Origin of the sequence: Achromobacter sp. D10, from assembly GCF_035282245.1 — a bacterium.
In the GTDB taxonomy this organism is placed as follows: Bacteria; Pseudomonadota; Gammaproteobacteria; order Burkholderiales; family Burkholderiaceae_B; genus Achromobacter; species Achromobacter insolitus.
The window spans coordinates 899255-1011143 of record NZ_JAYJLE010000001.1 but is presented as its reverse complement, the minus strand read 5'-3'; the positions used below and the strand labels follow the sequence as shown (position 1 = coordinate 1011143).

Sequence of the window (111889 nt, the reverse complement as noted above, 5' to 3'; positions counted from 1 at the left end):
TCATTTCGTTGAGCAGGACCGAGACCTGGGGATGGGAGGCTTTGTAGCGGGCGATCAGCGCCGGCACGGGGCCCATGAAGTGCGAACCGGACAGGCCGACCTCGATGCGGCCGGCCAGGCCCTGGTCCACGGCGCGGGCACGCACGGTGGCGTCTTTCAGGCTGGTGAGCAGCGCGCGCACGTCGTTCAGGAAGGCTTCGCCGGCCTCGGTCAGGGTTACGCGACGGTTGTTGCGGTCGAACAGCTTGACCTCGAGTTCGCGCTCCAGTTGCGCGATCTGCAGGCTGAGCGGCGGTTGCGAAATATGCAGGCGCGCCGCGGCCCGGGTGAAGTTCAGCTCTTCGGCCAGCACGGCGAAATAACGGAGTTGGCGGATTTCCATGGCGGCCAGTTATTTGGAAAAGATATCAAACCAGATAAAAACTATATTGGAAAATATCGTTCCCGGCGACCAGAATAAGTCTTGCCAATAGTGCACACGACAACATCCGGGGACCTGCAACAAGACAAGCGCGTGCCGTCGCAGGCACTGCCCCCGTGATACCCGCATTTCGCAGCTGGCTGCCCGCGCACCGCGGCGAGCCGGCCCTCTTACGCCTTCCGAGGAGCATCGCCATGACCACATCTCCCCGCGCCCTGCGCATCGGCCAGATCGTGCCCAGTTCCAACACCACCATGGAAACGGAAATCCCGGCCATGTTGCGCCTGCGCGAGACCATCGCGCCCGAGCGCTTCACGTTCCACTCCAGCCGCATGCGCATGAAACAGGTGACGGCTGCGGAACTGGCTTCGATGGACCGCGAGTCCGACCGTTGCGCGCAGGAGTTGTCCGACGCGCGCGTGGACGTGCTGGGTTACGCCTGCCTGGTGGCGATCATGAGCCAGGGCCTGGGCTACCACCGCGTTTCGCAAGAGCGCCTGCACCAGGCCACCGTGGACAACGGCGCGCCGGCGCCGGTGATCTCCAGCGCCGGAGCGCTCGTAGAGGGCCTGCACGCCATTGGCGCGCGCAAGGTCTCCATCCTGACGCCTTACATGAAGCCGCTGACCAAGCTGGTGGTGGACTACATCGAAAACGAAGGCATCGAAGTGCAGGACAGCCTGTCTCTGGAAATTCCCGACAATCTGAAGGTCGGCGCGCAGGATCCGATGGCACCGGCCAGCCATGTAGAGCGCCTGAACACGCGCGGCGTCGATGCCGTGGTGCTGTCCGCCTGCGTGCAAATGCCATCGCTGGCGTCGATCCAGCCGGTACAGGACCGCCTGGGCCTGCCGGTGTTGACCGCAGCCGCGGCAACGGTCTACCGGATGTTGAAGGTGCTGGACCTGGAAGCGCGCGTGCCCAACGCGGGCGAACTGCTCACGGGCAAGTACTAAGCCCGCGCGGCGCGTCCTACTTGCCCAGCGACAGGATCTCGTTGGCGTTGACGATGGCGCCCGCGATCTCCTCGGTGGTGACGCGCTTATTCATGGCTTGCTCGCGGATCAGGTCGTAGGCCTGATCCTCGGTGACGTTGCGCGTGCGCATGAGGATGCTCTTGGCTTCCGCGATGCGGCGCACGCCCAGGAGCTTGCCCTCGAGCTTACGCAGGCGCCGGGCATGCGACTTGATGTCGTCGTATACCTGGCGCGCCACCACCAGCGAAGACAAGAGGCCGAATGAGCGCACCGGCGACGGCAACACCGCCTTTGCGCCGATGCGCAGCACCGCCTCGACGATGGTCGGATTCTCGTACGTGACAATAGCGATGACCATGGGCGCGTCTTCGCTCTTGGCCCATTCGAACCCCAGGTCTATTACGTCAGGACGCACTGCCAGGAACACGGCATCCAGCCCCACCGGCAACGTGGGCGCCGGCGGCCAGAAGGTCTGGACCTGGCAGCCTATCCGTTGCAACTGCTGCGTCAATTGGCGGCCGTCGGCATCGTCGGGATGATAGACGGCGATCCGCAGCGTGCGCAGGTCCTTGAGCAAGGAAGGCGTCGCGCGCTCCGCGCGTTGGCGGCTGGCGGTATCGCCCATCAGATATCCAGCGAGCTCAAGGTGGCCGTCCAATCGCCCAGCGAATGGGTGACCAGGTACGGATCGGGATGCACGGGCCGCGTAGCCTCGCGCACGATGGTGAACTGGCCCTTGGCGTTGACCCGGCCGACACGGGGATACAGGCAGGTGTGGTGATTGGTCGGGTCGATGCGCACGCGGCCTTGCGGCGCCTGGAATTCGCTTTGCAGCACTCGCGGCAGGATCTGCGCGATTTCGTCGGTGCCGGTGTCGCGAAAGGCGTTGGCGAAGATGTGCATCTGGAAATATGCCGCTTCCCAGCAAAGGTTGGGCACGCAGTCGTGGCCGAAGCGCCGGCGCAAGCGTTCCAGGCAACGCCGATTGATGTCTGAATCAATGGACTGGAAGTAAGGCGCGGAGGTGAAGTGGCCGGCCGCCACCTCGGGTTCCATCTGGGAGATTTCCGCCTCGGACGTCGTCAGGCTGGCGATAGGCATCGTCTTCGGATCGAAGCCCGCGTCCGCGTAGGCGCGATACAGGCAGGCCGTGGAGTTACCCACCACGGTGGAGAAAATGAAGTCCGGCCGCTTGTTGCGGATGTCGTCCAGGATCTCCCGGTAGTCGCGTTCCGTCGCGGTCAAGGGCACGTAGCGTTCGCCGAGCTTGGCGCTGTCCTGCCGTTGCAGCACCAGCTCGCCCATGATGCGATTGGACTCGTAGGGATAGATGTAGTCCGACCCGATCAGATAGACCCGGGCGCCGAAGTTCGCGGTCATGAACTCCGCCAACTGCACGCTGTTCTGGTTCGGCGCGGCGCCGGTGTAGATGATGTTGTTCGAGAACTCGAACCCTTCGTACAGGGTCGGATAGAACAGCAGGCGGTTCCACTTTTCGACCACGGGCAGCACCGCCTTGCGGCTGCTGGACATATAACAGCCGAATATGACGTTCACGCGGTCTTGCGTGATCAGTCGTTCCGCCAGCACGCTGTAGGTGGCGGGATCCGACCTCGGGTCGTACCGCAGCGGCACGATTTCGCGGCCATCGACCCCGCCCGCCTCATTGATCTCGTCGATGGCCAGCAAGGTGCCATGCAATTGGGACCGGCCTATCGTCGATGTGGCCCCTGTTTCGGAAAACAACACGCCTACGCGGATAGGATCTTTGTTTGCCATGATCGAGACGGCCGCTGCCGCGGCCATCCATCCTTTTTCGAGTTCATCAGTTTCAGCACAGTCGCAGCCGCCGTCAACACGTGGATTCCTGGGGTCGTCATTGCGCTGTCCTGGCATACGCACGAACCAAAGCCTGCGGCAACGCCGCCGGATTCGTCACGATGCGGTAGCCGCGGAACCCGAACATGGCGCGTAGCTGGGGCTCGGCTTTCGCGTCCAGCGCCACGCAATACACGCTCACCCCCTGGCGGCGCAGGTCCAGCACCGCCTCGCGCGCGTCGTCCGTCAGATAGCGCGGATCATGCGCATCGACATCGGAAGGCTCGCCATCGGTCACGACGATGATGGCGCGCCGCTCTCCCGGAACGAGCAGCACCTGCGCGCCGGCATGCCGCAACGCTGCGCCCAGGCGCGTCGAGTAGCGGGCCTGGGCCGCGCCGATGCGATCCAACGCCGCGGCTACGAGGTCGCCGGCATCCAGCAAACGGTAGTAGTACACAGCCGACCGCGTATCCGAGCAGAATCCATGCACGGCGATCCGGTCGCCTTCTCCGGATGTCGCCTGCGCCAGCAACATCGCCGCCTGCTTCTCGAGGTCCAGCACCGTGACGCCGCCATCCGCCGCCCGGTCATTGGCGGATGCCGAAAGATCCAACAGCACCAGGGTGCTGCTGGCGCAGGGCTGGCTCCCTGGCCGCATGAAGAAACGCGCGTCCGGGGCCAGATCCAGGCGCCGGTCGATAAGGACCTCTATCGCGGCGTTCAGGTCGATATCATCCCCTTCCCACTGCCGCCTCAGGCGGCGCGCGCGGCTCAGCCGGCGCGACTGCGGCAAGGCCAGGCGGTGAGCGCGACCGGCCGGCGTGGGCGGCGAAGCGCCACTCCAACCAGGCAGCTTCTCGATCACGGTGCACCAGTCCGGGCGGTTGCGACCCAGCTTGTAATCCCATTCGGGATAGCGATAGCGGCCCAACTCCGTTTCTCCGCCGGCTTGCGGAAGGCCCTCCTGGTCCTGCGGCGCCGCATCGCCACGCTGGGGCGCGATCCCTTGCGTGCCCAAGGCCAGCGCGGGCGGCGGCTCGGCCGCATCCCCGTAATTCCACAGATAGGCGTTGTCGTCACGGTAGGGAACCGGCACGGCGTACTGCTGCGGATTGAAGCGCACCCGCATCTGGCCCAGATCGTTCGCGAGTATCGACGCCAGGCCGCGAAAAGCCGCCACATCGCGCAGATTGGCTGACTGCGCCTCGAACAGCATCCGCGCCTTGTTCACCCAATGGTTGTCATCGCGCAGCGTCGGGTCCATCAACAGCCGGCTCATGCGTTGCACCAGCGCTGCGAACCCCAGGTCGGCCGGCTCGGGCGGAGGCGGCACGAAAGGCAGGAACCAGCGGCGCACGCCGGGATAGTCCGCCATCAGCAGCCGCTCCACCCGCGCATCCTCGATGGCGGATACGACTGCCACGCCCATGGGTTTCAGGCTCAGGACCGGCTGAGCCGCCGGCGAGTAACGCAGATGGGCCGCTGCATGCGCGACGGCGGCGCGATACAGCGCCCAGCGGTCGGCGCCGTCCAGCACGGTATAGCTGTCCGGCACCAACAGGTGGGCCTGCGCAAGAATGGGACGCGAGGGCGGACCGTCCAGCGCCGGACGCCGCAAGGCCTCGACGGTCATCGCCCTGCCCGACAGGCCGCACAGCAGCCATGACAGCCTCGCCTGCGCGGCTTCCAGCTCCTGCGCGCCCGCCTCGCCATTCAAAGCCTCGCGGGCGTAGGCGTCGCGCAACTCGAAGTAGGCGCGCAGGGGGCCAGGCTGACGTTCATAGCGTCTCAGGCCTGCCAGCATCCAGCGCCCCAGCCCGCCGGCCGTAAGCGTGGCCATCAGCTGGTCAAGCCGGTCAACCACCGCCGCGCCGCATTCGGCGTCCTCTTGGTACAGCGCTTCAATCCAACGTCGAGCCTCGGCCGCCTGATCCTCGCCGCTGCGCGCAGCCAGGCGACGCAGCTTTTCGTCCAGCGCGCCTGTCAGGCGACCGCCGGTGCCGGCCCCTTCCCCCTGGGACAGGACGATTCGCATGTTCATTCCAGGTTTGCGTCGACCAGCGCGCTCAGCGCCGCCGCCATGTCAGGATCATCGGTCAGGGCACGCGTCATCGTCATGTCGCAGCTCTCGGCGGGGCTGACGCCGTCGCGGATCAAGATGCCGGCGTAGATCAGCATGCGGGTCGATACTCCTTCGTCCAGGCCGTGGCGCTTGAGCTCGCGCGAACTATGCGCGATCCGCACCAACCGGTCCGCCAGCTCAGCATCGATCCCGGCTTCGTGCGCCACGATTTCCGCCTCGCGCGCGGGCTCCGGATAATCGAAATCCAGCGCGACGAAGCGCTGCCGTGTGGAAGGCTTGAGATCCTTGGCGCTGCTCTGGTAGCCGGGGTTGTACGAGACCACCAACTGGAAATCAGGATGGGCCCGCACCACCTCGCCCTTCTTGTCCAGAGGCAGGATGCGCCGCGCATCGGTCAGCGGATGGATGACCACCGTGGTGTCCTGGCGGGCTTCAACAATCTCGTCCAGGTAGCAGATGCCGCCATGGCGCACCGCCAAGGTCAGCGGGCCGTCGTGCCACGCGGTGCCGTCCGCATCCAGCAGATAGCGGCCGACCAGATCGGAGGCCGTCATATCCTCGTTGCATGCCAGCGTGACCAGCGGACGGCCCAGCTTCCAGGCCATGTATTCCACGAAGCGTGTCTTGCCGCAGCCGGTGGGCCCCTTCAGGATCATGGGCAACCGATGCGCGTATGCATGCTCATACAGCGCGGTTTCCCGCCCCGTGGAGCGATAGAAGGGTTCTTGCGCAATCCGGTAGGTATCGAGCGGAGACGGCACGGTTCAAGTCCTCGGCAAGCGCCCGTCCAGCGAGGGAGGCCGGACGGACGGGATAGTGGGCAAGCGCGCCTAGCGATGCTTGGCGGCCTCGTTGGGAATGCCGTCCATGGGGCACTCCGGCGTGCCCACCGTGGACCGGGTGAAGGACTCGACCATCTTGCGCGTGCCCTCCGGATCGTTGATCCAGTTGGCGTAGAAGTTGTATGGGCAGGCCGCGACGCCTGTGGCTTCTTCGCCCGAATTGATCTTGCCGGTGTAGCCGCGGTGCACCAGCTTGAACAGATGGTTCTGCGACTGCATGTTCTTGCGCGCGTCGCGAATCAGGCTGGTGGAGAGCTCCGCGTACTGCACGCCCATGTCTTCCTCGCCGCATTCGCCCAGCGTGCGGCCGTCAAAGCCAATGATGGCGGAATGGCCGAAATAGGAGTAGACGCCGTCGAAGCCGGCGGCATTGGCCACCGCCACGTAGACGTTGTTCATCCACGCCATGGCCTTGGACACCATGACCTGCTGGTCCTTGGCGGGGTACATATAGCCCTGGCAGCGCACGATCAGTTCGGCGCCGCGCATGGCGCAGTCGCGCCAGATCTCCGGATAATTGCCGTCGTCGCAGATGATGAGGCTGATCTTCAGGCCTTTGGGACCTTCCGATACATAGGTGCAGTCGCCCGGGTACCAGCCCTCTATCGGCACCCACGGCATGATCTTGCGGTACTTCTGCACGATCTCGCCCTTGTTGTTCATCAGGATGAGCGTGTTGTACGGCGCCTTGTTCGGATGCTCTTCATGGCGCTCTCCCGTCAGCGAGAACACGCCCCACACGTTGGCCTTGCGGCAGGCATCGGCGAACACCGCGGTCTCTTCGCCCGGAATCGCCGACGCGGTTTCGTACATTTCCTTGGCGTCGTACATGATGCCGTGGGTGGAGTACTCGGGGAAAATGACCAGATCCATTCCGGGCAGGCCGCGCTTCATGCCCACGACCATGTCGGCGATCTTGCGGGCGTTCTCCATCACCTCCGCTCGGGTATGCAGCCGCGGCATCTTGTAGTTCACGACGGCCACGCCCACGCAATCGTTGCTGCTGGAGATATCTCCGTGTCTCATGACAATGCTCCTCGGTGATTGACGGTCATACCGTCAGGAAAGATCTGACTTTGTCCTGGTCGAGGCTCTCGCGGCAGGCCTCGTGCACGATTCGGCCCCGGTCGATCACCAGGAACCGGTCGGCCAGATCCAAAGCGAAACTCAGCATCTGCTCCGACACGACGATGGCGAAGCCGCGCTCCTCGCGCAACGCGTTCAAGACCCGCGCGATGTCCTTGATGATGGAAGGCTGGATGCCCTCGGTGGGCTCGTCCAGGATCAGGACGCGCGGGTTGGAAATCAGCGCCCTGGCAATCGCCAGTTGCTGTTGTTGTCCTCCGGACAGATTGCCGCCCTTGCGCCGCCGCATCTCCTGCAACACAGGGAAAAAACGGTATAGGTAATCCGGCACGGCTTTCAGTCCGCTGCGTTCGGCGCCCGCCAGGATGTTCTGCTCCACGGTCAGGAACGGAAAGATCATCCTGCCCTGAGGCACGAAGGCCAGGCCGTTGCGCACGCGCTGGTAGCTCTCCATGCCCGCCAACTCCACGCCGTCCAGCCGTATGCTGCCCGAGCCCGAGCGCAGCATGCCGATCAGTGCCTTGAGCAAGGTTGTCTTGCCCATGCCGTTGCGGCCCATGATGGCCACGGATTCCCGCGGCGCCACGTCGAAGCACACGTCGTGGACGACATGGGACTCCCCGTAACTCACGTTCAGCCTGTCGATCTGAAACATGGCGCATCCTCCTCTTCAATGGCCCAGGTACACGTCCAGTACGCGGGGATCGGCCTGCACCTCGGCCACCGTGCCCTCGCTCAGCAAACGCCCCTGATGCAACACGGTGACTTTGTGCGCGATGCGCTTGACGAAGTCCATGTCATGTTCGATGACCACCATCGATTTTCCGCGCGAGATACGCGCCAGCAATTCCGCCGTCTGTTCGCGTTCGCGCGGGCTCATGCCGGCCACGGGCTCGTCCAGCAACAGCAACTGCGGGTTCTGCATCAGCAGCATGCCGATCTCCAGCCATTGCTTCTGGCCATGGCTCAGCCGTCCCGCCTTCTCCGCCAGGCGGTCTTCCAGGAACACCTGTCCAGCCATGTCCTGAATGCGTTCGCGGATTTCCTGCGTGCGCCGAAACCGCAGCGAACGAACCACCCCGTGCGCGTTAGGCAGCGAGATCTCGAAGTTCTCCAGCACCGTCAGGTCCTCGTAGACCGAGGGCGTCTGGAACTTGCGCCCCACGCCGGCGCGCACGATGTCGAATTCCGCCATCCGCACCAGGTCGCGGCCCTGGAACATCACGCGGCCCGCGGACGGCCTGGTCTTGCCGCAGATAATGTCCAGCAGCGTGGTCTTGCCCGCGCCATTCGGGCCGATGATGACGCGCAGCTCATCCTGCGCCACACGCAGGCTCAGGCCGTCCACTGCCCGGAATCCATCGAACGAAACGGTCAGCTCCTCGACGCTCAGGATGGCGCCAGGCGCCGGGCGGTCGCTGCTCATATTCATGCTGGCGGGCTCCTGCAGGTCCAGGGTGGCGCTCATCGTGCGCTCCCCGCGGCGCGGCGCGCCTGAATCTGGCCGAAGACGCCGGCCAGCCCATTAGGCATGATCACGACGACCGCGATGAAGATGGCTCCCAGGAAGTAAAGCCACACTTCCGGAAAGGTCTCGGACAGATAGGACTTCAGGAAGCCGATCAGCAAGGCACCGACCACGGCGCCCGGAATCGACAGGCGGCCGCCGACCGCCGCATAGATCACCATCTCTATCGAGGCCACCACGCCGATCGCTCCCGGAGAGATCAGCCCCACCTGCAAGGTGAAGAAGGCGCCGCCGATGGAAGACAGGACGGCGGCCACGCAAAAGATGCAGGCCTTGACGTGCGCCGTGTCGTAGCCTGAGAAGCGCACGCGGTCCTCGCGGTCGCGGATCGCGATCAGGATCTTGCCGAGCCGGCTGCGCACGATCGCCAGCGCCGCCAACATCGCCACGACCAACGCGCCGGCCTCGATGAAGTACAAGCCCAGCTTGCCCTCGTCGCCGACGATGTCCCAGCCCAGGAGCGTACGGAAGTCGGTGATACCGTTGGCGCCGCCGGTGTCTCCCTGCTGGCCGACGATCAGCACGGTCAGCGTCATCGCCAAGGCCAGGGTCACAATGGCGAAATACACGCCGCTTACCCGCTTGCGGAAAATGGCCAGCGAGAAAAGATAGGCGGCCAGGCCAGGCAAGGCCACGATCAACAGCAGCGTCAAGGTCAGCGAATGAAACGGCTGCCACCACACTGGCAGGCTTTCCACGCTGCTCCACACCATGAAGTCGGGCAGTTCGGGCGCGGAGGCCTCCAGCTTCAGGAACATGGCCATCATGTACCCGCCCAGGCCGAAGAATATGCCTTGTCCAAGGCTCAGCACGCCGCTGTAGCCCCAGGTAAGCACGATGCCGATGGCGACGAATGCGAACGCCATGTACTTGCCGACCAGATTCAGCCGGAACGGATCCAGCGACAGCGGCAGGACGGCCAGGATCAACGCCGCGACCAGCAGGATCGCGAGTTCTTCGGTTCTCCGATGCAGGGCCTTCATTGCGTCACCCCCGAGTCTTGTTGGCGAACAGCCCGTTCGGGCGGAAATAGAGCACGAGGATCACCAGGACCAGGATCGTGACCTTGGCCATCGAGCCGCTCATCAGGTATTCCAGCGTGGTCTGGGATTGCGCGATGGCCAGGCCGGAAAATGCCGTTCCCAGCAGGCTTTGCACACCACCGAACACCACCACGATGAACGAATCGACGATATAGAGCTGGCCAGTGCCGGGATTGGTCGACCCGATCATGGTGAAGACGCACCCGGCAATGCCCGCCAGCCCGGAGCCCAACGCGAAAGTCAGCGCATCCACGCGCCGCGTGTTGATGCCGACAGCGCCCGCCATGGCACGGTTCTGGGTGACGGCGCGCACGCGCAGTCCCCACGCGCTGCGGTAGAGCAACAGATACACGCCTACGGCCACCAGCAGCGTGAGGCCCAGGATGAAGATGCGGTTCAGCGGAAACTGGAGATCGGGGGTCGGCTCCCATGCGCCGCTGAGCCAGGAAGCCAGCGGCACGCTGACCTCCTGCGCCCCGAATATCGAGCGGTAGGCCTGTTGCAGGATCAGGCTTAGCCCCCAGGTCGCCAGCAGCGTGTCCAGCGGACGGTTGTAGAACCAGCGGATGAAGCCGCGTTCCAGCACATAGCCGAATGCGAACGTAACCAGGAACGCCAGCGGAATGGCCGCGAACAGATAGACGTCCATCCAACCCGGCGCCCAGTGCTGGAACGCGACCGAAACCAGATAGGTCGTGTAGGCCCCCATGGCCATCAACTCGCCATGCGCCATGTTGATGACGCCCATCAGCCCGAACACGACGGCCAGGCCGATCGCCATCAGCAGGAGAATGCTGAACAGGCTGATCCCGTTGAAAAGCTGCATTGCGGCGATATCGAGATTCATGGTCGGGTTCCTGGCTGCGCCGGCGGCGAGGCCGCCGGCCAAGGGCCTGGCGCATATCCGCGCAGGCGTGGTCTACAGCTTCGGGAAGGGATTGGGTTCGATCAGATCCGCCGACTCCCAGACGATGTCGAACTGCCCATCGGGCCGCGCCCGGCCCACGCGCACCTTCTTCCAGACGTGATGGTTGGTTTCATGCACGCGCACGGTGCCCTCGGGCGCCTGCAGCGTGAGCCCCGCCGATGCCGCGATCACCTTGTCGGGTTCGAAGGAGCCGGCCTTCTCCACGCCCAGCTTCCACAGGTAGACGCTGTTGTAGGCGACCTCCATGGGATCGCCGATGACGCGGTCCTGGCCGTACTTTGCTTTGAAGGCCTTGACGAATTTTTCGTTGGCCGGATTCTGCAGGCTCTGGAAATAGCCCATGCAAGCGTAGTAGCCCGCGGCATTGTCCTTGCCGATGCCTTCAATCTCATTCTCGGAAACCACCGTGGATAGCAGCACGACACGCGTGCCATCCAGGCCGGCTGCGCGCAGCTGCTTGTAGAACGCCACGTTAGAGCCGCCCACCACCGTGCTGTAGATGCACTCTGGCTTGGCTGCCTTGATCTTGTTGATGATGGAAGAGAACTCAGTATGTCCCAGGGGTGCGTATTCTTCACCCACCACCTTGGCGTTCATGCGGGCGATGGCCGGCTTGGCGATCTTGTTGCAGGTGCGCGGATAGATGTAGTCGGAGCCGACCAGGAAGAAGGTCTTGCCCTTTTCACGCGCCATCCATTCCACTGCCGCGATCACGGACTGCGTGGCTTCCTGCGACGGGTAGAACACTCGCGCGTCCTGCTCCTGTCCCTCGTAATAGGTGGGGTAGTAAAGCAGGCCCTTGCTGCGTGACAGCACTGGCAGCAGCGCCTTGCGCGAGGCCGAGGTGTAGCAGCCCACGATGGCCGCGACTTTGTCCCGGTCCAGCAGCTTGCGAGCCTTTTCGGCAAACACGGCGTTTTCACTGGCGCCGTCCTCGACCACCGGTTCGATCTTGCGGCCCATCACGCCGCCAGCGGCGTTGATCTCTTCAATCGCCAATTTCTCCGCATCCACCAGAGACGCCTCGGCAATGGCGATGGTGCCGGACAGCGAATGCAGCAGGCCCAGTTTGACGGTGTCTTGGGCGTATGCCTGGCGGGGCAAGGCTGCCATCCCCGACGCGGCGCTCAGTATGACCATGGAGCCGCTGTGCTGCAGAAAGCGGCGGCGGTTGTATACGCTCATCATTGCGCTCCTGTGCGTTTCTGAAGGCAAGCCTCCGGCTAGGGCTTGCAAGCAAGCCCTGAGCTGCCCGGGATTGGGCAGGCGCCTTTGCCGACCACATCACGACGACTGCCGTCCGCCCGCAGCGTCCTCGTTTCTTCAGGCAAAGCTCCGCCCACGGCGCATCGAAACGCCATTCGAAGAAAAGCGATAGACAAACGGAAAACGAAAAGGCCCGAGCCGGATATTCCGGCTCGGGCCTTTTTGCCCTACGCCTGACTGGCAACACTGGCAGTCGGCGAAAATTTGAAGACGAACTCGCGTCTGGAAGGCATTCTGAAGAAGCGTGTGGCGCTATGCCATGCGTATTTTCCCTTAGCGGCCGCGGCTCGATGCCAACGCGCGGCGCAGCGCTGGCGCGGCGTCCCGCAGGTATTGCCACAAGCGGGTCGAGACCGGGCCTTGCGCCCGATCTGCGCGCCGCGCCATGACCAGTTCTTCGACGCTGCCCGGCAGTTGGCGGTTTGCAATGGAAAGCAAGCTGCCATCACGCAGCTCGTCTTCGATGAGAAAACGCGGCAAGTGCCCCCAGCCCATGCCCTGCAGGATGATCTCTTTTTTCATCAACTGATCCGCCACCGTGCATTGGCGCGCGCCTTCCACCGTGAAGTAGTCTTGCGGCGGCGTGTGCCTCGCGGTATCACGCATGACGCATTGCGTGTAGTCGCGCAGCAGCGCGGGCCGGAGGACGCGTGGCACGGGCTCGCGCAGAAAGCCCGGCGCTACCACGGGCACGAAAGACACCTTGGCGAGGTCCACCCATTCGATGCGGGCATCCTTCTTGTCCACGCGATGCAGGATAAGGTCGGCCTCGCCGTCATGAAGGCGTTCCTGCGGGCCGGACACCGCCTCGAAGTAAAGATCCAGGCGGGTGGCGGGGCAGTCCGCAAAAAAGCGGCTCAGCAAACCCAGCACATACGGGCGCGGACAGAAATCGCCGATCACGACACGAAGCTCGGTTTCATCTCCCATGGCGAGCTGTTCGGCGTGCGCGCGCAAAGCTGTCAGCTCATGCAGCAGCGACTGCGCGCGCGCATGGAAGGACTGCCCCGCGGCAGTCAGGGCCACGCGATAGCCACTGCGGTCCAGCAGGGCCAAGCCCAACTGCCGCTCCAGCTTCGCGACCGCGGCGAATACGGCCGGATGCGACCGGTGCAGCGATGCCGCGGCCGCCTGGAAGCCACCGGCGCGCACCACGGCGTCGAAGCATTGGAGATCATGCAACGTGAATTCGCTCATGTCCGTTTTCCAAACAATGATTGTGCGAACTTTGTAATTTTTTCTTTTAGGGCGCGCAACTACGATTTGCCTCACACCTGTCAAACGCGAGGTACACCATCATGCAAGACGTTTCCTTCTTCACCGCCGGCGACGGCGCCCGCATCGCCTACCGTTACGATGGCCGCGCAGACCTGCCCACGCTGGTGCTGGCCAACTCCATCGGCACCAGCCTGCATATGTGGGATGCTCAGATCCCGGCCCTGACCCGTCATTTCCGCGTGCTGCGCTACGACTACCGCGGCCATGGCGCATCCAGCGTGCCTCAGGGCCCCTACTCGCTGGACCGCCTGGGCCGCGACGTGCTGGAGTTGCTAGATGGGCTGAGCATCGCGCGCGCCCATTTCCTGGGGCTCTCGCTGGGCGGCATTGTCGGCCAGTGGCTGGGGGTGCATGCGCCGGAGCGCATCGACCGCCTCATCCTGAGCAATACCTCGGCCTATCTGGGGCCGGCGCCGCAATGGGACGAGCGCATCGCCGCCACACTACGGGCTCAGGACATGTCGGAAACGGCGCAGACCTTCCTCAGGAACTGGTTTCCCTCGTCATGGATCGAAGCCGGCCACCCCGCCCTGGAACCGTTCCGCTCGGTGCTGCTGGGCATCGACAAGCATGGCTTGGCGGGTGCGTTTGCCGCCGTGCGGGACGCCGACCTGCGCCGCACCGTCGCCCTTATTCCCAACCCGACACTGGTCATCGCTGGCCAGCACGACACGGTCACCGCGGCCAGTCATGGAGAACAGATAGCCGCGACCATCCCCGGCGCCAAACTGCTGACGCTGCCGGCCGTGCATATGCCGAACATCGAAGTGCCGGAGGCGTTCGAGACCGCAGTGGTGGAGTTTCTGCTCGCGGCCTGAGCCCACGCCGATCAGTTCAGCTTGGCGCCCGAGGTTTCGACTGCCTGTTTCCAGGTTGCGAGTTCACGGTTGATGTGGTCGGCAAACACTGCGGGCGAGGAGCCCACCACCTCATACCCGTAGCCCTCCACCTGCTGCTTCAATGCGGGTACTGCCAGTGCTTCGGCCATGCCGCGGCTCAGGATGTCTATGATTTCAGACGGCGTGCCGGCTGGCGCCAACACGCCGTACCAGCCGTTGACGACGAAGCCAGGCACGCTTTCGGCCACCGTCGGCACATCGGGCAGCAGGGGGGAGCGGCGCTCCCCCGTCACGGCGATGGCCTTCAGCTTTCCTGCTCGAACTTGAGGCAGCGACGTCGAGATGCTGTCGAACATCAGTGAAACCTCGCCGCCCAGCAAGGCCACCACGGCGGGGCCGCTGCCCTTGTACGGCACATGCATCATGTCGACTCCCGTCTGGTTCTTGAACATTTCGGCAGCCAGGTGACTGGTATTGCCGTTGCCCGCCGACGCGAAGCTGAGTTTGCCCGGATGGGTTTTGCCATAGGAAACCAACTCGCCAATGGTATTGGCCGGCGTGCTCAACGGCGCCGCCACCAGCATCGGCAACGTGGCCACCAGCGACACCGGCGCAAAATCACGACGCGTGTCGTAAGGCAGGGACGGATACAGGCTGGGGTTGATCGCGTGAGCTGCGAGCACCATCAGCAGCGTGTAGCCATCGGGCTTGGCGCGCGCCAACTGTGCGGACGCGATGGTTCCGCCGGCGCCGGGCTTGTACTCCAGCACGACGGGTTGACCCCACTTCTTCTGCAGCTCCGCGCCCAAGGGACGCGCCAGCATATCCGCGCTGCCGCCGGGCGGATACGGGATCAAGAGAGTGATCGGCTTGTCGGGATACGAGGGTGCGGCATGCGCCGCGGCCAGGCAGACCATGCCGAGCAGCGCTGCTGCCGATAGGGAACGGATCATCAGGATCTCCTTGGTCCGGGGTCCGGGTCCGGGCATCAGGCGTAGCGGGGCGTGCCGGCAGCATCCAGCACGATGCGGCGCGGCGCCGAAAAATGCAGCCGCGCCTCGGTAGCCGAGCGCAGGAAGGCTTCATCAATGCCGAAATGCATGGCGTGGACATTCAGGCCTTGCGGCGTCACGTCGATTACCGCCAGGTCGGTGTAAATGCGCGCGACCACCCCCTTGCCCGTGAGCGGATACGAGCATTGCCTCACCAGCTTCGGCGAGCCATCGCGGCCGCGATGCTCCATCATGACCCACACTTGTCTCGCGCCAACCGCCAAGTCCATCGCGCCGCCCACGGCAGGAATGGCGTCTTTCGCGTCGGTCTTCCAGTTGGCCAGGTCGCCTCGTTCCGACACCTGAAACGCGCCCAGCACCGCATAGTCCAGGTGGCCGCCGCGCATCATGGCAAAGGAGATCGTGTGCTCGGTGATGGATGCGCCTTCCCGCAGCGTGACCGGCTGACGGCTGGCGTTGATCAGATCCGTATCCACATACTGACCGCTGGCGGCGGCGCCCATGCCCAGGATTCCGTTTTCACTGTGCAGGAGTATGTCCTTGTCCGGCGGCAGATGGTCGCCCACCAGGGTCGGCATGCCGATGCCCAGGTTGACGATGGAGCCGTCCGGCAGATCGCTGGCCAGCAACTGCGCGATCTGCTGTCGGGTCAGGCCGATGGTTTCTTGCATGTCAGGCCTCCACGCGTACGACGGACTTCACGAAGATTCCCTGCGTCATGACCTGTTCGGGCACGAAGGCCCCGAGGGGCACCACCTCATCGACCTGCGCGATGGCATGCCCTGCAGCCATGCACATCACCGGGTTGAAGTTGCGCGCGGCGTGCCGATACATCAGGTTTCCCCAGCGATCGCCCTGATGGGCGCGGATCAGCGCATAGTCACCGCGCAGCGGCTGTTCCAGGACGTAGCCCACCCCGTCGATCACCTCCTGGCGGCGGCCTTCGGCCAGTTCGGTGCCGTAGCCAGTAGGCGTGTAGAAAGGCCCCAACCCCGCGCCCGCAGCGCGCAGGCGTTCGGCCAAGGTGCCTTGCGGCACGCATTCCAGTTCGACTTCGCCGGCGCGGTAGGCGCGCGCGAAGACTTCGGAATTGGGCGGACGCGGGTGCGAGCAAATGATCTTGCGCACTTGCTTGCGGATCAGCAACGCGGCAATACCGCGTTCGAACGTACCTGCATTGTTCGAGATGATGGTGAGTTCGCGCCGCCCCAGTTCTGCCAGGCAATGAAGCAGTTCATAGGGAACGCCAGCCTCTCCAAAGCCGCCGACCAGCACCGACGCGCCATCCGGAATCACCGCCACGGCATCGGCCAAGGACGCTTGAATCTTGTCGATCACTTATTGCTCCTGGACCAGGCCCGCCGCATCCACGATCTGCATCCAGCGGGCGCGTTCCTGATCGATGAATGCGGAGAATTCCGCGGGAGTGTTGCCGCCCGCCTGCCCGCCCATAGCCTTGAAGCGGTCGCTGATGTCGGGACTGCGCACGACATCGCGCGTAGCGATGTAGAGCTTGTCCACGACATCCCGTGGCGTGCCGGCTGGTGCCACCAGGCCGAACCAGGCGGTGACCACCATGTCCTTGACGCCGGCTTCGGCCATGGTCGGCACGTCCGGCAGTTCCGCCAGGCGCTTGTCGCTCGTGACGGCCAGCGCTCGCAGCTTGCCTGACTGGATGTAGGGCATCGAACTGGGCAGGTTGTCGATCATGAAGGTGAACTGCCTGCCCAGAAGCGCCGCCACCGCGGGCCCCGCTCCCTTGTAGGGAATGTGCGTGCCGGAAATCTCCGCGCGTTGCTTGAACAGCTCGGCCGACAGATGCGGCGACTGGCCGGCGCCGGAGCTGCCAAAAGACACCTTGGCAGGATCCCGCCGCGCTTCTGCCCGCAGGTCTGCCACGCTGCGGACCGGCGAGGCTTCATTCACCACCAGCACGTTGGGCACCGAGATCACCAGCGTGATCGGCGCGAAGTCGGCCGGTTTGTAAGGCAACGTCTTGTACAGCGCGTAGTTGATGGCGTTAGGGCCGATGTTGCCCATCAGCAGGGTGTAACCGTCGGGTTTGGCGCGTGCCAGCGCCTGGGCGCCGATGATGCCGGCCGCCCCCGCGCGATTCTCCACAATGACCTGCTGGCCCAGCTTGGCGCTAAGTTTGTCAGCAATCAATCGCGCGGAGATATCGGTGGTTCCGCCGGGCGAAGCCGGGATAATCAGCGTGATCGGCCGTTCAGGCCAAGCGGCCTGGGCCGGACAGGCGAAGGCAAGCGCCATCGCGCTGGCAGCCAGCCAGCGATATGCGTGCAACATGTTTGTCTCCCAATGCAATCATTGTTCGATCAACTTGTGGCACAGAGTGTGGTCGCCGCGCGGGCAAATGACCATTCTCGAATCTGGATGAGAGGCTTCGCCTGAGCTGAACGCCGCACCCGCCGCCCATTGGCAACCTGAGGAGAGGTCCGCCATCCGCGTTCCGCGGCGGGCAAGGCCATCCATCGACTACACGCCGCCGCGCTCCCAGCGGCGCTGGATGGCCTTGGCGGCCACCACGCCGTCGGCCATGGAGGTCACGACGCAGGGATGCATGCGATGGGCCACTTCGCCCACGGCGTAGATGTCCGGCACGCTGGTCTCGGCGGTGGCAAAGTCCGTGCGGATGTAGCCACGTTCGTCGCGAGCCAGGTGCAGGCTGTCGGCAAAGCCGGCCTGGGGCTCCCAGCCGTAGAAGACCAGGATCAGGTCGTACTGCCGGCCATCCACGCTGCGAGTGGCCGGGTCTACTTTGTATGGCCCTATGCGCACGCCCTCGCGGCCGGCGCGCGTCACCCATTGCTGCTGGGCGCGGACGCTGCGGGCATAGAGATGCACGCTGCGGGCGCCACGGTTGCGCACATAGACGTAGTTCTCGAAGGCGTTGTCGCCCCCGCCCAGCACCGCCACGGACAGGCCCGAATAGTCCTGCGCCACGATGGGCGAACCGGGTCCGATGAGCACGCCGGGCCAGGATGCGCCGGGCGGATGGTCCGGCAGCCCCTTGGCGCGCACGCCTGAGGCAATGACCAGGGTACGGCCGCGCACCAGGGATTCCGCGCCTTGCGGGCCGGTTAGCGTGGCCTCGATGCCGCCCTTGCAGGGACGCACCCCCGTTACGCGGGTCTGCAAGCGCACCTGCACGCCGGCAGCCCGCACGCTAGTGTCGATATTGGCGGCCACCTGCTGCCCGGTCACGCCGGGCAGCACGGCGATCCAATCGTCGGCAAAGGGATTGTCATTGCCCAGCCCGCCGAGCCGGGGTCCTGCCTCGACCAATAACGGGGACAGGCCCAAGCGCGCCAACCACAGGGCGCAGGAGGCGCCGGCCGGGCCGCCGCCTACAATGACCGAATCGTGCAACTGTTGCATTTCACCCCTTATTGACTGCGCCGGCGCCTCGCGGGCGCCCGGACATGGCCGGATTGTAGCCAGCGCGCTGCCCCCGTTCCGCTGTCGCCTTACAATTCCGGGCTATCCCACCCAGGTTTTCATCATGCCTACACGCCGCATCATTCTTTCCGGGCTTGCGCTCGACGCCCGCATCGGCATCCTCGAGCACGAGCGCCGCGCCACCCAGCCCCTGCATGTCGACGCCGACTTCGACGTGGACATCCAGCGCTCGGTCGACGACCACGACATCCATAGCGTGCTGGACTACCGCCGGCTGCGCGAGGCCATCGTGGAAGAGTGCACGCAGGCGCACGTAAACCTGATCGAAACCCTGTCCGAACAGGTCGCGGCGCGCCTGCTGGCCGATTTCCAGGAAATCCGCGCGTTGCGCCTGCGCATCAGCAAGCCCATGGCCTTCTCCGACTGCGCGGCGGTGGGCGTGGAAATCCAGATCACGCGTTGACCATGAACGACATTGCTACCCCCGAGGTGCGCTTTCGCACCGAAGCCGAGGAAAAGCGCCGGCACGAAGGCAACAAGCTGACCAAGCGCCTGGCCCGCGAAACCACGCGCGCCCTTTCCGACTACAACATGATCGAAGACGGCGACCGCGTGATGGTCTGCCTGTCGGGCGGCAAGGATTCCTACGCGCTGCTGGACATCCTGCTTCAGCTGCAAAAGCGCGCGCCCTTCAAGTTCGAGCTGATCGCCGTCAACCTGGACCAGAAGCAGCCGGGCTTTCCCGACCATATCCTGCCCCAGTACCTGACGGAGCTGGGCGTGCCTTTCCACATCGAGACGCAGGACACGTATTCCATCGTCACGCGCGTGCTGGAAGAAGGCAAGACCATGTGCTCGCTCTGTTCGCGCTTGCGCCGCGGCATCCTGTACCGCGTCGCATCGGAACTGGGCGCGACCAAGATCGCGCTGGGACATCACCGCGACGATATCCTGGGCACCTTCTTCCTGAACCTGTTCTACGGTGGCAAGGCCAAAGGCATGCCGCCCAAACTGGTGTCCGACGATGGCCGCCACACGGTGATCCGCCCCCTGGCCTACGTGCCGGAAACCGACTTGATCGCCTACGCGGAACTCAAGCAGTTCCCCATCATTCCCTGCAATCTCTGCGGCTCGCAAGAGAACCTGAAGCGCAAGGAAGTAGGCCGCATGATCAAGGAATGGGACAAGCAGCATCCTGGCCGCTCATGGAACGTGTTCAATGCGCTGTCGCGCGTGGTGCCCTCGCACCTGATGGATCGGGACCTGTTCGACTTCGTGGGCCTGAAGCCCAGCGGCATGCCGGACGCCAACGGCGACACGGCGTTCGACGCCGAGGACCCGCAGGAAGATGCGGGGGAAGCCTGCGGCGATGCGCCGCAAGCGCAGGAGCCTGGCGCCATTGTCGAGAAGAAGATGACGTTCACGCGCAGCTAAACCGGCGCGGGCAAAAAAAAGGCTGCGCAAGCAGCCTTTTTTTGCGGCCCCGGCGGGCGCCTACATCAGGCATTCAATACCCTGATGGGCTTGCCTGCCTTCCATGCCTTCACCGCTTCGAGCGCGTTCTGGTAGAAGGCTTCGAAATTCTCGCGGCTGACATAGCCCAGATGCGGAGTCAGGATCACGTTGTCCAGGTCGCGCACGGAATCCGTGGGCGACAGCGGCTCTTCGGGATAGACATCCAGGCCGGCCCCGGCGATACGGAACTTCACCAGCGCGTCCATCAGGGCTTCCTGGTCCACCAGGCCGGCGCGCGAGGTATTGACCAGATATGCGGTGGGCTTCATCGCGGCCAGCGCCGCGGCGTCGACGACATGCCGGCTGCGCGCGGACAGGATCAGGTGCAGGCTGACGACATCGGAGGTGGCAAATAGCTCGTGCTTGTCCACCCGCTTCACGCCCACCGCCTCGGCGCGTTCGTCCGTCAGGTTGGGGCTCCAGGCCACCACGTTCATGCCGAACGCCAGCCCCACCTTGGCCACAGCCGTTCCCAGCTTGCCCAGGCCCAGCACGCCCAGGCGCTTGCCCGCCAGCGGCTCGGGCATGGCAGTCTGCCACATGCCGCGGCGCATCGCCGCGTCTTCAGCGGGCAGGTGCTTGAACAGGCCCAGGATATGCGCCCAGGCCAATTCGGCCGTGGCGGTGTTGGCGTCGGCGCTGCCAGGCGCGCCGCAAACGATGATGCCTTGCTCGGCGCAGGCTTGCATGTCGATGGAATTGTTGCGCATGCCCGTGGTGACCAGCAGGCGCAGATTTGGCAGGGCGCGGATCCGTTGCGCGGGGAACGGAGTGCGCTCGCGCATGGCGACGATCACATCGAAGGGTTCGAGCGATGCCTCGACCTGCCCTTCGGGGATGAAATTGTTGAAGATCCGCACCTCGGCGTCACCGCCCAGCGAGGTCCAATCCGCGTAGCGCTGGGCTACGTCGTGGTAATCGTCGAGTATTGCGATTTTCAAGAGGTGTCTCCGGGTGGCGTGGCGCCTGTGGCGCCAGCCTCCCGGCCGGCGCACCGCGCCGGTCAGTTCAAGCGGGCTTTGAATTGCTCCAGGGGCAAGGCGCCGCTGGCGCGCGAGCCATCTTCAAAAAACGTGGTCGGCGTGCCGCGCACCATCAGCTTCTGGCCCAGGGCCAGCAACTTGTCCTCGGGCACATCGCAATTCGCCGTCGCGGGCTTCTTGCCGCGCAGCATCCAGTCGTCCCAGGCAGCGCCCGGATCCTTCGAGCACCACACATCGCGCACCTTGTCCTTGGAGTCCGGCGACAGGATGGGATAGAGGAAGGTGTAGACGGTGATGTTGTCGACGTTTTCCAGGGTCTTGCGCAATTGCTTGCAATAGCCGCAGTTGGGATCTTCGAAGATCGCAACCTTGCGCGAACCGTCGCCCTTGACCTGCTTGATGGCCAGGTCGAGCGGCAATTGGTCAAACGATACGGCGCTCAGCCGTTCCTGGGATTCGCGGGTGACATCGCGACGCGTCATGGCATCGATCAACGGACCTTCCATGACCCACGTCACCTTTTCATCCGTGTAGATCAAGTCCATGCCCAATTGAACTTCGAACAGGCCGTAGGGCGTGCGGCGCACAGCAGTCACATCCATGCCGTCGAAACGCTGGCGAAAACGATCCTTGACCGCGTCCGCCACGGGATCGGCCGGCGCCACCTGGGTGGTGGAATAGCTCTTGTCGCCCTTGCCGGGTTGCCCGACGGACTGCGTGGAGACGGACTTGTCTCCCTGGGCCGCCGCGCCGGCGGACAAGCCCAGGCCCGCGGCCAGGAAACAAGCCGCCAGCGTGGCGGATATGCGGAAATTCATCGGTACTCCTGTACTTGTCTATCGTGTTCTTGTGCGGAAAGGGTAACCGATCCGCGCCTGGGCGAATCCGGCCTGCACGAGCAGGCGCCCCCTGTAAATCAGACAGCCCACCGGCGGGCGAGGTTCCGCCCGCGGCGCCGAAAGCGCCTAGTTGGCGGAGGCGCCGGTAATCAGGCGGCGCTTGATCAGCGGGGTCCGTTCCACCCAGTGCATGCCGGCATTGCGCAACCAGACCAGCGGCGTCGCCCGCGAGGCGAACAGCTTGTGCAGGCCATCCGTCGCCAGGCGCATGGCCAGGACCGGTTCGGCCCGCGCGCGCTGATAGCGGTGCAGGACGCGCAGGTCGCCCGCCGCGCGGTAGGCCTCGCGGCCCGCCACGATGCGGGCCAAGGCCTCGACGTCTCCCAGGCCCAGGTTCAGCCCCTGGCCCGCCAAAGGATGCAAGCGGTGCGCCGCGTCGCCTGCCAGCGCAATGCCGGGCGCAACCATCTGGGCGCGTTCCAGGGTCAACGGAAAACCGTGCAGCTTGCTACGGACCTTCAGCGCCCCAAGGCGGCCTTCGGCGGCATCGGCCAGCAAGGTTTCCAGGCGAGCGGCCTGTTCCTCGGGCGGCAGGGCCAGCAAAGCCTGGGCAGGCTCGGCGCGCATGGACCAGACCATGGAGACCTGCGGGCCGGCCGAGGTGTCGGGCAGCGGCAGCAGGGCCAGTACGCCGTCGTCGCGGAACCACTGGAAGGCAGTGCCCTGGTGCGGACGTTCGGCATCCAGGTGCACCACCAGGCCCGTGTCATGGTAGGACACGGATTCATGCTTCAGGCCCGCGGCCTCGCGCAGCGGCGATGCGGCGCCGTCCGCGCCGACGAAGAGCTCGGCCTCGATGCGAGCGCCGCTTTCGGTGTCGATGGCGCCGTCCCGGTAGCCCGTGCAGCGGTCCTCTAGCCAGGGAATTCCGAACATGCGGACGGCCTGGATCAGCACCCGCTCGATTTCGCCGGATTCGACGATCCACGCCAACTGCGGCAATGCGGCCTGCCAGGCGCTCAGGTTTACCTGGCCATCAGCGTCGCCGTGGATCTCCATGCCAGTGACCGGGGTCAGCCGGGACGCCGGCATGGCATCCCACACGCCCAGCTCGGCCAGAAAGCGCTGGCTGGCGGGCGAAATGGCATAGACGCGCGGATGGTAGCGGTCGGCATCGGCCGGCGGCACGCTGGCGCGCGGCGCCAACACCGCCACGCGCTGGCCGCGGCGGGCCAGCGCCAGCGCGGTGGACAGGCCGACGATGCCGGCCCCGCAAACAACGATCTGATGGCTCATCTTGCGCTCGGTTCCCCGGCCTGTTTAGGCCACAGCACCCACATCTGGCCGCGCTGCTTCATGCGGCCGGCCTGCTGGCCGGCTTCGTCGCCGTAGCCCCAGTAAAAGTCGGCGCGGGCAGCGCCGCGGATGGCCGTGCCCGTATCCTGGGCCAGGACCAGCCGTTGCAACGGCCGGTCAGACGCGGGATAGGTCGTGGCCAGGAACACCGGCGTGCCCAGCGGCACGAAACCGGCGTCGACGGCGATCGAGCGCATGGGCGCCAACGGCACGGCGTAGGCGCCCTTGGGGCCTTGTTCCGGATCGACCACCTGCTCTTCCCGGAAGAACACCACGGCCGGATTCGCATTGAGCATTTCCGGCACGCGCTTGGGGTTGCGCTGGGCCCAGGCGCGGATGTTCTGCATGGAAGCCTGGTCGGCGGAGAGCTCGCCGCGATCGATCAACCAGCGGCCGATGGATGCGTACGGCTGACCGTTGTGGTCGGCGTAGGCCACGCGGATGGTCTTGCCGGAGTCGGGCCCGTCGGTCAGCTGCACACGGCCCGACCCCTGTACCTGCAGGAAGAAGTTGTCGACGGGGTCGTCCACCCAGACCAGCACGGGCGGGCGGCGACCCGAAGATTCTATCGCCGCGCGCGTGTCGTAGGGAACCACGCGCTTGCCATCCAGCTTGCCGCGCACGCGCTTACCCGCCAATTCCGGATAAATCGAGCCCAGGTCGATGGTCAGCAGATCAGAGGGCACGGCATACAGCGGCCATTGATGGCTGCCGCCCTGGCGGCGCGAACCGCGCACCAGGGGTTCGTAATAGCCCGTCACGGTATTGGTGGCCGGCTTGCCGTCGGCCGCGTTCAGGCGCCAGGGCTGCAGGTACGTCTGGAGAAAGCGGCGCACGCCTTCGCCGTCGCCAGCGGCCGGCGCGCGGGCCGGATCCGCGGCGGCGGCGCAGACCGGCTGCCAGGCCCGCGGCGTGGCACGCGCGGGTGCGGCCAGGTTGCCGCTGGTCGGCCGCATCAAACCGCGGCAATTACGCAGGAACAAGGGCCAGAACCGCGACAGGTCGTCGTTGGTCCAGCCGGGCATCTCGGCCCAGTTGGCCGCCTTGAACTTGCCTGCCAGCGCACGCGGCGGGGAGTCGGGCAGCGCCGACAGCGACGGCACCACCAGAGGGCCGTCGGCCGCGGGCGCGGACGGGCCGGGGAGTCCGGACGAACCGGAATCGGGGGGGATGTCGGAAGGGGTGGAACATGCCGCCAGCAATACGGACAGCACGGACAGACTGAGAATGCGCTTCATGAGCAAATGAAAAAACGGGCGACGGGCGGCCTGGCCATTCAATGCAGGGTGCGTGGCATGGCCAGGACGAATTCGGAGATCGGCACTTCGAACGGAATGCCGTTCTCGCCGACGCAGTGGTAGGTGCCCCGCATCGTTCCCACCGGCGTGGGCAGGGGACAGCCGCTGGTGTATTCGAAGGTTTCGCCGGGCGCGAGCAAGGGTTGTTGACCCACGATGCCCAGCCCGCGCACTTCCTGCACGCGCTGGTTGCCGTCGGTAATGATCCAGTGACGACTGATCACTTGGGCGGGATGTTCGCCGGTGTTGGTGATGCGAACGGTGTAGGCAAACACGAACTGCTGCTCGCCGGGATCGGACTGTTCGGGCACGAAGCGCGGAGAGACAGAGACGCTCAGGTCGTAAGGTTTCACAGTCCTTCCCTGTGTAGTGCTGGCGGGCGGCCGTGGTACGGCGCCGGACGCTGGAAAAGACGCGGTTCCCGGACCTGCCGGGCCGGGCCATTCCCGGTACCGCGCCTCAAACTGCAATAATGGCACATTATGCCCTCCCCGATCCCGAACATCATGTCTACCCAACAGGCTTCCACCCGCATCACCCCCAGCATCCTGTCGGCCGACTTCGCCCGCCTGGGCGAGGAAGTCCGCAACGTCGTCGCCGCCGGCGCCGACTGGATCCACGTGGACGTGATGGACAACCACTATGTCCCCAATCTGACGATCGGCCCCATGGTGTGCGCGGCCATCCGCCCCCACGTCCAGGTGCCCATCGACGTGCACCTGATGGTGGAGCCGGTGGATGACCTGGTGCCGATGTTCGCCAAGGCTGGCGCCGACTACATCAGCTTCCACCCGGACGCCAGCCGTCACGTGGACCGCACCCTGTCGCTGATCCGTGAAAACGGCTGTAAGGCCGGCCTGGTGTTCAATCCCGCCACCCCGCTCTCCTACCTCGACTACGTGATGGACAAGATCGACCTGGTCCTGATCATGTCGGTCAACCCCGGCTTCGGCGGCCAGAGCTTCATCCCGGCCGCGCTGACCAAACTGCGCGAGGCGCGCGCCAGGATCGACGCCTGGACGCAGGCTGGCGGCCAGGAAATCATGCTGCAGGTCGACGGCGGCGTGAAGATCGACAACGTTGCTGAAATCCGCCGCGCCGGCGCCGACACCTTCGTGGCCGGCTCCGCCATCTTCGGCAAGCCGGACTACGCGGGCATCATCAAGTCCATGCGCGAACAGATCGCCATCGGCGAAACCACCGCCATCTAAGCCTCGGGAACCGTCATGACCGTTTTTCGCGCCGCGCTGCTGGACCTGGACGGCACCCTGCTGGACTCCATCCCCGACCTGGCCTTCGCCGCCAACGCCATGCGCGTGGAGCTGGGCATGTCCCCGCTGCGCGAAGACGTGGTGGCCACCTTCGTGGGCAAGGGCGTGGACAACCTGGTGCGCCGCAGCCTGGCCGGCAGCCTGGAGGCGGCCGATCCCACCGCCGCCGAGTTCGATGTCGCCCGCGCCGCCTTCTATCGCCACTACCACCTGTCCAATGGCGAAAAAGCGCAGATCTACCCGGGCGTCATCGACGGCCTGAAGCTCATGCGCGAGCAAGGGCTGAAGCTGGCCGTCGTCACCAACAAGCCCACCGAATTCACCCTGCCGCTGCTGCAGCGCACGGGCCTGGCGGGCTTTTTCGACGCCGTGGTGTGCGGCGACACCTGCGAGCGCCGCAAGCCCGATCCGGATCAGGTGGTGCATGCGTGCGACCTGCTCGGCGTGGCCCCGCACGAAGCCGTGACCATCGGTGATTCCATCAATGACGCGCAGGCGGGCCGCAGCGCGGGTACGCAGGTCCTGGTGGTGCCTTATGGTTACAACGAAGGACGGGACGTGCGCGAGCTGGATGTCGATGGTATAGTTGACACGCTAGTCGCCGCCGCCCAGTGGGTCACGCTCTGGAATCAAAACCAGAACGCGGCCAAAACAGGCTCCTGAACACCCCGGCGGCTGACCGCGAATTCAATACTGAACAAAGCTCAATGAACGTTTCCATCCAGAACCAAATGCTCGGCGCCTCGTGGCGCTGGTGGCGTTTGTCTTCCGGGTGGCGATGATCCCTCCCGGCCCTGGACGCGTATGCCGCCTAGTGCCGTAGCTGTGTAAACACAGAGCCAAGCCCGGAACCAGTAACCTGGACCGGGCTTTTTCATTGCGCGCCTGGTCCGATAGCAGATAAACCGCTTACGAGACCCGACATGACCGAAATCGAATTCAAGGCCCTGGCCGCACAAGGCTACAACCGCATTCCGCTGGTCGCCGAAACCTATGCCGACCTGGACACCCCGCTGGGCATCTACCTGAAACTGGCGCATGCCGGCCCCCAGGGCGGGCGCATGACCTGCCTGATGGAATCGGTGGTGGGCGGCGAGCGCTTCGGCCGCTATTCCTTCATCGGCTTGCCGGCGCGGACGGTGATCCGCGCCAGCGGCACCCGCACCGAAGTCCTGCACGACGGCAAGGTCGCCGAAACTCATGACGGCGATCCTCTGACCTTCATCGAGCAATACCAAAGCCGCTTCAAGGTCGCCCTGCGTCCGGGCATGCCGCGCTTTTGCGGCGGTCTGGCGGGCTACTTCGGCTATGACACGGTGCGCCACATCGAGCCCTGCCTGGGACCCGCGGTCAAGCCGTTTCCCGCCGGCATGGAAGGCGGTACCCCCGACCTGATGCTGATGCACGTGGACGAGCTGGTCATCGTGGACAACCTGGCCGGCCGCATCTACCTGATGGTCTACGCCGACCCGAGCCAGCCCGAGGCCTACAGCCGCGCGCAGCAGCGCCTGCACGACTTGCGCGCCCGCCTGCGACGCCCCGTTGAAATTCCCTATAGCCACGCCAGCATGCAGACCGAAGAGCGGCGCGACTTCAAGAAGGAAGACTATCTGGCGGCCGTGCTCCGCGCCAAGGAACACATCGCCGCAGGCGACCTGATGCAAGTGCAGATCGGCCAGGTCATCGCCAAGCCCTTCCGCGATTCCCCCCTCTCCCTCTACCGCGCCCTGCGGTCGCTCAACCCCTCCCCCTACATGTATTTCTGGAACTTCGGCGACTTCCAGGTGGTCGGCGCGTCTCCTGAGATCCTGGTGCGCCAGGAGCGCGTGCTGGAAAACGGTGAACCCAAGTCGCAGATCACCATCCGTCCCCTGGCTGGCACCCGCAAGCGCGGCGCTACGCCCGAGGAAGATGCCGCCCTGGCCGCCGAACTGAAGGCCGATCCCAAGGAGGTCGCCGAGCACGTAATGCTGATCGACCTGGCGCGCAACGACGTGGGCCGCGTGGCCGAGGTGGGGTCGGTCAAGGTCAGCGACACCATGGTGATCGAACGCTATTCGCACGTGATGCACCTGGTGTCCAACGTCACCGGCACGCTGAGCTCCAAGAAAACGCCCCCACGCCCACTGCGCGAGGTGCCCCCCGAGGGGGCTGCCAGCGCCTTGGGGCGGCCCGGCGACGCTGGCCTGAGCAGCATGGACGTGCTGCGCGCGGTGTTTCCCGCCGGCACCCTGACCGGCGCGCCCAAGGTCGAGGCCATGAAGATCATCGACGAACTGGAACCCGTGCGCCGCGGCATCTACGGCGGCGCGGCCGGCTACCTGAGCTATGGCGGCGAAATGGACGTGGCCATCGCCATCCGCACCGGCGTCATCAAAGACGGCACGCTGTACGTACAGGCCGCCGCCGGCATCGTGGCCGACTCCAATCCCGAAGCCGAATGGGCCGAAACCGAAGCCAAGGCCCGCGCGGTGCTGCGCGCGGCGGAGCAGGTGCAGCACGGCCTGGACGAACCCATCTGAGGCCCGGCCCCCCACGGACACATCCGGGCCGCCTGACGGCCCTTCAGGAGAATTTAATGCTGTTGATGATCGACAACTACGACTCTTTCACTTACAACCTGGTTCAGTACTTCGGTGAACTGGGCGAAGACGTGCGCGTGGCGCGCAACGACCAGATCACGCTGGAAGAGATCGCCGCCATGAACCCGGACCGCATCTGCGTGTCGCCCGGCCCCTGCTCTCCGGCGGAGGCGGGCATCTCGGTGCCCGTGATCCAGGCCTTTGCGGGCAAGAAGCCCATCCTGGGCGTATGCCTGGGCCACCAGGCCATCGGCGCGGCCTACGGCGGCGATATCGTGCGCGCCCAGCAGATCATGCACGGCAAGACCGTGCAGATCTCGCACACGGGCACGGACATCTTCACCGATCTGCCCACTCCGTACACGGTGATCCGTTACAACTCGCTCACCATCGATCCTGCCACCCTGCCCGACTGCCTTGCCGTCACCGCCACCGCCCCGGACGGCGACATCATGGGCGTGCGCCACAAGACCTTGCCGCTATACGGAGTACAGTTCCATCCCGAGTCGGTGCTCAGCGAGCACGGCCACGCCCTGCTCCGCAATTTCCTGAACCTCGCCTAAGAAGGACGCATCGTGACGATTTCTCCCGCCGAAGCGCTGACGCGCTGCATTGAACACCGCGAAATTTTCCACGACGAAATGCTGCATCTGATGCGCATGCTGATGCGCGGCGAAATGTCGCCGCAGATCGCAAGCGCCCTGCTGATGGGCCTGCGCGTGAAAAAAGAGACCATAGGCGAAATCACCGCGGCCGCGCAGGTCATGCGCGAGTTCGCCACGCCCGTGGTCACGCCCAACCCCGCCGACCTGCTGGACATGTGCGGCACCGGTGGCGACGGCAGCCACACTTTCAACATCTCCACGACCGCCATGTTCGTGGCCGCGGCGGCCGGCGTGCCGATCGCCAAGCATGGCAACCGCAGCGCCTCGTCCTCCAGCGGCAGCGCCGACGTGCTGGAAGCCCTGGGCGCCAACCTGACGCTGACCCCGGAACAGGTGGCCGAATGCATCCAGGCAACCGGCATCGGCTTCATGTTCGCCCCCGCCCACCATGGAGCCATGAAGAACGTGGCCGCCGTGCGCAAGGAGCTGGCTGTACGGACGATCTTCAACATCCTGGGCCCCCTGACCAACCCGGCCGGCGCCGCCAACCAGCTGATGGGCGTATTCCACCCCGACCTGGTCGGCATCCAGGTGCGCGTGCTGGAACGCCTGGGCTCGCGCCACGTGCTGGTGGTGCACGGCAAGGACGGCATGGACGAAGCCTCGCTGGGCGGCGCAACCATGGTGGGCGAACTCAAGGACGGCAAAGTCCTAGAATACGAGATCCATCCCGAGGACTACGGGCTATCCATGATGTCCAACCGGAGCATCAAGGTGTCCAATCGCGAACAATCGCGAGAGCTTGTCATCGAGGCGCTGGAAAATGTCGAGGGAACCGCCCGCGACATCGTCGCGCTCAATGCAGGACTCGCCATCTATGCTGGCAATAAGGCCGATTCCATTCCCGAGGCATTGGCTCTAGCATTTGAACTTATCTCCACCGGCGCGGCTCGAGCCAAGCTGGAAGAATTCTGCGCATATACCCGGAAATTCCTGAAATGAACGATATTCTCGCGAAGATCCTCGCCGTCAAGGCCGAGGAAGTCGCCGCCGCTCGCCAGATGCGCAGCGAAGCCGAAGTCCTGCGCGAAGCGCAGGCGCGGCAAGACGTGCGTGGCTTTGCCCAAGCCATCGAAGACAAGATCGCCCAAGGCAAGCCAGGCGTCATCGCTGAAATCAAGAAAGCCTCGCCCTCCAAGGGCGTGCTGCGCGACCCCTTCAATCCCCCGGAAATCGCCTCCACCTACGCGGTGCACGGCGCGGCCTGCCTGTCGGTGCTGACCGACGTGCAGTTCTTCCAGGGCTCCCACGACCACCTGCGCCAGGCGCGCGCCGCCTGCTCGCTGCCGGTGCTGCGCAAGGACTTCGTGATCGATCCCTACCAGATCATCGTCGCGCGCGCGATGGGCGCGGACTGCGTGCTGCTGATCGTGGCCGCGCTCAGTCCCGCGCAACTGCGCGACTATGAAACCCTGGCGATGGAACTGGGCATGGACGTGCTGGTGGAAGTGCACGACGCCAAGGAACTGGACGTCGCCCTGACGATGAAGACGCCGCTGCTGGGCATCAACAACCGCAACCTGCGCACCTTCGAGACCAGCCTGTCGAACACGCTGGACCTGCTGCCCCATATCCCCGCCGGCAAGCGTGTCGTGACCGAGAGCGGCATCCTCAAGCCCGAAGACGTGCAACTGATGCGCAAACACAAGGTAGACGCCTTCCTGGTGGGCGAAGCCTTTATGCGCGCCAAGGACCCCGGCGCGGAACTCGCGCGCCTGATGGGCTGACAGCCCGGTCAGGAGCACATGGACACCACCTTCCTGCTCAATTTCATCCAGGTCATCGAGCAGGGTTCGATCGCTGAAGTTGCGCGCAAAAATGGCCTCACGCCCGCGGCGGTCAATCAGCGCATCAAAAAGGTCGAGGACGAGCTGGGTTTCAAACTGGTGGTGCGGTCCGGCCGCACCGTCAAACCCACGGTCGAGGGCGCGCAGATCCTGGCGCAGGCCAAGCACGTCATGGAAGAGGTCCGCAACCTGAAGGCGGCCTCTCAGGGGCCGGTGGTGTTCGGCCACCTGACCCTGGGCGCATTCGATTCCGCCATGACTACGCTGATGCCGACGCTGCTGGCGCGGCTGATCAACCGGCATCCCAACCTGGAGATCAGCCTGGTCAAGGGATATTCCGTCAATCTCTACAGCAAAATATGCGATGGCGAAATGGACGCTGCGCTGATACTGCAGCCCCAGTTCCAGATGCCCAAGAATCTGGAATGGCGGCGGGTGCGAGACGAGCCCCTGGTGGTCCTGGCCCCCGCGTCGCTTACCGAGGATGATCCGCACCAGCTGTTGCGCGCCAATCCGCTGATCTGCTATGACCGCAAACTGTGGGGCGGACAGCTGGCGGCCAACTACTTCCGCCAGCACAGCATACGGCCCAAGATACGCATCGAAACCGCGTCCATCGAGGTCATCGCCCTGCTGGTCAGCCAGGGACTGGGCGTGTCCCTGGTGCCGGATGGCGCGGGTGAGCTGCGGCCGGACTCTGGCCTGCGCAAAATCTCGTTGCCCGGCAACGAGCACTACCGCAGCGTCGGGTTGCTATGGAACCGGCAATCGGTCCGCGCGGCTCTCATCGAGGAAATCTACGAGATCGCGCGGGGCTCTTGAGACGCACCGCTAGCAGGTTTCGGCGCTTCCCAGGATGACGGTGGACTGGCTGGACAGCGTGCCGCCGTTGCCGTGCGCCAGCGCCAGCCGTGCATCCCTGACCTGACGCTCGCCCGCCTGCCCGCGCAGCTGGCGCACCGCCTCGATCACCAAAAACACCCCATACATGCCCGGGTGCACGCAGGACAGGCCGCCTCCGTTCGTATTCACGGGCAAGCGGCCGCCCGGAGCGATGCCGCCATCGCGCACAAAGCCCCCTCCCTCGCCCTTGGCGCAAAATCCCAGGTCTTCCAGGAACAGGATCGTATTGATGGTGAATGCGTCGTATAGCTGCGCCACGTCGATGTCGGCCGGGCGGCACCCCGCCATCTCGAACGCCAACGCGCCCGATTGCTTCGCGGCCGTGGTGGTCAGCGTCTCCATCGAGGAAATCTGGCGATTCCACACCGCGGTGGCGCTGCCCAGGATATAGGCGGGCGCCTGCGGCAGATCCGGGGCTCGGTCGGCCCGCGTCATGACGAATGCCCCCGCGCCATCGGTCACCAGGCAGCAATCGCGGACGGTCAGCGGATCCGACACCCTGCGGGCGCTCAGCACATCATTGATCGACAGAGGATCGCGAGAGTACGCCTCGGGATTGAGCTGAGCCCAGCGGCGAGCCGCGACGGCAACTTCGGCCAGGTCCTCGCGACGCGTGCCGAACTCGTGCATATGGCGCTTGGCGGCCAGCGCATAGGCGCTGGGCGGATTCAGCGGTTCATACGGCATTTCATAGGGTTGGGGGTCCAGCGCCTTGCGCGTAGCGGCAATTGCCGAGCGCCCTACGGCCGCCGTCTTCTGCGCGCTGCCATAGCAGACCAGCACGGCATTGCACTGTCCTGAATCCAATGCGTGGGCAGCGGCCAGAATGTAGGACATGAAGCTGGAACCGCCCAGGCAGGTGCCGTCGATATACGTAGGGCGGATGCCCAAGGTCTCGATGACGGACATCGGCCACATGCTGGCTGCCACGCTGGATGTCGCGATGCCGTCGATGTCCCGCATTTCCAGGCCTGCGTCCCGTACCGCCGTGTGGGCGGCGCGCACCAGCAATTCCATATCGGTGTAGCCCGGTGCCTGGCCTAGGCCAAAGTGGCCCACGCCGACGATGGCGGTCTTGCCCCGCAGTTGTCGATAGTTCATCGCGCCACCTCCTCGAACAGCACCGCCGGAGCGCCGTCGCGCTCGCCGATCACGGCCCTGACCGCCATGCCGATGCGTACCTGGTCGGGCGGCATGCCCACTACGCTGGACATCATCCGCACGCCTTCATCCAGATCGACGAGCGATACGTTGTAGTCACCGCCCGCCTCGGGCTTACGCGGGACGGTGGTGCAGCTGTAGACAGTCGCCCGGCCCGCCGGCGCGATCCAGGTCAGCGCGTCGCTGCCGCAATGCGGACATATCTCGCGCGGATAGAACACGTGCCGTGCGCAGTCCGCGCAGTGCTGGATCAGGAAGCGGCCCTGTGCCAGGTTGTCGAAATACTGCTTTTGCGTGCCCGCATTGGCGGATGCTGCACTGCTCATCTTGATTCCCCAGGATTGGCGGGCTGCTGCAGCGCCGCGATCTCGGCTTCGCTGCATCCAAGCTTGGTGCTCAGCACGCCGTGGGTGTCGGCACCCAGCAACGGCGCCGCATTGCGATATGCGACGGGGCTTTCCGAAAAACGCATCGGGCTACGGACCTGCGGAACGCTGCCGCAAACCGGATGCGGCAGCGAGAACTTCAGGCCCCGGGCCCGCACCTGCGGGTCCTCGTGGACCTGCGCGATGTCGTTAATCACGCCCACCGGCACGCCTGCTGCGTCCAGCAGACTGACCCACTCGTCGCGGCCGCGCGTGCGGAACAGGCGCTCCAGCTCGGGAATGAGCGTCCCCTTGGCAAGCACGCGGCCGGTGTTGGTCCGGTAGCGCTCATCTTCGGCCAGGTCGGTGCGTCCGGCTGCCACGCAGAATTTCTGGAACTGGCTGTCGTTGCCGACCCCAAGCACGACATAGCCATCCGCCGCCTCGAAGACCTGATAGGGCGCAAGATTGACGTGAGCATTACCCTCGCGCCGCGGCACGTCGCCTGACAGGAAGTAGTTGAAATTCTGCACGCCCAGCGCGGCCACCTGGCAATCCAGCATGGAAATATCGATGTGCTGGCCAAGGCCGCTGCGGCTGCGCTCATGCAGCGCCGCCAGAATGGCGCTGGTGGCATACATGCCGGCCATCAGGTCCGCGGCGGCATTGCCTGCCTTTTGCGGGCCGCCGCCGGGTAATGCGTCCTTCTCGCCAGTGATGCTCATCAGTCCGCCCAGCGCCTGGATCACGAAGTCGTAGCCGGGCTTTTCCGCATAGGGACCGTCCTGCCCAAAGCCCGTGATGGAGCAATAGATCAGGCGGGGGTTCAGCTCGCGCAGGCTGGCGTAGTCCAGGCCGTACTTGCGCAGGCCGCCCACCTTGAAGTTCTCGACGAAGATGTCGGACTTGGCTGCCAGCCGGCGCACCGCTTCTGCGCTCGCCTGACTGGCGATGTCCAGTGCCACCGAGCGCTTATTGCGGTTGGCGGCCAGGTAGTACGCCGACTCCTGCGTGCGCCGCCCTTGGGCGTCCATGAGGTTGGGCGGCCCCCATCCCCGCGTATCGTCGCCCGACAGCGGGCGTTCAATCTTCAGCACTTCGGCGCCCAGATCGGCCAGGTTCTGGGTGCACCAAGGGCCCGCCATGATGCGGGTCATGTCCAGCACGGTGATACCGCTAAGCGGAGGTTCTCTCTTAGGCATAGGAAATGTGTACGTGGATGACGGAAGGGGAAACCTCAGTGGGCGTAGAAGCCGCCGCCATCGCGCGCCTGGGCGAGCAGCAGCGGCGCGGGCGTCCAGTACTGTTCGCCCGCCTGGCTGGCGTAGTGGCGGATGCGCTCGCAGATGCGCGCCGCACCGATCCGGTCCGCATGGAACATCGGCCCCCCGCGAAACCGGGGAAAGCCGTAGCCGTTGAGCCAGATCGTGTCGATGTCCTCCGCTCGGGCGGCCACGCCTTCCTCCAGGATCAGCGCCCCTTCGTTGATCATGGCGTAGAGGCAGCGCTCCAGGATTTCCTCATCGGAAATGACGCGCCGCGTGATGCCTCGACTTTCTGCGTTGCGCACGATCAACTCGGAAATGGCCGGGTCCACAGACCGGGCACGCTTGGCGTCATAGGTATAGAACCCCGCGCCCGTCTTCTGCCCCAACCGGCCAGCCGCCACAATTTCATCAAGGATGTTGCAGGCGGCTTCGCGTTCACTCAATCGGTCCAGCCGGCTCTGCCGGTTGCGCCACGCAACGTCAAGACCGGCCAGGTCGTTGAGCTGGAATTGCCCCATCGGAAAGCCGAACTCGCACAACACGCGGTCGACCTGCTCGGGCAGCGCGCCCTCCTCCAGCATGAAATAGCATTCGCGCGTACGCCTGGCCAGCATCCGGTTGCCCACGAAGCCATCGGACACCCCCACCATGACCGCGACTTTGCCCAGGCGCTTGCCCAATGCCTGGATGGTGGCCAACGCCCGCGGCGAACTCCGCGCGCCACGCACGTTTTCCAACAGCTTCATGATGTGAGCAGGGCTGAAGAAATGCATGCCGACCACGTTCTCGGGGCGGCGCAAGCCCGCCGCCAGCGCGTTGACATCCAGGAACGAGGTATTGGTAGCGATCAGCGCGTCAGGCCGCAGGTTCTCTTCGATGCTGGCCAACACTTGCCGCTTGACCTCGATGTCCTCGAAGACCGCTTCCACCACGAGATCGCAATCGCGCAGCGATTCGTATTGCAGCGTAGGTGTCAGGGCGTCGCACCGTGCGCGTTGCGCTTCTTCGGTGATGCGTCCCTTGACAACATCGTTGCGGTAGGTCTTGCCAATATTCTCGACGCTGGACGCCAACACGTTGTCGTTCTGCTCGACCAACACGACGGGGATGCCTGCATTCAGGAAGCACATGGCAATTCCCGTGCCCATCGTGCCGGCACCGACCACGCCAACCTTGCGGATTGGCGCCGCATCCTCGGCAGGCAAGCCGGCAGGTTTGGTCGCAACGCGCTCGGCGAAGAATGCATGACGCAAGGCTTGCGCCTGAGGCGAGGCCACCAGTTCGCGGAAGCGCTCGCGGCCATAAGCCACGCTGTCTTCAAAACTTGAGGCAATGCTGCGCGCGGCCACGTCTACACAGACCTGCGGCGCCGACTGCCCTCGATGGCTGGCCTGGAATCTGGCGCGCGCGGCCTCGAATGCACCGGCGGGCGTGGCCGGCACGGGCAATTCCCGCGTGCGGCGCACGCCACCGCCCTGAGCAATCAGGCGCTGCGCAAACGCGATCGCCGCGGCCCTGACATCGTCCTGCGCCAGCGCGTCCACCACTCCTGCTTCCAGCGCTTGCGCCGCGTCTATGGGCTTGCCGGTCCCGGCCATGTCCAGCGCCTTTTCCACGCCAACCAGGCGCAGCAGCCTGGGGATGCCACCAGCGCCCGGAATGATGCCAAGCGTGGATTCGGGCAAGCCCAGGCGCCCTTGTGCCTGCACCACCCGGTAGTGGCAGCCCAGCGCCAGCTCCAGCCCTCCGCCCAGCGCCGAACCGTGGATCGCCGCAACGACGGGCTTGGCGCTGGACTCAACGGCGTGGATCACCACCGACAGGTGTGGGTCCAGCGGCGGCTTGCCGAACTCCTTGATGTCCGCCCCCGCGACGAAGGTCGCGCCTGCGCAGGCGATGACGACGGCGCGCGTGTTGCCATCGTCCGCCGCCTGCTCGAGGGCTTGCAGCAGACCGGCGCGCACTGCCTGAGAGGTGGCATTGACCGGAGGGTTGTCAATGACAATGACGCGGATGTTTCCGCTAAGCGTGGAAGATACGACTTGCATGGTTTTCCTGGAGTGATGGCGGCGCATTGCCGCCGGTATTCAGCGCGATGCCTGCTGCGGCACCTTGGCCGTCTTGATGACCTGCGCCCACTTGTCCTTTTCCTGCCCGATGTAGCGTCCGAAGCCTTCGGGCGTATCGGTTTGCGGCTCCATGCCCTGCTGCTGCAGCCATTGCGTGAAGTCGGGTTTGCCCACCATCTCGCGCAGGGCGGCGTTGAGCTGTGCCACGATGGGCTGTGGCGTCCCGGCGGGCGCGAGCAAGCCATACCAGCCTGCCGCCTGGAATCCCGGATATCCGGACTCCGCCACCGTAGGCACCTGCGGCAGCGACTGGATCCGCTTCGCGGTCTCCACCGCCAGCGGCACCAGTTGTCCCGACTGGATCAGTGGAACCAGCGTGATCGCGTTGTCGCTGACTGCGGATATCAACCCTGACTGCACATCGACCAAGGCGGCAGAACTCCCCTTGTAGGGCACGTGCAGCATGTCCACGCCCGCGGTCGACTTGAGCAGTTCCATGGAAAGATGCTGTGTCGATCCCGTGCCGGCCGACCCGAAAGTCAGCTTCCCGGGCTCCTTCTTTGCCAGAGCCAGGAATTCGCTCAGGGACTTCGGCCCCAATTTGGGACTGACGGCGATGACCAAAGGCGATACCGCCACGATGGTGATGGGCGCGAAGTCCTTCACGGGGTCGTAGGGCAACTGCTGGTACAGGGAAGGATTGATGGACATTGCTCCGGAAAAAGTCATGCCCAGGGTGTAGCCGTCGGCGGGCGACTTGGCGATGGCGGACATGCCCACGATGGCGGCCGCGCCAGGCTTGTTCTCGATGACGACAGGCTGGCCGAATTTTTCCGTCAGCCCGCGGCCTATCATGCGCGCCAACGTGTCGGCAGCGCCGCCTGCCGCCGCGGGCACGATCATGCGGATGGGCTTGTCGGGATATGGCGCGGCCATCACGAGCGTGGCGCTCATTGCCGCCCAAGACAGGGCAAGGCTCTGCAGAATGCGTTTCAAGATTGTCTCCCTATGCTTGTTTTGTATTGCGGCCGAGTTCAGCCGCGGCGGTGGGTGATGGTTCCCACCTGAACCTTCTTGCCGTCAGGCAGCGTGCAGGCATAAGCCAGCTCGAGCCATCCGGGTTCGCTCCGGGTCACTTCGAACTCCACATCCACCGCGTCTCCGGGCCGCGTGAACGCAACGAACTTCGCCTCGATCTCGCAACCGTCGAACCTTGCGTCGCCCAGCAAGTCGGCCGCCATGTCCAGCACCGGCGCCATCACCAGCGCCCCCTGCACGATGACGCCGCCAAAAACGCTATCGCGCGCATACTCCGGATCGGTGTGGGTCCTGCCGGTGGTGCCGTGCAAGGCGCCGAAACGGTTGATGTCTTCCTGTGCCACGCCGCGGGCCGCGGAACGGAACGTGTCGCCTACCTTGAATTCCATGCGGGCCTCCTCAGTTCGGCCAAACCAGGCTGCGTTCCGCCACCAGGGCCACGCGCGCGTTTTCGAGCTTGCGGATGGTGATTTCCAACACCACGAACCGCTTGTCGTTCTTCAGGTACTTGTCTTTCACCAGCACGCTGGCCTCCAGCTCCTCGCCCGGATATACCGGCGCGAGCAGGCGGACTTTCTCGCGGGCGTGCAGTACGCCCGTCGGCCAGGCAAATGCTGCGTGCTGCGGCTGGAAGCTACCGACCAGAACGGGATGCACGCTGCGCACGGCCGCACCACCGCGCGTCGCTACGGCGCGGCCGCTGCCGTCGATGATCGGAGAATGTTGGAAGGTGCCGATGAATGCGTCGCTGTCGGCGGCGCCGATGCTGTAACGGCAGGGAGGAAAGAGACGGCCTATTTCGAAGTCGTCGTAGAACAGCTCGTTGCTTGCCATGTCATCGCCTGGTTTGTAGGGGATGGGGGCATCGTAAGCAGTTCTTCCCTTGCGCTGGGATAGTTAACTTATCTTCAAAAGATAGTTTTTGTGCACACCCTGCGCGCATGCGGCAGGCGGCGGCGCCCAGCCGGGTAGGCGCGCGCGGAAAAGCCGGAAGACGCCGTCAGGCCGGACGCGGCAGGCGGCGGTAGAGCGTGCTGCGATGCACGCCCAACGCGCGCGCCGCGCGGCTGACGTTGCCGCCATGGGCGGCCAGCGCGTCGCGGATCGCTGCGTCCGTCATGGCCTGCAGGTTGGCCGGCTCCGCATGGCCGACGGCCTGCGGCACCGCCGACGCGCTGCGGATGTCGGCAGGCAGCATGTCCATGTCGACCATGCCGGCAGGTCCGGCCAGCACATGCAGCGTGCGCAGCACGGCCACCAATTGGCGGTAGTTTCCGGGCCAGGCGTAAGCGGCAAGAATGGCTTCAATGTCGGCCGGCAGAACCGGTCCCGCGCCTTGCGCCGCCCACAGGCCGCGCAACAACTCAAGACGGTCGGCGCGTGCCCGCAACGGCTCCAGCGTGACGGTGTATTCGGCGATGCGGAAATACAGGTCCGGGCGCACCGGCGCGTCGGGCCCTTCGTGAGCCAGCGGACGATGGGTCGCGCACACCAGCGCGAAGTCCACGGATACCGGCCGCGCCGCGCCCAAGGGCGAGACTTCACGCGTCTGCAGCACGCGCAGCAGACGCGATTGCAGTACCAGCGGCATGTCGCCAATCTCGTCCAGGAACAACACCCCGCCATGCGCCTGGCGCAGCAGCCCCTTGCTGCCCTGGCGGCGCGCCCCGGTGAAGGCGCCTTCTTCGTAGCCGAACAGTTCGGATTCGATGAGGCTTTCAGGCAGCGCTGCGCAGTTCACCGCCACGAATGGCCCCGAGGCGCGCTTGCCCCGGGCATGCAGTTCGCGCGCGAACACTTCCTTGCCCACGCCGGTTTCGCCTTGCAGCAAAATGGACACGCCCGCATCGGACAGGTGCACGGCACGCGCCAGCGCTCCAAGGGTCGCCGCGTCGAAATTCGGCGTTGCGGGACGCGCCCCGGTCGCGGTCGGCAGCGCTGGCCGCGCCGACGCCTGGGGCGCGCGAGAGCGGGGCCAGCGCAGACGCGCGTGATACACGGCGCCTGAACGCGCCTGCACCCTGCCGGCCGCGTCGGGACCGCGTTCCATGTCGCCGTCGAAGACGTCCCCATATCGGTATACGCCCAGGGCAGTGGGAGCGAGGCCCAGCGCCTGCAAGGCGCGGCGGTTCGCGCCGATGAGCAGGTCGCCCTGGAAGGCGAGCAGCCCCTCGCCGGGCGCCCCCAACCCCGCATGGTCCACGTGCAGGCGCAATACGGCGTGCTGCTCGTAGGCCTGTTCAAACAAACGGTGCTCGATCAGGTCCACGGCGGCCCGCACCAGTTCCAGCACATCGGGCCGTAGATCCCTTGCCGGGCTGGACAGGTCCAACACCCCGAGCGTGCGGCCTTCGCTGTCGGTAATGGGGACGGCGGCGCAAGTCAGGATGCGGTTGGGTTCGAAATAGTGCTCCGCGCCATGCACCGCGATGGGCCGGCCCTCCACCAATGCGGTACCGATGGCATTGGTGCCTGCGGCGGCCTCGTCCCATGGCGCGCCGGGCATCAGCGCGACGCGGGACGCGCGTTGGGCGAATCCGGTGTCGCCGTCGGAGTCCAGCACCAAGCCCTGGGCGTCGGACAAGATGACCAAACCGCCATTGCCGCCGGCCTGGCGGCGCAGCAGAGACATGGCGGGTTCGGACAGCCGACGCAGCGCTTCGTTGCGCTGCTGGGCCTCGCGCAGTTCGCCCTGCGTCATGAGTTCGGCGCGGCGCACGCCGCGCATGTCAAAGCCCAGGTCGGCGCAACGCCGCCACGATCGCAGGATGGGCTCGGCAACCAAGCCGCCTGGCACCGCGCCTTGCTGGTTGAACAGCAGGCGCGCTTGCGTCAGCGCGTGCTGACGGGAATGAGTGGCCATGCATGTCTCCTGGATAGGCGTTCTGCGACACCTGTTCCCGACAATGTCGCAAAAAGCGACAAAAAGTATGTTGCCCCCACGCTGCACCCGCTGCGCGGGCTTGCTGCCCCCCGAGGGGGCTTCTTTGCCTTGGGGCGGCCCGGCCCGTTCTGAAACCTACTTTCGCATGCAAGCCGCGGGCTGTCCAGCGGGGAAGCCCCGACTGGCACGCTCCTTGCTTGATACAGGACAGGCAGCCGACTGCCGCAACCCCACAATACCGGAGACAAGCATGGACATCGCGACCCGCATCACCCCCGACTCGTACGGCACGCGCCTGGACCTGAAGACCCAGTACGACAACTTCATCGACGGCAAATGGCAAAAGCCCGCCGATGGCGAGTACTTCGACAACGTCACGCCGGTCACGGGCCAGGTGCTGACGCGCAACGCGCGCTCGAAAGAGCGCGACATCGAGTTGGCCCTGGACGCCGCGCATCGCGCCGCGCCCAAGTGGGGCGCCACGCCTGCCGCCCAGCGCGCCCGCATGCTGATGCAGATCGCCGACGTGATGGAGGCCAACCTGGAGCGCCTGGCCACGGCCGAGACCTGGGACAACGGCAAGCCCATCCGCGAAGCGCGCGCCGCGGACATTCCGCTGGCGATCGATCACTTCCGCTATTTCGCCTCTTGCATCCGCAGCCAGGAAGGCTCGCTATCCGAAATCGACCACGACACCGTGGCCTATCACTTCAATGAACCGCTGGGCGTGGTGGGCCAGATCATTCCGTGGAACTTCCCCATACTGATGGCCGCGTGGAAACTGGCACCGGCGCTCGCCGCGGGCAACTGCGTGGTGCTCAAGCCCGCCGAACAGACGCCGTTGGGCATCCTGCTGCTAATGGAATTGATCGGCGACATCCTGCCGCCGGGCGTGGTCAACGTGGTCACGGGCTTCGGCCTGGAAGCCGGCAAGCCGCTGGCCTCCAACAAGCGCATCGCCAAGATCGCCTTCACCGGCGAGACCACCACCGGCCGGCTCATCATGCAATATGCGTCGCAGAACATCATTCCTGTCACGCTGGAGCTGGGCGGCAAGTCGCCCAACATCTTCTTCGCGGACGTGGCGGCGCAGGACGACGATTTCCTCGACAAGGCGGTCGAGGGTTTCGTCATGTTCGCTTTGAACCAGGGCGAGGTCTGCACTTGCCCCAGCCGCGCGCTGATACAGGAATCCCTGTACGACAAATTCATGGAACGTGCGTTGAAGCGCGTGGCCGAGATCAAACAGGGCAATCCGCTGGATGCGGACACCATGCTGGGCGCGCAGGCATCCACCGAACAGCTCGAAAAGATCCTGTCGTACCTGGACATCGGCAAGCAGGAAGGCGCCGACGTGCTGGCTGGCGGCTCGCGTGCGCAGATGCAGGGCGCGTTGGAAGGCGGCTACTACGTGCAGCCCACCGTATTCAAGGGCCACAACAAGATGCGCGTGTTCCAGGAGGAAATCTTCGGACCGGTGGTGGCCGTGACGACCTTCAAGGACGCCGACGATGCGCTGGCCCTGGCCAACGATACGCTCTACGGCCTGGGCGCGGGCGTATGGTCGCGGGACGCCAACACGTGCTATCGCATGGGACGCTCCATCAAGGCAGGCCGCGTGTGGACCAACTGCTATCACGCGTATCCGGCGCATGCGGCATTTGGCGGCTATAAGCAATCCGGCATCGGACGCGAGAACCACAAGATGATGCTCAACCACTACCAGCAGACGAAGAACCTGCTGGTGAGCTACTCGCCGAAGAAGCTGGGTTTCTTCTGACCCGACGGTGGCCGGGCTGGCAAATGCCAAGCCCGGCGCGCCTCAAAGGAGTCTGACATGGCAGAGCAAACGCCGCGCGTGGTCGCCACCGACGAGGCGCGCAGCCTGATCGAGACCTTGCGGGCCAAGCACGGTCCGCTGATGTTCCACCAGTCTGGCGGCTGCTGCGACGGCAGTTCACCCATGTGCTACGCGCAGGGAGAATTCATGGTGGGCGGCTCGGACGTGCTGCTGGGCGAGCTGGAGGGATGCCCGTTCTACATGGGCGAGGACCAGTTCGCCTACTGGGAACATACGCAGCTCATCATCGACGCCGTTCCCGGACGGGGCGGCGCCTTCTCGCTGGACAGCGCGGAAGGCAAGCGCTTTCTTCTGCGTTCGCGGCTGTACTCCGACGAGGAATGGGCGCGGGTGGCGCCGGTCAGCAGGGGCTAGCCGCCACCCCTGCCAAGGATTGCGCGCGGGGTCCTAGCGGTCCCGCGAGCTGCCTTGCGGGCTTTCTTTGTCCGGCATTCCGGACCCCGCGGCCTGCTTCCACTGGAACGACACGCGCCGGATGCGCGCAGCCCTGAATTGCGTGAACGAACGGCCGCCCGGCATGGGCGCGCCGCGATAGGCACCGCTGGCGTTTTTCATTGCTGAAGGTGGGTTGAGGAAAAAACTGACACGAGGCGGTGGCCGTCAGGGACGCGCGGCGGACGAGGGCCAGGCGCTGGCGGGCGCCTCTCGGCGAGTCCATTCCAGCGCATCTTCCAGCCGGTCGTTGCCCCAGAACATCTCGCCGTCCACAAAGAACGTGGGCGCGCCGAACAGGCCCAGGTTGCGCGCTCGGTCGACTTGGCGGCGCAACGCCTCCTTGGCGGCTTCGGACTTGCCGCGAGCGATCAATGCGTCGGCGTCCAGGTCCAGGTCCGTCAGCAGTTCATGCACTACGTCCTCGGACTGAATGTCCAGGTCGCGCTGGAAATTGGCCCGGAAGACCGCCACGCAGAAATCGCGGCCCCAAGCTTCATCCTGGCCCAGGAGCGCAATGCGCGCAGGCAATACGCTCATGCGAGGAAACAGGCGCGGGCGGTTGTAGACCAGGCCATACTTCTCGGCGAGGCGGACGATGTCGCGCATCATGTACGCCCCCTTGCCCGGGAACAGCCGGAAAGGCGAGTCGTTCCAGCCCTGGGCCTGGAAGATCGGACCCAGCAGGAAGGGACGCAGTTCGACGCGGACCCGCGCTTGCCGCGCCAGCGCGTCTATGCGCTCTATCGCCAGATAGCTGTACGGGCTGGCGAAATCGAACCACATTTCAATGCGGGGCGTATCGGGCAGGGGCGCTGTCATGACAAGGGCTCCGGGGCGGGCTGGGAACTGTCGGCACTAGGAAATTAGCGCGACCTGCGCATCCGGCAGGCCGCTGAGAACGACATCGCGATCGCTGCCGACGGTGATGGATTCACCGGCTTGAAGCACGCTGTCGTCGAAGCACTGGTACTCGGACAACCACAAGGTGCCGGCGTGACACACGATGCGGACGCCCGAGGCGCGCTTGAGCAGCATAGTCGAGCCGCCGGCCAAACGGAATGACATTCCCGCAGTGCAACAAACCTGGATCATGGCGTACCCCTGGGCCGCGGCGGCGGCGATCGCGGCGGATCAGTGGGTTCTACACCCCTCACCCGTCGTCTGAATGCTATTGAACGCCCTGGAGGTACTATTGCTCAAGCGACATTTCCGTCCGACACGCATGAGTTTTGTGAATGTCATACCCGCTGGCCAAACTCCCCCCGCTTGATCTCGTCCGAGGCTTTGTCGCCGTGGGCCGCCGCATGAGCATCACGCTGGCCGCGCAGGACCTGCACGTGACGCAGTCGGCCGTAAGCCGCCAGATCCGGGCGCTGGAGGCCCACCTGGGCGTGCCCCTGCTGGTGCGAGGCTTCCGCAGCGTGTCATTCACCTCCGAAGGCGCGCAGCTGTTCCGCATGGCCGACGTATGGTTGAGCCAGTTGGGCGACCTGACCGAGCAATTGCGCGCGCCCGAGCGCCGCACACCCGTCACCGTCACCACGACCATAGGCGTGGCTTCGCTCTGGCTGCTGCCCCGGTTGGGAGACTTCCAGGCGGCGCATCCACATATCGACGTGCGCGTGGCCGCCGACAACAGGCTGATCGACATCGACCGCGAAAGCGTGGACATCGCCATACGCTACAGCCTGCGCGATGGCGTGCCGGACAACGCGGCCTGGCTGTTCGGAGAAGCGGTGGTGCCGGTGGCTCACCCGTCGCTCAAGGCCCGCCTGCTGGACGCCACGGAACTGCAACGCCACGTGCTGCTGGAGTTCGACGACCCGACGCGCCCCTGGCTGCAATGGTCGGAATGGCTGAATGCGCGCGGGCTCGGGCGCGTGCCCGCCAAGGGCATGCTGCGCTTCAACCAGTATGACCAGATCGTGCACGCCGCGCTGGCCGGGCACGGCATCGCGCTGGGACGGCTGGCGCTGATCGCGCCCATGCTGGCGGACAAGCGCCTGGAGGCCGTCGGCGGCCAGGCTGCCAGCGCGACCGAACACGCCTACTGGCTGGTGCGCAACGCCCGCCGGGCTACGCCGGACGCGGAGGTCGTCGCGCGCTGGCTGATCGAACAGGCGCAAGCCACCGCGCGCGACCTGACGGCCTAGGGGCCTGCGGCAACAATACCGCCGTCCCCCTTTAACCGCGCCAGGAAGACTCAGTCGACCCGCACCTCCGGCTCGCCGGCGCGCATATCGCCGATGACGGCCGCCTGCTCGAAGCCATGTTGCCGGAACAGGTCCAGCACTGCCTGCGCCGCGTCCGGCGAGCAGGCCACCAGCAGTCCGCCCGCAGTCTGCGGATCGGTCAGCAAGGCACGCTCCGTGTCGCTCACGCCCTCGCCCAGGCGCACGGAAGCGCCATAAGACGCCCAATTGCGGCCAGACGCGCCGGTGATGACGCCATCCGCGGCAAATGCTTGCACCCCCGGCAGCCAGGGCAGCGCATCACGGCGCACGTGGGCCGTCAGTTGCGCGCCGCGCGCCATTTCCAGCGTATGCCCCAGCAGGCCGAAGCCGGTCACGTCGGTAATGGCGTGCACGCCCTCCATGGCGGCCAACGCCGGCCCCGGCCGGTTCAGGCGCGTGGTCTCGGTGATCATGGCGCGGTAACCGGCATCGTCGAGCCGGTTCTTCTTCAGCGCGGCCGACAAGATACCCACGCCCAGCGCCTTGCCCAGGATCAGGACGTCGCCGGCGCGCGCATCGGCATTGCGCTTGATGCGGCCGGGATGCACCAGGCCCATCGCGGCCAGGCCGTAGATCGGTTCGACGGAGTCGATGCTATGGCCGCCCGCCACCGGAATGCCGGCGTCCTTGCAGACGGATTCTCCGCCGCGCAGGATGTCGGCGATGACGCTGTGCGGCAGTACGTTGATCGGCATGCCCACGATGGCCAGCGCCATGATGGGCGTGCCGCCCATCGCATAGACGTCCGACAGCGCGTTGGTCGCGGCGATGCGGCCGAAGTCGTAGGGATCATCCACGATGGGCATGAAAAAGTCGGTCGTGGCAATGAGCGCCTGCTCGTCGTTCAAGCGGTAGACCGCCGCATCGTCGGCCGTCTCGGTGCCCACCAGCAGATCGGGATAGCTGACCGCGGGGCCGAAGCGCTTGAGCAGTTCGGACAATACGCCCGGCGCGATCTTGCAGCCGCAGCCGCCGCCATGCGAAAGCGAAGTCAATCGCGGCACTGCCGCGCTAGCAACATCCTGGGTCATCGGAATCTCCATAGGTCAGCGGAAAAGGATAGCACCGCGCCCGGGATTGGCCCTATGATGATCCGGCAGCACGCAGCAACGGACGGCCGCCCGGCCCCGGGCGCACCGATAGCCAATCTTCACCGTGAGTGAGGGCTTCATGGATCGCCGACATTTTCTCCGTGTCTCGGGTGCCTTGTGCGCCGCCAGCGCGACACTGCCCAGGGTAGCGGGCGCGGGGCTCGCCCCAATCAGCACAGGGTGGCGCGCATTCGAATTGACCACCGACATTACCGTGCAGGATCCGGGCGCTCACGCCCGCATCTGGATTCCGGTTCCCTATGCTGTGGACACCGCCTACCAGCGTGGCGCGCAAAGCGCCTGGCAGGTCAGCGGCGGCGGCACCGCGCAGCTGGCGCAGACGCCCGGATACGGCGTGCAGATGCTGGCCGTGCAATGGCCGGATGCGCAAGGGCCGCGCACGGTCACGGTCACCAGCCGTTTTCAGACCCGGAACCGGCGCGTGGACCTGAGCCAGCCGCCTGCGGCCGACGCCCCTCGGGAAAGCGCGGCGGCGCTGCGCGAATTCCTCCAGCCCACCTCGCTCCTGCCCACCGACGGCATCGTCAAGCAGACCGCTGACCGCATTACACGCGGCCACCGCGGCGATCTGGCACAGGCACGCGCCATCTATGAATGGGTGGTCGAAAACACCTGCCGAACCGCTACCACCCGCGGCTGCGGCGTGGGCGACGTGCGCTACATGCTCACGGCCAACGACCTCAATGGCAAGTGCGCGGACATCAATTCCTTGTTCGTCGCGCTGGCCCGCGCCGCCGGCATTCCCGCCCGTGATGCCTACGGTTTGCGCGTGGCGGATTCCGAGTTCGGCTACAAGAGCCTGGGCAAGGCGGGCGACGTCACCAAAGCGCAGCACTGCCGCGCCGAGTTCTATGCCGCCGGCTACGGTTGGGTGCCCGTGGATCCGGCCGACGTGCGCAAGGTCATGCTGGAAGAGCCGCCCGGCGAACTGCCGCTGAGCGATGCCAAAGTGCGCGCCGCGCGCGTCATGCTGTTCGGCGCCTGGGAGATGAACTGGGTGGCCTACAACCATGGCCACGACGTGGTCCTGCCGGGCGCCGCCCACGGCCCGGTTCCCTTCCTCATGTATCCCAACGGCGAGACCTCGGCCGGCCGCATCGACAGTCTCGACCCCGACAGCTTCAGCTACAAGATCAGCGCCCGGCCCCTTTCCATTTGAGGCCACGCATTGAGATCGCCATGATCAGCCGCCGCCTACTCCTGCAGTCAGGCCTGTCGCTGGCGGCCCTGCCTTGGTACGTCCGGGCCGCCAGCGACAGCGCCCTCAAGACCGCTACCGGGCCGGATTGGGCCGCCTGGAACGCGCCCACGCCACCCCTGGCCCTGCCCGACCTATCCGGCCGCGAGAAAAAACTGTCGGCCTGGCGCGGCAATGTGGTCATCGTGAGTTTCTGGGCGACTTCATGCGAGCCTTGCCGCGACGAGATTCCCATCATGTCCACCATGGCAAAACGCCATCGCGAAGAAGGCTTGCGGCTGGTGGCAGTCAACGTTGGCGACTCGCCGGCGAAGATCAGCGCCTTTCTTGCAAAGTGGCCGGTCGCGGGCACCGTGCTGCATGACAGGAACAGCACGGTCTCCAAGCAATGGGACGCGGTCGGACTGCCCGCGAACTATCTGGTGGACCGCGGCGGATCCGTCCGCTATTGGCACCTGGGGCAGCTGGACTGGAAATCGGACCGCGTGGGCGGCGTGGTGACGCGGATGCTGCGAGCCTAGGGGCTTATAAGCGCAATGGCGGAAGGCAGCAGGAGTCGAACCTACCTGGGAACGTCTGACGTCCCCAACTGGGTTTGAAGCCCAGCCGTGCCACCGGACACGAATGCCTTCCACAGTGGCCGCCCATGATACCGGTTACTGAGCCTGACGCGCACTTCCGTAGGCGCTTTCGTGGCGCAACACATGCGCATCGCGTACCCGTCGCGTGTATCCCACGCGGTCGAAGAACTCCAGGATCTGGATGGCCCGCTTCCTGCCCAGCCCCGTGGCATCGCGAAATGCCGCGGCATTCAGGCCGCCCTCCGGCCGCGCAGCGAGATCTCCCGCCAGCGCCGCCAATCCGGCCACCTGATCCCGGTGATAGAACAGATCCTTCACCACCTGGGCCACCTCGCCGCGCCGCAACAGCTTGCGCAGCAGTTGCCGCACACGGTCCTCGGGCTCGCTCAGCGTGCGGGCCAGATCCCGCACCCAAGGCGGGTCGAAGGCGCCTGCCGCCAGCAGGGGCAGCAGGCGTCCCGCCAGCGCCGACTCATCTGGCGCCAGCGTCGCAGTGTGGCCAGGAAGGTGCAGCCAGGGGCCGTTGCGCACGACGCGGCCATCGCGCTGCAGGTCGTCCAGCACCGCCAACCACAGCGCCTGCGGACCGACCGGCATGGCCATGCGGCGCAAGCGCGGGCCATCCGGTCCCGGCTCGTCGGGGGCCCCCTGGTGGAATGCCGCCAACGCCTGCTCGACGCGCGCGCGCAGCGCGTCCCAATGAGACGACAGGATCAACGTGCGCGGCGCTTGAGCGGTGCGCGCCTCCAGCCACAGCGCGCCATGCGGCGCGGAGATCTCGCGCACGGGCTTGCCCGTCAGGCGCTGCAACGCGTCTTCGTCCAGCCCGAGAGCCGCATGTTCCAGCACCGGGCGCAGGTCCGCTCCGTCGAGCATCGCCGCCATCGCCTGCAGCCAATGCATGCGTGCGGCGGAGCGGCGCTTGCGATCGGGCGCGTTCGGGTCCAAGACCCGCCCACCGCCGACGGTGCGCGTGGCCTGTGCATTGCGCACAATGTAGCGGTCGCCCGGCATGGCGCAGACTGGTTCGTCGAATACCAGCTGCACCCAGCCTGACTGCCCGGGCGCCAGCGATTCAGCGCTCAGCGGCACGGCGTGCGCCACGTGGCGCGCCGCGCCAATGTGCACATGGAGTGGAGCCCAGGCGCGCACGGGCGCATCCGCGGACGCCAGCAGCGTCAGCGCCACGTCCACATGGCGCGACGGCAGGAAACAGCGCGCGTCCGCGATCCAGTCGCCGCGCGCGATGGCGTTCTTGTCGATGCCGGCAAGATTCAAGGCGCAGCGCTGGCCAGCCACGCCGGTCTCGCTAGCCTGGTTCTGGGCATGGATGCTGCGCACACGCACGCGCGTGCCGACGGGCATCAGCCGCAAGTCGGAGGCTTCGTCGCCTGCGCGCACCTGTCCGGCATGGGCCGTGCCGGTCACCACGGTGCCGTGGCCGGCCAGCGTGAAGACCCGATCCACGGCCAGCCTGAAAAGACCGGCGTTGTCGCGGCCGAGCAAGCTCTGCGCCTGGGCATGCAGATGGGCTTTCAGCTCCGCCACGCCCGCATCGCCTGCCTGCGAGGCACACACGGCGTACACCGGCGCATCCTGTAAAAAAGTACCGGCCGCCAATTCGGCAATTTCCGCGCGCACCGCCTGCAACTGCCCGGCATCAGCGCGGTCGGTCTTGGTCAGCGCCACCGCGCCGCGCTCCACGCCCAGCAGGGCCAGGATGGCCAGATGTTCGCGCGTCTGCGGCATGACGCCGTCGTCCGCCGCCACCACCAGCAGGCCGAAGTCGATACCGCTGGCGCCCGCCGCCATGGTGTGCACGAGTTTCTCGTGTCCCGGCACGTCGATGAAGCCCAGCACGTCGCCGTTAGCCAGCGGCGTGTAGGCGTAGCCTAGCTCGATGGAAATCCCGCGCGCCTTCTCTTCCTTGAGCCTGTCGGTATCGACGCCGGTCAGCGCCCGTACCAGCGTGGTCTTGCCGTGATCGATATGCCCCGCGGTGCCGATGATCATGCCGGCTCCGCCAACTGCGCCAGTTGGGCGGTGAAGGCGGCCTCATCGCGCGCTTCCAGGCAGCGCAGGTCCAGCCACAGGGCGTCGTCGGCGATGCGGCCGATCACAGGCACGGGCAAGTGGCGCAACCGCGTCTCCAGCTTGTCCAGGTGCCGGCCGGCGCGGCCGCTGCCACTGTAGCGCACCGCCAGGCCGTAGCTGGGCAATTGGTCCACCGGCAAGGCGCCGCTGCCGATCTGACTGAACATGGGCACGGCCTCGACGGCGTAAAGGTCGCCCGCCGCATGCGCGAAAGCGCCGCGCAGGCGTTCGGCCTGCGGCTGGATATCGCGTTGCGGCCGGGTCAACAGGCGCAATGTGGTCAGTCGCTGCGCCAGGAATTCGGGCGCACGGTACAGGCCCAGCACCGGCTCCAGGGCCGCCAGGGTCAGTTTGCTGACGCGCAAGGCGCGCTTGAGCGGATTTTTCTTGATCTTGCGGATCAGGTCCGCGCGGCCCACCAGCAGCCCGGCCTGCGGGCCGCCCAGCAGCTTGTCGCCGCTGAAGGTGACCAGATCCGCGCCAGCCGCGATGGTTTCGCGCACGGTGTCTTCCTTGGGCAGGCCAAACTGAGTCAGGTCGACCAGCGTGCCACTGCCCAGGTCGACGGTGGCCGGCAGGCCGTGCGCATGGGCCAGCGCCGACACTTCGGCCACGCTTACGCTCTTGGTGAAGCCGGTGACCGCGTAGTTGCTGCAATGCACCTTCATCAGCATGGCCGTGCGCGGGCCGATGGCGTTCTCGTAGTCGGCGGCGTGGGTGCGGTTGGTGGTACCAATTTCGACCAGCTTTGCGCCGGCGCGCTTCATGATGTCCGGGATACGGAACGCGCCGCCGATCTCGACCAGCTCGCCGCGCGACACCACGACTTCGCGCCGGTCCGCCAGGGCGTTCAGCATCAGCAGCACGGCGGCGGCGTTGTTGTTGACGACGGTGGCGGCCTCGGCGCCCGTCAGTTCGCACAACAGGTCGTCGATCAGGTCGTCGCGGTCACCGCGTCCGCCGGTGTCCAGATCGAATTCCAGGTTGGCCGGGGTCGTAAGCGCGCGCAAGACCGAGGCCACGGCCTCGTCGGGCAGCAGCGCCCGGCCCAGATTGGTGTGCAGCACCGTGCCGGTCAGGTTGTACACAGCCCGCAACTTCGGTTCGGACGCCTTGGCCAAGGCGGCAGCCACGCGCGCCGCCACGGCGCCGGTATCGAGTTCCTGACGAAGAAGTCCGCCGGCCAGCGCGCGCTCGCGCATGGCGTCCAGGTCGCGCCGCAGGGCGGCGACCACCTGGGTCCGGCCATGTTCTTGCAGTGCGGCGCTCAGCGCCGGCGCGTTCAGGAGCCGGTCCAGCGAGGGAATGTCGGATACCGCGGCCAGGTCGCCCTCGGGCGGTTGTGCGTCCATTACTGCTCCGCTCCATGCCACAGCAACGGATTGCCGCTGGCCCGGGAATAGCCCGCCTCGCCCACCAGCACGTCCAGCATCAGGCTGGCCAGGTCGTCGGCCACGGGCTCCACCTGCAGGTCCTTATCCTGATAGAAGATTTTGCGGTAGGTATGGCAATGGTCGCAGGTTTCCGCCTTGATGGCGGGCGTGCGGCCCTCGATGGCTTGATAGGCCACCGATTCCACGTCTTCGCAGTGCGAACATTTCACGCGCACCATGTGCCATTGGGTCGAGCAGAGGCTGCAGCACAGGTAGCGGTAGCCTTCGAATTGCCCGCCCACGCGTACCACGCTGGCCACCGGCAGGCTGGCGCACACCGGACAGACGCCGAAAGGGCTGGCCACCGGGAGCTGCTTTTCGTCGAAGCGGCTGGCCAAGTCGGTCCAATAGACTTGCAGGGCCGCCATCACAAAGGGCGCCGCGGCACCGTCGACGCCCTGGTCCTGTTCGGACAGCACCGCCTCGGCCAGATCTTCCAACGACTCCGGATCCTCTGCCAAGGCGCGGCGCAGACCATTGCAGACCTCGATAGCCTCGGCCGGCACGTCCTTCGCACTGGCTACGTGGTCAAGCAATTGACCCAGGATGCCGCGCCACAGGGGATCGCGCGACCAGCCCACCGCCTGCAGAGGGGGCATGCCATGCGCCTGCGCCAGCGAAATACGGTCCTCGGAAGCCTCAGGCGCCGCGCAGTCCTGCAAGGCACGGTGTTGGGCGTCGACCAGATGCGCCATCAACAGCAGGTAATCGGCCACGGGGCTGTCCGCCGCCAGTTGCCGCAGACGCGCCGCGCGCACCGCGAAGACGGACCCGCGCTCTGGCAGGCTGACTCGGGGAATGCTGTTGTGGTCTAGCGCTTCGATCTCGCCGCGCGGAAGAATTCGCTGCACTTGCGTCTCCAGATAAAAAAACACGGCTGCCAGCCTTCAGAGAGAAGGATAGCAGCCGTTGGGCGGATGGGTGAGGGGCAGGAAGCGCACGCAGTGCGCGCGCCGTGGTGGCCTTTCCCCTATTTTCGGATTTGCTCCCGGAACCAGGCACGGTGATGCTTCCACGCCCATCCCGCCGTGACATAACCGCGCAGCATTGCGGTCAGCGATCCCTTGACCCAGATCGCCGCGTAGATGTGCACGATGATGGCGCAGATCAGCACCAGTGCGCTGACGGCATGCACCACCGAGGCGGCGCGGATAACCCAGATCGGGAAGTAGAACGCGAAGTACTCGCGCCAGATCACGATGCCGCTGACGAACAGGCCCAGCATGCAGAGGATCAGCACATAGAACAGCAGCTTCTGGCCGGCGTTGTACTTGCCGACTTCAGGCAGCTTTTCCTCGCGGTTCTCAACCACGTCGTTCAGTTGCCGCATCCACTGGCGATCGGCCTTCGTCATGAGGTTGTGGCGCCACATGTGGCCGGCGAACACGACGAAGCAGACGAACATCACCAGCCCGATGAAGGGATGCAGGATGCGCGTCCACGGACCGCCCCCGAACAGGTTGGTCAGCCAATACATGGACGGATGGAACAGCGCCAGCCCGGACAGCGCCAACAGGATGAACGTAAACGCAATGATCCAGTGGTTCGTGCGTTCACCCGGCGTGTAGCGCTTGATCCGGCGGTAATGGCGTTCTTCACTCATGGCGCACCTCCTCTTCGGCACGGCGTTCGTCTTCCTCGGACACCTCGTTGCGGCCAACGCGGGCGTAGTGGAAGAAGCCCGCCAGCGCGGTCAGTGCCATGGCGGCCACGCCCAGCGGCTTGGCCAGCCCCTTCCACAGCGACACCATGGGGCTGATCTGCGGGTCCTTGGGCAGTCCGTGGTACAGCCCGGGCTGGTCGGCGTGATGCAGCACATACATGACGTGGGTACCTCCCACGCCCTGCGGGTCGTACAGGCCGGCCTTGTCGAAGCCGCGCGACTTGAGGTCGACGATCCGCTCCTCGGCGTGCTGCGTCATGTCTTCCTTGGTCCCGAAGACGATGGCGCCGGTGGGACAGGCCTTGACGCAGGCGGGTTCCTGGCCGACGGCCACGCGGTCGGAACACAAGGTGCACTTGTACGCCTTGTGGTCCTTCTTGGAGATGCGCGGCACGTTGAACGGACAGCCGGTGATGCAATAGCCGCAACCGATGCAGTTCTCTTCGTGGAAATCCACGATGCCGTTGTTGTACTGGATGATCGCGCCCGGCGAGGGACAGGCCTTCAGGCAGCCCGGATCCTCGCAGTGCATGCAGCCGTCCTTGCGGATCAGCCATTCCAGGTCGCCTTGCGGATTCTCGTATTCGGAGAAGCGCATGACCGTCCAGGAATGCTCGGTCAGGTCGGCCGGATTGTCGTAGACGCCCACGTTGGTGCCGATCTCGTCGCGCAGATCGTTCCATTCCATACAGGCGCTTTGGCAAGCCTTGCAGCCAATGCACTTGGAGACGTCGATCAGCTTGGCCACCGAGCCCGTGATGGGTTCACGGATGCCCGGCGGCGGCGTGGTGGTGGCGGAGCGCCGCTTGATGTCTAGGGATTGCATGGACATGTCGGTCTCCTTAGGCCTTCTCGACCTGCACCAGGAACGACTTGAATTCCGGCGTCTGGGAATTCCCGTCGCCCACGAACGGCGTCAGGGTGTTGGTGAGGAAGCCGGGCTTGGCCAGGCCCACGAAACCCCAATGGATGGGGATGCCCACGTGGTGCACGGTCTTGCCCTCGATGGTCAGCGCGCGCAGGCGCTTGGTGACCAGCGCCACCGCCTTGATGTAGCCGCGGTTGGACGACACCTTCACGCGCGAACCATTGGCGATGCCCAATTCCTTGGCCAGCGCTTCGCCGATCTCCACGAACTGCTCCGGCTGGAGGATCGAGTTGATGCGGACGTGCTTGGTCCAGTAGTGGAAGTGCTCCGTCAGGCGGTAGGTCGTGGCCACGTAGGGGAACTTGTCCACCGTGCCCATCGCGGCCAGGTCGTCCTTGAAGACCCGCGCAGCCGGATTGCTGGTGACCCCCTTTGCCTTCGGATACAGCGGGTTGTAGCCCAGCGGCGTCTCGAAGGGCTCGTAGTGCTCGGGGAACGGCCCTTCGGCCATGCCCGCCCGCGCGAAAAAGCGCGCCACGCCCTCGGGGTTCATGATGAACGGCCCCATGCCGCCATCGGGATTCTCGTCGCCCTTGAAGTCAGGGATGTCGGCGCCGGTCCAGAACTTGCCGTTCCACGAAATCAGGCTGCGGCGCGGATCGAACGGCTTGCCCGCCACGTCGCAGGATGCGCGGTTGTACAGGATGCGGCGATTGGCCGGCCACGCCCAGGCCCAGTTCAAGGTCTGGCCGATGCCGGTCGGGTCGCTGTTGTCGCGCCGCGCCATCAGGTTGCCGCCGGGGCCCCAGGCGCCGGCAAAGATCCAACAGCCGCTGATGGTGGAACCGTCGTCGCGCAGTTCCGCGAAACCGGCCAGCTGCTCGCCAGCCTTGCGGGTGACCTTGGAAGGATCCTTGGGGTCGGTCAATTCCACCAGTGCGCGGCCCGTGTATTCCTTGGCCAACTCTTCCGCGGTGGGATTCTGCGGATTGGCGTAAGGCCAGGACAGGTTGACGATGGGGTCCGGATACTTGCCGCCCTCGTCCTGGTACATCTTGCGCAGGCGCGTGAAGATCAGCGCCATGATCTCGATGTCGCTCTTGGCCTCGCCCGGAGGCTCGGCGCCCTTCCAGTGCCATTGCAGCCAGCGGCCGGAATTCACCAGCGTGCCGTCTTCCTCGGCGAAACAGGTGGTCGGCAGGCGGAAGACTTCGGTCTGGATCTTGGACGGATCCACATCGTTGGCTTCGCCCGCGTTGCGCCAGAACTCGGAAGTCTCGGTGACCAGGGGGTCCATGATGACCAGGAATTTCAGCTTGGCGAAACCGGCGTTCAGCTTGGCCTTGTTGGGCGCGGCCGCCAGCGGGTTGAAGCCCTGGGCAATGTAGCCGTTCATCTTGCCCTGGTTCATGAGCTCGTAGACCTGCAGCATGTCGTAGAGCTTGTCCAGCTTGGGCAGGTAGTCGAACGCCCAGTTGTTCTCGGCCGTGGCGGACTGGCCCCACCAGGCCTTCATCAGGCTCACGTGGAACTTGCTGTAGTTCTGCCAGTAGCTCAGCTGGTTGGGCCGCAAGGGCTTCAACGTGCGCGACTCGATGTACTTGCCGTAGTCCTGTTCAGGCTCGTTGGGCAGGGTCATGTAGCCGGGCAGCAGGTTCGACATCAGGCCCAGGTCGGTCAGGCCCTGGATGTTCGAGTGGCCCCGCAGCGCGTTCATGCCGCCGCCGGCGATGCCGATATTGCCCAGCAACAGCTGCACCATCGCGCCCGTGCGGATGATCTGCGAACCGATGGAGTGCTGCGTCCAGCCCAGCGCGTAGAGTATGGTCGCGGCGCGGTTGGTCGTGGCCGTGGAGGCCAGCATTTCGCACACTTTCAGGAACTTGTCCTTGGGCGTGCCGCAGACGCGCTCGACCATGTCCTCGGTGTAGCGCGAGTAGTGCTTCTTCAGCAGTTGGTAGACCGTGCGCGGATGGGCAAGCGTCGGGTCCGTCTTGACGTAGCCGTCGTCGCCGCGCTCGTAATCCCAGCTCGCCTTGTTGTAGGTGCGCTTTTCGGCGTCGTAGCCGGAATACAGGCCGGCGTCGAACGCGAAGTCCTCGCGCACGATGAAGGAAAAGTCCGTGTAGTTGCGTACGTACTCGTGCTGGATCTTGTCCTTATCCAGCAGGTATTTGATGACGCCACCCAGGAAAATGATGTCGGTGCCGGTACGTATGGGCGCGTAGAAGTCCGCCACGGATGCCGAGCGCGTGAAGCGCGGATCCACGACGATCAGCTTCGCCTTGTTGTGGGCTTTTGCTTCCGTGACCCATTTGAACCCGCAAGGGTGGGCCTCGGCGGCATTGCCACCCATGATCAGCACTACGTCCGCGTTCTTGATGTCGACCCAATGGTTCGTCATCGCTCCACGGCCAAACGTCGGGGCAAGACCTGCCACCGTCGGGCCATGTCAGACACGGGCTTGATTATCGAATGCCAATATCCCCATGCTGCGCACAGTCTTGTGCGTGATGTAGCCGACCTCGTTGCTGCTCGCCGAGGCTGCCAGCATGCCGGTGGTCAGCCACCGGTTGACGGTCTTGCCGTCCGCGGTCTTCTCGACGAAGTTCGCGTCGCGGTCGGCCTTCATGAGCTTGGTGATGCGGGTCAGAGCGTCGTCCCACGACATCCGTACCCACTTGTCCGAACCCGGCGCCCGGTATTCCGGGTACTTGAGGCGGTTGGGACTGTGGATGAAGTCGATCAGGGCCGCGCCCTTCGGACAGAGGGTGCCGCGGTTGACGGGGTGGTCCGGGTCGCCTTCGATGTGCATGATGCTGGCACGGGCGTTCTTGGAGCCGTCGCCCAAGCCGTACATCAGCAGTCCACAGGCGACCGAACAGTAGGGACAGGTGTTGCGCGTTTCAGTCATGCGCGCAAGCTTGTACTGGCGGACTTCAGCCATGGCCGTGCCGGGGGCAGCCCCCAGCAAAGCCAGGCTGGAGCCTGCCAGCGTCGCACCGGTCACCTTGAAGAACTGGCGGCGATTCATGTTGACCATGAAACACTCCTCTCCTGGTGAAATGAAGAAAGCCATTGGCTCGCCGCGGGCGAAAAAGCCCTACGGTTCCCAAGGACATTTTCCCGAGTATAGGCTTTGCACGGCGGGCGCGCCATGGCATCCGGCCCCAAAGAGATCGTCCTTATGCCGGAAAATTGGCTGCTAAATCGGGTTTTTTCGCAGATTTTGGATGATCTGGCGGCTGCTACCATTCCCGGCTGCCTGGACTTGCCGGCGCCCTCCCGATCCGGGGACGCCCCGCCGCCAGCTTTCCACCCACTCTCCGCATGACCGTAGGAGCGCCGATGCGCCGCCTTGTTGCCCTGGCCCTGTCTTTCGCCGCCGTCGCAGCGGTGGCGCCGACGGTGCCCGCCCACGCAACGCCCCCCGTCCCGACCCCGGCCGCTGCCGCCACCGAAGCGGCCTCCCAGGCGGCGATGGAAGGCTATCTGTATTTCTATCCGCTGGTCACGATGGACCTGACCCGCCGCCAGTTCATCCATCCAGCGCGAGGCGCCGAAGGCGCGCCGGCCAATGCCTTTCTGCACGGACGCGCGCTGCCGCAGCCTCAGGCCGCCACCCCCTGGGCCAATCCCGACATGCTGCGCAGCGTCGGCTGGCTGGACCTGACGTCCGGGCCGGTGGTGCTGTCGGTCCCGGATACCCAGGGCCGGCTATACACGCTGACGCTGTTGGACATGTGGACCGATGTGTTCGCCACGCTGGGCAAACGCAGTACCGGCACCGCCAAGGGGAATACGGTGATCGTGCCGCCGGGCTGGAGCGGCGTGCTGCCATCGGGCATGGCCCGTATCGATGCCCCAACCGCCTATGTCTGGGCAAAGAACCTGATCCAGGTCGACGGTCCCGCCGACTATCCGGCCGTCCACGCCTTGCAGGATGGCTTCGTCCTCACGCCGCTGGCGCAATGGAACCTGCCCGCGCAGTCGCAGCGGGTCAAGGCCGACCCTTCCCTGAATCTGCAGATTCCAGTTCGCGAACAGGTCGAATCCATGCCGACCGACGCCTTTTTCGAGTACGCCGCCGAACTGCTGCGCAAGAATCCGCCGCATCCCACCGATCAGCCGGTGCTCGCGAAGCTGCGCAACGCCGGGCTGATCGCTGGCCAACCGCTAGACTTCGACAAGCTGGGCCACCCCGTCAAGCAGGGCTTGCGCCGCGGCCTGCGCGCGGCGCGCGAGCGGATGACCACGGCTGCCGGCGGCACGGTGCGCAGCGTGAACGGCTGGCACCAGGAAACCGCCAGCATCGGCGTCTACGGCAACTCGTACCTACGGCGCGCGCTGGCGGCGCAGGCGCAGCCGGGTTCGGGCCTGCCCGAGGATCTGAGCGTGCTGCTGCTGGCTGCGGACAGCCAGGGCGCGCCATTGGATGCCGCCCACGGCTACACGCTGCGTTTCGAGAGCGACCAGTTGCCGCCCGCCGCGGCGCTGTGGTCGCTGGCGGCCTATGACGCGCAGGGCATGCCGTTTGCCAACGCCCTCAACCGGTACGCGCTCGGCGATCGCGACCCCTTGCAATACAACGCCGACGGTTCGCTCGACCTGCGCATCAGCCACGCCCCGCCCGCCCCCGAGCAACAGTCCAACTGGCTGCCCCTGCCCGCCACGGGGCCCATTAGCGTGCTGCTGCGCGTCTATGCGCCCAAGCCCGCGTTGCTGGACGGCCTATGGACGCCGCCTGCGCTGCAGCGCGACGCTCCGCCCGAAGAAATCACCGAAGACGCCGAAAAGACGCAACCATGACGGGCGCCTCCCGCTACCATAGGTGTTTTATCCAAGATTGAACGCCCGCCATGGACGAAGCCTTTAGCCACCAATTGTCGATGACCATCCTGATGACGCCAGACATGGCGAATTTTTCGGGAAACGTACACGGCGGAACCATCCTCAAGTACCTGGACCAGGTGGCATATGCCTGTGCCAGCCGATATGCCGGCCAGTATGTGGTCACCTTGTCGGTCGACCAGGTGGTGTTCCGTGAGCCCATCCATGTCGGCGAGCTGGTGACCTTCCTTGCGGCCGTCAATTACACCGGCCGCACGTCGATGGAAATCGGCATCAAGGTCGTCACCGAGGACATCCGCAAGAAGCTCGTGCGCCATACCAACAGCTGCTACTTCACGATGGTGGCGGTGGATGACCAGGGCGCGCCAACCGCCGTGCCGCCGCTGGAACCGCGCAACCTCGAAGAAAAGCAACGCATGGAAGCCGCCCGGCTACGCCGGGAATTGCGCCAGGAAATGGAACGCCGGCATGGCGAGATCAAGCGGGAAACCACGCACGACACCCAGCCCTGAAACAGGGTTTACGGACCCTCCCAAGCAGAACGAGCCCTGGCGGGCTCGTTTTTTTTGTGTGGCAGCGGACTTCAGGCGCGTTCCGCGGACGCCGGAGGCGCCGGGGACACGGCGGCCGGCTCGCGGTCGCGCCCCACCATGCGCTTGAGCCCGAGCCACTGCTGGGCCCAGAAGCCCCGCCCATAGTCGCGCCCGCCGAGCTCCGCTTGCTGATCATGGATACCCGTGGGCCCATAGCCGACGCCAAACCGGGCGGTGCGAAAAAGCACGTCCCAGATGGGGAAAAGCGCGCCGAAGTTGTAGCCGCCCACAGGTCCCGGCGAGGAAGCATCGTAGGCGATGGAATGATGGTGCCTGTGAAAGCGCGGGCTGACCAGCAGGCGTTCGCCAATGGCGCCGAAATGCAGGCGCAGGTTGGCGTGCGAGAAACTCTGCGCCAACTGGGTGATGGCCACCACCATGACGAACTGCGCCGGCGGCACGCCCACCAGTTGCGACACGAACACCACCAGCACGTCGCGCAGCATGTCATCCAGCAGATGATTGCGGTCGTCGCTCCAGATGGTCATCTGGCGCTGGCTGTGGTGCACGGCATGCAGCGCCCAGAGCCAGCCGAAACGATGCTGGGCTCGATGGTAGAAGTAATCCACCGCATCGAAGAGCAGCAGGTAGATGATGAGGCTGACCCACGCCTTGTCCGTCACGCCCGGCCAGTACTGGTCCAGCTGGAAGGGCGCAAATCCCCAAACGTGCAATTGTCCGAATACGCTGTCCCACAGCGGGTCGATGGTGAAGAACAACAGCAGACGGAAAGCGCCAAGCCGATGGATCAGCGTGTACAGCACGTCGATGCCGATCTGCCGACGGTCGGTGACGGGTTCCACGGGGCGCAGGCGCTGCAGGGGGCCGAACACCAGGACCAGCACCGCAATCTGCAACAGGCCGACCAGCAGCCACATGGTGGCGTCGTAGCCGTCTTCGATGAAGTTGCTCATGCCCAGGTGGAACAGCGCGGGCTGAATCGCCGTTTCGAAGAGCCATTGCTGGCACTCTCCGAACAATTGACTAAGCGTATCCATGATCAGTGATGAGTAGCGATCCAATCGCGGTAGGACGGGTGCGTGTCCAAGGTAGCAAAACAATAGCCCTTGCGCTGCAAACCTTCAATCAGCGGCTCCAGCACGGCCGGCGCCCAGGGATCCTGGCGCGACCAGATGCCCAGGTGGGCCAGCAGGATGTCGCCAGGCTTGATGGTGCGCAGGGCTTGGTCCAGCAGGCGGGCGTTCGGATACTTGTCGCTGGGCAGCTCGTCGCCCAGAAAGCCGGCAGGCGCCCAGCCCACGTGCTCGAAACCGCAGGCTTTGGCGGCCTTGAGCAGGGCGGGCGAGGTCTTGCCGCCCGGAGCGCGGTAGATAGGCAGGATATTCTTGCCCGTCATCTGGTGGAAACGGGTGGCGGAGCGCTTGATTTCGGCGCAATACTGCTCGGGCGTCCACTCGGCGCGCTTGCCCGCATCCGGGCCGGCGCTGGGCTTGACGCGGAATTTGCCGCCGGGCAGATCGGCCTGCCAATACACGTGGTCGTAGGTATGCGAGCCGAAGACATGGCCCTCGGCCGCGCGCGCCTTCCACCACGGCGCCCACACGTCGTCCAGGCTGGAACCATCGGTCAGGGTGCGTTCGTTGGCCAGGAAAAAAGTGACCTTGACCTGATGGCGGGCCAACACCTCGGCAACCAGCGGCGCCACGCCCATGTGGCCGGTATCGAAAGTCAGGTAAACCGGCTTATCGCAAACCGCCGGCGCTGCCATGCCCATCGCGGGCAAAACCAGCGCGACCACGACCGCTGCGCGGAGGCGTTTTGCCTTGCCGGGCAGCAAGCCCGCAAAGCATGCGCCGCGTCGGGGCCCTTTCTTTTTATCTTGTAGGAGCATGGTTCAGGGTCCAGACGCCGTGGGGAGACTTGCCCACCGGCACCTGATTGACCACCTTCTTCTGCTCCAGGTCCACCACGGTGAGCTTGCGGGCCCAGCGCGAGGTGACCAGCAGCGTCTTGCCGTCGGCCAGCACGTCCATGCAGTCCGGGCCGCCCGGCACCGCGAAGGTGTCGGTCACGGCCAGGGTTTGCAGATCGATGCGGCTGATAGAGTTGGCGGTACGGTTGCTGACGAACAGGTGGCGGTGGTCGCCCTGCGCGCGGAAGGCATGGGCGCCCGCCGCGGTCTTGATGCGCGTCACCAGCTTGGCCGGGCCGTTGCTGACGTCGTAGGCCTCGACGTAGGAATCGCCGGTCAGCGCCACCAGCAGAGTCTTCTGATCGGGCGTCAGGAATACGTCGGCCGGGGTCTTGCCCACCGACACGGTCCACTTCGGCGTCTGCGTCGCCAGGTCAATGGCGATGAGCTGATCGCTATCCTGCAGCGTAACGTAGGCCGTGGTGCTGGTTTTGTCGATCATGATGTGGCTGGGCGTCTTGCCGGCCGGAATGCGCTTGACCAGCTTCAGGTCAAAGCCCTTTTCCAGCGGCTGCCAGGCATAAATGTCGATGTGGTCCAGGCGGTTGGCCGCGGTCACGAACCACTTCATGTCCGGCGAAAACTGCAGCTGGTAGGGATCGACGATGCCGGTCAGCGTGCGTTGCACTTCGCCGGTCTTGGGGTCCATCAGGGTGATCGAATCGCTGGTGGCGTTGGCCACCATCAGCGACTTCTCGTCCGGCGTGAGATAAAGGTGATGCGGTTCCTTGCCCGTAGGCACGCGCCGCAATTCCTTGTACGAGCTCGGATCAACGATGCTGACGTTGGCGTCCAGGGAGTTCAGGACGAAAATCGGGGCCGAAGCCGCCGCGGCGCTCAGCGCCATCCCTACGCCGAACAAGGCGTAGCGGACAAAATGCATGGGATTCAATTTCTAGGTCCGGCAAAGGGGTATCGGGCAGGGTCCCGGTGCTCGCCATTTTAGGCACAGCAGGCTGACAAAAGCGCGTCGCGCCATGCTCGGTCGACAAACGGACACGCCTGTTGCGACCCAGCAACAGGCGTGCACGGCTTGCACCTCAGAAGCCGGAAAAATCATTTACTGCCAACGGGTTGCGCGTCGGCGTCAGTCCAGGTTCCGGCACTGATATCGCGTTCCCGCAGCGCCGCTGCGCGCGCTGCGGACGAGGGCCCGAGGTCGGCTTCCAGCACGCCCCCTTCAGGCCCCACGACAAAAGAATCAATGCCGGTCTGCCCATACCGGGCCGGCCAGGCGACGATGCGGTAAGAGTCGCCCGCGGGGCCGGGTATTACCTTGTACCGATAGCCGTAATAGGCGTCGTCCACCGGCACTTCCGGCCCCATGCTCAGCGCATCCAGGCCGAAGGCCTGCTGCGGCGCGCCGGGCACCTCTGGCCAATACAGGCCGTCCCGGTGTCCGGGACGGCTGACAAGGCGGCTCGCATAGCGCCCCTGGCCCACCCCGTCCTTGTAGCGGGCCTGGGCAGCCTGCAACTGTCGCAATGTATCGATGGCCGTCAGTTCGTTGCGCCCGATTGCGCGGCGACGGATTTCCGCCTTGCCCGCCATCGGATCGAAGCGCCATCCCTGGCCAGCGCGCACGATCGGCACCGGCAGCGTCCATCCGGAATCGCCGACCGCCACCCAGGAGCGGCCGCCGTCGGCCACGATCTCGTGCTTACGCACCCAGGCCGCGAGATACCGGTAGATATCCTCCTGGTCCACGCCGCCCGGCACGATCTGCCGGTGGTTCGGGCCCAGCACCTTGGCCAGGGCATCGACGTCATTTGTGGCCAGCGCGTCGGTGAATGCCTGCGCGGCCGCCTGGGCACTGGGATACAGGCTCTGCGCCATGGAGGGGGCCGCGAAGCCTAGCGCAAGCACCGACGCGGCGCAAAGCGCGCGCAAACGAGCAATCGTCATAAGACCTCCGTTGTTCATGGTGCTTACCTCCGGCCACCGCCGCCCCGGCCGCCACCGCCGCCGCGATGGGGAGCGCCCCCGCCGCCGCGGTGCGGCGCGCTCGCGCCGGGGCTGCGATGCCCCCCTCCGCCGCGGCTCATTTCGCCTCGCTGGTTCTGCTGCCGCATGCGGTCGCCGTCGCCCGCACCGCTCAACGCGGTGTGGCTGTTGGACGCACGCGCGCGGTCGCGCGCGGCGGATTCGTCGGCGCGCTGGCGCTGGGCCGCGGCCTGCCGGTCTTGCGTGGACACGCTGGACGCACCGGCCGACCGCCCTTGCGCCCTGTCCTGCGTGGACACACTGGAGGAACGGTCCCGGCCGCCCTGCGGCCCCTGACCCTGTCCACGGCCGGCGGCGCCTTCGCCCCGGCCCGCGCCCTGTCCGCGCGCCCCGTCCGGGCCGGAATGACCGGCAATGGGTTGCCCGGTGCGACCTTCAAACGACTGGGCCGCCCGCTGGCGGGCGGCGTCGCGGGAACCGACCGCGGGCGCCGCGGCGGCGGCTCGGCCGCCCTGACCCGCCCCCTGCGCACGGTTCTGCAGGCCCGCCTGCCGCTGACTATCGAAGCGCTGGCGGCTGGCCTGGTCGGCATAGGGCGTACTGCCGCGATTGGCGGCATTGTGCTGCCAGGTGGACCGGTTATTGGTGACGTTATTGCGGTCTATGCGATTGTTGACGTTGATGTTGTTGTAGCGGTCGACGTCGATGTCGATGTCGCCATGCCCCCAGTTGGCATCGCCCCACATGGAGTTGATGGCCGCGACCCCCAGCCCGAACCCGATGCCGGCGACCAGCGACGTCGCAAACATCGATCCCGGCGGCGGGGGATAGTAGTAAGGCGGATAGGAGGGGTACGCCCACGTCCCGTACACCACGGTCGGGTTGTAGCTGGGCACGTACACCACCTGCGGGTCCGCCGGTTCGATCACCACGACGGTCTTTTCGTTTTCAGTCGTGGTCTTCACGGTCTGCTGTGGTGTGCTCTTCAGGTTGCCCGCCTTTTGAGCCTGCTTGCGCAGCCGCTGGACCGAGTCCATGACGGCCTCGGGTTGCGCCAGGAAGGCGTCGCCGACGGATTTCACCCAATCCGGCTGGCGACCCATCATATCCATGACCGAGGGAAACGCCACCAGGGATTTGACGCTGGGATCCCAGGACTCGCCCTCGACCGCCTGGACCGCCTTGTCGCCGGATTCCGACGTGTGCGCCGCCGACCATTTGGCAGCCGCCGCGACATCGTCAGGGTAGGTCGCTCCCATGAGTATTTGCGAAAGCAGCGAATCCGGATACAGCGCCACGGGCGCCATCAGCTGATCCAGTTGCGCGTTGTCCAGCTTGGTCTGCGCCGTGGCGGGGAAGCAGACAGCCAGCCCCAGGCATAACCAGCCGATGAACCACCGTTGCAGTCGACGCATTTTCCGTTCTCCGTGAATCGCAAAGCATGAAGCCACAAGCCAGGAGGAAACTGCCGGATATCGCGCTGACAATATATGCCTAACACCGGCGCAGGGGAAGCGCCGGCGCACATCTATTCCCGGTCACAGTTTGGCGACGGAAACCTCGGTCGCCTTGACGAAGGCCAGCACCTCGGTGCCGACCTGCAGATCCAGTTCTTTGACCGACCGGGTCGTGATCACCGAGGTCACAATGCCGGCCGGCGTATCCACGTCCACCTCGGACACCACCGGCCCCAGGATGATCTCCTTGATCTTGCCGCGGAACTGGTTGCGGGCGTTGATGGATTGAATGCTCATGGTCTTGCTCCTGGAGTAATGGGCGGCGCCATGCCACCCGGGCGTGAATCACGAAGCGCGGCCTCAGACCGCCAGCTTCAGATGGCGAATCTGGATGACGGGCGCCAAGGGTCTTTCGGTATCCGGCGTGTCTTGTTGCCGCAGCGCAGCGCGCAGCACCCGCGCTTGCAGCGCGGCAAACGCGGCCGAGCCACGCGCGCGCGGACGCGCCAGGCCGACACGCTCGTCCAGCGCCACGCCGCCTTCGTCCAGCACCAGGATGCGATCCGCCACCGTCACGGCCTCGGCCGCGTCGTGAGTTGCCAGCACAGCGGTAAAACCCTGCTGGCGCCAGCAATCTTCCAGCAAGCGTTGCATCTCGATCCGGGCCAGCGCGTCCAGTCCCGCGTAGGGCTCGTCCAGCAGTAGCAGCCCCGGGCGGCGCGCCAATGCGCGCGCCAGCGCCACGCGTTGGCGTTGCGGTTCGGAAACCTGAGCCGGCCAATCGCCTCCGTGGCCGTCGAGGCCTACCTGCCGCAAGGCGTCGGCCGCCTGTGCCGTTCCGGCCAGACCCAGGGCCACGTTTTGCAGCACGGTCTTCCAGGGCAGCAGACGCGCGTCCGGCAGCAGCAGGCGCACGCGGCTATCGGGCGCCCAACTGGGAAAGTTGTCGAACAACAGGGGCGACCGGCTGGGCTCGCCGCCGCGCTCGTCGGTGGGCGCCAATTGGCCCGCCAACAGCCGCAACAGGGTGCTCTTGCCGCTGCCGACGCTCCCGACCACGGCCACGAACTCGCCTGGCGCGATCTCCAGATCCAGCGCCTGCAGCGCGACGCGCCCGTCAAAACGCCTGGCCAGCTTGCGCAGGGTCACGCGCAGCGCGGGTTGCGCGCCAGCGTCGGGCTCCGCATCCGGTTCGATCTGGCCGTGCGACTCCAGGTATTGCAGCAGCTCGAACTCGTTGGGGTTGGTGAACATCATCGCGGCCTCCAGCGCAGCAGCCAGCGCTCCAGAACACCAATCAGCGCCCCCGACGCCGCGCAGAGGGCCGCGTAAAGCGCGATGCCCAGCAACAATGCTGCGGCGCCCGACGGTTTGCCGGCCGGCAGCGGCAGCAGGCCCGAGGGCGTCACGAAGAGTTCCAGCGCGATCAAGGTCAGCCATAAAAGTCCCAATCCCTGCCTCAGCCCCGTCAGGATGAACGGCAACGCGCCGGGCAGGAGCACATGCAGAAAAAGAGACCAACCACGCAAATCATGAGAGCGGCCGGTCTCGACCAGCGCCGGATCCACCGCGCGCAGCCCGCGCGCCGTCTGGACCAGGACCGGCAGGAACAAGCTCAGCGCACACAGCAGCGGCCTGGGCGCAACGCCGCTGCCCAGCCATAACGCCACCAGCAGCACCGGCCCCAGCCCGCGCAGGATCCAGGTATCGACAGCAGGGATGGGACGGGCGCGCAACATAGGTCAGACGCTGAATCCGCCCGCCAGGGCGAGCCGACCCAGATCGTAGGATTCATGGGCGATGGCGCCGCGTGGCAGCGTTTGTTCGGACAGGCGTTCCACCGAATCCTCCAGGCGCCGGCGCACCTCGGCGTCTATCTCGCCCACGCCGAACTCGTCCACCTGTACCTGCGCGTCGGTGGCGTAGACGCCCGCCAGGATGTGCCGCGCACCCAGCGCCGACAGCACGGGCTTCAACCCGTACTCCAGCGCCAGCAGATGCGCCGGGCTGCCGCCCGTGGCGATGGGCAGCACCACCTTGCCCGCCAGCGCCTTGGGGTCCAGCAAGTCCAGCACCGCTTTCAAGCCGCCGGAAAAGGATGCCTGGTATACGGGTGTCGAGATCAGCACGGCATCGGCCGCCGCCACCCGCGCGCGCAACGCGTTGGCCGCGGCGCCGGCGTAATGGCCTTCGATCAGTTCTTCGGCGGGGATATCGCGCAGGCCCAGTTCACCGACCGCCAGGCCTCGCGATTGCAGGATCCCGGCGGCGTGCCGGAGCAACAGCGAGGAACGGGAGCGCTGCGACGGACTGCCCGCAATGGCGAGCACTCGGGCGAAGACCTGGCGACGTAGCGATGACATGGGAATTCGATTCCGGAGGGGGGTTCATGGAGACGAACCGATTCTGTCATCGCTGCGAGGCGGCGAAAAATACTTAGTCGATATGAGGTTATGTGGATCGCCGGGTTCGGCTTCTTTTGGAAATATGCGGGATTACCGCAAGCCGCCAGCCTCGTCCTTCTGCAGGACTGGATTGCAGGGAACGGCAAGCCTATACTGGATTGGCGAGTTGCTCCCTATTCCTTTTCCTAAAGGAGAGGCAACATGTATAAGCACTTGCTCGTCGCCGTGGACGGCTCCCTGTTGTCCGAATCGGCCTTCAAGCGCGCTCTTGTTTTCGCCAAGGAAATGGGCGCCACCATCACGCTCATCCGCGCCATCCCGGAGGACCATCTGCTGGTCTATCAGGCCGAGATGCTGGGCACCACGCAGGCGCACCACACTGACCAGGCTCGCAAGAACGCGCAAACCTATCTGGACAACCTGGAAATGGAAGCGCGCCATGCACTGGTGCCGTGCAACGCGGTTGTCACTGTCAACGACCATCCCCACGAGGCCATCGTCGAGGCGGCGCAGAACCAGGGGTGCGACCTGATCGTAATGGGTTCGCATGGCCGGCACGGCATGACGGGCTTCTTGCTGGGCAGCGAAACGCAACGCGTGCTGGCTCGCACCCGCCTGCCGGTGCTGGTGTACCGTTAGGGCCGCGCTGGCCTCTCAGGCGGCGGCCAGCGCGTGCTGGAAGGTAAAGCTGTCGGAATACATGTGTTCCAGGCTCGCGCCGCGCGCGGCCAGGAGGCTCTTGGCCTCGTGGATCATGTCCGGGGCGCCGCATAGGTAGAAGGCGTGTTCGGACAGGTCTTCGTGGTCTTCCATGACCGCCTGCTGCACGTGACCACGGCGCCCTTGCCAGTCCGCGCCCGCCCGCGACAGCACCGGCACGAAGGTAAATTCGTACAGCCGACCTGCCCAGCTTTCGATCTCGTCGCGCAGGTACAGGTCCGCCTCGGTGCGCATGCCCCAGTAAAGCGTGACGGGCGGGCAATCCTCGTTGTCCAGCAGCGATTCCAGGATGGCCTTGATCGGCGCGATGCCGGTGCCCGTGGCCATCATGATGAGCGGCCGCCAGTCTTCCTCGTGATAGCTGAATACGCCCAGCGGCGCTTCGATCTCCACGTCGGCTCCTGCTTGCGCCTGGCCCAGCCAATGGTCGGTATAGCGGCCGCCGGGGATGCGGCGCACGTGAAAATCCACCAGATTCCCGGCAGGCGCGGATGCCATGGAAAAGCTGCGTGTCTCGCCGTCGGGCAGCACCACATTCATGTACTGGCCCGGCACATAGTCCAGGCCCTCCTCGGGCAGCGCCAGCGTCAGGTGGATGACGTCCTCGCAATACCGTTCGATGCGGTGAATGGTGGCGGGCAAGCGGCGCGGTTCCGGAAACGATTGCCGGCTGCTCGCCACACTGATGCATAGATCGCCCAATGGCTGCGCCTGGCAAGCCAGCGCGTAGCCTTCGGCGGCTTCTTCGGGTGTCAGGGCCATGGGAAATTCCTCGTACTCCACGGCGCCGGACTCCAGTTTGATGCGGCAAGTGCCGCAGCCGCCGAAGGTGCACTCGTGCGGCAGCTTCACCGCCGCACGATCGGCGGCCTGCAGCACGGATTCGCCTTCTTCAACCTGGAATGACTCGTCGGTTTGCAGGATATGCACGCGGTATGCCATGGCCGGCCTCGCTTATTTCTTGATGTCCGCCTCGACCAGCACTTTCATGCCGCGCGGCTCCAGCAGTGCCGCCAACGCCGCCAGCGCGGCCAGGCCAGCCTTGGTGTCCTGTTCGCCGTTGCCGCCGCTCAGGCCGACGCCGCCGATCACCTCATCGTTCACCACGATGGGAAAACCGCCGACAAACACGGCGAACTTGCCGTCAAAACTCCACTGGATGCCAAAGGCCTCGTTGCCGGGCAGCGCCGGGCCGTTGGGCGGCGTATTGAAAAGGTGCGTGGAACGCTTGTGCCCCGCCGCCGTGAAGGCCTTGTTCCAGGCGATCTGCGGGCCGGTGATGCGGGCGCCGTCCATGCGCTCCAGTGCTATCGGATAGCCGCCGTCGTCGACGATGCATATCGACTCCAGCACGCCGATCTCTTCCGATTTCGCGATGGCAGCGCGCACCATTGCGCGCGCTTCTTCCAGTTCCAGACGATAGACCTGCTTCATGGGAATGACCTCTCCTGAGTGCCGTTATGGGATCGCGCGGAATCAGCCGGCGCGGTAGACAGTTTTGATCTGTGTGTAGAACTCCAGCCCCACGCGGCCCGATTCGCGAAACGTGGACGTACTGGAATGCTTGAGGCCGCCGAACGGCGCGTTGATCAGGTTGCCGGTGGTGGTCCGGTTTATCTTCACTGTGCCAGCCTGGATATCCCGAGCGAAGCGGTGCGCATAGCGCGCGTCGGTGGTCGCAATGGCGGCCGACAACCCGTACTCGGTGTCGTTGGCCTTGGCAATGGCGTCTTCGTAGCCATCCACCTCGATCAGCGCGATCACGGGACCGAATATTTCTTCGCGGGCAATGCGCATTTGCTGGGTGACGTCGGTAAACAGCGCTGGCGATACGTAATAGCCGCGTTCGAACCCGGCGCCGGTCAGGCGGTCGCCGCCATACAGATGGGTGGCCTCCTGCTTGCCGACCGCCACGTAACCCAGCACGTTGTCCAGTTGCTTGGCCGTGGCTAGCGGGCCCAGGTCGAAGTTGCCGTCCAGGCCATTGCCGATGGTCAGCGTCTTGATGCGGGCCAGCAGCTTGTCCGTGTAGGCTTGGCGCACCCGTTTGTCCACCAGTACGCGGCTCGTGCCGGTGCAGGCCTGGCCGCTCAGCGAAAAGCCGCCCTTCACGGCCAGGTCCACGGCACGGTCCAGGTCGGCGTCCGCCAGCACGATCAGCGGATTTTTGCCCCCCAGCTCCATCTGCGTGCGGGTGGTCAGCCCCGCGGTGCGGTGGATCTGTTCGCCGGCGGCAGTGGAGCCGGTAAAGGAAATTGCCCGCACCGCCCGTGCCGCCGTGATGGCTTCGCCGACGGCGCCGGCCGGACCGGTCAGGAAGTTCAGCACCCCGGCCGGCAGGCCTGCCTGCACGAAGGCCTCGGTCAGGCGGTAGCCCGACATGGGCGCATCGGAAGACGGCTTGAATACCACCGTGTTGCCGGTGATCAGCGCCGGAGCGATCTTGCGCGCGGGGATGGAAATCGGAAAGTTCCAGGGGGAGATCACCGTCACCACGCCCAGCGGCTCGCGCTGGCTGTAGACCACCATGTCGGGATCGTCGTTGGGATAGGTTTCGCCCGTGTAGGACTGCCCCTCCACCGCATAGAAGCGGATCGTCTGCGCCGAGCGCAACACCTCGTCCTTGGCCAGATTCAGGCTCTTGCCCTCTTCGCGCGTCAGTTCGCGCGCGATGTCGCTGGCATGGTCTTCCAGGTACTGGGCCGCGCGGAACAGAATGGCGGCGCGCTTGGAGATCGGCGTATCACGCCAGCCCGCGAAGGCAGCCTCGGCCGCGGCCACCGCCTGGCGGGCGTCTTCCGCATCAGACACCTGGAAGCGGCCGACGATGTCGTCGGTATCGGCAGGATTGATATTGGGCGCCGTCTTGCCGGTACCGCAGGGCACCCAGGCGCCGCCGATGTGGTTCAGGAACGTTTGCTGCGAAAGATCGTCCACGGGAGCTATTCCTCAGTCTGCGCCCGGCTTACCGCAATGCCGGGGCGGGTTGGCTTATGAACATTGTATACTTTAATCAATATGGTTCGATACGTGTAAACCCCTGCTTCGCCAGGCCAGATCCAGAAAAAAAGGGCCCCGCAGGGCCCCAAAGCAGCCCACAAGCAGGATCAGCTCCAGATCAGCACCGCGCAGATCGTCGAAACGAACAGCGCCAGCAGCACGGGCAATAGCAGGGCGCGCACCAGCGACAGCACGTTCACCCGCGCAAAGCCCGCCACGGCGATCAATGAGGACCAGGCGATCAGCGTGCCGCCTCCGGTCCAGACCGCGCCCATCTGCCCGACTGCCGCCAACGTCGCAGGGTCCACGCCCACGACCGGCCCCAGCGCACCGGACAGGGTGCCGGTCAGGGGCAGGCCCGCGAAGCCGGAACCGTCGATCCCCGTGATCATGCCGACCAGCAGCACCCCAAATGCCACCAGGAAATGATTTTCGGGAATCAGGTGCTGGCCGGCGGAAATCACCTCGAACAACAGGCCGGGCGCCTGCGCTTGCGGCACACCCAGGATCTGCGCGGCGGTCTCATTGGCGCCCACGAAGAAGAAGCCCGCAATCGGCAGCACCGAACCCATGGCCTTGAAAGCAAACACAAAGCCGTCGGTGACGTGTTCCGGACAGACGTCCAGCATCTTGCGCGGGCCTTCCGCGGCCAGCGTTACCAGCATCATCACGACAAAGGCCACGCCGCCCACCAACGCCGCCGCGTCGCCGCCGCGCAACGCGGGCAGCGACGGAAACAGGCGCGGCAGCACCATGACGGCGATCACCGCCAGAAAAGCCAAGGGCGTCACGACGGCGAAGGTCTTGGACCAGCGCACGCGGCGGCGCTCTTCTTCGCTGAGGGCCGGGCCGCTGGGCAGCGCGGGATCCGCGCCCATGGTGCCGCGAGCGAGCTCGGCCTTGTCGAAGGATCCCGACTGCTCGATGCGCGCCAGGCTGCCATCCTGGGCCCGGGCCTGCCAGGCAGACAGAAGCGCCGCATCGGCGGGCACGATGTGCTTGCGGATCAACAGGTAGGCCGCAACCAGCGCGACCCCGCCGGTAATCAGCGACAGCACCAGCGCGCGGTCGGCGACCACGGCGGCGCTGACCGCCGCGCCCGCCGCCTTGGCGCTGATGCTGGGCGCTACCCCGATCACATAGTCCGAGGACAACGCCATGCCTTGGCCTGCGATGGCGATGGCCATGGCGCCGGCCAAGGGCGGCAGGCCGGCCGCGATGGCCGCGGGCAGCAGGATGGCGGACACCAGCGGCACCGCTGGCGTGGGCCAGAAAAATAGCGAGATCACATAAGTACAGAGGGCGATGATCAGAAAGGAGGAATGCCCGCCCCGCATGACCCGGCGAAACGGCTGCACCATCCGCACGTCCGCCTGCAGGGTCTTCAGCGCGTTGAGCAGCGCGGTCATGAAGGTGATCACGAGAAAGATATTGAACAGCTCCTTGGCCGCCACGAAGCTGGCCGAGAAGATGCCTATCAGGGCGCTGATCGGATTGCCCGTGATGGCAAGCACCACCAGAAAGGTGCCGATCACCGACGGCACCACCACGTTGGCCCGCAAAATCATCGTCAGGATGATGGCGGCGACGCTGATCAGGTACATCCAGTGAGCAGCGTTGAGCACTACGTCCGCTTGCATGTGCTATTCCCCTTGTATGCGTGGCTGTCGTAGCGCCACGTTCGGTATACTATATTTCGTTTGTGGCTATACCAATCAAAATATGCACCGCCTAGGGAAAGCGATAATTCTGAAAAATCCATGAATAGCGCCAATAAATCAGGGGATTACCCTAGGTTTGAAGCATTTTTTGGAATTCGTAAAAATCCTGGATAGACTATCGTATACATAGTAGACACGTTCCAGGCATGACATCCTCCCTGCCGTACCCCGATCTCCTGCAATACGCCACCATGGCCGCCGTCGTATTCGGCGCCGCGATCGCGCAGGGCGTGGGCGGCGTGGGTTTCGCCATGTTCGCCGCGCCGGTGGCGGCCATATTCTTCCCCCAGTTGGCGCCGGGGCCGCTGCTAACGCTGGGCGGCTTCATTTCGCTCTTGACCGCGCTGCGCGAGCGCACCGCCATCCATTGGCCTTCGGTGTCCTACGCTCTTGCAGGACGCGCCGTCGGCACACTGATCGCCATCTACGCCATGACGCGCTTTGCGCCGCAGGCGCTCGGCGTACTGTTCGCGGTCCTGATCCTGATCGCCGTGGCGCTGAGCGCGGCGGGCCTGCATTTTTCAGCCACGCCCGGACGCGTCTCGGGCGCGGGCGTGGCCTCGGGCATCATGGGAACCATGACCTCGGTGGGCGCGCCGCCCATCGCCATCGTGATGCAGCACGCCGCGCCCCCGCGCCTGCGCGCCACCCTCGGCATGGTCCTGTTCCTGGGATCGATATTCTCGCTTGCCATGCTGGCGTGGGCCAAGCGGTACACGGGCTATCACGCCGGGCTGGCGCTCAGCCTGGCGCCTTTCCTGCTGGCCGGTTTTGCAGTCTCCAACCGGCTGCGCCACCGCCTGCCTCCGCGCGCCGTGCGAGGCGTGCTGCTAGCGGTGTGCGCCTTGGGCGCGCTAGGCGTACTGGGCAAGGCTTTTTGGGGACACTGATGCAGTTCGACCCTCAAGCCGCGCAGCTACACCCGGTAATACAATGGAGACTGTATCCATTAAGCCAAACCTGCTCGCCATGACCACCTCACCCGTCAGCCCGCAAGCCGCAGAAACGCAGCACTCCGCCTCGCTGAAAATCGGCGAGCAGCATCCGCAGTTGTTCGCCGTCATCCGCGACAAGCTGCGCGAGCGCATTCTCAGTGGCGAGTTCACGCCCGGCGACCGCCTGGTCGAGGGCCGTTTGTCCGAAGAAATGGGCGTGTCGCGCATCCCGGTGCGCGAGGCGTTGCGAGCCCTGGCCGCCGAAGGTCTGGTGACTATCGAACCGCGGCGCGGCGCCTCAGTGTCGGTGCTGTCCGACGCGGTCGCCTATGACATGGTGGAGGTCCGCGCCACCCTGGAAGGCCTGAATGCGAAGCTTGCGGCGCAACGCCGCGACGATAAAACGGTGGAACGGCTGCAGGCTTTCCTGCGCGAAGGCACGGAAGCCGCCCGCGGTGAACAACTGGACAAGTTCCTGGCTTTGAATTCCCAGTTCCACGAAATGCTGGCCACGATCGGCGGCAATGTGGTGCTGACTGACTTGATGCGTTCGCTGCGCGACCGCACGGCGCTGTTGTTCGCGCCCAGCAACATGCTGCGCGCCAAACAGAACTGGGACGAACACTCCCAGATCCTCAATGCCGTCATCGCCGGCAACGGCGACCTGGCCGCGCTGCTGGCCAGCCAGCACGTGCACAACGCCGCCAAAGCCTACACCGAGGCGCAGCAGCAGCCGCACGCATCGGTGGCCTAGGCGGCGGGCGTCAGGGCGCAGCTTCGACAGGATCGGACGCCGCGCCGACCACCACGCCCTTGCCATTCTGGATCACCCACGAGACCTTCACGTCGCCATTGACAAAGGTCTGGCAAGCCATGCGATAGCCGGCCTCGAAATCCTCCGGGCGCAGGTGCTTGCGCTCTTTTGGCTTGATGGCGTCGGTGTTTTCCAACCCTTCTTCGATACGGCATTTGCAGGTGCCGCACAGGCCGCCGCCGCACTTGAAGGGTATGCCGCCCTTTTCCTTCAACGACACGCGCAGCAGGTTGCTGTTCTCCGGCGCCGTGGCGACTTTGCCGCCATTGGAGAGGAATGTAATCTGAACCATATTGCTCAATGCTCCGCGGCGACGGCGCCAGGGCGCAGCGTCAAAGTCGATTCCATGCTGCCAAAGCGCGTCAGGTGGGCCAGCTCCTTGCGGGCCGCCTCCACCGACGCAAACTTTTCGAGGAATTTGGATGGCACGCGGTTGACCACGTAGGGCGGCGTTTCCTCGGTGACGATCAGCTTGGTATCCCCGCGCAGGCGCCCGATGCGGTAGACCGCCAGGGCGCGGCCGTAGAACGCGTAATCGTAGGTTTCCAGGATATCCACCGCAGCTTCGTCCGCTTCCGTGCGGAACACACCGGGCTTGCTGGTCAATATGACGTATACCGGGTCCATCGCCGCTATGCCTCCACGTCCTGGACCAGTTCGATGTCGTTGCTCACCCAGAGCTGGCACGCCAGCCGGTAGCCCTGCTCGATACGGTCGCCCAACTGCTTCTTTTCCTTCCAGTTCACCGGAGGCAGATGCTCGCCCCCGGCCAACACGCGGCAGGCGCACTTGGCGCACTTGCCCATGCCGCATTCGTAACGCAGATGCGGATACGGAAACTGCTTGATGCCGGCCCGCACCACCAGGTTGGTGTTGTCCTTCACCACATCGGTGTAGGTCTGGCCGCCTTTATGAAACACAATGGTAGGCATGGGTTTTCTAGTCCAGGAGCTGCGGGACCGGGGCCGCCCCGCGCATGGCGCAGGACGGCTCCGCGCGCTGATCAGGCAGCAAGACCCAGTTCGGGCAGCGTGATTTCCTGCTGCACGTAGTCGGTATAGAGCGCGGTCGTGTACAGCAGCCGCATCTGGGCGCCGATCTCGCAGATCTTCAGGCAGCGCTGCTGCAGGTCCACCGTGTTGGCGTGCTCCAGCACGATCTGATAACCGCGTTCGCCGTGGATTTCGTCAGACACGATGTGCAGATCGAAAAACTCCACTTCCTCGTCGGTGAAGCCGTACTTTTCACGCAGGGTGGGAGTTTGCTTGCGGTAGATGGACGGAACCTGCGATTCCAGGCCCACCACCAAGCCGGCCACCGCCACGATCGGATCCTCTCGCATCGCCACGGCGTAACACCAGCTTTGCAGCGCACGCGTGGTGGGCGACATGTTGTCGGGATTGGTCACCCGTTCGCGCGTGGTGCCGCAGGCCTCGGCAAAGCGGATCAGCAGGTCCGTGTGGCGGTCGCCGCCGATTTCCTCTTCATACATATTGGCCAGCAGGAAATCCTTGGCCTCGGTATAGGAGTCCGGCGTGCGGGCGTACAGGTAACCCAGGTAATCGGCGAATGGGCCGACGTAGTGATAGTGATTCTCGGCCCAGCGTTGCAGATGCTCTCGGGTGAGCTTGCCTTCTGCCCAGGCAATGGAAAACGGCGAGGCGTTGGCGCTCTTGCCCTTGATCGCGTTTTCCAACGCGGTACGGAATTCATCTCGGTTCATCAGTTCAGCCATGACGCGCTCCAGGTCCAGTGGTGAGGATTCCAGGCTGGTCTTAGCCCGGGCATGCTGAACATTGTATACCGTCTACTATTTTGGACTGCTAGGGCAATCCCGAAGATCCTCCTAGATTCGATTGAATAAACAGGGACAGTCTTTCCAGATCAATGACTTGGGATCTCTTCCGGGGACTGGCAGGCGGGCGGATAGGCTGGTACAATGAATACACTTTCAATGCAATACGGAAATACCATGACTACCCGCCATCCCCTGGGAGACGCCCCGATCGGCCAACAACTGCTGACGCATTACGCCCGCCGCGACGCGGTGCGTCACGCCACCCCGCTGTTTCCTTCGTCCTGGGCCGAGTGCTTTGCGCCGTTTCGCAACGCCAAGTTGCAACCGCTGCGCACGGCCAAGCCAGCCGCGCGCGCGCACGACGACGCGCCGGTCTGCCAGGCAGGCTGAATCTCCGGTAAGGCCTGGCGCTCGTGGCCAGGCAGCAATATTGAAAAGCGCCTAGGCGCCGCGCAACGCGGCGCCGCGCCGGTTCCAGGCGGCCAGCGCCAACACCAGCGCGAACCCCACCGTATAGGCCAGCATGTCCCACCAGTCGGGCACGCTGCCCAGGATCACGCGCAATAGCGGCTGTTCCAGCCGCCAACCGAATTGACGAGCCAAGTACTGGCCCAACTCCACGGCATAGCCGGTGAAGAGTGCGGCCAGCGCCAGCGTCAAGACTTCCGCGCGGATGAAGCTGCGGTACACCAGATAGGCCCAACCCACCGCCACCACGTCGCCCACGACCCCCCGCAGGAAGGGATAGGGCGCGCCCAGAGTGGCGATGAGTGCTTCCAGCGCGGTTACGGCCAGCAGCGCGGCAAAGGCGCGCTTATTGAATGTCAGGATCATCGAAACGAAAAACGCGGAAAGTGGAACGGGCAGCGCGGACGTTAACGCATTTGTCAGGCCACGGCGCGTAGTCTCGTCTGAATGCGCCGGGGGCAGGGCGCTGACAAGAACGAGGAGACACCAAGATGAGCACATTCGACCCCAATGGGCGCCGACGCTTCCTGCGCCAGGCCTGTACCCTGGGCGCCACCGGCACACTGGCTGGCCATGCGCTGACCAGCCTCGCGGCCCCGGCCACCGTCACACTGCCCTTCGCCAATGGCGAGCGCGACCTGATCGCCTATCCGCAAAAACGGCCCCTGATCCGCCAGACTTCGCGCCCGCCGCAACTGGAAACGCCGTTCTCCGTCTTCAACGAAAACATCATCACGCCCAACGACGCCTTCTTCGTGCGCTATCACCTGGGCAATATCCCCACCAATATCGACCTGAACACCTACCGCATCAAAGTGAGCGGACTGGTGGACAAGCCCCTGGAGCTGTCTCTGGCCGACCTGAAGCAGCAGTTCGGCAAACCGGTGGAACTGGTGGCGGTCACCCAGTGCTCGGGCAACAGTCGCGGCTTTTTCGCGCCGCGCGTGGGCGGCGGGCAACTGGGCAACGGCGCCATGGGCAATGCCCGCTGGCTGGGCATTCCGCTCAAGCGCGTACTGGAAAAGGCCGGCATCCGCGCCAACGCGCGCCAAGTCACTTTCGAAGGCCTGGACCGCCCGGTGCTGCCCGGCACACCAGAGTTCGTCAAGGCGCTGGATGCCGCCCATGCCCTGGACGGCGAAGTCATGCTTGCCTATGCCATGAACGGCGCCGACCTGCCCATGCTCAATGGCTATCCTGTACGGCTGGTGGTGCCGGGGTACTACGGCACCTACTGGGTCAAACATCTGGCCGACATCAAGGTGCTGGACAAGGAATTCGACGGCTTCTGGATGCAGAAGGCCTACCGCATTCCTGACAACGATTGCGCCTGCACGCCGCCGGGCAAGGCGCCGGAAAAGACGCGCCCGATCGGCCGCTACAACGTGCGCAGCTTCATCACCAGCCTGGACGAAGGCGCGCGCGTCGCCCGCGGCAAGACGGTGCAGGTGCGCGGCATCGCCTTCGACGGCGGAAAGGGCATACGCGAGGTGCAGTTTTCGTCCGACGACGGGAAGACCTGGCACGCTGCCAAACTGGGCAAGGATCTGGGCCGCTACTCCTTCCGCGAATGGCACGCCGAATTCACGCCCAAGGCCGCCGGCGACTACATGCTGAAAGTCCGCGCCACCAACACGGCTGGCGACACGCAGCCCCTGGATCCGCTGTGGAACCCGGCTGGCTATATGCGCAACGTGGTCGAAGCCGTCCGTGTCACCGCCGCCTGAGGAGAGCGCCATGAACCGCCATTTCCGTCGCTGCCTGCCGGCGCTCTCGCTGGCACTCGCCTGCCTGGCTCCCGCCGCGCAGGCGTTGGAGATCAAGCTGCCCCAGGAGACCGCCACGCTGCACCCCGGCACCGGCGCGGGCGCCCAGCACGCGGCCCTGTGCCTGATGTGCCATTCGGTGGACTATGTATCGTCCCAACCGCCCATGCCAGCGGGTTTCTGGGACGCCGAGGTCAAGAAGATGGTGGGCACCTACGGGGCGCCGATACCCGCCGACCAGGTCCCGCTGATCGTCGAATATCTCAACCAGGCCTATCCGCCCGCCCCGGCGCCGGCCGCGCCCGCCAAGCAGTAGGTTCCGGCCGGCAATAGCCCCTGGCGGCGCGGCCGCCAGGGGCTTACGCGCTCCCATCGATCGGCGGCTTAGGCGTACCATTACCCGACCCAGACTACGCCCGACAGGAGCGCCCACCCGGCGCGCCGGAAGAATTCCATGCTGCAACCCGTCTCGGCCAACAACGATCTGCCCGCCGACGCGCCGGCCGCCCCCGTGCTGCGAGTAAGCACGCTCTCTCCCTTCGCGTTTCCCGCCTTCCGCATCATCTGGATCGCGAACCTGTTCGCCAACCTGGGCACGTGGGCGCAATCCGTCGCCGCCGCCTGGATCATCACGACCGAACAAAGCAGCCCCCTGATGGTTGCCATGATCCAGGTGGCTGCCGCCTTTCCGCTGGTGGCGTTGTCCATCCTGACCGGCGTCCTGGCTGACAATTACGATCGCCGCAAGGTCATGCTTACCGGGATGCTGCTGGAGCTTTCAGGCGGCGTATTCATCACCATCCTCGCCTTCGCCGGACTGCTGCATCCCATTACGCTCATTGCATCCGTCTTCTGCATCGCCATCGGCAGCGCCATCGTCACCCCGGCCTGGCAGGCCGCGGTGGGCGAGCAGGTGCCGCGCGCCCACGTCGGCAGCGCGGTGCTGCTGAACAGCGTCAACTTCAACGTGGCGCGCGCGGTCGGTCCGGCCATCGGCGGCCTGCTGCTGGGCGCCATGGGCGCGCCCTGGGTGTTCCTGCTTAACTGCTTCTGCTACGGCGGCCTCATATGGGCGATCTGGCGCTGGAAGCGCGACCTGCCCGTGCGTCGCCTGCCTCCCGAGGGCATTCTTGAGGGCGTGGTGGCGGCGCTGCGCTATACCCAGCACTCCACCGTTACCCGCGTCGTCATGCTGCGCTCTTTCGCCTTCGGGCTGTCGGCCAGCGCGCTGTGGGCACTGTTGCCCTTGCTGGCGCACGAGCATGAAGGCGGCAGCGCCCTGCTGTATGGCTACATGCTGGGCGCGCTTGGGCTGGGCGCCATCCTGGGCAGCGCCGTCGTGCGCCGGGTGCAAACCACCTTGGGCGCGGGCGGCCTGATCAGTGTCGCGGCCGGCCTCCTGGCCGCGTGCCTGCTGGCCCTGGGACTGACCGACACCCTGTGGCTGGCGTTCCCGGCGCTGCTGATTTCCGGCAGCTGCTGGATCGGCGTGCTGGCCACCTACAACACCACCGTCCAGATGCTGGTGCCGGACTGGGTCAAGGCGCGCGCGCTGGCGCTGTACCAGACGGCCATCTTCGGCGGCCTGGCCGCCGGCTCCTTCATGTGGGGCCATTTCGCGAGCACCATGGGGGTGTCCGGCGCCCTGGCCGCCGCCGGAATCACCCTGGGCATAACGGTCGCGCTCATGTATCGCTCGCGCCTGCCCGAACATTTGGACACTTCCTCGCTTGCGCGCGCCGACGCCACCGAACCGGCGATGGCGGCAGTAGGTTTCAACACCCAGCACGGCGCCGTGCTGGTCGCGGTGGAATACCTGATCGAAAAGGAAAAGCTGTCCGCGCTGATCGGGGCGGCGCGTCCGCTGCGCCTCATGCGGCTGCGCAACGGCGCGCAGCAATGGCAGCTGTTCCGCGACCTGGAGCGCGAGGGTGTCTGGCGCGAGGTGTTCCTGGTGGAAAGCTGGATGCAGTACCTGCGCATGATCGACCGCATGACGCTGGAGGACAAGATGGTGCTGGACAAGGTGCGCGCGCTGCATGCTGGCGACAAGCCGCCGGTCGTGTCGCGCAACGTCAGTTACCTGGCCATGAACGAAGCACAGGGCTTTTCGCTGCGCCGCGATCCGGAGTCCCTCTAGCAGGCAAGCACCCGTGCCGCCGGACGCGACCGCTTCAGGCCGCCGCCTCCGGCACCCAGCCCCCAGGCGTGCGGCGCATGCGCGGCGACTCGAACGCGCAAGCCACCGGTATCGGCGTGCCGTCCGCGCGCATCAGCCGCTCGCGCCACCGCGTGCCCTGGCACATGGCCACGACAATGCCCGCCACCTCGGCGCCGCAGCGCGCCAGCAACTCCAGCGCGGACAGCATCGTCTGCCCCGTGCTGACGGCATCGTCCACCACCAGCACGCGGCGCCCTGCCAGGCTTTGCGCGAGGTTGGGATCCACATACAGCAGTTTGCCGGTATCCGGCGTGGTGAGCGACTTCACCGGCACGGCCAGGCGTTCGTCGTACCAGTATTTGCGCGAATAGCCGAAGGGCACGTAGCGCGTAAAACCCAGGCCCCGCGCGACCAGGGGCGCGAAAGCCAGCCCCAGGGTGGGCAGGCCCACGACAACCTCTGCCTGGAAGGCGCGCGCCCGCTCTGCCATAAAGCCCGCCAGCGCATCGACCACCTCCAGGCTCGCATGGTTGGCGATCAATGAGGCGACGCAGCGCTGCGGATCGCCCGGCACGGCGCGCAACGGAAGCACCAGGTAGCGGCCGTCCGGCAGCCGTGCCGGATAGCCGCGGGAATAGGGCGGATCGACCGGGAGCGCCAGCGTCTCGGCGCTGACGATCTCCTGCCAGTAATCGGTGGTGGCGTCGAAAGCCGGCGCGCCGGCGGCGGTCAGGTCGTGTGAGGCAGTCATGCGTCGCGGAAAAAAGCGGCAGCCGGTCAGCGCGCGCCGGAAGCCAGATAGGCTTCCGCCAGCGTCACCCAATAGCTTGCCGTGACCGGCAGGATGTCGTCGTTGAAATCGTAGTCGGGGTTGTGCACCATGCAGCCGCCTTCGCCCTCGCCATTGCCGACGATGAAGTAGCTGCCCGGCACTTCCTCCAGCATGAAGGCGAAATCGTCGCTGGCCTGCAGCGGTTCCAGCTCAGGGATCAACAGGTGCTCGCCAAGCCAGCCGCGCGCGACCTCGGCCGCGAATTGCGTGGCGTCGCGGTCGTTGACGACCGGCGGATAGCGCCAGCGGTAGTCCACGTTGACGCTGGCGCGATGCACCGCGGCCTGCGCGGTGGCGATCGCGGTGATGCGCTCGCGCAGCAGCGCGCGCGTCTCGGGGCGGCGCGCCCGCACCGTCAAGCGCAATTCAACCGTCTTCGGAATCACGTTGGGCGCGTCGCCGCCGTGGATGGCGCCGATGGTCACCACCGCCATGTCATTGGGATCGATCTCGCGCGACACAATGGTCTGCAGGGCCAGCACGATGCTGGCCGCGGCCACGATGGGATCCACCGCCACATGCGGCATGGCGCCATGGCCGCCGACGCCGCTGACGGTCAGGATGACCGTGTCGGACGAGCTGTACATCACGCCGGAGCGAAAGCCGAAGTGACCCGCCGGATAACCCGGCTCATTGTGAAAGCTATAGACCGCGTCACACGGAAAACGCTCGAACAAACCATCGGCGATCATCCGCTGCGCGCCGCCCTGGCCTTCTTCGGCCGGCTGGAAGATCAGGTGCACGGTACCGTCGAAACGGCCGCGTTCGGCCAGCGCGCGCGCCGCGGCAAGCAGGGTGGCCGTGTGGCCATCGTGGCCGCAGGCGTGCATCTTGCCGGGATTCTGGCTGGCGTAGGGCAGGCCGGTGGTCTCATGGATGGGCAAGGCGTCCATATCGGCGCGCAGGCCCAGCCGGCGCGCGCCGCTGCCGCGGCGCAAGGTGCCCACCACGCCGGTCACGCCCAGGCCACGATGCACCTCGTAGCCCCAGGCAGCCAGTCTTTCGGCGACCAGCTCGGCCGTGGCGACCTCCTGATAGGCCAGCTCGGGGTTGGCGTGGATGCGGTGGCGCAACGCCACCATCTCGTCCTGGATGGCCTGGATCTCTGGCAGCACGGGGCCGCGGGCGGATGTATTCATGGCATGGCTTCCTGCAATCGGCAGGCCTATTCCTGCTGAATGTTGGCGCTTTTCACGATGTGCGCGTACAAGGCTTTTTCCTTCTTCAGGAAAGCGGCGAAATCCTGCGGCGAGCCCTGCCCGGGAATGGCGCCGCCTTCGGCCAGGCGCTTTTGCACCTCGTCCATCCGCAGCACCGCGTTCAACTCCTGGTTCAGCCGCTGGACCACGGCGGGATCGGTGCCTGCAGGCACGAACACGCCGGTCCAGGTGTTCAATTCAAAGCCCTTGAGCGCCGGCGTCTCGCCGAACGCCTGCACCTGCGGCAACGTATCGACGCGCGCGGCCGAGGTCACGCCCAGCGCATGCAGTTTCTTCTGCTGCACCAAAGGCGTGGCGCTGGTGGTAACCAGCAGGCCCAGGTCGACCTGCCCGCCCATGACGTCATTGGTGATCTGCGCACCGCCACGGTAGGGTACGTGCACCAGTTTCACCTTGGCCTGATCCTGCATCACTTCCATCGCCAGATGCAGCACGGTGCCCACGCCGGACGAGGCGTAGGTCAGCGTATCGGGCTTGTCGCGGGCCAGCGCAATCAGCTCGTCCATGTTCTGCACCGGCAGGCCCGGACGCGCCAGCAGCACCACGGGCGCGGTAGTCACCAGGGCCACTGGCGCCAGGTCGGTCTCGGCGTCGTACTTCACGGCAGAGTTGATCAGCCGCGCCACGCTGATCGGACCGTCGAAACCCATGACCAGCGTGTAGCCGTCCGGCTTGGCGTGCACGGCCTTGGCCACGCCCAACACGCCACCAGCGCCCGCCACGTTGTCGACGATGACGGACTGCTTGAGACGGTCCGACAGCTTCTGCGCCACCAGGCGCGCCGTCGTGTCCACGTTGCCGCCCGGGCTGAACGGCACGATCAGGGTCAGGGGCCGGGCTTCGGGCCAAGTGTCGGCGCTGGCCGCCGGGGCAAGGCAGAGCGCGGCCGCCAGCGCGGACACGGACAGGAACAGGCGTTTGAGCATGGAAGGAACGATCGGAACGAAATGCGCGCGCGCGAAGGGGGCGACGCGGAGGAGGGCGACGGCGCCATCCTAACCAGATCCTGGTAATAACTGAAATGCTATATTTTTATAGATTCATCAGATAAATCTATGACCAAGCCCCCCATTACCGACGGCCGCGCCGCGCCGGCACGCCAGCCCACGCTGCGCCAGCTGCGCGGTTTCAAGGAAGTGGCCCGCCACGCCAGCTTCAGCCGCGCCGCCGAGGCCCTGTCGCTGAGCCAGCCCGCCCTGTCGGCAGCCATCCGCGAGCTGGAAACGCTGATGGGCGTGGCGCTGTTCGAACGCAGCACCCATCACGTGCGTTTGACCCCTGCCGGACATGCCGCGCGTGCCCAGATTGAATGGCTGCTCAATAGCTACACGCAGGGCGCTGAAGACCTGCAGCGCTTGCTGGACACGCAAGCCGCAACGGTACGGATCGGCTGCATCCCCTCCACCATGCACTTGCTTGCGCCCGTGGTGGCGCAGTGGCGTCTGCGCCATCCCGAAATCGTGCTGATCCTCAGCGACCATCTCAACGACGAGCTGATGGCCGCGCTGGGCAACGGAGAACTGGACATCGGCCTGGGCCTGGACTTCGGACTTACGCCCGGCGTGGCCGCGGCGTTCGTGGCCGAGGACCACCTGGTGGCCGTCCTGGCCGACACCCACCGGCTGGCGCGCCGCCAGGCGGTGACGTGGCAGGACCTGAAGGCCGAACCGCTGGCCGTGCTGTCGCGCGGCAGCACCTATGAAATGATCGTGGCGACGCTGCGCCAGCAGGGCTCGGACCTCGCCGCGACCGACACCCTGAACTACACCGACACGCTATACAGCCTCGTGCGAGCTGGCTTGCGCGTCGGCCTGATCTCGCGCCTGTACACGCAAGGACAACGCCAGGACGGCCTGGCCATCGTGCCGCTGCAGCGCCCGCAACTCACGCGGCGCATCTGCCTGATGACGCGCGCTCCCGAACAGCAAGCCCGCGCGGCGGTCCGTCTCTGCCATGCCGAATTGGCCGCGCTGCTGCGCGAGCGCGCAGCCCTTCAGGCGTTCTAGCTGGCCGGCTGCGACCGGCCCTCAGGATCCCCCGCGCCCGATCGCGCGCGCCAAGCCTCGGCGCGCTCCGCCCAGGCGTCATGGATGGCATTCATATTGCGGGCCAGCGTGGCGGCATCGCCAAAATTCACCCGCGAACCCTGCAGGCGCAACTGGCCCCGCACTTCTTCGGACTCCAGCGCCCGCGCCACCTGCTGCTGCAATTGCTCGACACGGGCCGGCGCCACGCCACGCGGCGCAAACAGGCCGGCCACGCCGCCCCGCTCCAGTCCCGCGAAGCCCTGTTCGGCGAAGGTAGGGACATCGGCCAGCTCCGGATGCCGAACGGGACCTGAAACAGCCAGCACGCGCAACCGTCCTGCGCGTGCCTGCTCCAGCAGTTCAGCCAGGGACGTCAGGCCCAGCGCCACGTAGCCGGCCTGCAAATCGGTTACCAACGGCGCGCCGCCGCGATACCGCACGGCGGTAACCGCCACCTCATAACGCTCGCGCAGCAGTTCAACGACCAATTCCGGCACACTGCCCGGCGCCGGCACGCCCACCGACAACGCGCCCGCATGCATGGAAAGATCGCGCAGGCTGTGCAACGGTGAGTCCGCCCTCACGGCCAGCGCGATGGAACTCTTGTCCGTCACCTGCGCCACCGCCGCAAAGTCATCCGGCGAGGCATAGCCGGCCCCCGCCATGATGTGCGGCACAATGGCCAGCGTATGTTCGTTGGAGAACAGCAGGGTATGGCCGTCCGGCCGCGCAGCCAGCAGTTCCCGCGCCGCCAGCAGACCGCCTGCGCCGGGCCGGTTCTCTACCACCACGACTTCTCCCAGGCTGGCCTCCAACTGGCGCGCCAGCAGGCGGGCGATGATATCCACGCCGCCCCCGGGAGGGAAACCGACCAGAATACGCGTCAAGGGCACGGCTCGCAGACGCCCTGCCGCCGTGGCTCCCAGGGCGCCCAGCGCGAGCGCCGGCAAAAGCCTGCGTCGGCCCAGGGATACGGCAAGTTTCATATTCCACAACTCCTCGCTGGCGCGGACCGGCTCCGCGCAGTGGCGGGAGGATAAGGAGAAACGCCCGGCAAGGAAAGCGGGTCCTCGGCATTGCCGGCGGGCCGGCTTTCTTAACACGTTCTAGAATCAGTGGTCACGGCGCCCGGCCCTCTGCCCGGGCGCCTCGTCCCTGTTGGTCCTGCACATGCTCTCGTTCTCCCGTCATACCGTCTATCCGGCCGGCGTCGGCCTGCCGGCAGCCGAGCGCCCCGGCGCGCTTCTGGCCGTCATGTTGGCGCTATGCATGGCCAGCCTGGACACCGCCATCGCCAATACCGCGCTGCCCACGATCGCCCGCGATCTGCAGGCCAGCGATGCGGGATCCATCTGGATCGTCAGTGGCTATCAGCTGGCGATGGTGGCGGGGCTGCTGCCTGCCGCGGCGCTGGGTGAGATCCTGGGCCACCGGCGGGTCTATATCGTGGGACTGGCGATTTTCATCCTGTCCTCGCTGGCCAGCGGTCTCGCGCCGTCACTGCCCGCGCTGGTAACGGCACGCGTGCTGCAAGGCCTGGGCGCGGCCGGCGTCATGAGCGTCAATGGCGCGCTGCTGCGCTTTATCTATCCTTCACGGCTGTTGGGCCGCGGCCTGGGGCTGAATGCCATGGTGGTCGGCATCTCTTTCGCAGCGGGCCCAACCGTGGCCTCGGCCATTCTGCTGTTGGGCTCCTGGCACTGGCTTTTCCTGATCAATGTGCCCATCGGCCTGCTGGCTTTCGCGCTGGGGCTGCGCAAGCTGCCCGAGACCGTGCGCGCCCCACATCGCTTTGACGGCCTGGCGGCGGCGCTATGCGCCTTGACGCTGGGTCTGTTCGTGCTGGGCTCGAACGAGCTGGCGCACGCCGCCCCGCTGACCCGCGTGGCGCTGGAATGGGGTGTGGCCGCGGCCAGCCTCTGGCTGCTGATGCGTCGGCAGGCGGACCATCCCGCGCCCATCCTGGCCGTGGACCTGCTGCGCCGGCCCTTGTTCGCCCTGTCCGCCGCCACCGCCGTCTGTGCCTTCGCGGCACAGGCGCTGGCCTTCGTTTCGCTGCCTTTCCTGCTACAGACCATGCTGGGCTACAGCCAGGTGGAGACGGGCTTTCTGATCACGCCCTGGCCCGTGGTGGTGGCGATCATGGCGCCGATAGCGGGGCGGCTGTCCGACCGTTACGCGGCGGGCGCCCTGGGCGGCGTGGGCCTGGCGCTGCTGGCGCTGGGCCTGGCCTTGCTCGCGATCATGCCGGCTGCGCCCTCGGTCTGGGACATCTGCTGGCGCATGGCCATTTGCGGTGCCGGATTCGGCTTCTTCCAGTCGCCCAACCTGCGCGCCATCATGATGTCGGCGCCGGCATCGCGAGCCGGCGGCGCCAGCGGCATGATAGGAACGGTTCGGCTACTGGGCCAGGCGTCGGGCGCGGCCCTGGTGGCTGCCTGTTTCAACGTTTCCAGCACGCACGGAGCGATTGCGGCGTTGTGGCTGGGCTGCCTCTGCGCCGCGCTGGCCTGCGTCGCCAGCTTTTCGCGGCTGCGCTTTGACGCATCCGAGCCGGCGCAGGCGACTGCGAGCGCCCGCGCTCCGCACAACGTGGATTAGGCACTGCCCGGGCCCTAGCCCCGGAACAGCGACACGGCGTCGACCTCCACGCCGTGTCGGATCACGCGCTTGGGCAAATCTCCGCCTATCCAATAGGCCAGCTCGGAGGGATGCTGCACGTCCCATGCGACGAAGTCCGCGTACTTGCCCGCTTCAAGCACGCCATGGGTGGCCTGCAGGCCCAACGCCTTCGCCGCGTGCGCGGTAGCGCCTGCCAACGCCTCTTCCGGCGTCAGCCGGAACAGCGTGCAGGCCATGCTGAGCATGAGCCGCAAAGACAACACGGGTGAAGTGCCGGGATTCATATCGCTGGAAATCGCGATCGGCACGCCATGGCGGCGCAACAGGTCTATCGGAGGGTACTGTGTCTCGCGCAAGGCATAGAACGCGCCGGGCAGCAAAACCGCCACGGTGCCGGCCTGCGCCATCGCCAGCACGTCGCTTTCGGTCAGGTGTTCGAGGTGATCCGCCGACCAGGCGCCATACCGTGCCGCCAGCGTGGCGCCGTGTAGCGGCGACAATTGTTCGGCGTGCAGCTTCACGGGCAGGCCCAGTCCACGCGCCGCGCGAAACACCCGCTCCACCTGCTCCGGCGAAAAGGCCAGATGCTCGCAAAATGCATCGACTGCATCGACCAGGCCCTCGGCCGCAAGCACCGGCAACATGTGGCGCGCGACTTCTTCGATGTAGTCATCCGCGCGCCCCGCGTATTCCGGCGGCAGCGCATGGGCGGCCAGACAGGTCGCGCTGACCGTCAGCGGCAGCGTCTGTCCCAGTCGCCGCGCCACCCTGAGCATCTTGCGTTCGTTCGGCAGGTCCAGCCCGTAGCCGGACTTCACTTCCAGTGTCGTCACGCCGTCGCGCATCAGATGCAACGCCCTTACGCGCGCGCTGTCGTAAAGCTCGTCCTCGCTGGCGGCGCGAGTCGCTCGCACGGTGCTGGCGATGCCACCTCCTTGCGCGGCGATGGTGGCATAGTCCACGCCTTCCAGGCGCTGCTCGAACTCCTGGCTGCGGTTGCCGCCGAATACCAGATGGGTATGGCAGTCGATCAACCCCGGCGTGACCCAGGCACCGCCAAGATCGTGCGCGCGCGCCGTGTCCGCCGACGGCGTCTGCGCTTCAGGGCCGATCCACTCGATGCGATCCCCCCGCGTCACGATGGCCGCGTGTTCGATCACGGCATACTTGCCGTTTGTCATGGTGGCGACATGGCAATTGCGCCAGACCTGTCTCATGCGTTTGCTCCTGATGCGCGCCGCGGCGGATTCAAAGACTGGGCAACAGGCCCGCCGGCACCAGCGCCGTCAGTCCTTGCGCCGCAATGAGCTGGCTCGCGGCTTCGATATCGGGTGCGAAGAAGCGGTCCCGTTCATAATGCGCCACCTTCTCGCGCAGCAGGCTGCGGGCCCTTTCCAGCTTGGGCGCCGTTTTCAGGCCCTGGCGGAAGTCCAGGCCCTGGCAAGCGCCCAGCCACTCGATCGCAAGAATGTCGCGCACGTTCTCCGCCATGGGCCAGAGCCGCTTGCCGGCATTGGGAGCCATGGACACATGATCCTCCTGATTGGCCGAAGTAGGCAGACTGTCCACGCTGGCGGGGTGTGCCAGCGCCTTGTTGTCGCTGGCCAGCGCCGCGGCCGTCACCTGGGCGATCATGAAGCCGGAATTCACCCCGCCATTGCTCACCAGGAACGGCGGCAGCTGCGACATGTGCTTGTCCATCATCAGTGAAATTCGCCGTTCGGACAATGCTCCGATCTCGGCCAGCGCCAGCGCCAGGTTGTCGGCCACCATGGCCACTGGCTCGGCATGGAAGTTACCGCCGGAGACCACGTCGCCCTGTTCAGCGAACACCAGGGGATTGTCGGAGACGGCATTCGATTCGATTTCGAGTACCTGTGCCGCATGGCGTATCTGCGTCAGGCAGGCCCCCATCACCTGCGGCTGGCAACGCAGCGAATAGGGATCCTGGACCTTGTCGCAGTTTGCGTGTGAATGGCCGACCTCGCTGTCCTCGGTAAGCAGGTCGCGATACACGGCAGCCACATCGATCTGGCCCGGCTGGCCGCGCGCGGCATGGATGCGGGCGTCGAAAGGCGCGCGCGAACCCAGCATAGCTTCCACGCTGAGGCTGCCGCAGACCAGCGCGGCTGCCAGCAGGTCCTCGGCCTCGAACAGGCCCCGCAGCGCGTAGGCGGTCGAGACCTGCGTGCCGTTAAGCAGCGCCAGCCCCTCTTTGGCAGCCAGTGTCAGGGGCTCCAGACCCGCCTGGGCGAGCGCCTCGCGAGCGGGCAGCCAGGCGCCGCGGTGGCGCGCCTTGCTCTCGCCCAACAACAGCAGGGACATGTGCGCCAATGGCGCCAGATCGCCCGACGCGCCCACCGATCCCTTCAGCGGAATATGCGGATAGACCTCGGCGTTCACCAAGGCGATCAAGGCATCGATGACTTTGCGGCGAATGCCGGAATATCCCCGGGCCAGGCTGTTTATCTTCAGCACCATGATGAGCCGCACCATCGCGTCGTCCAGCGCCTCGCCCACGCCGGCCGCATGCGACAGCACCAGCGAACTCTGCAGGGCTTCGAGGTCCTCGCGCGCGATCCGCGTGGTCGCCAGCAGACCGAATCCGGTATTGATGCCGTAGGCGGTGCGTCCTTCGGCAATGATGCGCTCGACGCAGGCCACGCTGGCCTCGATAGGACCGGCCGCGGCGGGATCCAGGGTGACGCATACGGGCTGCTGGTAAACGCGCCGCAGGTCGGCCAGCGTCATGCTGCCGGGTTTCAGATGCAATTCCATTCCGGGTCTCCTAGGCGGTTTGGGGGTCAACGCGTGCCGGCCGATACGGGTGTTCGCGACGCGCCACGGGCTTGCGGCCGGGTATTGCGACGCGCGAACAGGTAGTAAAGGATGCTGGGCACGACCAGGCCGATAATCCATGAGATATCCACACCGCCCAGCCGCTCGACCATCGGGCCAGTGTAGAGTTTGGTCGAGATGAAGGGCATCTGCACCAGCACCCCGAACAGGTAGATCAAAATTCCTGGCCAGTTCCAGCGGCCGTAGCGGCCGTTCGGATCCGACAGCGCCTGCACGTCGTATTGTTCGCGGCTCACGAAGTAGTAGTCCACCAGATTGACCGCGCTCCACGGCACGAAGAACGCCAGCAGGAACAGGATGAACGACTTGAAAGCGTTAAGGAAGGAATGCTGCCCGATCAGCGCCACGCAGGTCGCCGCCGCAACGATCACCAGCACCAGCAGCGCGCGTTGGCGGCGCGAAATCTCCACATGCCCGCGAAAGCCGCTGGCGATGGTCGCGATGCACATGAAGCTGCCGTAGGAGTTCAGCGTCGAAATCGTGACCTTGCCGAACGCGATAATGAAATACAGCAGCGCCGCCATGGTTCCCGTGCCGCCCAGCCCCACGATATAGGCGACCTCGCGCCCGGCGAACTGGCCCGCCGCCATCGCCGCGGCCAATACGCCCAGCACCATCGCGATCTGCGCGCCCAGCACCGAACCCAGACCGACTGCCAGGAAAGTCTTGAGCGAAGAAGTCCGGCTCGGGAGGTAGCGGGAATAATCCGCCACGTAAGGACCGTAGGCAATCTGCCAGGACGCCGACAAGGACACCGCCAGCAGGAAGGAACTCCAGGTGAAATGGCGGATCTGCAGCAGCTTGCCGACGTCGCCCACGGTGATCACGCGGCTGAATAGATAGAAGAAGGCGATGATGCCCAGCACGGTCGCGATCCGGCCGATGATATGGATCATCCGGTAGCCAAACAGCGTCGCCGCCACGATCACCGCCGCGAAGATCAGGATGCCGGCGGTATCGCTCACGCCGAACAACTGGCCCAGGGCCTGGCCCGACAGCACCGTTCCCGTTGTCGTGAAGCCGAGGTACATCAGGCACACCAGCGCAATTGGGATGGCGGCGCCATAGACGCCGAACTGCACCCGGCTCGATATCATCTGCGGCAACCCCAGTTTGGGGCCTTGGGCTGCGTGCAGCGCCATGACGGCTCCGCCGAAGAGTTGCCCGACCAACAGGCCTATCAGCGACCAGAACACGTCTCCGCCCAGCACTACCGCCAGCGCTCCGGTAATGATGGCGGTGATCTGCAGATTGGCGCCCATCCACAGCGTGAACTGGCTGTAGAGCTTGCCGTGGCGTTCCTCTTCCGGAATGAAATCGATCGAGCGCCGCTCAATGAGCGGCCCCCGTACTGCGTCGCTGTCCTGGGTCATTGCATTGCCTCGATCATGGCGTGTGGACGGGCGCGGGCGCCGCCTGCGCCCGCTGGTTCTGGCAGCGCCGTCTCAACGCTTGCCGGCAAGCATGGGCAGATTCAGGCCCTGCTCCTTCGCGCATTCGATGGCGGCTTCGTATCCGGCATCGGCGTGGCGCATGACGCCCGTGCCCGGATCATTGGTCAGCACACGGGCGATGCGCTCCGCGGCCGCGTCCGTGCCGTCGCATACGATCACCATGCCGGCGTGCTGCGAGAAGCCCATGCCCACGCCGCCGCCATGGTGCAGCGACACCCAGGTGGCGCCGCTGGCGGTGTTCAGCAGCGCGTTCAACAGCGGCCAGTCGGACACGGCGTCCGAGCCGTCGCGCATGGATTCGGTTTCACGGTTGGGGCTGGCGACAGAGCCGGAATCCAGATGATCGCGGCCGATGACGATGGGCGCCGACAGTTCGCCCGTGCGGACCATTTCATTGAATGCCAGTCCCAGCTTGGCGCGCTGGCCCAGCCCCACCCAGCAAATGCGCGCCGGCAGGCCCTGGAAACTGATGCGCTCGCGCGCCATGTCCAGCCAGCGGTGCAGGTGGGCGTCGTCGGGGATCAGCTCCTTGACCTTGGCGTCCGTCTTGTAGATGTCTTGCGGGTCGCCCGACAGCGCGGCCCAGCGGAAGGGTCCCACGCCGCGGCAGAACAGCGGCCGGATGTAGGCGGGAACGAAGCCGGGGAAGTCGAACGCGTCCGCCACGCCTTCTTCCTTGGCCATCTGGCGGATGTTGTTGCCATAGTCGAAGGTGGGTATGCCCAGCCGCTGAAAGGCCAGCATGGCCTGCACGTGCACGGCCATCGACTGTTTGGCCGCCTTGATGACGGCGGCCGGTTCGCGCTTGGCGCGCGCGCGGTAGTCCTGCCAGGTCCAGCCGGCCGGCAGATAGCCGTTAAGCGGATCATGCGCGCTGGTCTGGTCCGTGACCATGTCGGGACGTACGCCGCGGCGCACCAGCTCGGGCAGGATCTCGGCGGCGTTGCCGCATAGGGCGATGGAGACGGCGCGGCCTTCCTTGGTGTACTTGGCGATGCGCGCCAGCGCGTCGTCCAGGTCTTGCGCCTGTTCATCCACATAACGCGTGCGCAGGCGGAAGTCGATGCTGGCCTGCTGGCATTCGATGTTCAGCGAGCACGCGCCGGCCAGCGTGGCGGCCAGCGGCTGCGCCCCGCCCATGCCGCCCAGGCCCGCCGTCAGCACCCAGCGGCCCTTAAGGTTGCCGTCATAGTGCTGGCGGCCTGCTTCGACAAAGGTTTCATAGGTGCCTTGCACAATGCCCTGGCTGCCGATGTAGATCCAGCTGCCGGCCGTCATCTGGCCATACATGGCCAGACCCTTGGCGTCCAATTCGTTGAAGTGCTCCCAGGTAGCCCAGTGCGGCACCAGGTTGGAGTTGGCGATGAGTACGCGCGGCGCGTTGGCGTGGGTCTTGAAGACACCCACGGGCTTGCCCGACTGCACCAGCAAGGTTTCGTCCTCGTTCAGGTTCTTGAGCGACTCGACGATCTTGTCGTAGCAGTCCCAGTCGCGGGCAGCGCGGCCGATACCGCCGTAGACCACCAGTTCCCGGGGATTCTCGGCCACATCCGGATCCAGGTTGTTCATCAGCATGCGCAAGGGGGCTTCGGTCAGCCAGCTCTTGGCGTTCAGTTGCGTGCCGCGCGGCGCGCGGATGACCACGTCGCGGTATCGGTTCGAATGTTCCAAGAGACTCTCCTTGATCGGTTCGGTTGCGCGCCCGATACGGGCGCGGCGCATGCCTGCATCATAGGATGCCTATGCTTGTATATACAAGCATGTATGAGTCAAATTTTCCTAGGGATTTCCCGTATAAAAAAAGCCGGGACGACTGGCGTCCCGGCTTTCTTGAGGGCAGGCGAAGACGGCCGTCCAGGGCGGCCAGGCAGGGTCAGGCGTTGCGGGGCAACAGTTCGATCACGCAGGCGTCCAGCGCACCCTGGGCTTGCAGGCTGTATTCGGCCAAGCCGTCCGACGCCTCGATATGCAGGCAGTCGTAGCGCGAGGGCAGCGCATGCAGCGTGTCATTGATGCGCACCGCCAGCCCTTCGCCCGCCGTCAACACCAACACACTGCGCGCGGCGCTATGAAAGGACCACGGCGCAGCACCCGCCACCCATTGCAGCCGCGCATGGAAGCGCGCGGGCGCATAGATCAGGTTGAAGTCCCGGATCGGCCCATCCAGCAAGCGGCACTGCACTTGCGCATCGCCCGCAAAGGCATAGGCCTGGCGCGGCGCCAGCGGCGCTTGCGGGTTACCGTCCACGGTGAGCTGGATGCCTCGGCCCTCCAGCACGGTGATGATGCGCTGATACCCCGCGAAGGACGAAAAGCCGCCGTCCTGGGCGACGTCCGCGATGGACAGGCGCCAATCGAACGACGCGGTGCTGCCGCCGGGATTGCACGCGACTTCCTGCGTGGTGCCCCCGCCATTGCGCCAGGACATGCGCGGGTAGTCGGCGGCGCGGTAATGATGAACGACTGGCTGCTTCATGAGGTGAACTTGCCTTCCAGGCGATGGCGGGAGCCCGGGTGGATCAACCGGGCCAAGGTAACGGCGCGATCGCCAGACCACGTGCGGCGGCTGATCAGCAGACAGGGCTCGTCGCGCTCGATCTGCAGCAGCTGGCATTCCCGTGGCTTGGCCAGAATGGCCTCGACCACGTGCTCGCCTTCGCTCAGCGGCGCCACCCGCGTCAGATACTCGTATGGCGTGCTATGCGTGAAGTCCTGCTTGAGATAATCGGGCGCCAGGCCCACATTGACGTACCGGTCTTCCAACTGGATCGGCACGTCGTCTTCGTAGTGCACGATGATCGAGTGGTACACCGGCTGCCCGGCGCGGATATCCAGCGCCAGCGCCTGTTCGGGCCCTGCGGGCTCCTCGGCCAGGCGGACCACGCGGCTGTGGTGGTGGTGGTTGCGCGCGGCGATCTCATCGGCGATGTTATTGACGGCGAACAACGCCGACCGCGCCTTGGGCTGGGCAACAAACGTACCCACGCCCTGCATGCGCACCAACAGCCCTTCAGCCGTCAGTTCGCGCAGGGCGCGATTGATGGTCATGCGGCTGAAGCCGAGTTCATCGACCAGTTCGCTTTCCGACGGCACCCGGTAATGTTCCGGCCACGCGCCGCTGCGGATCTGTTGCGCGATCATCTGCTTGACCTGCGCATAGAGCGGAGCAGGCGGCGCGTTGGCTTGAATGGGCAATTTGGGAGGATTGGAGGCCACGAGAGATCCTGTAGTGCGGCGCCAGGCGACGGATGGCGGTCAGCGCCTAGTATAGACAGGTACAGACGGCCTTCTGCATGGGAGTACCGTAGTGGACGTGGGAAGCCAGATTTTCTATACTCCCCCCCTGTATTTATCGGAGCCCGCCGTGCCGCACTCCCCGGAAGAGAAAAAACGCGTCGTCACGCGCTTGCGCCGCATCCAGGGCCAGGCGCTGGCGCTGGAGCGCGCCGTCAACGAGGGCACGGAATGCGGCGCGCTGCTGCAGCAGCTGGCCGCCCTGCGCGGCGCCGCCACCGGCCTGATGGCAGAAGTACTGGAAAGCCATCTCCGTGAAACCTTCCTCCAATCCGCCCAGGGCGGACGCCAGGACGCCAGGATCGAGCCCGAAGCGGAGATCGACCTCCTGATGCGCCTGGTCCGTTCCTATTTGAAATAACGCCACCTGACATTCGTGGAGCCTAGCTATGAAATCACGCGCAGCAGTCGCATTCGGACCCGGCAAGCCGCTGGAAATCGTTGAAATCGACGTCGCGCCGCCGCAACGCGGCGAAGTGCTGGTGAAGATCACGCACACCGGCGTCTGCCACACCGACGCGTTCACCCTCAGCGGCGACGACCCTGAAGGCCTGTTCCCCGCAGTGCTGGGCCACGAAGGCGCCGGCGTCGTGGTGGAAGTCGGCGAAGGCGTCACCTCGCTGAAACCGGGCGACCACGTCATTCCGCTCTACACGGCCGAATGCCGTGAATGCAAGTTCTGCCTGTCCGGCAAGACCAACCTGTGCCAGAAAGTGCGTGCCACGCAGGGCAAGGGCGTCATGCCCGACGGCACCTCGCGCTTCAGCTACGAAGGCAAGCCGCTCTACCACTACATGGGGTGCTCGACCTTCAGCGAATACACGGTCGTCAACGAGATCTCACTGGCCAAGATCAACCCGGCCGCTCCGCATGAAAAGGTCTGCCTGCTGGGCTGCGGCGTCACGACTGGCCTGGGCGCGGTGCATAACACCGCCAAGGTCAAGGAAGGCGATACCGTCGCCGTGTTCGGCCTGGGCGGCATCGGCCTGGCCGTGATCCAGGGCGCGGTGCAGGCCAAGGCCGGCCGCATCATCGCCGTGGACACCAACCCCAACAAGTTCGTGCTGGCCAGCGCCATGGGCGCCACCGACTGCATCAACCCCAAGGACTACGACAAGCCCATCCAGGACGTCATCGTCGAAATGACGGACGGCGGCGTGGACTTCTCCTTCGAGTGCATCGGCAACGTGCACGTGATGCGCGCCGCGCTGGAATGCTGCCACAAGGGCTGGGGCGAGAGCATCATCATAGGCGTGGCCGGGGCTGGCCAGGAAATCAGCACCCGTCCGTTCCAACTGGTTACCGGCCGCGTCTGGCGTGGCTCCGCCTTTGGCGGCGTGAAGGGCCGCACGCAACTGCCCGGCATGGTCGAAGACGCCATGAGCGGCAAGATCGACCTGGATCCGTTCGTGACGCACACGCTGCCGCTGGAGCGCATCAACGAAGCCTTCGACCTGATGCACGAAGGAAAATCGATCCGCACCGTCATCCACTTCTAAGAACCCAGCAGCAAACACGGGCCCGACGCGGCATGCGCCGGGCCCGTTGCGTTTGCATGACAGGCGTGCGACATGTCGCACGCGACATGACAGCACTGTCATTCATTTCTGCGTCATCTTGACCCGCGACCATTCGCCCTCCGATGACAGAGGGACACACGCGAATGAACACGTGGAAGAGGAACGCGGGCGCGGCCATGCTGAGCGCCCTGACACTTTTGGCTGGCTGCGGCGGCAGTGACGATGACGACGACACGCCAGTCGAGCAACCCGAGCAGCCGGCGCCCGGCCGGCCGATGGAACTGACGATCCTGCACATCAACGATCATCATTCCAACCTGGACAGCAAGAAAAAAGACCTGAAACTCAAGACCGCTTCCGGCTCGCGCGTCGCCGTGAATGCCGATACCGGCGGTTTTCCGCGTGTGACCGGCGCGATCAACGCGCTGGCGGCGCAGTCGGCCAACGTCCTCAAGCTGCACGCGGGCGACGCCACCACCGGCACGCTGTACTTCAACCGCGCCGGCGAGCCGGGAGAGGCCGACGCGGCGATGATGAACACGGTCTGCTTCGACGCCATGACCTTGGGTAACCATGAGTTCGACAAGGGCGATAGCGGCCTGAAGCGCTTCATCGACCTGCTGCACACGGGCGCCTGCCAGACACCCGTGCTTAGCGCCAACGTCACGTTCGCCGCCAACTCCGCACTGAATCCGGCGCGCGCGCCCGGCATGGTCAAGCCGGCCGTGATCCTGAAGCGCGACGGCCAGGACATCGGTCTGGTCGGCCTGACCATCGCCGCCAAGACCCAGCAGTCGTCCAGCCCGGACACCGGCACCGTGTTCTCGGACGAAACGGCGGCGGCGCAACAACAGATCGATGCGCTGCGCGCGCAGGGCGTGAACAAGATCGTGGTGATGAGCCACATCGGCTACGACTACGACAAGCAGGTGATTGCGCAACTGAGCGGCGTAGACGTCGTCGTGGGTGGCGACTCTCACACTCTGCTGGGTCCCGCCTCCATGGCGGACTATGGCGTGGGCACGCCCGCAGGCGCCTACCCCACCGTGCTGCAGGACAAGGATGGCAAGCGTGTATGCCTGGTGCAGGCCTGGGAGTATTCGCAGGTAGTCGGCGAGCTTAAGGTGAGCTTCGACGCCAACGGCGACGTCACCGCCTGCGCGGGTACGCCTCATGTACTGATGGACGGCCCGCTGAAAGTGGCCGGCGTCGCGCCCTCGGCAGCCGACGAAGCCGCGATCCAGGCCGACGTGCAGGCCAGCGGCTTCCTGCGCATGCAGACGCCGGACGCGCCGTCCATGGCCGTGCTGCAACCTTTCAAGGCCAAGGTCGATCAGTTCAGCCGCAGCCTGGTTGCGTCGGTGCCGCAGGAGCTATGCTCTCGCCGCGTGCCGGGCGGCCCCGGTTCGCGCGACTACAGCCGCTCCAGCGCGGCCTGCAACACCCTGGGCAGCGTCAGCCTGCGCGGCGGCGACATCCAGCAACTGGTGGCCCAGGCCTACCTGGACGTGGCCAACGCCAGCTATGGCGGAGCCGACATCTCGCTGCAAAGCGGGGGTGGCGTCCGCGTGCCGCTGCTGGGCAACGTGACCGCGGCCAACGTGATCGAGGTGGTGCCATTCGGCAACATGCTCTGGCGCCTGGACGTGACCGGCGCCGAGGTCAAGAGCATGCTTGAAGACGGCATGCAGGCCGTCTATGGCGCGGGCGGTTCCACCGGCCCGTATCCGTATGCTGGCGGCCTGCGTTGGGACGTGAACGCGGCTCAGGCCCAAGGCAACCGCGTGTCGAACGTCGAGGTCCGGGACCAGGCCAGCGGCAACTGGGTGCCGCTGGACGCGAGCCGCAGCTACAAGCTGTTCGTGCTGAGCTTCAATGCCACCGGCGGCGATGGCTACAAGACTCTGGCCAACGTTCCGGCCTCGCGCCGGCAGGATATCGGCGTGCTGGACGCCGACGTGCTCCAGGCCTATATCGACAAACAGGCCAAAGATTCGGTCAGCGGGCTGCCGGTGCTGAACCTGCTGCCCACCAGCCTGTACAGCACCAAGACGTACAGCGAATAGCGGTGAACGCCGGGCGCGGCGGCTAGGCCGGCTGCGCGCCGCTTTCCCGGTAGACGCGTTCCGTCTTGCCGACGAACGTCGTCAACGAGAACTCGCGCAGCGCCGTGCTGCGCGCTTCGGCGCCCATGACGCGCAAGACCTCGCGGTTTTCCAGGATCTTCGACAAGGCCTGCACCAGGCTGTCCACCGAAGCCGGCGGCACCACCCAGCCATCGCGGCCATCGGTGACGTTTTCGGGCAATCCGCCCACGGCGCTGACGATCACGGGCTTGCCGGCCGCCATCATCTCGCGGCAGGCGAAGGATATCGTCTCCAGCCTTGACGACAGCACGAAGCCTACGTCCAGCGCCGACAGGAAGGGTCCGACGTCGTCCAGCAACCCGGTGAATACCACCTGGTCCGACATGCCGAGCTCGGCGACCCGCCGCAACTGGTCCGCATCCGGCAGCTTGCCCGCGATCAACACCACCACTTGCCGCCGCTGGCTTTCAGGCAACATGGACACGGCGGTCACCATGTCCAGCCAATTCTTGTAGACGGCCGTGCCGGCATTGCTGCCGATGACCAACCGGCCCTGCATGCCGTCGGGAAGCAGGCTGTCGCGCGCTTGCGTCGCCTCTCGGCGCGAAGCCGGGCTGCACTTTTCCGTATCCACGCCGTTGTGGACCATGCGCAGGTCTTCGTTGCGAAAGACGGACTGCTTCATGCGTCGGAATGTATGGCTGCACACGCAGATGACGCGGTTCGTGCCCCATTTGGCGCGGACCCTCGCACCCAGGCTGTTGGCGCTGCGGTCATTATGCTGGGTGTAGACCATGAAAGGGCGCTTGGCGCCCATTCCCACTGTTGCCAGCATGCATAGGCGGTGATCGGCTGAGCCATTGGCGTGGACCACGTCGAAGTGCTCCTCTCGCAACAATGCGCGCAAGCGGCGCAGCGCGCGCAGCTGCTGCAGCAGACGGCCCTTGAACTCCAGGGCCAGCGTGCGCACGCCGGGCAGGGCGGCGGCCTCGGCCAGCAAGCGGCTGCTGGCAGGCGCGGCGACGGTCACTTGCGACTTTTCGCACAGGATGCGCGCCAGAGACATCACGTAGGTGGTGTGGCCACCGCCGTCGCCTTGGTGGAAATTGGTGTACAGAATCTTCATAGAGTCACATTCGAAATCTGCTGCGCGGGCAGCAGGCAGCTCCAGTCGCGCTTCTCGAACACGTCGTCTCCCAGCCGGCTGACGGAAGACAGGTTGTAGACCTTGACCCCGCGTTCGCCCAGCAGCTTGCTGGCTTGCCGAAACGCAGGTTCTATGTGTCCAGAGAATTGCCGGTCCAGCGCGGTGGATAGCTGCGATGCCGCGCTTTCATAAAATCGGGGTCCCGCAGAAGCCGTCAGGTCCAGGCCGTGCAGGTAAATGGTCTTCGCGCCCAGCCACGCCAGCAGCTGCAAGCCCGTGTAGGCAACGGTGCCGCCGCCAAACAGCCCGCGCGGCGGATCCAGGCTGAAGCCGTGCGCATGCACGGGATTGCGCGCGTCAAACAGCACCAGTTCCGGATCGCCTGCCAGCCGCGCCTCCAGCTCCTCGGGACGAGCGCGGGGCTGCAGCGCGCGCTGGTGCACTTCCTCGAATAGCGCGATGCGGCAGCGCACGGCCCTGCTGTCGAACAGAAAGCCGATCCAGCGGTAGACCTCGGGTGTGACGAACAACGTCAAATCCTGCGCCAGCACTTCCGCCACCAGCTCGCGCCTGCGGTTGACGAAACCCGCATCCAGCATCGCGTAGTAGTCGAAGCGCAAGGACGGATGCTGTCGCCGCAGCGCGATCGAGCCATTGACTCCCATCGTCACGTCCAGCCGACAACGCGCATAGTCGATCTGGGCGACGGAAGGGCCGCTGAGTATCAGGTGGGCGTCGCCGGCAATGCCGCGCGGCAACTGTTCAAGCGGAGTAGTCCCAGGTCCCTGCACCCCGCGCAGTTCGCAACCCGCGAGCCGCTCCTGCGAATCACGCTGCACGATCACGAAAGGCCACAGCGTTTCGTTGTGTCGGTGTGCCGCGGGCCGCGTGTGCCGATAGAAGTAGCGCAGGCCCTTGGTCAGCGGGCGAGAACGCAGCAAGCGTGGAATGAGCCCGGGACTAGGCATGAGCAATGTTGCGCGGAAGCCGCGAAATAACCTGATGAGCGGCAAATTCTACGCAGTGCATTCGTCCGAAAACGCGATAGAACCCGTGAAGATGTAACGCTTTTGCGGACACTGCAAAACGTCCCCAAATACATTGAACGCAGTTTCCACAGAGCGCGGCGCAATGCGCCCTCCAGATTCCGATTACGTTTTGAGGCAAAGGTTAGAGCCTGTTCACACTAAAAGCGGCCGTTTGGTGCCTGCGTCCACGACGCCTTGCGGCCGCGCGCCGGCCTTCCGCTACGATGCGGGTATCGCAATATCCCGATTCAAGTACTGCAACCCCTGGATAGGAAGGATTTCGATGTCTACGACCGCCACCCTGAACGCCGCCGCGGCTACGGGCAGCCCGCCCCGCCTGACGGTGCCCGCCTTCCGGGCCCGCAAGCGCCAGGAACCCCTGGTGATGCTGACGGCCTACACGGCGCGCATGGCTGAATTGCTGGATCCGCATTGCGACGCCCTGTTGGTGGGCGACAGCCTGGCGCAGACGGTCTACGGCCTGCCTTCCACCGTGCCCGTCACGCTGGACATGATGATCGCGCACGGCGCCGCAGTGGTACGCGGGGCGCGCCGCGCGCTGATCGTCGTCGACATGCCCTTCGGCAGTTATGAGGAAAGCCCCGAGCAGGCCTTCCGTTCGGCGGCGCGCATCATGAAGGAGACGGGCGCGGGCGCAGTCAAGCTGGAAGGCGGCCAGAGCATGGCGCCGACCGTCGCGTACCTGTCTGCGCGCGGCATTCCGGTCATGGGCCACGTGGGCCTTACGCCGCAGGCCGTGAACATACTCGGCGGCTATGGCGCGCGCGGCCGCGGTGAAGCCGAGTACGCCCGCATCGCCGCGGATGCCGAGGCAATCGCCAATGCGGGCGCGTTCTCTCTGGTAATCGAAGGCGTGGTCGAACCCCTGGCGGCCTCGATCACCGAGGCGGTCGCCTGCCCGACCATAGGCATAGGTGCCTCGGGCCGCTGCGACGGCCAGGTGCTGGTGGTGGACGACATGCTGGGCATGTTCGAACGCACGGCGCGCTTCGTGAAACGCTATGACGATCTGGCGGGCCGCATCCAGCAGGCGGCACAAACCTATGCGGGAGAGGTCCGGACGCGGGCGTTCCCCGAATCGGGCCATCTTTACGGCGTGACCGGCGGCGTCTGATGGCAGCCCGCATTTCTCGCTAGAATCGTCCCATGCCTTTCTTCCCCCATACCTCATGAGCACACCCCGCATGGACACGCCCCAGTTGCAGGACGCCATCGCGGACGCCATCAGCACCGCCACGCGCGGCGCGGGCCGCGTGAACATCCTGGTTGCGGGCAAGACAGGCGTGGGCAAGAGCACGCTGATCAACGCCGTGTTCCGGGGCGACCTGGCCAAGACGGGCGCAGGCAAACCCGTCACCCAGAGCACCCAGGAATTCACCCGCGCCGGCCACCCGCTCACCATTATCGACACGCGGGGCCTGGAAGTGGGCGACTACGAGCGTTCGCGCCAGCAACTGGCCGACCTCATCCAGGAACGCTCCGCCTCCGACGACCAGGACAGGCATCTGCATGTGGCCTGGCTCTGCATCCAGGACAGCAGCCATCGCGTCGAAGACGCGGAAATCGAACTGTGCGACATGTTGTCCAACGCCGGTATCCCCGTCGTCGCGGTGCTCACCAAGGCGCGCAAGAACAGTCCCTTTGTCGACGAAGCGCGCAAGCTGCTGCCGCGCGCCAAGCAGGTGGTCGCCGTGCGCGCGCTGCCGGAATGGATCGAAGAACTGGACGCGGAATTGCCGCCCATGGGGCTGGACAACCTGATCGAAGCCACTGCCCTGCACATTCCCGAGGCGCAGCAACGCGCCTACGCCAACGCTTTGTCCACGCGCAACAAGAAAGCCCTGGAAGTAAAAAAAAAGCGGGCTGAAATAGAGGTCAACGTGGCCGCCGGTCTGGCCGCCTCGGCCGCCGCCGCACCCATTCCATTCTCGGACGCCTTTGCGCTGGTGCCCATCCAGGTCGGCATGATCGCCAAGATCGGCATCACCTTCGGCATGGAACTGGACACCACCGCCATCACCACGCTGGTCACCTCCACGTTGGGCGCGTCCGCCGCCACGCTGATTGGGCGATCGGTCGTCTCGGGACTGCTGAAGTTCATTCCGGGAGCCGGCAGCGCGGTGGGCGGCACCATCGCCGCCACCACCGCAGGCACCATCACCAAGCTGCTGGGCAACGCCTACGTCGCCGTGCTGTACGACTTCTGCCTGAAAAACCCGGGCAAGGACATCGACATCGCGATGATCGCCAAGGCGCTGAAGCAGCGCGTCACCTTCTGAAGCGCCTGCGCACCAGTGCCTTCGTACTAGTGCGCGCCACGGCGGGCGATTTGCGCCGCAACCGCCGCGCCAGATCTATACTTTTCAGACCGCCCCCGCCGCTGCGACGCGCCAACGGCCCGGACGTCCCGCGCCGCGCGCCGGATGCTCTTGCGCAGGCACTGACCGCCTGCGCGCAGGGAGACCCTTATGACTCGCAAATACATCGATTGCCGCGAGTACCCCAGCGAGATGAACTGCTCGGTGGCGCTGGCGGCGGATTCCGAAAACGAACTGCTGGAAGCTGCTGTGCAGCATGCCACCACGGTGCACAAGCACGCCGACACGCCCGAGCTGCGCTCGCAACTGAAGTCGCTGTTCCGCGACGGCACGCCTCCGGTTGAAACGCCAAGCCGCGCCTGACGATGGCTGCCGGCGCTTGCGCGGCCGGCATCGGGAAAGCGCCGGCGCGGTCCGCCGCGCCGGCGCCAGCAACCGGAGAAGCGGCGCAGGGACGCTAGACCCGCGCCAGCATGGGTTGCGCCGCGCGCACCACCTCGAAGAGGTTTTTCGGATCCTGCGATTGCGGAGCGACCTCGATACGGGTGCCGACACCGTGGCGACCGGCGGCATCGCGCAGCCAGCGCAGAGCCGAAAAATCCTCCAGCGCGAAGCCCACTGAATCGAAGATCGTCACCTCTTCGGCCCTCTGGCGGCCGGCGGATTGGCCCGTCAGCACGCGCCACAATTCCGTCACGGCGAAGTCCGGCGGCATCTGCTGCAGATCGCCTTCGATGCGCGTCTGCGGTTCGTATTCGACGAATACCGGTCCGGCGCGCAGCACATCCGCGTGCAACTCCGTCTTGCCCGGGCAGTCGCCCCCGACCGCATTGATGTGCATGCCCGGCTCCACCATGTAGGCGGTCAGGATGGTTGCGTAGGTTTTGTCCGCGGTGACGGTCGTGACGATATCCGTGCCCTGGACGGCATCCGCCGCACTGTCGAAGCGCACCACGCGCAAGCCGGGCACTGAAGCCAGATTGCTTTCAAGCTTGCGTGTGGCGCCTGCGTCCACGTCATAGACGTGCAGCGTGTCGATGCCCAGGATGTAATGGAACGCCAGCGCCTGGAACTCGCTTTGCGCGCCGTTGCCGATCAACGCCATCTTGCGCGAGTCCGGCCGCGCCAGTGCGCGGGCCGCCAGTGCGGACGTCACGGCCGTGCGCAAGGCGGTGGTCAGGGTCAGTTCGCTGATCAGCAGCGGCTCGCCCGTGCTGACCTGCGCCAGCGCGCCAAACGCCATCACGGTGGACAGGCCGGCCAGCGGATTGCCGGGATGGCCGTTCACGTACTTGAAGGTGTAGAACTCGCTATCGGCGGTGGGCATCAATTCGATCACCCCGGTCGCCGAGTGGCTGGCGACCCGCGCGCTCTTGTCGAATTCCTGCCATCGAAGAAAGTCCGACAGCAGATAGTCCAGCATGCCGGCAAAGACCTGTTGCGGGCCTTGCAAGGCCACGATCTTCGCCACGTCGGAAGTTGAAAGCAGCGTCGTCAATTTGTTCTCCCCGAGTTATGGAATAGAAATTCTGGGGGATGGGCAAACCAATTAATAGTGACAACAATCCACACAAAACGCTAAGATTCTGCCATTCTGACAGCCGAAATTAGCACTTTTAACAATGGACACGCTCGATCAGAACCTGCTGGGGCTGTTGCGCGCCGATGCCCGCATGTCGGTTGCCACGCTGGCCAAGAAGCTGGATGTCTCGCGCGGCACCATCGACAACCGCATCCGGAAACTGGAAGAGCGGGGCATCATTCTGGGCTACACCGTGCGGCTGCGTCCGGAAGTGGAAACCGAGGACATCGTCGCCTGGATGAGCATCGCCGTCGAAGGCCATGAAACCCGCAAGATCGTAAGCCTGTTGATGGGCGAGCCCAGCGTGGCGGGCCTGCACGACACCAACGGACGCTGGGACCTCCTGGCCGAACTCCGTGTGCCCACGATCGACCAGCTGTCCGAAGTCCTGGACCGCCTGCGCACGCTCAAAGGCATCGCCGCTACCGAAACCAGTATCCATCTCAAGACCTTCAAGGCTCTCTGAGCGCGGGCATACGGGGAAACCCGATATAAAACTTTGCATGGACTCCATGACGCCTCGTTATGCATGGCGCCCGGATGCTGACTGCGTGGCGGGCCGAATGTCCCGCTGAATCATGGCTTTAGCGAAAAACGGCCGGCCTGGGGCTGCCTGCGGCCCCGGCGCCGTCCGCGGTTCCGGATTTCAGCCCGCGCGTGCATGCTTGCGGCTTCAGCCTGGAGATCCACATCGTGAGTAATGCATACCCCGCCCGCAAGATGGGCCTGGCGGTCGCCCAGATGGGCGCAGTGAACCTTGCCGATTCGCGTGCGGCCGTGGTGCGCCGCCTGGTCGAAATGATGCGCGAAGCCGCCGCGCGCCGCGCGGAGTTCGTCGTCTTTCCCGAGCTGGCGCTCACCACCTTCTTCCCGCGCTACTGGATGGACGACGCCGAAGCCGTGGAGCGCTACTTTGAAAAAAGCATGCCCAACGCAGACGTGCAGCCGCTGTTCGATACCGCGCGCGAACTGGGCATAGGCTTCTACCTGGGTTATGCCGAACTGACACCGGAAGGCCGCCAATTCAACACCGCCATCCTGGTTGACCGCAGCGCCAGGATCATCGGCAAGTACCGCAAGATCCATCTGCCAGGCCATTCGGACCACAAGATCGGCGCACCGTTCCAACACCTGGAGAAAAAGTTCTTCGAAGTCGGCGACCTGGGATTCGGCGTGTGGGAAGCCAATGACGTGAAGATCGGCATGTGCCTGTGCAACGATCGCCGTTGGCCGGAGACCTATCGCGTCATGTCGCTGCAAAGCGCCGAGTTGATCGTGCTGGGATACAACACGCCGTCCCTGAACATCCACTGGAACGAACCTGCGCACCTGCGCACCACCACGCACGAGATCGTGCTGCAGGCCAGCGCCTACCAGAATGCGGTCTGGGTCGGCGCCGCGGCAAAGTGCGGCCACGAGGACGGCCACCACATGATCGGCAGTTCCATGATCGTCGCGCCGTCGGGCGAGATCGTGGCGCGCTCCAGCGGCGAAGAAGACGAAGTAATCACCGCCCGCATCGATCTGGCCATGGGCCAGGCCTTCCGCGATCACGTGTTCAATTTCGCCAAGCACCGCAACCCGCAGCACTACAAGCTGATCGTCGAGCGGACCGGGGCGGGCGATCCGCTGCCCACGGCGGCCATCGACTAAGACGCATGCCTGCCCGCGGCGGCGCGGGCAGGCGCCGCCTGCGCTGCTAGACTGCCTGCTGGCCCCCAGATCGACCGAACCGCCGCAGGCAAGAACCCATGCGCTTTATCGACACCGAACAGACCCGCAACGCCCTGTCCTTCGACGCCGTCATTCCCGCCCTGCGGGAAGCCTTCCGCGGCAGCGCCACCGTGCCGCCCCGGCATGTCCACGCCATCCAGTCCGGCAATGCGCACGGCACCTCGCTGATCATGCCGGCCTGGAGCGACCGCGGCTACTTCGGCGTGAAGATCATCAATATCTTCCCCGAAAACACCCATCAGGGTCTGCCAGGCCTGCACGCCACCTATAACCTGTACAGCGCCACCACCGGCGTGCCCATTGCCCAGGTCGACGGCGACGTCGTCACGGTCTACCGCACGGCGGGCGCGGCTGCGCTGGGCGCGGATTACCTGGCGCGGGCCGATGCCAGTACGCTGCTCATCGTGGGCTCCGGCCGCATCGCCGGCCTGGTGGCGCAAGCCATGCGCGCGGTGCGCCCGATCCGGCGCGTGCTGGTGTGGAACGTGCGCCCGGCCGGCGCCGAAAAGCTGGCCGGCGAACTGCGCACCCTGGGCTTCGACGCCCAAGCCGCCGCCGACCTGGAAAGCGCCGCTCGCCAGGCCGACATCATCAGCTGCGCCACCCTGTCCACGGTGCCCTTGATCCACGGCGCCTGGCTGCGCCCCGGTGTGCACCTGGACCTGATCGGCAGCTTCAAACCCGAAATGCGCGAAACGGACGCGGCCTGCTTCGACGGCACTTCCGTCTACGTGGACACCGGCGAGGCGCCCACCAAATCCGGCGACCTGCTGGCCGCCTTCGAGGCCGGCACGCTCAAGCGCGAGGACATCCGCGGCGACCTGCACCAGCTGGCCGCGGGCCAACTGCCTGGTCGCCGCGACGACCAGGAAATCACCGTATTCAAGGCAGTGGGCAGCGCGCTGGAAGACCTGACGCTGGCCACGCTGGTGTATGAATCGGTGAACGGCACCGGCCCCGCATCGTAGATCGGACGGGCTTGCCGCAAGCGCCTCGTTTGTCCTACGGGTGCCCGTCCTCGCCCAAGCCCAGGCCCATCATCACGCCGCCGCCACCGGCACCGCCTTCTCCGCCGCCTGCGCCCGATTTCGCGCCGCCTTCGACCTTGCCGCGCGCCGATGAAGACGGCCGCGCCGGGCCTTGCCGGGGAATATCCAGCGTGGGCGGCACCGGCTCCAGGTCCAGCACCCGGCGGATGAATTCACGCAACGACACCACCAGCTCGGCCGTGTGCACCGGGCGTCCTTCGACCAGGTCGCTCGCCGCCTTGGCTGCCAGGCGAACCTGCTCTTCGGTACCCAGCAGAATGATGTCGGAGAGCGCGGCCTCGGTGGCGTCGCGCATGCGGCGCGCGCGGTCCCCGCTGGGCCGCAGCGGCACGGGCCCACTGCCTTCGGCGGCCGCCGCCTCCTCGCGTTTCAGGTCACGCAGATGCCTGGGATCCACCGCCAGATTGCCGGTGAACGACCCGCCCAGTGCCTTGTACGCCGCGATCAGAGTTCGCAGGCGTTCGTTGATCTGCCGGTTCTCGCGGGCGCGGCGCTGCTGGATGGTCTGCATGACCAGCAGGCGCACACCGACGCCGATCAAGGTAATCAGCGCCAACCCCAGCAACGTCGAGAGCAGGCCCTGCCAGGAAGTGAAATCCAGATTGCGCATGCGACGAACCCCTTTTACTCGAATCCGCGGACCTGCATTTCGTCGAGTGTCGTCTTCATTTTTGCATGTATATCAAAAGTCTTTCATGCATATCGGCCTTTTTCCGCAAGTATCCGACGGGCACACTGCATGCATTCCCGGGCGCCATTGCCCGGACCCATGACCCCAAAGGAGTTTCACATGAGCATCCCCACTTTCGGCGTCGGCACCTTCCGCCTGCAGGGCCAGACCGTCGTCGATTCCGTGCGCAACGCGCTGGACCTGGGCTACCGCGCCATCGACACCGCGCAGATCTACGAAAACGAAGCCGAGGTCGGACAGGCGATCGCCGAATCCGGCGTGCGTCGCGACGACCTGTTCGTCACGACCAAGATCTGGGTCCCCAACTACGCGCACGGCAAGCTCATTCCCAGCCTGAAGGATAGCCTGGCCAAGCTGCGCAGCGACTATGTCGACCTGACCCTGATCCACTGGCCAGCCCCCGGCAACGGCGTTTCCATCGACGAATTCATGACCGCGCTGGCCGAGGCCAAGACGCAGGGGCTGACCCGCCAGATCGGGATTTCCAACTTCCCCATCGCTGAAACCCGCGCCGCCATCGCCGCCGTGGGCCGCGAACAGATCGCCACCAACCAGATCGAACTCAGCCCCTACCTGCAGAACCGCAAGCTCACCGCCTTCCTGCAGGAGCAGGGCATCCAGGTCACGTCATACATGACGCTGGCCTACGGCAAGGTGCTGAAGGATCCGGTCATCGGACAGATCGCGCAACGCCACGACGCCACGCCTGCGCAGGTCGCGCTGGCCTGGGCCTTGCAACTGGGCTACGCCGTGATTCCGTCCTCGACCAAACGCGAAAACCTGGCCAGCAACCTGCTTGCCCAGGACCTGCGCCTGACGGACGAAGACATGGCGCAAATCGCGGCGTTGGAATGCGACGGCCGCGAAGTCAATCCCCAAGGGCTGGCGGCGGCATGGGACTAAGCCTTCAATAGTGCTCATGCACTATTGCAAGTTCACGGAGTAGTCCTTTCGGATACTAGCGATCTGGTTTAGGCGCGCCTATATATCGCAGCTACGGGCGCAATCATCACTGTCGTCATGTCGTCTTGCCTGGAAAACGCCGCCCGTTTCGAGGATACAAGCAATGGCACGGTGTCCGTTCGCGACTTGGCGACCCCTCTCCGGACCTCCCGGACCGCATCTGGGCGGCCCCCATAAGATCGTCCATCACGCCATGGAAGGCAGCAGCGCCCACGGCGCGGTGGCTGCCTTCCGGCAGAACCGCTCCGCCCCGCACTTCATCGTCGACGGGAGCGCCCTCTACCAGCATGTCGATACCGCGGAAGGGTTGAAAGCCCTCCCCATTGGAGTACGCCATGGCTGCAAAGAAGCAAGCAGGGCGTGCCGCCCCGGCACGCAAGACGTCGGCAAAGCGGCCGGCCGCGGCATCGGAGCCCCGGCCGGCTGCGGCGCGCAAAAACCGCAAGCAGCCCCCCGTACTGCCATTTCGCCGCACGGCCAAGCCGGACGCGTTCGATGTCCGGGACATCCCGTTCCATCCCAACATCTCGGTCACGCCCAAGACCGAAATGATTCCGGCAATGGGATTGACCGTGAAGCATCAGGAAGACACCTCGGCCTGCACCGGCTTCGCCCTGTCCACCGTGGTCGAATACCTGTTGCGCAAATCGGAGCGCGAACCGCGCCCGGCCATCTCGCCATTCATGCTGTACTCCATGGCCAGGCGCTACGACGAGTTTCCCGGATCCGTCGATGACAACGGATCCAGCCTGCGCGGTGCGCTCAAGGGCTGGTTCAAGCATGGCGCATGCGCCCAGGAACTGTTTCCGACCCTGACCATGCCGGCGGCAGCCAACGACACTGCCGACGACTGGTGGCTGGATGCCGTCAAACGCCCGCTGGGAGCCTACTACCGCATCGACACGCGCAACATCGTCGAAATGCACGCGGCGCTCAACGAGGTCGGCATCCTCTATGCCAGCGCGGGCTGCCACACCGGCTGGGACGAGGGCCACGGCGTCACCCCGCTGAAGGCGCCGTCCACACCTGGCGCCCAGCCCTTCTGGATCATTCCACCCGACAAACAGGACACCGCAACGGACGGCCATGCCTTCGTCATCGTCGGCTACACCCAGGACGGTTTCCTGATTCAGAATTCCTGGGGCGAGGAATGGGGCACCCACGGCATGGCGGTGCTGACCTATGACGACTGGATGCGCAACGCCATGGATTGCTGGGTGGTCCAGCTGGGCGTGGTCACGCATGAGCACACCAAGATCTCGAACAGCATCACGCTGCGCACCGAGGGAAAAAGAGTCACCCTGGCCGCGGGAACAGTGCTGCGCAACCGCGAGATCTCTCCCTTCATCGTCAATGTGGGCAACAACGGCAAGCTCAGCAACAGCGGCGCGTTCCGGACCACGCCCGACGATCTGCGCGCCATCGTGGACGTGCACATGCAAGCCGCGCGCGAGAAGTGGGGCCTGAAAGACAAACCCATGGACGTGTGCGTCTACGCGCACGGTGGACTGGTCGGCGAAGAGGACGCGGCAGAGGCCGCCGCCGAATGGATACCGCTGCTCTATGAAAAGCAAATATTCCCGGTCTTCCTGATGTGGGAAACTGATTTCATCACCACGGTGAAGAACATCATCCAGGACGCCGCCCACAGTGTTCCGCGCACCACCGGCGGCCTGGGCGAGCGGCTGGAGCGCTGGTGGAACCAGCGCCTGGAACGCTGGCTGGCGCGGCCCGGCACGGTGATCTGGGGAGAAATGAAGCAGAACGCCCAGGCCATGAGCGAGCCCGCCCCCAAGGGCATGGCGCAGGAAGAGGCGGCCATGATCATGCTGTACAAGCATTTCAAGGCGCACGTCAGCCAGGGACGCGTGCGCTTGCACATCGTCGCCCATTCGGCGGGCGCCATCGTCGCCAGCCACTTCGTGCACCGGCTGGCGGCCGATGGCGGCGAACTGGAATCGCTCAACCTGATGGCGCCGGCAGTCACCTTGGAGACCTTCCGCAGACTGGTCGTTCCAAACCTGAAGACCCGGGTAAAGCGCTATCAGCAATTCCATCTGTCCGACCGGGCCGAGGAAGACGATCCCACCTGCGGCCCGTACCGCCGTTCGTTGCTATACCTGGTGAGCGAGTCCTTCGAAGGCGGCACCACCACGCCGCTGCTGGGGATGGAGCGGTATTTCCGCGACGCCGGTCTTCCTTGCGATGCCGTGCACGTCTCGCCCGCTGGCAGTGCGTTGCCCGGATCCGCCAGCCCGCCAGTGGCCGCCAGCACGCACGGCGGCTTCGACAACGACAAAGGCACCCAGCAGCAGATCATTGCGTTCATCAAGCGTTGAGCCGGCAGCCGCGCCAGGCAGGGCGGCAGGCAGGGAGGGCTTCGATATGTTTGAGATTCCGCAGGCACAAACAGACCTGGAGAATGGCAAGCAAGTGCGCGTGCCGACATCCGGTTCAATTCCGGGTGACCCGGCAGAAATGCTGCAGTTGATGTCTCGAGCGGGCGTGCCATGCCTGCTGTTGGACCGGGGCGGAGAAATTCTCGGCGTCAGCGATACCCTCGCCCCCAGCGCCCAGGAGTTTCGCGGCCGCAGCGCCTCCGAGGCCTACGGCCTGGGCGAGCCGCTGACGATGGGCCGCGGCGCGGTGGGTGGCATCTACCAGGCCAGGGACGGCGCGCCCGTGCCGGCACAACTGGTGCCATTGTGCGAACTGGAAAACGGCGAACTCGTTGTGCTGGTCAACGACGGCACGCCTTTCAGGAAAGCGGAGTCACGCCGATTCGAACGCACGCCCTATGCCGTCTTCCGACTGGATCTTGAAGGCGTGGTGCGGTTCGCCAACCGCGAAGCGGCGCGCGCATTGGG

General features: G+C 65.5%; 110 protein-coding genes and 1 tRNA gene (2 of these 111 cut by a window edge). 39 read left to right on the top strand and 72 right to left on the bottom strand.

Translation table 11 applies throughout. The features are described 5' to 3' along the window. Window positions 1-382, bottom strand: the beginning of a protein-coding gene (locus VCS63_RS04855; protein WP_063639300.1) for a LysR substrate-binding domain-containing protein. 500 nt of this gene lie to the left of the window's left edge; 382 of the gene's 882 nt are visible here — the first part of the coding sequence; its start codon is at window positions 380-382; its stop codon lies beyond the left edge, outside the window. Window positions 383-615: 233 nt separating this feature from the next. Here VCS63_RS04855 and VCS63_RS04850 point away from each other — a divergent pair, with 233 nt between their 5' ends. After that, window positions 616-1377, top strand: a complete 762-nt coding sequence (locus tag VCS63_RS04850; RefSeq protein ID WP_323878627.1) for an Asp/Glu racemase — start codon at window positions 616-618, stop codon at window positions 1375-1377. A 16-nt stretch (window positions 1378-1393) separates the two neighbouring features. Here VCS63_RS04850 and VCS63_RS04845 read toward each other — a convergent pair whose 3' ends face one another. The 11 genes from VCS63_RS04845 to VCS63_RS04795 form a co-directional block, all read right to left on the bottom strand. Continuing rightward, window positions 1394-2023 (bottom strand): ANTAR domain-containing response regulator, encoded by a 630-nt coding sequence (locus tag VCS63_RS04845; RefSeq protein ID WP_042795573.1) that lies wholly within the window; start codon window positions 2021-2023, stop codon window positions 1394-1396. Continuing rightward, window positions 2023-3177 (bottom strand): transporter substrate-binding domain-containing protein, encoded by a 1155-nt coding sequence (locus VCS63_RS04840; protein WP_042797434.1) that lies wholly within the window; start codon window positions 3175-3177, stop codon window positions 2023-2025. Before VCS63_RS04840 ends, VCS63_RS04845 begins: the two co-directional genes overlap by 1 nt. Before the next feature lie 97 nt (window positions 3178-3274). Next, window positions 3275-5254 carry a nitric oxide reductase activation protein NorD gene (locus VCS63_RS04835; protein ID WP_323878623.1) on the bottom strand — a complete coding sequence of 660 codons (1980 nt, stop codon included), beginning with the start codon at window positions 5252-5254 and terminating at the stop codon, window positions 3275-3277. Between the two features lie 2 nt (window positions 5255-5256). Beyond that, window positions 5257-6063 carry a CbbQ/NirQ/NorQ/GpvN family protein gene (locus VCS63_RS04830; RefSeq protein ID WP_063639297.1) on the bottom strand — a complete coding sequence of 269 codons (807 nt, stop codon included), beginning with the start codon at window positions 6061-6063 and terminating at the stop codon, window positions 5257-5259. Window positions 6064-6132: 69 nt separating this feature from the next. Then, window positions 6133-7170, bottom strand: coding sequence for an aliphatic amidase (locus tag VCS63_RS04825; RefSeq protein ID WP_042795576.1), 1038 nt, complete (start codon window positions 7168-7170; stop codon window positions 6133-6135). A gap of 25 nt (window positions 7171-7195) precedes the next feature. Next, a complete protein-coding gene (gene urtE, locus VCS63_RS04820; RefSeq protein WP_253636453.1) occupies window positions 7196-7885 on the bottom strand; it encodes an urea ABC transporter ATP-binding subunit UrtE in 690 nt (229 codons plus the stop codon). 15 nt (window positions 7886-7900) lie between these two features. Then, complete coding sequence (urtD, locus tag VCS63_RS04815) at window positions 7901-8662, bottom strand: urea ABC transporter ATP-binding protein UrtD (protein WP_082884500.1); 762 nt, start codon at window positions 8660-8662, stop codon at window positions 7901-7903. 32 nt (window positions 8663-8694) lie between these two features. Then, window positions 8695-9741 (bottom strand): urea ABC transporter permease subunit UrtC, encoded by a 1047-nt coding sequence (gene urtC / locus VCS63_RS04810; RefSeq protein ID WP_063639295.1) that lies wholly within the window; start codon window positions 9739-9741, stop codon window positions 8695-8697. A gap of 4 nt (window positions 9742-9745) precedes the next feature. After that, window positions 9746-10648: an urea ABC transporter permease subunit UrtB gene (urtB, locus tag VCS63_RS04805; protein WP_063961375.1), complete on the bottom strand. Its 903-nt coding sequence runs from the start codon at window positions 10646-10648 to the stop codon at window positions 9746-9748. Between the two features lie 72 nt (window positions 10649-10720). Further along, window positions 10721-11914: an urea ABC transporter substrate-binding protein gene (gene urtA / locus VCS63_RS04800; protein WP_042795579.1), complete on the bottom strand. Its 1194-nt coding sequence runs from the start codon at window positions 11912-11914 to the stop codon at window positions 10721-10723. Window positions 11915-12268: 354 nt separating this feature from the next. Continuing rightward, window positions 12269-13192, bottom strand: coding sequence for a LysR family transcriptional regulator (locus VCS63_RS04795; protein ID WP_063961379.1), 924 nt, complete (start codon window positions 13190-13192; stop codon window positions 12269-12271). A 101-nt stretch (window positions 13193-13293) separates the two neighbouring features. On the opposite strand from VCS63_RS04795, the gene pcaD reads away from it, so the two are divergent. Continuing rightward, window positions 13294-14091 (top strand): 3-oxoadipate enol-lactonase, encoded by a 798-nt coding sequence (gene pcaD, locus VCS63_RS04790; protein WP_323878620.1) that lies wholly within the window; start codon window positions 13294-13296, stop codon window positions 14089-14091. Window positions 14092-14102: 11 nt separating this feature from the next. On the opposite strand, the gene VCS63_RS04785 is transcribed toward pcaD, so the two are convergent. From VCS63_RS04785 to VCS63_RS04765, 5 genes are all read right to left on the bottom strand, one after another. Next, complete coding sequence (locus VCS63_RS04785; protein WP_280133323.1) at window positions 14103-15065, bottom strand: Bug family tripartite tricarboxylate transporter substrate binding protein; 963 nt, start codon at window positions 15063-15065, stop codon at window positions 14103-14105. Window positions 15066-15100: 35 nt separating this feature from the next. Beyond that, entirely contained in the window at window positions 15101-15796 is a 696-nt protein-coding gene (locus tag VCS63_RS04780; RefSeq protein ID WP_323878617.1) for a 3-oxoacid CoA-transferase subunit B, read from the bottom strand. 1 nt (window position 15797) lies between these two features. After that, window positions 15798-16463, bottom strand: coding sequence for a 3-oxoacid CoA-transferase subunit A (locus VCS63_RS04775; RefSeq protein ID WP_042795584.1), 666 nt, complete (start codon window positions 16461-16463; stop codon window positions 15798-15800). Further along, window positions 16464-17432, bottom strand: a complete 969-nt coding sequence (locus tag VCS63_RS04770) for a Bug family tripartite tricarboxylate transporter substrate binding protein (protein ID WP_063961385.1) — start codon at window positions 17430-17432, stop codon at window positions 16464-16466. Window positions 17433-17621: 189 nt separating this feature from the next. After that, window positions 17622-18524 (bottom strand): NAD(P)/FAD-dependent oxidoreductase, encoded by a 903-nt coding sequence (locus VCS63_RS04765; protein ID WP_323878614.1) that lies wholly within the window; start codon window positions 18522-18524, stop codon window positions 17622-17624. 124 nt (window positions 18525-18648) lie between these two features. On the opposite strand from VCS63_RS04765, the gene folB reads away from it, so the two are divergent. Both folB and ttcA read left to right on the top strand, forming a co-directional pair. Then, window positions 18649-19008 carry a dihydroneopterin aldolase gene (gene folB, locus VCS63_RS04760; protein ID WP_008164827.1) on the top strand — a complete coding sequence of 120 codons (360 nt, stop codon included), beginning with the start codon at window positions 18649-18651 and terminating at the stop codon, window positions 19006-19008. Between the two features lie 2 nt (window positions 19009-19010). Continuing rightward, window positions 19011-19979 carry a tRNA 2-thiocytidine(32) synthetase TtcA gene (gene ttcA, locus VCS63_RS04755; protein WP_042795586.1) on the top strand — a complete coding sequence of 323 codons (969 nt, stop codon included), beginning with the start codon at window positions 19011-19013 and terminating at the stop codon, window positions 19977-19979. A 65-nt stretch (window positions 19980-20044) separates the two neighbouring features. Here the strand turns inward: ttcA and VCS63_RS04750 are convergent, their stop codons facing one another. The 5 genes from VCS63_RS04750 to apaG form a co-directional block, all read right to left on the bottom strand. Next, window positions 20045-21001: a D-2-hydroxyacid dehydrogenase family protein gene (locus tag VCS63_RS04750; RefSeq protein WP_323878611.1), complete on the bottom strand. Its 957-nt coding sequence runs from the start codon at window positions 20999-21001 to the stop codon at window positions 20045-20047. A 62-nt stretch (window positions 21002-21063) separates the two neighbouring features. Beyond that, window positions 21064-21861 carry a DsbC family protein gene (locus VCS63_RS04745; protein ID WP_042795588.1) on the bottom strand — a complete coding sequence of 266 codons (798 nt, stop codon included), beginning with the start codon at window positions 21859-21861 and terminating at the stop codon, window positions 21064-21066. Between the two features lie 147 nt (window positions 21862-22008). Beyond that, complete coding sequence (locus VCS63_RS04740) at window positions 22009-23178, bottom strand: UbiH/UbiF family hydroxylase (protein WP_104653888.1); 1170 nt, start codon at window positions 23176-23178, stop codon at window positions 22009-22011. Then, window positions 23175-24476, bottom strand: a complete 1302-nt coding sequence (locus VCS63_RS04735) for a murein transglycosylase A (protein WP_063639284.1) — start codon at window positions 24474-24476, stop codon at window positions 23175-23177. The genes VCS63_RS04740 and VCS63_RS04735 overlap by 4 nt, the downstream gene beginning before the upstream one ends. Before the next feature lie 38 nt (window positions 24477-24514). Further along, window positions 24515-24889, bottom strand: coding sequence for a Co2+/Mg2+ efflux protein ApaG (gene apaG / locus VCS63_RS04730; RefSeq protein ID WP_039882644.1), 375 nt, complete (start codon window positions 24887-24889; stop codon window positions 24515-24517). Window positions 24890-25018: 129 nt separating this feature from the next. Between apaG and rpe the strand changes: the two genes are divergently transcribed. The 7 genes from rpe (at window position 25019) to VCS63_RS04695 (ending at window position 31663) form a co-directional block, all read left to right on the top strand. After that, the gene (rpe, locus tag VCS63_RS04725; protein ID WP_323878606.1) at window positions 25019-25747 is read left to right on the top strand and encodes a ribulose-phosphate 3-epimerase; all 729 of its coding nucleotides are present in this window, start codon (window positions 25019-25021) and stop codon (window positions 25745-25747) included. Between the two features lie 15 nt (window positions 25748-25762). Then, the gene (locus VCS63_RS04720; RefSeq protein WP_042795591.1) at window positions 25763-26470 is read left to right on the top strand and encodes a phosphoglycolate phosphatase; all 708 of its coding nucleotides are present in this window, start codon (window positions 25763-25765) and stop codon (window positions 26468-26470) included. A gap of 260 nt (window positions 26471-26730) precedes the next feature. Further along, window positions 26731-28329, top strand: coding sequence for an anthranilate synthase component I family protein (locus VCS63_RS04715; RefSeq protein WP_112966911.1), 1599 nt, complete (start codon window positions 26731-26733; stop codon window positions 28327-28329). A 56-nt stretch (window positions 28330-28385) separates the two neighbouring features. Continuing rightward, a complete protein-coding gene (locus VCS63_RS04710; RefSeq protein ID WP_042795593.1) occupies window positions 28386-28952 on the top strand; it encodes an aminodeoxychorismate/anthranilate synthase component II in 567 nt (188 codons plus the stop codon). A 12-nt stretch (window positions 28953-28964) separates the two neighbouring features. After that, window positions 28965-29996 (top strand): anthranilate phosphoribosyltransferase, encoded by a 1032-nt coding sequence (gene trpD, locus VCS63_RS04705; RefSeq protein WP_063639282.1) that lies wholly within the window; start codon window positions 28965-28967, stop codon window positions 29994-29996. Beyond that, complete coding sequence (gene trpC / locus VCS63_RS04700) at window positions 29993-30781, top strand: indole-3-glycerol phosphate synthase TrpC (protein WP_238913086.1); 789 nt, start codon at window positions 29993-29995, stop codon at window positions 30779-30781. The genes trpD and trpC overlap by 4 nt, the downstream gene beginning before the upstream one ends. An 18-nt stretch (window positions 30782-30799) precedes the next feature. Then, window positions 30800-31663 (top strand): LysR substrate-binding domain-containing protein, encoded by an 864-nt coding sequence (locus VCS63_RS04695; protein ID WP_042795595.1) that lies wholly within the window; start codon window positions 30800-30802, stop codon window positions 31661-31663. A gap of 9 nt (window positions 31664-31672) precedes the next feature. Here the strand turns inward: VCS63_RS04695 and VCS63_RS04690 are convergent, their stop codons facing one another. From VCS63_RS04690 to VCS63_RS04655, 8 genes are all read right to left on the bottom strand, one after another. Further along, on the bottom strand, window positions 31673-32845 hold the full coding sequence (locus VCS63_RS04690) for a thiolase (protein WP_104653889.1): 1173 nt from the start codon (window positions 32843-32845) through the stop codon (window positions 31673-31675). Next, complete coding sequence (locus VCS63_RS04685) at window positions 32842-33231, bottom strand: Zn-ribbon domain-containing OB-fold protein (RefSeq protein WP_323878603.1); 390 nt, start codon at window positions 33229-33231, stop codon at window positions 32842-32844. Before VCS63_RS04685 ends, VCS63_RS04690 begins: the two co-directional genes overlap by 4 nt. Beyond that, entirely contained in the window at window positions 33228-34472 is a 1245-nt protein-coding gene (locus VCS63_RS04680) for a CaiB/BaiF CoA transferase family protein (protein ID WP_042795597.1), read from the bottom strand. The genes VCS63_RS04685 and VCS63_RS04680 overlap by 4 nt, the downstream gene beginning before the upstream one ends. A 35-nt stretch (window positions 34473-34507) precedes the next feature. Then, window positions 34508-36586 carry a 3-hydroxyacyl-CoA dehydrogenase NAD-binding domain-containing protein gene (locus VCS63_RS04675; protein WP_042795598.1) on the bottom strand — a complete coding sequence of 693 codons (2079 nt, stop codon included), beginning with the start codon at window positions 36584-36586 and terminating at the stop codon, window positions 34508-34510. 39 nt (window positions 36587-36625) lie between these two features. Then, window positions 36626-37603 carry a Bug family tripartite tricarboxylate transporter substrate binding protein gene (locus VCS63_RS04670; RefSeq protein WP_104653890.1) on the bottom strand — a complete coding sequence of 326 codons (978 nt, stop codon included), beginning with the start codon at window positions 37601-37603 and terminating at the stop codon, window positions 36626-36628. Between the two features lie 38 nt (window positions 37604-37641). Continuing rightward, window positions 37642-38034, bottom strand: coding sequence for a MaoC family dehydratase (locus tag VCS63_RS04665; protein ID WP_076817103.1), 393 nt, complete (start codon window positions 38032-38034; stop codon window positions 37642-37644). Between the two features lie 10 nt (window positions 38035-38044). After that, a complete protein-coding gene (locus tag VCS63_RS04660; RefSeq protein ID WP_164794212.1) occupies window positions 38045-38479 on the bottom strand; it encodes a MaoC family dehydratase in 435 nt (144 codons plus the stop codon). Between the two features lie 166 nt (window positions 38480-38645). Further along, complete coding sequence (locus tag VCS63_RS04655; RefSeq protein WP_323878600.1) at window positions 38646-40508, bottom strand: sigma-54-dependent Fis family transcriptional regulator; 1863 nt, start codon at window positions 40506-40508, stop codon at window positions 38646-38648. A gap of 271 nt (window positions 40509-40779) precedes the next feature. On the opposite strand from VCS63_RS04655, the gene adh reads away from it, so the two are divergent. Beyond that, window positions 40780-42309, top strand: a complete 1530-nt coding sequence (gene adh, locus VCS63_RS04650; protein ID WP_063961399.1) for an aldehyde dehydrogenase — start codon at window positions 40780-40782, stop codon at window positions 42307-42309. Between the two features lie 57 nt (window positions 42310-42366). Further along, a complete protein-coding gene (locus VCS63_RS04645) occupies window positions 42367-42744 on the top strand; it encodes a DUF779 domain-containing protein (RefSeq protein WP_042795603.1) in 378 nt (125 codons plus the stop codon). Window positions 42745-42990: 246 nt separating this feature from the next. On the opposite strand, the gene VCS63_RS04640 is transcribed toward VCS63_RS04645, so the two are convergent. Both VCS63_RS04640 and VCS63_RS04635 read right to left on the bottom strand, forming a co-directional pair. Beyond that, on the bottom strand, window positions 42991-43644 hold the full coding sequence (locus VCS63_RS04640) for a 2-hydroxychromene-2-carboxylate isomerase (protein WP_063961400.1): 654 nt from the start codon (window positions 43642-43644) through the stop codon (window positions 42991-42993). Between the two features lie 36 nt (window positions 43645-43680). Further along, window positions 43681-43890 (bottom strand): DUF2917 domain-containing protein, encoded by a 210-nt coding sequence (locus VCS63_RS04635; protein WP_323878598.1) that lies wholly within the window; start codon window positions 43888-43890, stop codon window positions 43681-43683. A gap of 170 nt (window positions 43891-44060) precedes the next feature. Here VCS63_RS04635 and VCS63_RS04630 point away from each other — a divergent pair, with 170 nt between their 5' ends. Next, window positions 44061-44978 carry a LysR substrate-binding domain-containing protein gene (locus VCS63_RS04630; protein ID WP_164794215.1) on the top strand — a complete coding sequence of 306 codons (918 nt, stop codon included), beginning with the start codon at window positions 44061-44063 and terminating at the stop codon, window positions 44976-44978. Window positions 44979-45028: 50 nt separating this feature from the next. Here the strand turns inward: VCS63_RS04630 and selD are convergent, their stop codons facing one another. Next, window positions 45029-46090, bottom strand: a complete 1062-nt coding sequence (selD, locus tag VCS63_RS04625) for a selenide, water dikinase SelD (RefSeq protein WP_042795607.1) — start codon at window positions 46088-46090, stop codon at window positions 45029-45031. Between the two features lie 139 nt (window positions 46091-46229). Between selD and VCS63_RS04620 the strand changes: the two genes are divergently transcribed. Further along, complete coding sequence (locus VCS63_RS04620; RefSeq protein WP_278488008.1) at window positions 46230-47330, top strand: transglutaminase-like domain-containing protein; 1101 nt, start codon at window positions 46230-46232, stop codon at window positions 47328-47330. A gap of 20 nt (window positions 47331-47350) precedes the next feature. Beyond that, the gene (locus tag VCS63_RS04615; protein ID WP_063639276.1) at window positions 47351-47890 is read left to right on the top strand and encodes a TlpA family protein disulfide reductase; all 540 of its coding nucleotides are present in this window, start codon (window positions 47351-47353) and stop codon (window positions 47888-47890) included. Between the two features lie 16 nt (window positions 47891-47906). Here VCS63_RS04615 and VCS63_RS04610 read toward each other — a convergent pair. The 7 genes from VCS63_RS04610 to fdnG all read right to left on the bottom strand — a co-directional run bounded on the left by VCS63_RS04610 (window position 47907) and on the right by fdnG (window position 57051). Next, a tRNA-Sec gene (locus tag VCS63_RS04610) sits at window positions 47907-48002 on the bottom strand. 23 nt (window positions 48003-48025) lie between these two features. Continuing rightward, window positions 48026-49963 (bottom strand): selenocysteine-specific translation elongation factor, encoded by a 1938-nt coding sequence (gene selB / locus VCS63_RS04605; protein WP_323878594.1) that lies wholly within the window; start codon window positions 49961-49963, stop codon window positions 48026-48028. After that, window positions 49960-51396, bottom strand: coding sequence for an L-seryl-tRNA(Sec) selenium transferase (selA, locus tag VCS63_RS04600; RefSeq protein ID WP_042795611.1), 1437 nt, complete (start codon window positions 51394-51396; stop codon window positions 49960-49962). The genes selB and selA overlap by 4 nt, the downstream gene beginning before the upstream one ends. Beyond that, window positions 51396-52328: a formate dehydrogenase accessory protein FdhE gene (gene fdhE, locus VCS63_RS04595; protein ID WP_063961414.1), complete on the bottom strand. Its 933-nt coding sequence runs from the start codon at window positions 52326-52328 to the stop codon at window positions 51396-51398. The genes selA and fdhE overlap by 1 nt, the downstream gene beginning before the upstream one ends. A gap of 119 nt (window positions 52329-52447) precedes the next feature. Further along, window positions 52448-53080, bottom strand: coding sequence for a formate dehydrogenase subunit gamma (locus tag VCS63_RS04590; protein ID WP_063639273.1), 633 nt, complete (start codon window positions 53078-53080; stop codon window positions 52448-52450). Then, window positions 53073-53972 (bottom strand): formate dehydrogenase subunit beta, encoded by a 900-nt coding sequence (gene fdxH / locus VCS63_RS04585; RefSeq protein WP_042795613.1) that lies wholly within the window; start codon window positions 53970-53972, stop codon window positions 53073-53075. Before fdxH ends, VCS63_RS04590 begins: the two co-directional genes overlap by 8 nt. A gap of 10 nt (window positions 53973-53982) precedes the next feature. Further along, window positions 53983-57051 carry a formate dehydrogenase-N subunit alpha gene (gene fdnG / locus VCS63_RS04580; RefSeq protein ID WP_141099891.1) on the bottom strand — a complete coding sequence of 1023 codons (3069 nt, stop codon included), beginning with the start codon at window positions 57049-57051 and terminating at the stop codon, window positions 53983-53985. Between the two features lie 305 nt (window positions 57052-57356). Between fdnG and VCS63_RS04575 the strand changes: the two genes are divergently transcribed. Together VCS63_RS04575 and VCS63_RS04570 are read left to right on the top strand one after the other, a co-directional pair. Further along, complete coding sequence (locus VCS63_RS04575) at window positions 57357-58817, top strand: DUF1254 domain-containing protein (RefSeq protein WP_104653891.1); 1461 nt, start codon at window positions 57357-57359, stop codon at window positions 58815-58817. Window positions 58818-58867: 50 nt separating this feature from the next. Further along, window positions 58868-59371: an acyl-CoA thioesterase gene (locus VCS63_RS04570; RefSeq protein WP_042795616.1), complete on the top strand. Its 504-nt coding sequence runs from the start codon at window positions 58868-58870 to the stop codon at window positions 59369-59371. 71 nt (window positions 59372-59442) lie between these two features. On the opposite strand, the gene VCS63_RS04565 is transcribed toward VCS63_RS04570, so the two are convergent. The 9 genes from VCS63_RS04565 to ssuE all read right to left on the bottom strand — a co-directional run bounded on the left by VCS63_RS04565 (window position 59443) and on the right by ssuE (window position 67149). Further along, a complete protein-coding gene (locus VCS63_RS04565) occupies window positions 59443-60450 on the bottom strand; it encodes a sterol desaturase family protein (RefSeq protein ID WP_042795617.1) in 1008 nt (335 codons plus the stop codon). Window positions 60451-60452: 2 nt separating this feature from the next. Then, window positions 60453-61187, bottom strand: coding sequence for a polysaccharide deacetylase family protein (locus VCS63_RS04560; RefSeq protein WP_104654142.1), 735 nt, complete (start codon window positions 61185-61187; stop codon window positions 60453-60455). 100 nt (window positions 61188-61287) lie between these two features. Then, on the bottom strand, window positions 61288-62268 hold the full coding sequence (locus tag VCS63_RS04555; RefSeq protein WP_042795618.1) for a hypothetical protein: 981 nt from the start codon (window positions 62266-62268) through the stop codon (window positions 61288-61290). A gap of 173 nt (window positions 62269-62441) precedes the next feature. Beyond that, window positions 62442-63290 carry a DUF2950 family protein gene (locus tag VCS63_RS04550; protein WP_223306399.1) on the bottom strand — a complete coding sequence of 283 codons (849 nt, stop codon included), beginning with the start codon at window positions 63288-63290 and terminating at the stop codon, window positions 62442-62444. 23 nt (window positions 63291-63313) lie between these two features. After that, window positions 63314-64744 (bottom strand): DUF3300 domain-containing protein, encoded by a 1431-nt coding sequence (locus tag VCS63_RS04545; protein ID WP_323878590.1) that lies wholly within the window; start codon window positions 64742-64744, stop codon window positions 63314-63316. Between the two features lie 123 nt (window positions 64745-64867). Continuing rightward, window positions 64868-65083 (bottom strand): TOBE domain-containing protein, encoded by a 216-nt coding sequence (locus VCS63_RS04540; protein ID WP_006227327.1) that lies wholly within the window; start codon window positions 65081-65083, stop codon window positions 64868-64870. 63 nt (window positions 65084-65146) lie between these two features. Continuing rightward, window positions 65147-66043 carry an ATP-binding cassette domain-containing protein gene (locus VCS63_RS04535; protein ID WP_104653892.1) on the bottom strand — a complete coding sequence of 299 codons (897 nt, stop codon included), beginning with the start codon at window positions 66041-66043 and terminating at the stop codon, window positions 65147-65149. After that, window positions 66040-66525 (bottom strand): ABC transporter permease, encoded by a 486-nt coding sequence (locus VCS63_RS04530; RefSeq protein WP_323878584.1) that lies wholly within the window; start codon window positions 66523-66525, stop codon window positions 66040-66042. The genes VCS63_RS04535 and VCS63_RS04530 overlap by 4 nt, the downstream gene beginning before the upstream one ends. A 3-nt stretch (window positions 66526-66528) precedes the next feature. Further along, on the bottom strand, window positions 66529-67149 hold the full coding sequence (gene ssuE / locus VCS63_RS04525) for an NADPH-dependent FMN reductase (protein WP_042795620.1): 621 nt from the start codon (window positions 67147-67149) through the stop codon (window positions 66529-66531). Window positions 67150-67392: 243 nt separating this feature from the next. On the opposite strand from ssuE, the gene VCS63_RS04520 reads away from it, so the two are divergent. Then, the gene (locus tag VCS63_RS04520) at window positions 67393-67830 is read left to right on the top strand and encodes a universal stress protein (RefSeq protein WP_042795621.1); all 438 of its coding nucleotides are present in this window, start codon (window positions 67393-67395) and stop codon (window positions 67828-67830) included. A 15-nt stretch (window positions 67831-67845) separates the two neighbouring features. Here VCS63_RS04520 and VCS63_RS04515 read toward each other — a convergent pair whose 3' ends face one another. The 4 genes from VCS63_RS04515 to VCS63_RS04500 all read right to left on the bottom strand — a co-directional run bounded on the left by VCS63_RS04515 (window position 67846) and on the right by VCS63_RS04500 (window position 72551). Next, on the bottom strand, window positions 67846-68853 hold the full coding sequence (locus VCS63_RS04515; protein ID WP_323878582.1) for a 2Fe-2S iron-sulfur cluster-binding protein: 1008 nt from the start codon (window positions 68851-68853) through the stop codon (window positions 67846-67848). Window positions 68854-68865: 12 nt separating this feature from the next. Then, window positions 68866-69345, bottom strand: a complete 480-nt coding sequence (locus VCS63_RS04510; RefSeq protein ID WP_042795623.1) for a GlcG/HbpS family heme-binding protein — start codon at window positions 69343-69345, stop codon at window positions 68866-68868. 42 nt (window positions 69346-69387) lie between these two features. Continuing rightward, window positions 69388-70848, bottom strand: a complete 1461-nt coding sequence (locus tag VCS63_RS04505) for an aldehyde dehydrogenase family protein (protein ID WP_082900741.1) — start codon at window positions 70846-70848, stop codon at window positions 69388-69390. A 170-nt stretch (window positions 70849-71018) separates the two neighbouring features. Further along, the gene (locus VCS63_RS04500) at window positions 71019-72551 is read right to left on the bottom strand and encodes a hypothetical protein (protein ID WP_042795625.1); all 1533 of its coding nucleotides are present in this window, start codon (window positions 72549-72551) and stop codon (window positions 71019-71021) included. A 227-nt stretch (window positions 72552-72778) separates the two neighbouring features. Here VCS63_RS04500 and VCS63_RS04495 point away from each other — a divergent pair, with 227 nt between their 5' ends. Continuing rightward, the gene (locus VCS63_RS04495; protein WP_323878580.1) at window positions 72779-73522 is read left to right on the top strand and encodes a sulfite exporter TauE/SafE family protein; all 744 of its coding nucleotides are present in this window, start codon (window positions 72779-72781) and stop codon (window positions 73520-73522) included. Between the two features lie 79 nt (window positions 73523-73601). Beyond that, window positions 73602-74321 (top strand): GntR family transcriptional regulator, encoded by a 720-nt coding sequence (locus tag VCS63_RS04490; protein WP_042795626.1) that lies wholly within the window; start codon window positions 73602-73604, stop codon window positions 74319-74321. Window positions 74322-74331: 10 nt separating this feature from the next. Here the strand turns inward: VCS63_RS04490 and VCS63_RS04485 are convergent, their stop codons facing one another. The 4 genes from VCS63_RS04485 to VCS63_RS04470 all read right to left on the bottom strand — a co-directional run bounded on the left by VCS63_RS04485 (window position 74332) and on the right by VCS63_RS04470 (window position 76116). Next, complete coding sequence (locus VCS63_RS04485; protein WP_063639267.1) at window positions 74332-74682, bottom strand: 2Fe-2S iron-sulfur cluster-binding protein; 351 nt, start codon at window positions 74680-74682, stop codon at window positions 74332-74334. Beyond that, the gene (locus tag VCS63_RS04480; RefSeq protein WP_042795628.1) at window positions 74679-75008 is read right to left on the bottom strand and encodes a hypothetical protein; all 330 of its coding nucleotides are present in this window, start codon (window positions 75006-75008) and stop codon (window positions 74679-74681) included. Before VCS63_RS04480 ends, VCS63_RS04485 begins: the two co-directional genes overlap by 4 nt. A 5-nt stretch (window positions 75009-75013) precedes the next feature. Then, window positions 75014-75313, bottom strand: coding sequence for a 2Fe-2S iron-sulfur cluster-binding protein (locus VCS63_RS04475; protein WP_042795629.1), 300 nt, complete (start codon window positions 75311-75313; stop codon window positions 75014-75016). A gap of 71 nt (window positions 75314-75384) precedes the next feature. Continuing rightward, complete coding sequence (locus VCS63_RS04470) at window positions 75385-76116, bottom strand: TenA family transcriptional regulator (protein WP_042795630.1); 732 nt, start codon at window positions 76114-76116, stop codon at window positions 75385-75387. Window positions 76117-76353: 237 nt separating this feature from the next. On the opposite strand from VCS63_RS04470, the gene VCS63_RS04465 reads away from it, so the two are divergent. Then, window positions 76354-76569 carry a hypothetical protein gene (locus tag VCS63_RS04465; protein WP_063639264.1) on the top strand — a complete coding sequence of 72 codons (216 nt, stop codon included), beginning with the start codon at window positions 76354-76356 and terminating at the stop codon, window positions 76567-76569. A gap of 51 nt (window positions 76570-76620) precedes the next feature. Here VCS63_RS04465 and VCS63_RS04460 read toward each other — a convergent pair whose 3' ends face one another. Next, the gene (locus VCS63_RS04460; protein WP_238913100.1) at window positions 76621-77013 is read right to left on the bottom strand and encodes a DUF2809 domain-containing protein; all 393 of its coding nucleotides are present in this window, start codon (window positions 77011-77013) and stop codon (window positions 76621-76623) included. Window positions 77014-77138: 125 nt separating this feature from the next. On the opposite strand from VCS63_RS04460, the gene VCS63_RS04455 reads away from it, so the two are divergent. The 3 genes from VCS63_RS04455 (at window position 77139) to VCS63_RS04445 (ending at window position 80553) form a co-directional block, all read left to right on the top strand. Further along, complete coding sequence (locus VCS63_RS04455) at window positions 77139-78374, top strand: molybdopterin-dependent oxidoreductase (RefSeq protein WP_042795632.1); 1236 nt, start codon at window positions 77139-77141, stop codon at window positions 78372-78374. A gap of 10 nt (window positions 78375-78384) precedes the next feature. Beyond that, entirely contained in the window at window positions 78385-78729 is a 345-nt protein-coding gene (locus VCS63_RS04450; protein WP_042795634.1) for a hypothetical protein, read from the top strand. A gap of 138 nt (window positions 78730-78867) precedes the next feature. Beyond that, entirely contained in the window at window positions 78868-80553 is a 1686-nt protein-coding gene (locus VCS63_RS04445; RefSeq protein WP_149063499.1) for an MFS transporter, read from the top strand. A 34-nt stretch (window positions 80554-80587) separates the two neighbouring features. Here VCS63_RS04445 and VCS63_RS04440 read toward each other — a convergent pair whose 3' ends face one another. From VCS63_RS04440 to VCS63_RS04430, 3 genes are read right to left on the bottom strand one after another with little or no spacing between them, the layout of a single operon-like run. Continuing rightward, window positions 80588-81325: a phosphoribosyltransferase gene (locus tag VCS63_RS04440; RefSeq protein ID WP_063639261.1), complete on the bottom strand. Its 738-nt coding sequence runs from the start codon at window positions 81323-81325 to the stop codon at window positions 80588-80590. A 26-nt stretch (window positions 81326-81351) separates the two neighbouring features. After that, window positions 81352-82545: a M20 aminoacylase family protein gene (locus VCS63_RS04435; RefSeq protein ID WP_063639260.1), complete on the bottom strand. Its 1194-nt coding sequence runs from the start codon at window positions 82543-82545 to the stop codon at window positions 81352-81354. Between the two features lie 26 nt (window positions 82546-82571). Beyond that, window positions 82572-83552 carry a Bug family tripartite tricarboxylate transporter substrate binding protein gene (locus VCS63_RS04430; protein WP_063639259.1) on the bottom strand — a complete coding sequence of 327 codons (981 nt, stop codon included), beginning with the start codon at window positions 83550-83552 and terminating at the stop codon, window positions 82572-82574. A gap of 129 nt (window positions 83553-83681) precedes the next feature. On the opposite strand from VCS63_RS04430, the gene VCS63_RS04425 reads away from it, so the two are divergent. After that, the gene (locus VCS63_RS04425; RefSeq protein ID WP_104653894.1) at window positions 83682-84632 is read left to right on the top strand and encodes a LysR family transcriptional regulator; all 951 of its coding nucleotides are present in this window, start codon (window positions 83682-83684) and stop codon (window positions 84630-84632) included. Here the strand turns inward: VCS63_RS04425 and VCS63_RS04420 are convergent. Further along, complete coding sequence (locus tag VCS63_RS04420) at window positions 84629-85639, bottom strand: tripartite tricarboxylate transporter substrate-binding protein (RefSeq protein ID WP_175200493.1); 1011 nt, start codon at window positions 85637-85639, stop codon at window positions 84629-84631. The two genes, VCS63_RS04425 and VCS63_RS04420, sit on opposite strands and share 4 nt — an antisense overlap. A 184-nt stretch (window positions 85640-85823) precedes the next feature. Here VCS63_RS04420 and VCS63_RS04415 point away from each other — a divergent pair, with 184 nt between their 5' ends. Further along, entirely contained in the window at window positions 85824-87254 is a 1431-nt protein-coding gene (locus tag VCS63_RS04415; protein WP_063961330.1) for an MFS transporter, read from the top strand. 14 nt (window positions 87255-87268) lie between these two features. Here VCS63_RS04415 and hutI read toward each other — a convergent pair whose 3' ends face one another. From hutI to hutC, 6 genes are all read right to left on the bottom strand, one after another. Further along, entirely contained in the window at window positions 87269-88492 is a 1224-nt protein-coding gene (hutI, locus tag VCS63_RS04410) for an imidazolonepropionase (RefSeq protein WP_175198590.1), read from the bottom strand. A gap of 31 nt (window positions 88493-88523) precedes the next feature. Beyond that, window positions 88524-90053 (bottom strand): histidine ammonia-lyase, encoded by a 1530-nt coding sequence (hutH, locus tag VCS63_RS04405; protein ID WP_042795640.1) that lies wholly within the window; start codon window positions 90051-90053, stop codon window positions 88524-88526. A 26-nt stretch (window positions 90054-90079) separates the two neighbouring features. After that, window positions 90080-91507: a cytosine permease gene (locus VCS63_RS04400; RefSeq protein WP_323878573.1), complete on the bottom strand. Its 1428-nt coding sequence runs from the start codon at window positions 91505-91507 to the stop codon at window positions 90080-90082. 72 nt (window positions 91508-91579) lie between these two features. Beyond that, complete coding sequence (hutU, locus tag VCS63_RS04395; RefSeq protein ID WP_372341480.1) at window positions 91580-93310, bottom strand: urocanate hydratase; 1731 nt, start codon at window positions 93308-93310, stop codon at window positions 91580-91582. 151 nt (window positions 93311-93461) lie between these two features. Further along, window positions 93462-94064: a HutD family protein gene (locus VCS63_RS04390; RefSeq protein ID WP_323878570.1), complete on the bottom strand. Its 603-nt coding sequence runs from the start codon at window positions 94062-94064 to the stop codon at window positions 93462-93464. Continuing rightward, window positions 94061-94804: a histidine utilization repressor gene (gene hutC / locus VCS63_RS04385; protein ID WP_190278631.1), complete on the bottom strand. Its 744-nt coding sequence runs from the start codon at window positions 94802-94804 to the stop codon at window positions 94061-94063. Before hutC ends, VCS63_RS04390 begins: the two co-directional genes overlap by 4 nt. A gap of 148 nt (window positions 94805-94952) precedes the next feature. Here hutC and VCS63_RS04380 point away from each other — a divergent pair, with 148 nt between their 5' ends. The 3 genes from VCS63_RS04380 (at window position 94953) to VCS63_RS04370 (ending at window position 98468) form a co-directional block, all read left to right on the top strand. Continuing rightward, the gene (locus VCS63_RS04380) at window positions 94953-95243 is read left to right on the top strand and encodes a metal-sensing transcriptional repressor (RefSeq protein WP_042797446.1); all 291 of its coding nucleotides are present in this window, start codon (window positions 94953-94955) and stop codon (window positions 95241-95243) included. 28 nt (window positions 95244-95271) lie between these two features. Then, the gene (locus tag VCS63_RS04375) at window positions 95272-96381 is read left to right on the top strand and encodes an S-(hydroxymethyl)glutathione dehydrogenase/class III alcohol dehydrogenase (RefSeq protein WP_042795643.1); all 1110 of its coding nucleotides are present in this window, start codon (window positions 95272-95274) and stop codon (window positions 96379-96381) included. 164 nt (window positions 96382-96545) lie between these two features. Then, window positions 96546-98468 carry a bifunctional metallophosphatase/5'-nucleotidase gene (locus VCS63_RS04370; protein WP_323878567.1) on the top strand — a complete coding sequence of 641 codons (1923 nt, stop codon included), beginning with the start codon at window positions 96546-96548 and terminating at the stop codon, window positions 98466-98468. Window positions 98469-98490: 22 nt separating this feature from the next. Here VCS63_RS04370 and VCS63_RS04365 read toward each other — a convergent pair whose 3' ends face one another. Beyond that, window positions 98491-99615, bottom strand: a complete 1125-nt coding sequence (locus VCS63_RS04365; RefSeq protein ID WP_042795645.1) for a glycosyltransferase family 4 protein — start codon at window positions 99613-99615, stop codon at window positions 98491-98493. After that, entirely contained in the window at window positions 99612-100604 is a 993-nt protein-coding gene (locus VCS63_RS04360; protein ID WP_323878565.1) for a hypothetical protein, read from the bottom strand. The genes VCS63_RS04365 and VCS63_RS04360 overlap by 4 nt, the downstream gene beginning before the upstream one ends. Window positions 100605-100947: 343 nt before the next feature. On the opposite strand from VCS63_RS04360, the gene panB reads away from it, so the two are divergent. From panB to VCS63_RS04345, 3 genes are all read left to right on the top strand, one after another. After that, complete coding sequence (panB, locus tag VCS63_RS04355; protein ID WP_042795648.1) at window positions 100948-101799, top strand: 3-methyl-2-oxobutanoate hydroxymethyltransferase; 852 nt, start codon at window positions 100948-100950, stop codon at window positions 101797-101799. A 55-nt stretch (window positions 101800-101854) separates the two neighbouring features. Beyond that, window positions 101855-102964: a YcjF family protein gene (locus VCS63_RS04350; RefSeq protein WP_063639249.1), complete on the top strand. Its 1110-nt coding sequence runs from the start codon at window positions 101855-101857 to the stop codon at window positions 102962-102964. A 189-nt stretch (window positions 102965-103153) separates the two neighbouring features. Then, on the top strand, window positions 103154-103366 hold the full coding sequence (locus tag VCS63_RS04345) for a DUF1059 domain-containing protein (protein ID WP_042795650.1): 213 nt from the start codon (window positions 103154-103156) through the stop codon (window positions 103364-103366). A 94-nt stretch (window positions 103367-103460) separates the two neighbouring features. On the opposite strand, the gene VCS63_RS04340 is transcribed toward VCS63_RS04345, so the two are convergent. Then, window positions 103461-104501 (bottom strand): ornithine cyclodeaminase, encoded by a 1041-nt coding sequence (locus tag VCS63_RS04340; RefSeq protein WP_323878562.1) that lies wholly within the window; start codon window positions 104499-104501, stop codon window positions 103461-103463. Window positions 104502-104625: 124 nt separating this feature from the next. On the opposite strand from VCS63_RS04340, the gene VCS63_RS04335 reads away from it, so the two are divergent. The 3 genes from VCS63_RS04335 to VCS63_RS04325 all read left to right on the top strand — a co-directional run bounded on the left by VCS63_RS04335 (window position 104626) and on the right by VCS63_RS04325 (window position 107287). Next, the gene (locus VCS63_RS04335; RefSeq protein ID WP_042795652.1) at window positions 104626-105051 is read left to right on the top strand and encodes an Lrp/AsnC family transcriptional regulator; all 426 of its coding nucleotides are present in this window, start codon (window positions 104626-104628) and stop codon (window positions 105049-105051) included. Window positions 105052-105305: 254 nt separating this feature from the next. After that, the gene (locus VCS63_RS04330; RefSeq protein ID WP_174564784.1) at window positions 105306-106238 is read left to right on the top strand and encodes an N-carbamoyl-D-amino-acid hydrolase; all 933 of its coding nucleotides are present in this window, start codon (window positions 105306-105308) and stop codon (window positions 106236-106238) included. Window positions 106239-106336: 98 nt separating this feature from the next. After that, entirely contained in the window at window positions 106337-107287 is a 951-nt protein-coding gene (locus VCS63_RS04325; protein WP_063639247.1) for an ornithine cyclodeaminase family protein, read from the top strand. 34 nt (window positions 107288-107321) lie between these two features. Here the strand turns inward: VCS63_RS04325 and VCS63_RS04320 are convergent, their stop codons facing one another. After that, complete coding sequence (locus tag VCS63_RS04320; protein WP_323878560.1) at window positions 107322-107978, bottom strand: hypothetical protein; 657 nt, start codon at window positions 107976-107978, stop codon at window positions 107322-107324. A gap of 180 nt (window positions 107979-108158) precedes the next feature. On the opposite strand from VCS63_RS04320, the gene dkgB reads away from it, so the two are divergent. The 3 genes from dkgB to VCS63_RS04305 all read left to right on the top strand — a co-directional run. Then, window positions 108159-108962 (top strand): 2,5-didehydrogluconate reductase DkgB, encoded by an 804-nt coding sequence (gene dkgB, locus VCS63_RS04315; protein WP_063961294.1) that lies wholly within the window; start codon window positions 108159-108161, stop codon window positions 108960-108962. Between the two features lie 395 nt (window positions 108963-109357). Further along, the gene (locus VCS63_RS04310; protein ID WP_278488111.1) at window positions 109358-111361 is read left to right on the top strand and encodes a hypothetical protein; all 2004 of its coding nucleotides are present in this window, start codon (window positions 109358-109360) and stop codon (window positions 111359-111361) included. Window positions 111362-111407: 46 nt separating this feature from the next. Beyond that, window positions 111408-111889, top strand: the start of a protein-coding gene (locus VCS63_RS04305) for a PAS domain-containing protein (RefSeq protein ID WP_323878557.1). Its footprint extends 2347 nt past the window's final position; 482 of the gene's 2829 nt are visible here — the first part of the coding sequence; the start codon lies at window positions 111408-111410; its stop codon lies beyond the right edge, outside the window.

What these genes read in the sequence shown, in the direction of transcription:
- VCS63_RS04320 (WP_323878560.1), bottom strand. Translation starts at nt 107,978, where the DNA reads ATGCGCAATCTGGATTTCACTTCCTGGCAGGGCCTGCTCTCGACGTTG.
- VCS63_RS04465 (WP_063639264.1), top strand. Translation starts at nt 76,354, where the DNA reads ATGACTACCCGCCATCCCCTGGGAGACGCCCCGATCGGCCAACAACTG.
- VCS63_RS04335 (WP_042795652.1), top strand. Translation starts at nt 104,626, where the DNA reads ATGGACACGCTCGATCAGAACCTGCTGGGGCTGTTGCGCGCCGATGCC.
- VCS63_RS04560 (WP_104654142.1), bottom strand. Translation starts at nt 61,187, where the DNA reads ATGGGCATGGCAGCGCCGGCGGTTTGCGATAAGCCGGTTTACCTGACT.
- VCS63_RS04490 (WP_042795626.1), top strand. Translation starts at nt 73,602, where the DNA reads ATGACCACCTCACCCGTCAGCCCGCAAGCCGCAGAAACGCAGCACTCC.
- dkgB (WP_063961294.1), top strand. Translation starts at nt 108,159, where the DNA reads ATGAGCATCCCCACTTTCGGCGTCGGCACCTTCCGCCTGCAGGGCCAG.
- hutI (WP_175198590.1), bottom strand. Translation starts at nt 88,492, where the DNA reads ATGAGACAGGTCTGGCGCAATTGCCATGTCGCCACCATGACAAACGGC.
- VCS63_RS04520 (WP_042795621.1), top strand. Translation starts at nt 67,393, where the DNA reads ATGTATAAGCACTTGCTCGTCGCCGTGGACGGCTCCCTGTTGTCCGAA.
- VCS63_RS04675 (WP_042795598.1), bottom strand. Translation starts at nt 36,586, where the DNA reads ATGCAAGTCGTATCTTCCACGCTTAGCGGAAACATCCGCGTCATTGTC.
- hutU (WP_372341480.1), bottom strand. Translation starts at nt 93,310, where the DNA reads ATGCGCCGCGCCCGTATCGGGCGCGCAACCGAACCGATCAAGGAGAGT.
- adh (WP_063961399.1), top strand. Translation starts at nt 40,780, where the DNA reads ATGGACATCGCGACCCGCATCACCCCCGACTCGTACGGCACGCGCCTG.
- VCS63_RS04770 (WP_063961385.1), bottom strand. Translation starts at nt 17,432, where the DNA reads ATGTTGCACGCATATCGCTGGCTGGCTGCCAGCGCGATGGCGCTTGCC.
- VCS63_RS04660 (WP_164794212.1), bottom strand. Translation starts at nt 38,479, where the DNA reads ATGGCAAGCAACGAGCTGTTCTACGACGACTTCGAAATAGGCCGTCTC.
- VCS63_RS04575 (WP_104653891.1), top strand. Translation starts at nt 57,357, where the DNA reads ATGCGCCGCCTTGTTGCCCTGGCCCTGTCTTTCGCCGCCGTCGCAGCG.
- folB (WP_008164827.1), top strand. Translation starts at nt 18,649, where the DNA reads ATGCCTACACGCCGCATCATTCTTTCCGGGCTTGCGCTCGACGCCCGC.
- VCS63_RS04535 (WP_104653892.1), bottom strand. Translation starts at nt 66,043, where the DNA reads ATGATGTTCACCAACCCCAACGAGTTCGAGCTGCTGCAATACCTGGAG.
- VCS63_RS04370 (WP_323878567.1), top strand. Translation starts at nt 96,546, where the DNA reads ATGAACACGTGGAAGAGGAACGCGGGCGCGGCCATGCTGAGCGCCCTG.
- VCS63_RS04460 (WP_238913100.1), bottom strand. Translation starts at nt 77,013, where the DNA reads ATGATCCTGACATTCAATAAGCGCGCCTTTGCCGCGCTGCTGGCCGTA.
- VCS63_RS04850 (WP_323878627.1), top strand. Translation starts at nt 616, where the DNA reads ATGACCACATCTCCCCGCGCCCTGCGCATCGGCCAGATCGTGCCCAGT.
- VCS63_RS04780 (WP_323878617.1), bottom strand. Translation starts at nt 15,796, where the DNA reads ATGCAAGAAACCATCGGCCTGACCCGACAGCAGATCGCGCAGTTGCTG.
- VCS63_RS04630 (WP_164794215.1), top strand. Translation starts at nt 44,061, where the DNA reads ATGTCATACCCGCTGGCCAAACTCCCCCCGCTTGATCTCGTCCGAGGC.
- selB (WP_323878594.1), bottom strand. Translation starts at nt 49,963, where the DNA reads ATGATCATCGGCACCGCGGGGCATATCGATCACGGCAAGACCACGCTG.
- VCS63_RS04495 (WP_323878580.1), top strand. Translation starts at nt 72,779, where the DNA reads ATGACATCCTCCCTGCCGTACCCCGATCTCCTGCAATACGCCACCATG.
- VCS63_RS04635 (WP_323878598.1), bottom strand. Translation starts at nt 43,890, where the DNA reads ATGTCATTCCGTTTGGCCGGCGGCTCGACTATGCTGCTCAAGCGCGCC.
- VCS63_RS04655 (WP_323878600.1), bottom strand. Translation starts at nt 40,508, where the DNA reads ATGGCCACTCATTCCCGTCAGCACGCGCTGACGCAAGCGCGCCTGCTG.
- VCS63_RS04740 (WP_104653888.1), bottom strand. Translation starts at nt 23,178, where the DNA reads ATGAGCCATCAGATCGTTGTTTGCGGGGCCGGCATCGTCGGCCTGTCC.
- VCS63_RS04400 (WP_323878573.1), bottom strand. Translation starts at nt 91,507, where the DNA reads ATGACCCAGGACAGCGACGCAGTACGGGGGCCGCTCATTGAGCGGCGC.
- VCS63_RS04825 (WP_042795576.1), bottom strand. Translation starts at nt 7,170, where the DNA reads ATGAGACACGGAGATATCTCCAGCAGCAACGATTGCGTGGGCGTGGCC.
- ttcA (WP_042795586.1), top strand. Translation starts at nt 19,011, where the DNA reads ATGAACGACATTGCTACCCCCGAGGTGCGCTTTCGCACCGAAGCCGAG.
- ssuE (WP_042795620.1), bottom strand. Translation starts at nt 67,149, where the DNA reads ATGTCATCGCTACGTCGCCAGGTCTTCGCCCGAGTGCTCGCCATTGCG.
- VCS63_RS04330 (WP_174564784.1), top strand. Translation starts at nt 105,306, where the DNA reads ATGGGCCTGGCGGTCGCCCAGATGGGCGCAGTGAACCTTGCCGATTCG.
- hutH (WP_042795640.1), bottom strand. Translation starts at nt 90,053, where the DNA reads ATGGAATTGCATCTGAAACCCGGCAGCATGACGCTGGCCGACCTGCGG.
- VCS63_RS04690 (WP_104653889.1), bottom strand. Translation starts at nt 32,845, where the DNA reads ATGAACTATCGACAACTGCGGGGCAAGACCGCCATCGTCGGCGTGGGC.
- VCS63_RS04715 (WP_112966911.1), top strand. Translation starts at nt 26,731, where the DNA reads ATGACCGAAATCGAATTCAAGGCCCTGGCCGCACAAGGCTACAACCGC.
- selA (WP_042795611.1), bottom strand. Translation starts at nt 51,396, where the DNA reads ATGGACGCACAACCGCCCGAGGGCGACCTGGCCGCGGTATCCGACATT.
- VCS63_RS04745 (WP_042795588.1), bottom strand. Translation starts at nt 21,861, where the DNA reads ATGAATTTCCGCATATCCGCCACGCTGGCGGCTTGTTTCCTGGCCGCG.
- VCS63_RS04420 (WP_175200493.1), bottom strand. Translation starts at nt 85,639, where the DNA reads ATGAAACTTGCCGTATCCCTGGGCCGACGCAGGCTTTTGCCGGCGCTC.
- VCS63_RS04540 (WP_006227327.1), bottom strand. Translation starts at nt 65,083, where the DNA reads ATGAGCATTCAATCCATCAACGCCCGCAACCAGTTCCGCGGCAAGATC.
- urtA (WP_042795579.1), bottom strand. Translation starts at nt 11,914, where the DNA reads ATGAGCGTATACAACCGCCGCCGCTTTCTGCAGCACAGCGGCTCCATG.
- VCS63_RS04425 (WP_104653894.1), top strand. Translation starts at nt 83,682, where the DNA reads ATGACCAAGCCCCCCATTACCGACGGCCGCGCCGCGCCGGCACGCCAG.
- VCS63_RS04550 (WP_223306399.1), bottom strand. Translation starts at nt 63,290, where the DNA reads ATGACGATTGCTCGTTTGCGCGCGCTTTGCGCCGCGTCGGTGCTTGCG.
- VCS63_RS04620 (WP_278488008.1), top strand. Translation starts at nt 46,230, where the DNA reads ATGGATCGCCGACATTTTCTCCGTGTCTCGGGTGCCTTGTGCGCCGCC.
- VCS63_RS04450 (WP_042795634.1), top strand. Translation starts at nt 78,385, where the DNA reads ATGAACCGCCATTTCCGTCGCTGCCTGCCGGCGCTCTCGCTGGCACTC.
- VCS63_RS04455 (WP_042795632.1), top strand. Translation starts at nt 77,139, where the DNA reads ATGAGCACATTCGACCCCAATGGGCGCCGACGCTTCCTGCGCCAGGCC.
- VCS63_RS04720 (WP_042795591.1), top strand. Translation starts at nt 25,763, where the DNA reads ATGACCGTTTTTCGCGCCGCGCTGCTGGACCTGGACGGCACCCTGCTG.
- trpC (WP_238913086.1), top strand. Translation starts at nt 29,993, where the DNA reads ATGAACGATATTCTCGCGAAGATCCTCGCCGTCAAGGCCGAGGAAGTC.
- VCS63_RS04500 (WP_042795625.1), bottom strand. Translation starts at nt 72,551, where the DNA reads ATGCAAGCGGACGTAGTGCTCAACGCTGCTCACTGGATGTACCTGATC.
- VCS63_RS04665 (WP_076817103.1), bottom strand. Translation starts at nt 38,034, where the DNA reads ATGGAATTCAAGGTAGGCGACACGTTCCGTTCCGCGGCCCGCGGCGTG.
- pcaD (WP_323878620.1), top strand. Translation starts at nt 13,294, where the DNA reads ATGCAAGACGTTTCCTTCTTCACCGCCGGCGACGGCGCCCGCATCGCC.
- VCS63_RS04365 (WP_042795645.1), bottom strand. Translation starts at nt 99,615, where the DNA reads ATGAAGATTCTGTACACCAATTTCCACCAAGGCGACGGCGGTGGCCAC.
- VCS63_RS04435 (WP_063639260.1), bottom strand. Translation starts at nt 82,545, where the DNA reads ATGAATACATCCGCCCGCGGCCCCGTGCTGCCAGAGATCCAGGCCATC.
- VCS63_RS04475 (WP_042795629.1), bottom strand. Translation starts at nt 75,313, where the DNA reads ATGCCTACCATTGTGTTTCATAAAGGCGGCCAGACCTACACCGATGTG.
- urtE (WP_253636453.1), bottom strand. Translation starts at nt 7,885, where the DNA reads ATGTTTCAGATCGACAGGCTGAACGTGAGTTACGGGGAGTCCCATGTC.
- VCS63_RS04835 (WP_323878623.1), bottom strand. Translation starts at nt 5,254, where the DNA reads ATGCGAATCGTCCTGTCCCAGGGGGAAGGGGCCGGCACCGGCGGTCGC.
- rpe (WP_323878606.1), top strand. Translation starts at nt 25,019, where the DNA reads ATGCCCTCCCCGATCCCGAACATCATGTCTACCCAACAGGCTTCCACC.
- fdxH (WP_042795613.1), bottom strand. Translation starts at nt 53,972, where the DNA reads ATGTCCATGCAATCCCTAGACATCAAGCGGCGCTCCGCCACCACCACG.
- VCS63_RS04415 (WP_063961330.1), top strand. Translation starts at nt 85,824, where the DNA reads ATGCTCTCGTTCTCCCGTCATACCGTCTATCCGGCCGGCGTCGGCCTG.
- VCS63_RS04680 (WP_042795597.1), bottom strand. Translation starts at nt 34,472, where the DNA reads ATGCCTAAGAGAGAACCTCCGCTTAGCGGTATCACCGTGCTGGACATG.
- VCS63_RS04555 (WP_042795618.1), bottom strand. Translation starts at nt 62,268, where the DNA reads ATGCATTTTGTCCGCTACGCCTTGTTCGGCGTAGGGATGGCGCTGAGC.
- VCS63_RS04840 (WP_042797434.1), bottom strand. Translation starts at nt 3,177, where the DNA reads ATGGCAAACAAAGATCCTATCCGCGTAGGCGTGTTGTTTTCCGAAACA.
- VCS63_RS04310 (WP_278488111.1), top strand. Translation starts at nt 109,358, where the DNA reads ATGGCTGCAAAGAAGCAAGCAGGGCGTGCCGCCCCGGCACGCAAGACG.
- VCS63_RS04615 (WP_063639276.1), top strand. Translation starts at nt 47,351, where the DNA reads ATGATCAGCCGCCGCCTACTCCTGCAGTCAGGCCTGTCGCTGGCGGCC.
- VCS63_RS04470 (WP_042795630.1), bottom strand. Translation starts at nt 76,116, where the DNA reads ATGGCTGAACTGATGAACCGAGATGAATTCCGTACCGCGTTGGAAAAC.
- VCS63_RS04480 (WP_042795628.1), bottom strand. Translation starts at nt 75,008, where the DNA reads ATGGACCCGGTATACGTCATATTGACCAGCAAGCCCGGTGTGTTCCGC.
- urtC (WP_063639295.1), bottom strand. Translation starts at nt 9,741, where the DNA reads ATGAAGGCCCTGCATCGGAGAACCGAAGAACTCGCGATCCTGCTGGTC.
- VCS63_RS04765 (WP_323878614.1), bottom strand. Translation starts at nt 18,524, where the DNA reads ATGCAACAGTTGCACGATTCGGTCATTGTAGGCGGCGGCCCGGCCGGC.
- VCS63_RS04570 (WP_042795616.1), top strand. Translation starts at nt 58,868, where the DNA reads ATGGACGAAGCCTTTAGCCACCAATTGTCGATGACCATCCTGATGACG.
- VCS63_RS04685 (WP_323878603.1), bottom strand. Translation starts at nt 33,231, where the DNA reads ATGAGCAGTGCAGCATCCGCCAATGCGGGCACGCAAAAGCAGTATTTC.
- VCS63_RS04350 (WP_063639249.1), top strand. Translation starts at nt 101,855, where the DNA reads ATGAGCACACCCCGCATGGACACGCCCCAGTTGCAGGACGCCATCGCG.
- panB (WP_042795648.1), top strand. Translation starts at nt 100,948, where the DNA reads ATGTCTACGACCGCCACCCTGAACGCCGCCGCGGCTACGGGCAGCCCG.
- VCS63_RS04510 (WP_042795623.1), bottom strand. Translation starts at nt 69,345, where the DNA reads ATGAAGCAGGTCTATCGTCTGGAACTGGAAGAAGCGCGCGCAATGGTG.
- VCS63_RS04430 (WP_063639259.1), bottom strand. Translation starts at nt 83,552, where the DNA reads ATGCTCAAACGCCTGTTCCTGTCCGTGTCCGCGCTGGCGGCCGCGCTC.
- VCS63_RS04445 (WP_149063499.1), top strand. Translation starts at nt 78,868, where the DNA reads ATGCTGCAACCCGTCTCGGCCAACAACGATCTGCCCGCCGACGCGCCG.
- VCS63_RS04795 (WP_063961379.1), bottom strand. Translation starts at nt 13,192, where the DNA reads ATGAGCGAATTCACGTTGCATGATCTCCAATGCTTCGACGCCGTGGTG.
- VCS63_RS04345 (WP_042795650.1), top strand. Translation starts at nt 103,154, where the DNA reads ATGACTCGCAAATACATCGATTGCCGCGAGTACCCCAGCGAGATGAAC.
- VCS63_RS04785 (WP_280133323.1), bottom strand. Translation starts at nt 15,065, where the DNA reads ATGATCCGTTCCCTATCGGCAGCAGCGCTGCTCGGCATGGTCTGCCTG.
- VCS63_RS04695 (WP_042795595.1), top strand. Translation starts at nt 30,800, where the DNA reads ATGGACACCACCTTCCTGCTCAATTTCATCCAGGTCATCGAGCAGGGT.
- VCS63_RS04565 (WP_042795617.1), bottom strand. Translation starts at nt 60,450, where the DNA reads ATGGATACGCTTAGTCAATTGTTCGGAGAGTGCCAGCAATGGCTCTTC.
- urtD (WP_082884500.1), bottom strand. Translation starts at nt 8,662, where the DNA reads ATGAATATGAGCAGCGACCGCCCGGCGCCTGGCGCCATCCTGAGCGTC.
- VCS63_RS04325 (WP_063639247.1), top strand. Translation starts at nt 106,337, where the DNA reads ATGCGCTTTATCGACACCGAACAGACCCGCAACGCCCTGTCCTTCGAC.
- VCS63_RS04735 (WP_063639284.1), bottom strand. Translation starts at nt 24,476, where the DNA reads ATGAAGCGCATTCTCAGTCTGTCCGTGCTGTCCGTATTGCTGGCGGCA.
- VCS63_RS04710 (WP_042795593.1), top strand. Translation starts at nt 28,386, where the DNA reads ATGCTGTTGATGATCGACAACTACGACTCTTTCACTTACAACCTGGTT.
- VCS63_RS04645 (WP_042795603.1), top strand. Translation starts at nt 42,367, where the DNA reads ATGGCAGAGCAAACGCCGCGCGTGGTCGCCACCGACGAGGCGCGCAGC.
- VCS63_RS04545 (WP_323878590.1), bottom strand. Translation starts at nt 64,744, where the DNA reads ATGCGTCGACTGCAACGGTGGTTCATCGGCTGGTTATGCCTGGGGCTG.
- VCS63_RS04390 (WP_323878570.1), bottom strand. Translation starts at nt 94,064, where the DNA reads ATGAAGCAGCCAGTCGTTCATCATTACCGCGCCGCCGACTACCCGCGC.
- VCS63_RS04845 (WP_042795573.1), bottom strand. Translation starts at nt 2,023, where the DNA reads ATGGGCGATACCGCCAGCCGCCAACGCGCGGAGCGCGCGACGCCTTCC.
- VCS63_RS04375 (WP_042795643.1), top strand. Translation starts at nt 95,272, where the DNA reads ATGAAATCACGCGCAGCAGTCGCATTCGGACCCGGCAAGCCGCTGGAA.
- VCS63_RS04590 (WP_063639273.1), bottom strand. Translation starts at nt 53,080, where the DNA reads ATGAGTGAAGAACGCCATTACCGCCGGATCAAGCGCTACACGCCGGGT.
- urtB (WP_063961375.1), bottom strand. Translation starts at nt 10,648, where the DNA reads ATGAATCTCGATATCGCCGCAATGCAGCTTTTCAACGGGATCAGCCTG.
- selD (WP_042795607.1), bottom strand. Translation starts at nt 46,090, where the DNA reads ATGACCCAGGATGTTGCTAGCGCGGCAGTGCCGCGATTGACTTCGCTT.
- VCS63_RS04515 (WP_323878582.1), bottom strand. Translation starts at nt 68,853, where the DNA reads ATGGCATACCGCGTGCATATCCTGCAAACCGACGAGTCATTCCAGGTT.
- VCS63_RS04640 (WP_063961400.1), bottom strand. Translation starts at nt 43,644, where the DNA reads ATGACAGCGCCCCTGCCCGATACGCCCCGCATTGAAATGTGGTTCGAT.
- VCS63_RS04360 (WP_323878565.1), bottom strand. Translation starts at nt 100,604, where the DNA reads ATGCCTAGTCCCGGGCTCATTCCACGCTTGCTGCGTTCTCGCCCGCTG.
- VCS63_RS04440 (WP_063639261.1), bottom strand. Translation starts at nt 81,325, where the DNA reads ATGACTGCCTCACACGACCTGACCGCCGCCGGCGCGCCGGCTTTCGAC.
- VCS63_RS04530 (WP_323878584.1), bottom strand. Translation starts at nt 66,525, where the DNA reads ATGTTGCGCGCCCGTCCCATCCCTGCTGTCGATACCTGGATCCTGCGC.